The sequence below is a fragment of the Streptomyces sp. NPDC056987 genome (assembly GCF_042673865.1).
In the GTDB taxonomy this organism is placed as follows: domain Bacteria; phylum Actinomycetota; class Actinomycetes; order Streptomycetales; family Streptomycetaceae; genus Streptomyces.
The window spans coordinates 1-82707 of the sequence record NZ_JBHURV010000002.1 but is presented as its reverse complement, the minus strand read 5'-3'; the positions used below and the strand labels follow the sequence as shown (position 1 = coordinate 82707).

General features: G+C 71.5%; 79 protein-coding genes and 1 pseudogene. 47 read left to right on the top strand and 33 right to left on the bottom strand.

The features are described 5' to 3' along the window. The first annotated feature begins 197 nt into the window (after nt 1-197). Complete coding sequence (locus ACFTZC_RS02700) at nt 198-872, top strand: TetR/AcrR family transcriptional regulator (RefSeq protein WP_382886174.1); 675 nt, start codon at nt 198-200, stop codon at nt 870-872. Then, the gene (locus tag ACFTZC_RS02695) at nt 869-2005 is read left to right on the top strand and encodes a DUF3533 domain-containing protein (protein WP_382886172.1); all 1137 of its coding nucleotides are present in this window, start codon (nt 869-871) and stop codon (nt 2003-2005) included. Before ACFTZC_RS02700 ends, ACFTZC_RS02695 begins: the two co-directional genes overlap by 4 nt. On the opposite strand, the gene ACFTZC_RS02690 is transcribed toward ACFTZC_RS02695, so the two are convergent. The 4 genes from ACFTZC_RS02690 to ACFTZC_RS02675 form a co-directional block, all read right to left on the bottom strand. Further along, nucleotides 1987-3666, bottom strand: coding sequence for an alpha-L-fucosidase (locus ACFTZC_RS02690; RefSeq protein WP_382886171.1), 1680 nt, complete (start codon nt 3664-3666; stop codon nt 1987-1989). The two genes, ACFTZC_RS02695 and ACFTZC_RS02690, sit on opposite strands and share 19 nt — an antisense overlap. Next, nucleotides 3663-5630, bottom strand: a complete 1968-nt coding sequence (locus tag ACFTZC_RS02685; protein WP_382886169.1) for a family 20 glycosylhydrolase — start codon at nt 5628-5630, stop codon at nt 3663-3665. The genes ACFTZC_RS02690 and ACFTZC_RS02685 overlap by 4 nt, the downstream gene beginning before the upstream one ends. A 97-nt stretch (nt 5631-5727) precedes the next feature. Beyond that, nucleotides 5728-6771 (bottom strand): hypothetical protein, encoded by a 1044-nt coding sequence (locus ACFTZC_RS02680; protein WP_382886168.1) that lies wholly within the window; start codon nt 6769-6771, stop codon nt 5728-5730. Next, the gene (locus tag ACFTZC_RS02675; protein ID WP_382886166.1) at nt 6768-7169 is read right to left on the bottom strand and encodes a PadR family transcriptional regulator; all 402 of its coding nucleotides are present in this window, start codon (nt 7167-7169) and stop codon (nt 6768-6770) included. The genes ACFTZC_RS02680 and ACFTZC_RS02675 overlap by 4 nt, the downstream gene beginning before the upstream one ends. A gap of 134 nt (nt 7170-7303) precedes the next feature. On the opposite strand from ACFTZC_RS02675, the gene ACFTZC_RS02670 reads away from it, so the two are divergent. Further along, nucleotides 7304-8107 carry an exodeoxyribonuclease III gene (locus ACFTZC_RS02670; RefSeq protein WP_382886164.1) on the top strand — a complete coding sequence of 268 codons (804 nt, stop codon included), beginning with the start codon at nt 7304-7306 and terminating at the stop codon, nt 8105-8107. A gap of 37 nt (nt 8108-8144) precedes the next feature. Here the strand turns inward: ACFTZC_RS02670 and ACFTZC_RS02665 are convergent, their stop codons facing one another. Beyond that, entirely contained in the window at nt 8145-8777 is a 633-nt protein-coding gene (locus ACFTZC_RS02665) for a MerR family transcriptional regulator (RefSeq protein ID WP_382886707.1), read from the bottom strand. A gap of 106 nt (nt 8778-8883) precedes the next feature. Here ACFTZC_RS02665 and ACFTZC_RS02660 point away from each other — a divergent pair, with 106 nt between their 5' ends. The 4 genes from ACFTZC_RS02660 to ACFTZC_RS02645 all read left to right on the top strand — a co-directional run bounded on the left by ACFTZC_RS02660 (nt 8884) and on the right by ACFTZC_RS02645 (nt 12806). Then, nucleotides 8884-10491 (top strand): flavin-containing monooxygenase, encoded by a 1608-nt coding sequence (locus ACFTZC_RS02660; RefSeq protein ID WP_382886705.1) that lies wholly within the window; start codon nt 8884-8886, stop codon nt 10489-10491. Further along, nucleotides 10488-11519 carry an alpha/beta fold hydrolase gene (locus ACFTZC_RS02655; protein ID WP_382886162.1) on the top strand — a complete coding sequence of 344 codons (1032 nt, stop codon included), beginning with the start codon at nt 10488-10490 and terminating at the stop codon, nt 11517-11519. Before ACFTZC_RS02660 ends, ACFTZC_RS02655 begins: the two co-directional genes overlap by 4 nt. Beyond that, nucleotides 11516-12454: an SDR family oxidoreductase gene (locus ACFTZC_RS02650; RefSeq protein ID WP_382886160.1), complete on the top strand. Its 939-nt coding sequence runs from the start codon at nt 11516-11518 to the stop codon at nt 12452-12454. Before ACFTZC_RS02655 ends, ACFTZC_RS02650 begins: the two co-directional genes overlap by 4 nt. Before the next feature lie 142 nt (nt 12455-12596). Further along, on the top strand, nt 12597-12806 hold the full coding sequence (locus ACFTZC_RS02645) for a hypothetical protein (protein ID WP_382886158.1): 210 nt from the start codon (nt 12597-12599) through the stop codon (nt 12804-12806). Between the two features lie 94 nt (nt 12807-12900). On the opposite strand, the gene ACFTZC_RS02640 is transcribed toward ACFTZC_RS02645, so the two are convergent. Continuing rightward, the gene (locus ACFTZC_RS02640) at nt 12901-16518 is read right to left on the bottom strand and encodes a S41 family peptidase (protein WP_382886156.1); all 3618 of its coding nucleotides are present in this window, start codon (nt 16516-16518) and stop codon (nt 12901-12903) included. Between the two features lie 183 nt (nt 16519-16701). Between ACFTZC_RS02640 and ACFTZC_RS02635 the strand changes: the two genes are divergently transcribed. Both ACFTZC_RS02635 and ACFTZC_RS02630 read left to right on the top strand, forming a co-directional pair. Then, on the top strand, nt 16702-17274 hold the full coding sequence (locus tag ACFTZC_RS02635; RefSeq protein ID WP_382886154.1) for a TetR/AcrR family transcriptional regulator: 573 nt from the start codon (nt 16702-16704) through the stop codon (nt 17272-17274). Between the two features lie 148 nt (nt 17275-17422). Further along, a complete protein-coding gene (locus ACFTZC_RS02630) occupies nt 17423-19690 on the top strand; it encodes an MMPL family transporter (protein WP_382886152.1) in 2268 nt (755 codons plus the stop codon). 162 nt (nt 19691-19852) lie between these two features. Here ACFTZC_RS02630 and ACFTZC_RS02625 read toward each other — a convergent pair whose 3' ends face one another. Then, nucleotides 19853-20284, bottom strand: a complete 432-nt coding sequence (locus ACFTZC_RS02625) for an SsgA family sporulation/cell division regulator (RefSeq protein ID WP_382886150.1) — start codon at nt 20282-20284, stop codon at nt 19853-19855. Between the two features lie 137 nt (nt 20285-20421). Between ACFTZC_RS02625 and ACFTZC_RS02620 the strand changes: the two genes are divergently transcribed. The 5 genes from ACFTZC_RS02620 (at nt 20422) to ACFTZC_RS02600 (ending at nt 25357) form a co-directional block, all read left to right on the top strand. Next, a complete protein-coding gene (locus tag ACFTZC_RS02620) occupies nt 20422-21477 on the top strand; it encodes an energy-coupling factor ABC transporter permease (protein ID WP_382886148.1) in 1056 nt (351 codons plus the stop codon). A gap of 1 nt (nt 21478) precedes the next feature. Continuing rightward, nucleotides 21479-22240, top strand: coding sequence for a cobalt ECF transporter T component CbiQ (cbiQ, locus tag ACFTZC_RS02615; RefSeq protein ID WP_382886147.1), 762 nt, complete (start codon nt 21479-21481; stop codon nt 22238-22240). A 42-nt stretch (nt 22241-22282) separates the two neighbouring features. Further along, the gene (locus ACFTZC_RS02610) at nt 22283-23092 is read left to right on the top strand and encodes an energy-coupling factor ABC transporter ATP-binding protein (RefSeq protein ID WP_382886145.1); all 810 of its coding nucleotides are present in this window, start codon (nt 22283-22285) and stop codon (nt 23090-23092) included. 131 nt (nt 23093-23223) lie between these two features. Beyond that, on the top strand, nt 23224-24525 hold the full coding sequence (locus ACFTZC_RS02605) for a serine hydrolase domain-containing protein (RefSeq protein ID WP_382886143.1): 1302 nt from the start codon (nt 23224-23226) through the stop codon (nt 24523-24525). Continuing rightward, nucleotides 24422-25357 carry an SDR family NAD(P)-dependent oxidoreductase gene (locus tag ACFTZC_RS02600; protein WP_382886141.1) on the top strand — a complete coding sequence of 312 codons (936 nt, stop codon included), beginning with the start codon at nt 24422-24424 and terminating at the stop codon, nt 25355-25357. Before ACFTZC_RS02605 ends, ACFTZC_RS02600 begins: the two co-directional genes overlap by 104 nt. Before the next feature lie 38 nt (nt 25358-25395). Here the strand turns inward: ACFTZC_RS02600 and ACFTZC_RS02595 are convergent, their stop codons facing one another. Next, nucleotides 25396-26427: a DUF1259 domain-containing protein gene (locus ACFTZC_RS02595; protein WP_382886139.1), complete on the bottom strand. Its 1032-nt coding sequence runs from the start codon at nt 26425-26427 to the stop codon at nt 25396-25398. A gap of 153 nt (nt 26428-26580) precedes the next feature. Next, on the bottom strand, nt 26581-26928 hold the full coding sequence (locus tag ACFTZC_RS02590) for an antibiotic biosynthesis monooxygenase (RefSeq protein ID WP_382886137.1): 348 nt from the start codon (nt 26926-26928) through the stop codon (nt 26581-26583). Nucleotides 26929-27173: 245 nt separating this feature from the next. Here ACFTZC_RS02590 and ACFTZC_RS02585 point away from each other — a divergent pair, with 245 nt between their 5' ends. Continuing rightward, nucleotides 27174-27605 carry a hypothetical protein gene (locus ACFTZC_RS02585; protein ID WP_382886135.1) on the top strand — a complete coding sequence of 144 codons (432 nt, stop codon included), beginning with the start codon at nt 27174-27176 and terminating at the stop codon, nt 27603-27605. A gap of 39 nt (nt 27606-27644) precedes the next feature. Here the strand turns inward: ACFTZC_RS02585 and ACFTZC_RS02580 are convergent, their stop codons facing one another. Then, nucleotides 27645-28052: a Dabb family protein gene (locus ACFTZC_RS02580; RefSeq protein WP_382886133.1), complete on the bottom strand. Its 408-nt coding sequence runs from the start codon at nt 28050-28052 to the stop codon at nt 27645-27647. Nucleotides 28053-28207: 155 nt separating this feature from the next. Between ACFTZC_RS02580 and ACFTZC_RS02575 the strand changes: the two genes are divergently transcribed. Further along, a complete protein-coding gene (locus ACFTZC_RS02575) occupies nt 28208-28846 on the top strand; it encodes a TetR/AcrR family transcriptional regulator (RefSeq protein ID WP_382886131.1) in 639 nt (212 codons plus the stop codon). Nucleotides 28847-28850: 4 nt separating this feature from the next. Continuing rightward, nucleotides 28851-29720 carry a DUF4184 family protein gene (locus tag ACFTZC_RS02570; RefSeq protein WP_382886129.1) on the top strand — a complete coding sequence of 290 codons (870 nt, stop codon included), beginning with the start codon at nt 28851-28853 and terminating at the stop codon, nt 29718-29720. A 151-nt stretch (nt 29721-29871) separates the two neighbouring features. Here ACFTZC_RS02570 and ACFTZC_RS02565 read toward each other — a convergent pair whose 3' ends face one another. Then, on the bottom strand, nt 29872-31506 hold the full coding sequence (locus ACFTZC_RS02565; RefSeq protein ID WP_382886127.1) for a putative glycoside hydrolase: 1635 nt from the start codon (nt 31504-31506) through the stop codon (nt 29872-29874). A 223-nt stretch (nt 31507-31729) separates the two neighbouring features. Between ACFTZC_RS02565 and ACFTZC_RS02560 the strand changes: the two genes are divergently transcribed. Further along, a complete protein-coding gene (locus ACFTZC_RS02560) occupies nt 31730-32734 on the top strand; it encodes a polysaccharide deacetylase family protein (protein ID WP_382886125.1) in 1005 nt (334 codons plus the stop codon). On the opposite strand, the gene ACFTZC_RS02555 is transcribed toward ACFTZC_RS02560, so the two are convergent. After that, a complete protein-coding gene (locus ACFTZC_RS02555; protein WP_382886123.1) occupies nt 32731-33645 on the bottom strand; it encodes a helix-turn-helix transcriptional regulator in 915 nt (304 codons plus the stop codon). The two genes, ACFTZC_RS02560 and ACFTZC_RS02555, sit on opposite strands and share 4 nt — an antisense overlap. Nucleotides 33646-33759: 114 nt before the next feature. Here ACFTZC_RS02555 and ACFTZC_RS02550 point away from each other — a divergent pair, with 114 nt between their 5' ends. Further along, complete coding sequence (locus tag ACFTZC_RS02550; protein ID WP_382886120.1) at nt 33760-34452, top strand: SDR family NAD(P)-dependent oxidoreductase; 693 nt, start codon at nt 33760-33762, stop codon at nt 34450-34452. A gap of 102 nt (nt 34453-34554) precedes the next feature. On the opposite strand, the gene ACFTZC_RS02545 is transcribed toward ACFTZC_RS02550, so the two are convergent. Beyond that, nucleotides 34555-35127 (bottom strand): TetR/AcrR family transcriptional regulator, encoded by a 573-nt coding sequence (locus tag ACFTZC_RS02545; RefSeq protein WP_382886118.1) that lies wholly within the window; start codon nt 35125-35127, stop codon nt 34555-34557. Nucleotides 35128-35211: 84 nt separating this feature from the next. On the opposite strand from ACFTZC_RS02545, the gene ACFTZC_RS02540 reads away from it, so the two are divergent. Beyond that, on the top strand, nt 35212-36165 hold the full coding sequence (locus ACFTZC_RS02540) for an NADP-dependent oxidoreductase (protein WP_382886116.1): 954 nt from the start codon (nt 35212-35214) through the stop codon (nt 36163-36165). Nucleotides 36166-36169: 4 nt separating this feature from the next. Here ACFTZC_RS02540 and ACFTZC_RS02535 read toward each other — a convergent pair whose 3' ends face one another. Both ACFTZC_RS02535 and ACFTZC_RS02530 read right to left on the bottom strand, forming a co-directional pair. Continuing rightward, on the bottom strand, nt 36170-36583 hold the full coding sequence (locus ACFTZC_RS02535) for a GNAT family N-acetyltransferase (protein ID WP_382886114.1): 414 nt from the start codon (nt 36581-36583) through the stop codon (nt 36170-36172). A gap of 31 nt (nt 36584-36614) precedes the next feature. Then, complete coding sequence (locus ACFTZC_RS02530) at nt 36615-37061, bottom strand: ATP-binding protein (protein WP_382886112.1); 447 nt, start codon at nt 37059-37061, stop codon at nt 36615-36617. A 263-nt stretch (nt 37062-37324) separates the two neighbouring features. On the opposite strand from ACFTZC_RS02530, the gene ACFTZC_RS02525 reads away from it, so the two are divergent. The 3 genes and pseudogenes from ACFTZC_RS02525 to ACFTZC_RS02515 all read left to right on the top strand — a co-directional run. Then, a complete protein-coding gene (locus ACFTZC_RS02525) occupies nt 37325-38209 on the top strand; it encodes a helix-turn-helix domain-containing protein (RefSeq protein WP_382886110.1) in 885 nt (294 codons plus the stop codon). Next, nucleotides 38206-38397: a DUF397 domain-containing protein gene (locus ACFTZC_RS02520; RefSeq protein WP_382886108.1), complete on the top strand. Its 192-nt coding sequence runs from the start codon at nt 38206-38208 to the stop codon at nt 38395-38397. The genes ACFTZC_RS02525 and ACFTZC_RS02520 overlap by 4 nt, the downstream gene beginning before the upstream one ends. 5 nt (nt 38398-38402) lie before the next feature. Further along, nucleotides 38403-38552: pseudogene (locus ACFTZC_RS02515) on the top strand (DUF397 domain-containing protein); the annotation flags it as partial. Nucleotides 38553-38561: 9 nt separating this feature from the next. On the opposite strand, the gene ACFTZC_RS02510 reads toward ACFTZC_RS02515, so the two are convergent. From ACFTZC_RS02510 to ACFTZC_RS02495, 4 genes are all read right to left on the bottom strand, one after another. Further along, the gene (locus ACFTZC_RS02510) at nt 38562-39413 is read right to left on the bottom strand and encodes an EamA family transporter (protein WP_382886105.1); all 852 of its coding nucleotides are present in this window, start codon (nt 39411-39413) and stop codon (nt 38562-38564) included. A 49-nt stretch (nt 39414-39462) separates the two neighbouring features. Continuing rightward, nucleotides 39463-41124, bottom strand: a complete 1662-nt coding sequence (locus ACFTZC_RS02505) for a penicillin-binding transpeptidase domain-containing protein (protein ID WP_382886101.1) — start codon at nt 41122-41124, stop codon at nt 39463-39465. Nucleotides 41125-41297: 173 nt separating this feature from the next. Next, nucleotides 41298-44348, bottom strand: coding sequence for a SpoIIE family protein phosphatase (locus ACFTZC_RS02500; protein ID WP_382886099.1), 3051 nt, complete (start codon nt 44346-44348; stop codon nt 41298-41300). A 101-nt stretch (nt 44349-44449) separates the two neighbouring features. After that, nucleotides 44450-46174, bottom strand: coding sequence for a dolichyl-phosphate-mannose--protein mannosyltransferase (locus ACFTZC_RS02495; protein ID WP_382886097.1), 1725 nt, complete (start codon nt 46172-46174; stop codon nt 44450-44452). A gap of 188 nt (nt 46175-46362) precedes the next feature. Here ACFTZC_RS02495 and rsmI point away from each other — a divergent pair, with 188 nt between their 5' ends. From rsmI to ACFTZC_RS02465, 6 genes are all read left to right on the top strand, one after another. Further along, entirely contained in the window at nt 46363-47229 is an 867-nt protein-coding gene (gene rsmI / locus ACFTZC_RS02490) for a 16S rRNA (cytidine(1402)-2'-O)-methyltransferase (protein ID WP_382886703.1), read from the top strand. 128 nt (nt 47230-47357) lie between these two features. After that, the gene (locus ACFTZC_RS02485; RefSeq protein WP_382886095.1) at nt 47358-47870 is read left to right on the top strand and encodes a hypothetical protein; all 513 of its coding nucleotides are present in this window, start codon (nt 47358-47360) and stop codon (nt 47868-47870) included. Between the two features lie 60 nt (nt 47871-47930). After that, the gene (locus ACFTZC_RS02480; RefSeq protein ID WP_382886093.1) at nt 47931-48800 is read left to right on the top strand and encodes a TatD family hydrolase; all 870 of its coding nucleotides are present in this window, start codon (nt 47931-47933) and stop codon (nt 48798-48800) included. A 127-nt stretch (nt 48801-48927) separates the two neighbouring features. After that, the gene (locus ACFTZC_RS02475; protein ID WP_382886091.1) at nt 48928-50349 is read left to right on the top strand and encodes a ubiquitin-like domain-containing protein; all 1422 of its coding nucleotides are present in this window, start codon (nt 48928-48930) and stop codon (nt 50347-50349) included. A 134-nt stretch (nt 50350-50483) separates the two neighbouring features. Then, a complete protein-coding gene (rsmA, locus tag ACFTZC_RS02470; protein WP_382886701.1) occupies nt 50484-51329 on the top strand; it encodes a 16S rRNA (adenine(1518)-N(6)/adenine(1519)-N(6))-dimethyltransferase RsmA in 846 nt (281 codons plus the stop codon). Then, the gene (locus tag ACFTZC_RS02465) at nt 51326-52258 is read left to right on the top strand and encodes a 4-(cytidine 5'-diphospho)-2-C-methyl-D-erythritol kinase (RefSeq protein ID WP_382886089.1); all 933 of its coding nucleotides are present in this window, start codon (nt 51326-51328) and stop codon (nt 52256-52258) included. Before rsmA ends, ACFTZC_RS02465 begins: the two co-directional genes overlap by 4 nt. A 9-nt stretch (nt 52259-52267) precedes the next feature. Here ACFTZC_RS02465 and ACFTZC_RS02460 read toward each other — a convergent pair whose 3' ends face one another. From ACFTZC_RS02460 to ACFTZC_RS02450, 3 genes are all read right to left on the bottom strand, one after another. After that, entirely contained in the window at nt 52268-52819 is a 552-nt protein-coding gene (locus ACFTZC_RS02460; RefSeq protein ID WP_382886087.1) for a hypothetical protein, read from the bottom strand. Continuing rightward, nucleotides 52819-54294 carry an alpha/beta hydrolase gene (locus tag ACFTZC_RS02455; protein WP_382886085.1) on the bottom strand — a complete coding sequence of 492 codons (1476 nt, stop codon included), beginning with the start codon at nt 54292-54294 and terminating at the stop codon, nt 52819-52821. The genes ACFTZC_RS02460 and ACFTZC_RS02455 overlap by 1 nt, the downstream gene beginning before the upstream one ends. Before the next feature lie 130 nt (nt 54295-54424). Then, a complete protein-coding gene (locus tag ACFTZC_RS02450; RefSeq protein WP_382886083.1) occupies nt 54425-54724 on the bottom strand; it encodes a hypothetical protein in 300 nt (99 codons plus the stop codon). A 153-nt stretch (nt 54725-54877) separates the two neighbouring features. Here ACFTZC_RS02450 and ACFTZC_RS02445 point away from each other — a divergent pair, with 153 nt between their 5' ends. From ACFTZC_RS02445 to ACFTZC_RS02430, 4 genes are all read left to right on the top strand, one after another. After that, a complete protein-coding gene (locus tag ACFTZC_RS02445; protein WP_382886081.1) occupies nt 54878-56701 on the top strand; it encodes an ABC-F family ATP-binding cassette domain-containing protein in 1824 nt (607 codons plus the stop codon). Nucleotides 56702-56954: 253 nt separating this feature from the next. Beyond that, nucleotides 56955-58904, top strand: a complete 1950-nt coding sequence (locus ACFTZC_RS02440) for a PQQ-binding-like beta-propeller repeat protein (protein WP_382886079.1) — start codon at nt 56955-56957, stop codon at nt 58902-58904. A gap of 86 nt (nt 58905-58990) precedes the next feature. Further along, nucleotides 58991-60829, top strand: coding sequence for a PQQ-binding-like beta-propeller repeat protein (locus ACFTZC_RS02435; protein WP_382886077.1), 1839 nt, complete (start codon nt 58991-58993; stop codon nt 60827-60829). A gap of 307 nt (nt 60830-61136) precedes the next feature. Beyond that, the gene (locus tag ACFTZC_RS02430; RefSeq protein WP_382886075.1) at nt 61137-61853 is read left to right on the top strand and encodes a LuxR C-terminal-related transcriptional regulator; all 717 of its coding nucleotides are present in this window, start codon (nt 61137-61139) and stop codon (nt 61851-61853) included. A 29-nt stretch (nt 61854-61882) separates the two neighbouring features. Here the strand turns inward: ACFTZC_RS02430 and ACFTZC_RS02425 are convergent, their stop codons facing one another. Both ACFTZC_RS02425 and ACFTZC_RS02420 read right to left on the bottom strand, forming a co-directional pair. Then, nucleotides 61883-62272: a hypothetical protein gene (locus ACFTZC_RS02425; protein WP_382886073.1), complete on the bottom strand. Its 390-nt coding sequence runs from the start codon at nt 62270-62272 to the stop codon at nt 61883-61885. Then, nucleotides 62269-62679, bottom strand: coding sequence for a hypothetical protein (locus ACFTZC_RS02420; protein ID WP_382886072.1), 411 nt, complete (start codon nt 62677-62679; stop codon nt 62269-62271). Before ACFTZC_RS02420 ends, ACFTZC_RS02425 begins: the two co-directional genes overlap by 4 nt. A 162-nt stretch (nt 62680-62841) precedes the next feature. Between ACFTZC_RS02420 and galT the strand changes: the two genes are divergently transcribed. From galT to ACFTZC_RS02400, 4 genes are all read left to right on the top strand, one after another. After that, the gene (gene galT, locus ACFTZC_RS02415) at nt 62842-63885 is read left to right on the top strand and encodes a galactose-1-phosphate uridylyltransferase (protein WP_382886070.1); all 1044 of its coding nucleotides are present in this window, start codon (nt 62842-62844) and stop codon (nt 63883-63885) included. Continuing rightward, nucleotides 63882-64859 (top strand): UDP-glucose 4-epimerase GalE, encoded by a 978-nt coding sequence (galE, locus tag ACFTZC_RS02410; RefSeq protein ID WP_382886068.1) that lies wholly within the window; start codon nt 63882-63884, stop codon nt 64857-64859. Before galT ends, galE begins: the two co-directional genes overlap by 4 nt. Before the next feature lie 119 nt (nt 64860-64978). Beyond that, nucleotides 64979-66151 carry a galactokinase gene (galK, locus tag ACFTZC_RS02405; protein WP_382886699.1) on the top strand — a complete coding sequence of 391 codons (1173 nt, stop codon included), beginning with the start codon at nt 64979-64981 and terminating at the stop codon, nt 66149-66151. 341 nt (nt 66152-66492) lie between these two features. After that, a complete protein-coding gene (locus ACFTZC_RS02400) occupies nt 66493-67380 on the top strand; it encodes a LuxR C-terminal-related transcriptional regulator (protein ID WP_382886697.1) in 888 nt (295 codons plus the stop codon). 50 nt (nt 67381-67430) lie between these two features. Here ACFTZC_RS02400 and ACFTZC_RS02395 read toward each other — a convergent pair whose 3' ends face one another. Beyond that, nucleotides 67431-67928 carry a MarR family winged helix-turn-helix transcriptional regulator gene (locus ACFTZC_RS02395; RefSeq protein ID WP_382886066.1) on the bottom strand — a complete coding sequence of 166 codons (498 nt, stop codon included), beginning with the start codon at nt 67926-67928 and terminating at the stop codon, nt 67431-67433. A gap of 223 nt (nt 67929-68151) precedes the next feature. Here ACFTZC_RS02395 and ACFTZC_RS02390 point away from each other — a divergent pair, with 223 nt between their 5' ends. The 3 genes from ACFTZC_RS02390 to ACFTZC_RS02380 all read left to right on the top strand — a co-directional run bounded on the left by ACFTZC_RS02390 (nt 68152) and on the right by ACFTZC_RS02380 (nt 70167). Then, nucleotides 68152-69000 carry a trans-aconitate 2-methyltransferase gene (locus ACFTZC_RS02390; protein WP_382886065.1) on the top strand — a complete coding sequence of 283 codons (849 nt, stop codon included), beginning with the start codon at nt 68152-68154 and terminating at the stop codon, nt 68998-69000. A gap of 149 nt (nt 69001-69149) precedes the next feature. Next, on the top strand, nt 69150-69785 hold the full coding sequence (locus ACFTZC_RS02385) for a Uma2 family endonuclease (RefSeq protein ID WP_382886064.1): 636 nt from the start codon (nt 69150-69152) through the stop codon (nt 69783-69785). Nucleotides 69786-69915: 130 nt separating this feature from the next. Continuing rightward, entirely contained in the window at nt 69916-70167 is a 252-nt protein-coding gene (locus ACFTZC_RS02380; protein ID WP_382886062.1) for a hypothetical protein, read from the top strand. Here ACFTZC_RS02380 and ACFTZC_RS02375 read toward each other — a convergent pair whose 3' ends face one another. Then, nucleotides 70168-71007, bottom strand: a complete 840-nt coding sequence (locus ACFTZC_RS02375) for a hypothetical protein (protein WP_382886060.1) — start codon at nt 71005-71007, stop codon at nt 70168-70170. 93 nt (nt 71008-71100) lie between these two features. Beyond that, complete coding sequence (locus tag ACFTZC_RS02370) at nt 71101-71385, bottom strand: hypothetical protein (RefSeq protein WP_382886058.1); 285 nt, start codon at nt 71383-71385, stop codon at nt 71101-71103. 248 nt (nt 71386-71633) lie between these two features. Here ACFTZC_RS02370 and ACFTZC_RS02365 point away from each other — a divergent pair, with 248 nt between their 5' ends. Further along, the gene (locus tag ACFTZC_RS02365; protein WP_382886056.1) at nt 71634-72506 is read left to right on the top strand and encodes a helix-turn-helix domain-containing protein; all 873 of its coding nucleotides are present in this window, start codon (nt 71634-71636) and stop codon (nt 72504-72506) included. Beyond that, nucleotides 72503-72730, top strand: coding sequence for a DUF397 domain-containing protein (locus ACFTZC_RS02360; RefSeq protein ID WP_382886055.1), 228 nt, complete (start codon nt 72503-72505; stop codon nt 72728-72730). The genes ACFTZC_RS02365 and ACFTZC_RS02360 overlap by 4 nt, the downstream gene beginning before the upstream one ends. A gap of 48 nt (nt 72731-72778) precedes the next feature. Here ACFTZC_RS02360 and ACFTZC_RS02355 read toward each other — a convergent pair whose 3' ends face one another. Genes ACFTZC_RS02355 through ACFTZC_RS02345 form a run of 3 tightly spaced genes read right to left on the bottom strand, consistent with a single transcriptional unit; the run spans nt 72779 to nt 74968 of the window. Then, nucleotides 72779-73306, bottom strand: coding sequence for a DUF6879 family protein (locus ACFTZC_RS02355; protein ID WP_382886695.1), 528 nt, complete (start codon nt 73304-73306; stop codon nt 72779-72781). 59 nt (nt 73307-73365) lie between these two features. After that, entirely contained in the window at nt 73366-74205 is an 840-nt protein-coding gene (locus tag ACFTZC_RS02350) for a helix-turn-helix domain-containing protein (protein ID WP_382886054.1), read from the bottom strand. 13 nt (nt 74206-74218) lie between these two features. Beyond that, entirely contained in the window at nt 74219-74968 is a 750-nt protein-coding gene (locus ACFTZC_RS02345; protein WP_382886053.1) for a DUF6879 family protein, read from the bottom strand. A 174-nt stretch (nt 74969-75142) separates the two neighbouring features. Here ACFTZC_RS02345 and ACFTZC_RS02340 point away from each other — a divergent pair, with 174 nt between their 5' ends. From ACFTZC_RS02340 to ACFTZC_RS02325, 4 genes are all read left to right on the top strand, one after another. Beyond that, complete coding sequence (locus ACFTZC_RS02340; RefSeq protein ID WP_382886052.1) at nt 75143-75364, top strand: hypothetical protein; 222 nt, start codon at nt 75143-75145, stop codon at nt 75362-75364. Further along, the gene (locus ACFTZC_RS02335) at nt 75361-75579 is read left to right on the top strand and encodes a hypothetical protein (protein ID WP_382886050.1); all 219 of its coding nucleotides are present in this window, start codon (nt 75361-75363) and stop codon (nt 75577-75579) included. Before ACFTZC_RS02340 ends, ACFTZC_RS02335 begins: the two co-directional genes overlap by 4 nt. A gap of 74 nt (nt 75580-75653) precedes the next feature. After that, nucleotides 75654-76646 carry a radical SAM protein gene (locus ACFTZC_RS02330; protein WP_382886048.1) on the top strand — a complete coding sequence of 331 codons (993 nt, stop codon included), beginning with the start codon at nt 75654-75656 and terminating at the stop codon, nt 76644-76646. An 87-nt stretch (nt 76647-76733) separates the two neighbouring features. After that, nucleotides 76734-77087 carry a hypothetical protein gene (locus ACFTZC_RS02325; RefSeq protein ID WP_382886046.1) on the top strand — a complete coding sequence of 118 codons (354 nt, stop codon included), beginning with the start codon at nt 76734-76736 and terminating at the stop codon, nt 77085-77087. Between the two features lie 27 nt (nt 77088-77114). Here the strand turns inward: ACFTZC_RS02325 and ACFTZC_RS02320 are convergent, their stop codons facing one another. The 3 genes from ACFTZC_RS02320 to ACFTZC_RS02310 form a co-directional block, all read right to left on the bottom strand. Next, nucleotides 77115-77714 (bottom strand): Uma2 family endonuclease, encoded by a 600-nt coding sequence (locus ACFTZC_RS02320; protein ID WP_382886044.1) that lies wholly within the window; start codon nt 77712-77714, stop codon nt 77115-77117. A gap of 115 nt (nt 77715-77829) precedes the next feature. Further along, complete coding sequence (locus tag ACFTZC_RS02315; RefSeq protein WP_382886693.1) at nt 77830-78525, bottom strand: TetR/AcrR family transcriptional regulator; 696 nt, start codon at nt 78523-78525, stop codon at nt 77830-77832. Continuing rightward, nucleotides 78525-79514 (bottom strand): acyl-CoA desaturase, encoded by a 990-nt coding sequence (locus ACFTZC_RS02310; RefSeq protein ID WP_382886042.1) that lies wholly within the window; start codon nt 79512-79514, stop codon nt 78525-78527. The genes ACFTZC_RS02315 and ACFTZC_RS02310 overlap by 1 nt, the downstream gene beginning before the upstream one ends. 236 nt (nt 79515-79750) lie before the next feature. Between ACFTZC_RS02310 and ppc the strand changes: the two genes are divergently transcribed. Continuing rightward, complete coding sequence (gene ppc / locus ACFTZC_RS02305; RefSeq protein ID WP_382886040.1) at nt 79751-82480, top strand: phosphoenolpyruvate carboxylase; 2730 nt, start codon at nt 79751-79753, stop codon at nt 82478-82480. Nucleotides 82481-82707 lie beyond the last annotated feature (227 nt).

The following is an 82707-nucleotide window of genomic DNA, read 5'->3' as shown; positions in this document are numbered from 1 at the left end:
CGACGACATCCCGGTCCTGTCCGGGAACGGCGTCGCCAACCACTGACGTCACACCCGGAGGCCCGGCCCGGCGGTTCACACCGCGGGGCCGGGCCTCCGGCATGTGCGGGCGAGGCGTGTGCGGGCTCATTTTGCATACATGGCGTATCGGATACATGATGTATCCGTTGGCCGGAGCGCGAGAGAGGGTCCCTTCCATGCCGAAGTCACCGACCAAACGCCGCCCCGTGACGGTGGCCTCGCTGACCGACAGCGCGCTGGCCCTCTTCACGGAGCGCGGCTTCCACGCCACCTCCATCAGCGACATCGTCGAGCGCGCCGGTCTCACCCGGGGCGCCTTCTACTCCAACTACCGCGACAAGGAAGAGCTGTTCCTCGCGCTGTACGACGCGCAGGCCGACCGCCTGCTGATGGACCTGCGGGCCGAGGCCGCGCGGCTGGACCCGGGCGAGGACCTGGTCGACGGGCTGCTGGCCTACCTGGCGGACCGGGCCGACCGGCAGCGGCAGTGGTTCCTCGTCTCCATGGAGTTCACGCTGCACGCGGCCCGCACCCCTGCCGTGGCCGAGCTGCTCGCCCTCCACGAGGAACGCCTGGTCCAGGGCGTGGCCGGAATGATCACGGAGACCCTGGCCAGGACCGAGCTGCGCCCCACGATCGACGCCGCCGACGGGGCCCGGCTGCTCATCGCCCTGTTCAAGGGCATCAGCGCCCTCGGGTCGGCGGGGACCCCCGCGTCCGTCCCGGGGGCGCAGGGGCTCCGGCGGACCGAGGGGCTGTCGCGGCGGATCGCCCCGTACCTCGTCCGCGCCCTGACCACGGCGGCGGACACCCCCCACCCGAACGATTCCGAAGGAACCCCCGAGCGATGAGCACCAAGCAGGCCGAGCCGTCTGAGATGTCGGGTCCATCCATATCCGGCGCCGCGCCGTCCCGCGGGTTCGCCGGCGAGCTGCGGGACGCGCTCAGCGCGCGCGGTGTGCTGCTCGTCGTCGGGGGGCTGGTCCTCCAGCTCGCGTTCATCCTGTCGTACATCGGGGCCTTCCACGCGCCCTCCCCGCACCGGATCCCCCTCGCCGTCGTGGCGCCGGGCCAGGTCGCCGCGGGGACCGTCGACCGGCTGGGCGCCCTGGACGGCGAACCCCTCGCACCGCGCACCGCCGCGGACGAGGCCGCCGGGCGCGCGCTGATCCACGACCGCACCGTCGACGCCGTCCTCCTCGTGAACCCGCAGGGCACCGAGGACAGGCTGCTCGTGGCGTCCGCGGGCGGGCCCGCCGTCTCCACCGCGGTCACCCAGATCATCGAGCAGGCCGACGTGGCGCAGAACCGTACGGTCACGACCGAGGACATCCTGCCGCCCGCGGCGGGCGACGGGCGCGGTCTCTCCTCGTTCTACCTGGCCATCGGCTGGATCGTGGGCGGCTATCTCGCCGCGGCCATCCTCGGTGTCGCCTCCGGGGCCCGGCCGGCCAACCTCCACCGTACGGTCGTCAGGCTCGGCGTCCTGGCGGTGTACGCGGTGGTCTCCGGGCTGGGCGGCGCCCTGATCGCGGGGCCCGTGCTCGGGGCGCTGGACGGCCACTTCGTGCAGCTCTGGGCGATCGGCGCGCTGACCGTCTTCGCCGCGGCGGCGGCCACCGTCGCACTCCAGGTCCTGCTGGGCATCGTCGGGATCGGTGTGACGATCCTCGTCTTCGTCGTCCTGGGCAATCCCAGCGCGGGTGGCGCGTTCCCGAACTCGCTGCTGCCGCCGTTCTGGCGGGCCATCGGTGACTACATCCCCACCGGGGCGGGCACCACCGCCGTGCGCAACACCGTGTACTTCTCCGGCAACGCCCTCGCGGGACCGCTTTGGGTGCTGGCCGCCTACGCGGTGGCCGGGACCGCTGTCGCCGTGCTCGCCTCGGCCCGCCACCGGGGCGGGCAGGCCGTGGAGACCACGGAGCCTGCCGGGGTGGCGGACCGGGCGGACGCGGTGAGCGGTCAGAGCGTGGAGCGGTAGAGGCCGAACTCGGCGATGCGGGCCTGCTGCCGGGAGGCGAGGACGCGCAGCCGCCAGCGCCGGGCGGTGACCGGGGCGGGCAGCAGCAGGATACGGCTGGCGCCGATCGTGCCCGTACGGGTGACCTCCGTCCAGCCGTTGGACAACTCGGCCTCCACCACGGCCCGTTCGATCTGCTGGCCGTGGCGGATGTTCTCGGCCAGCCGGATCCGGTCGACGGCCGTCGGGCCGCCCAGGTCCAGGGTGAGCGTCCCGGTGGACGGTGCCGGGGCCGTCCAGGAGGTGTCCGGGTCGCCGTCGACGGCCCGGCCGGGGTCGGTGCCGTCGCCGCCGGCCCGGGCGCGCCGGGCCAGGTCCTCGGGGAGTTCGCGGCGTACGCGGTCGGCGAAGGCGCTGAGGGCCGCCACGTCCGCCGGGTCGAACTGGCCGCGCCGGTCGGGCGGAATGTTCAGCAGGAGGACCGCGTTGCGGCCGACCGACTGGAAGTAGAGGTCGGTGAGCTGCCGGGCCGTCTTGGGGCGTTCGTCCGCGTGGAAGAACCAGCCGGGGCGGATCGACACATCGCACTCGGCGGGCCACCACTGCAGGAAGTCGCTGTTCGGCCGGGCCCGGACCAGGGCGTCGCGGCTGCCCTGGTCGGGGGTGTCGTACGAGAGGGCGAAGTCCGTACGGCCGTTGGCCACCGCCTTGACGGGGACGGTGCTCCACTCGTTCTCGCGGGCCGAGCCGCCCTCGTTGCCGACCCAGCGGACATCGGGCCCGGAGACGGCGACGGCCGCCTGCGGGGCGAGGGCGCGGATCAGCTCGTACCAGCTGTCCCAGTCGTAGACCTCGACGTGCTCGGGCGGGATACGGCCCTGGGCGCCGTCGAACCAGACCTCGTCCACGGGACCGTACTCGGTGAGCACCTCGTAGAGGTGGTTGAGCATATGGGCGCCGTAGTCGGTGGCGGGGAGCCGGAAGACGGGGAGCCCCGGGGCCGGGGAGCCGTCCTGTCCGGCGCGGTCGTCGCCGTCCACCAGGGTGGGGATGGCGCGGGGGGTGCGGGCGCTGCCGTTGGCGTAGACGCCGTGCAGGTACTGGTTCTCGTCGGCGGGGGAGATGTACACGCCGACCTTGATGCCGTGGGCGCGCATCGAGTCCGCGAAGGAGCGCAGCACATCGCCGCGGCCCGCCTCCCAGGTGCTGGAGGCGACGCTGTGGCCGGTGTAGCGGGTGGGGTGGAGAACGAACCCGTCGTGGTGCTTGACGGTGAGGATGGCGAGCGAGAAGCCGCCGTCGCGCAGGGTGCGCGCCCACTGGTCGGTGTCCAGGCCGACGGGCTGGAAGACGTCGGGGTCCTCGTCGCCGGTGCCCCATTCGAGGCCGGTGAAGGTGTTCACGCCGAAGTGCAGGAACGCGGTCCGCTCCAGCCGCTGCCACGCTATCTGGCGCTCGGTGGGGCGCAGGCCGGCCGCCTTCGCCACGAGCTGGTCGGGGGTGTCGCCGGGGCCGACGGGGACGCGGGAGGCCGTCTCGTCGGCGAGGGTACGGCGGGGGGCCGCGGTCGCGTGCGTGGTCGCGTGTGCGGTCGCGTACGGGAGGAGGGTCTCCCCGGCGAGCGCGCCGGCCGCGCCGAGTGCGCCGAGGCCCGCGACGAACGGGCGTCTTCCGAGGGTCATGAGCGGTTTCCCTTCTGCTGCTGCGCCGTGGCGGCGGTGGCGGTCCAGACGGTGGGCGGGCGCTGGTCCGGCGGGTACTGGACCCACCTTCCGTCGGCGGTGAGGACGACGGACATCCGGGTGATCGCGTTGGTGAGGTGGAACCCGCCCGGCGCCGGGACCAGTTGCCAGCGCTGCAGGGTGTTGGCGGCGGAGCAGACCTCCTGGGTGACCTGACTGCCCGGCTCCAGCGGGGTGTTGAGGGTCAGCTTGCCGCTCCTGGTCTCCGCGCACCGGCCCGTGGCGGGGTCGGTGAGGGTGACGTAGCCGTCGGCCGTACGGGTGATCCGGCGGGCGGTGGCGGGCAGTTGCCCGGCCGCGTCGCGCAGCGCGTAGGTGCCGTCGGGCAGCGGCGGGCGGGTGAGGTCGGTGTGGCCCGGCGCGTACCCGAGGGCATTCGCGCGGGCGGTGAACTCGGCGTAACTCGGGTCGGGGCGCGGGACGCCCCAGGTGGTCTGGGCGATGTAGCGCAGCGGCAGGAACATCCCTGCGGCGACCTCGTTCTCGGTCTCGCCGCGACCGTTGTCGGGCCAGAGGCTGATCTTCGCGCCGGTGATCCCGGCGGTGGAGGCGACCTTCTCGCCCTCGAAGCTGCGCGGGTCCCAGCCCTGCTCGTACAGGGAGGCGGTGTTCATGTGGAAGCCGCCGCGGATGAGGTAGAGGGAGTACGAGGCGTTCATGAGCGGATAGCCCTGGGCGAGGAGTTCGCTGGGCTTGGTCCTGACGTTGAGCCAGTGCTCGACGGTGGTGCCCGCGGCGACGGGGACGGTGTGGTCGCCGGTCAGTCCGTCGTTCCAGATCCGCAGGCGTTTGCCGCGGTCGGCCGCGTAGTCCTGGACGCGGTTGACGAAGTCGATGAAGGCGTCCTGCGGGGTGGCGGTGGGGCCGTACTGGCGGCGCGCGTACTCCAGGATGTGCGGGTACTTCGCGAAGTCGGAGCCGAGCATGTACTCGTCCGCGCCCATGTGCCAGACGGGCGCGGTGAAGACCTCGGCGTACTCGTCCATGAGGCTGGTGTAGTAGGAGAAGGCGGCCGGGCTGGTGACGTCGAGGCGCGAGGGCTGGGCGGCGCCGTCGGAGTCGGTGAGCTGGAGATCGGGGCGGCGCTCGATCCACGGGTCCATGTGGCCGGGGGAGTTGATCTCCGGGACGATCGTGATGTGGTAGCGGTCGCCGAGCGCGACGAGCCGCCGTATCTCGTCCTTGGTGTAGTAGCCCCAGGTGTTGGCCTCCGGGTGGCTGTCGCTCTTCACCTTCAGCTCCAGCAGCAGCTGGTTGAGCTTCAGGTACGCCATGTCGCGGACCAGGTTCTCCAGCCAGTCCGGGGTGATGTGGATGTAGCAGGCGCAGACGCCCACGCCCCGCTCCTTGTACGCGGGTACGTCGACGGTGTGGCCCGCGGGGACGCGGTCGGCGGTGGCGAGGAGCTGGAGCACGGTGCGGGTGCCGTAGAAGGCGCCGGCGGCGGTGGCTCCGGTGATCCGGACCCGGTCGGTGACGCCGAGTTCGTATCCCTCGGCCCCCAGGGTGCCGCCCCGCCCGGGGTCGGTCGCGATCAGGATGTCCCCGGGGCGGCCGCTGCCCCGTACGGCGGCGACGGGGACGGTGCCCCGGCCCGCGGCGCCGAGGTCCTCGGCGAGGGTGTCGGCGGTGCGGCGGGCGGCGGCGTCGCCCGGGGGGACGACGAGCCGGGTGGCGCCGGTGAAGGTGAACTCACCGGACTGCGCGGTCCAGTTGGTGAGGGCGGGGACGGTACGGGGAGCGGTGGCCCTGGTGGCGGCTTCGGCCTCGGAGGCGGACGGCGCGGCGGGTGCGGCGGGCGCGATCCCCGTGACCAGCAGCAGTGCTGTCACGAGGACCCCGGTGAGCCGCGCTATCCCTCGGATCTTTGATGAGGCGGATGTTGCTCTGGCACGGTGGAGCATGGATACGGCACCTCCTGGGGAATCAGGTCATCCGATGTGTACCCCTCGGAGGTGGCTGATGCTCCGCTGCTCGCCCTCAAGTTGGCCGCTGGTCCGGCTACGTGCCTGACCTCTCGTTCTTACCTGACGGCTTGTTCGACGGCCGGTCCGTCAGCGCCGCCACGGCGCGGATCAGTCCGGCGGCGGCCAGCAGCGCGGTGACGACCCAGAACACCCAGCCGGTGTCACCCTGGTAGAGCCGGACCGCCCAGACGGTGAGGACGACCGCGGTGAGGGCCGACTCCACCCAGGCGGAGCGCGACCACCAGGCGCGGGGGCCCGCGTGCTCGGCCAGCCGGAGCGCGTACACCGCCACGGAACCGAACTCCTCCGCCGGTGAACTCCCGCTCACGGCAAGGTGGTCACGGGCCTCGGCGACCAGCTCGGCGGCCCGGCGGCGCGGCAGCTTGTGGCGCCCCCGCAGTAGCGCTTCGAGCCGGCGCAGCCACTGCTCGGGGTCGGTGGGGTCGGCGGGCTCGGGCGACGCGGAGGCGGACCCGTCGTCCTCGGGCCTGAGCCGTACGGTCAGGGCGTGCAGCGCCACGCAGACCGGGAGCAGCGCCAGGGTCGGGAAGCGGGTGAGCCGGTCGTCCGGCAGCGAGAGGAAGGCGAGCGCGGCCCCCACCACCAGCACGGCGGCGCCGCCACCGGCGACGGCGGCGCCCCGCAGCCGCCCGTCGGCGTGCCGCCCCAGGGTGAGCCAGCAGAGCTGCGAGGCGGCGACGATCAGCGCGATGCCGCTCAGCCCGGACACCGTCACGTCGAACCAGAGGCCCGTATCGACGAGGGTGAAGACGGCGAAGAGCGCCAGCATGCCGGTGACGGCGATCAGACCGGTGGACCAGTAGTACGAGGGCGACCGGAAGGCCCAGTCGCGCCGCGCCCGCTCCTCGACCGGCACCCGGTCGCGGGCCGCCTGGACGGCGAACTCGTCGGGCGGGCCGAACGCCTCCTCGGGGTGCAGGCCGGTCTCGGCGCAGTGCGCGGTGACCTCGTCGAGTATCTCGGTGATCGTGGCGCGGTTCATGCCGGGCCGACCCGCCAGCCGGTACTCCAGCCGGTCGGACCACTGCTCTGCCGTCGTGCTGTACGTCTCGGTCATCGTTCCTCCTGAAGCGATCGCTCCGGTGCCTGCGATGTGTGCCATGTGGGTGGTGCGTCCGGTGCCTGCGTCAGCAGTCCGTCCATGAGCACCGAGAACCGGGCCCACTCCGCCCGCTGCTCCCCGAGCCGCTTCCGGCCGGCGGGGGTGAGTGCGTACACCTTCCGGCCGGGACCGCCCTCCCCCGGCTCCCAGTTGGCGCTCACCACGCCGTCCCGCTCCATCCGGCCCAGCACCGGGTAGAGCGCGGCGCCCTTGACCTTGCCGAAGCCGTGTTCGTCCAGCCGCTGGGCCAGCGCGTAGCCGTGGCCGTCGCCCTCCGCGAGGACGGCGGCGAGGGCGAGTTCGAGCGCGCCGCGCAGCCAGCCTGCCTGCCAGTCCACCGGTTTCCCGGGCATGCGGCCTCCCGTCGTCCTTGTCCCGTTGTCGAGTAGACGCGTAAGTCGACTAGTTCGAATTCAGACTAGCAGAGGGGGTGTGGAGGGGGACGGGGTAGGCTGCCCGCCTGTTCTGTGCGACGGAAGATGATGTTTTGTACACCGTGACCAGCGTGAACGTGAACGGGCTCCGCGCCGCCGCGAAGAAGGGCTTCGTGGAATGGCTCGCGGCCACCTCCGCCGATGTGGTCTGCCTCCAGGAGGTACGGGCGGAGCCCCACCAGCTCCCCGACGACGTACGGGCGCCCGACGGCTGGCACGCGTTGCACGCGCCCGCCACCGCCAAGGGGCGCGCCGGGGTCTCGCTCTACTCGCGCCGGGAGCCGGACGCGACCCGGATCGGCTTCGGCAGTGCGGAGTTCGACGCGAGCGGGCGGTACGCGGAGATCGATCTGCCCGGGATCACGGTCGCGAGCCTCTACCTGCCGTCGGGTGAGGTCGGCACCGAGCGGCAGGACGAGAAGATCCGCTTCATGGACGCGTTCCTGCCGTACCTGGAGGGGCTGCGTGAGCGCGCGGCGGCCGACGGGCGCGAGGTGGTCGTCTGCGGCGACTGGAACATCGCCCACCGGGAGGCCGACCTCAAGAACTGGAAGGCCAACCGCAAGGCCTCCGGCTTCCTCCCCGAGGAGCGCGCCTGGCTGACCCAGGTCTTCGAGGAGCCGGGCGCGGGGTACGTCGACGTGGTGCGCGCGCTCCACCCGGACCAGGAGGGCCCGTACTCCTGGTGGTCCTACCGTGGCCGCGCCTTCGACAACGACTCGGGCTGGCGCATCGACTACCACGTCGCGACGCCGGGGCTGGCCGGCCGCGCGGTGAAGGCGTACGTGGAGCGGGCCGCGAGCCACGCGGAGCGGTGGAGCGACCATGCGCCGGTGACGGCGGTGTACGACCTGTAGCCGTACGTCGCTCCCCGTCCAGGCCGGGATCCGTGGCTCAGTCGGGCCGCGCCGGGCGCAGGCGGCGGTCCAGGGCCATCGACAGCTCCGCCTCCACCACGCTCCGCGCCAGCGGGCGCAGCTTCGCCGGGTCCGAGGCGGGGGCGTGGGTGCGGAGGACCGTCGCGAAGAGGTCGGCCATCGCGTCCGCGTGGGCACGGACCTCGCGGGCCGCCGCCAGGACCGCCGCGAGGGGGACTCCCTCGCGGACCAGGGCCGAGGAGGCGTCCAGCAGGCGGCGGCTGATGTGGACGATCTCGTCGCCGTCTATGGCCAGATAGCCGAGTTCCAGCGCCGTCGCCAGGTTCTCCGGGGTGACCCCGTCCCCGAAGTGGTCGGCCAGTTCCTCCGGGGAGAGCCGTACCGGGGTCTCCTCCGTCGGTTCGCCGGGGCCGAGGCCGAGGACCTCGCCGACGTCGCGTCCGCTCTCGAAGGTGGTGGCGAGGTCCGCGATCCCGGTCAGGGTGTGGCCGCGCTCCAGGAGCGCCGCGATGGTGCGGAGCCGGGCCAGGTGGTGGTCGTCGTACCAGGCGATCCGGCCCTCGCGCCGGGGTGCCGGGAGCAGGCCCCGCTCGCGGTAGAAGCGCACGGTGCGCACCGTGATGCCCGCGGCGCGGGCCAGCTCCTCCATGCGGTATTCCATGCCGGGCAGCTTAGGACGTACCGCCGGTAACTTGCTGTGGTCCGGCCCCTACCCATGAGTAGCCGACTGCTCTACCCTCACCATCGTGCCAGTGATCGCTGGCGCGGTGGCGTGGGATCGGAGGGTGGCCGTGGACGGGCACGACGAGCGCCGGCACGTACGGGTGGCCGTGATCGGATCCGGATTCGGCGGGCTCGGGGCCGCCGTCCGGCTGCGCCGGGAGGGGATCACCGACTTCGTCGTCCTGGAGCGCGCCGGCTCCGTCGGCGGGACCTGGCGGGACAACGAGTATCCGGGGTGCGCCTGCGACGTACCCTCGCACCTCTACTCGTTCTCCTTCGCGCCCAACCCCGACTGGCCGCGCACCTTCTCCGGGCAGCGCCACATCAGGGCGTACCTGGAGCATGTCGCGGACACCTTCGGGCTCCGGCCCCATCTGCGCCTGGGCCACGAGGTGCGGCTGATGCGCTGGGACGGCGACGCCCGGCACTGGGAGATCGAGACCTCCCGGGGGACCCTCACCGCGGATGTCGTCGTCTCCGCGACCGGGGCGCTCTCCGACCCGAAGGTCCCCGCGGTCCCCGGGCTCGACGGCTTCCCCGGGAAGGTCTTCCACTCGGCGCGCTGGGACCACGGCTACGACCTGCGCGGCAAGCGCGTCGCCGTGGTCGGCACCGGCGCCTCGGCGATCCAGATCGTGCCCGCCATCCAGCCCGACGTGGCGAGGCTGACGCTGTTCCAGCGGACGCCGGCCTGGGTGATGCCGCGCGCCGACCGCGCGATCACCGGCGCCGAGCGGGCCCTGCACCGGGGCCTGCCCTTCACCGGGACGGTGCGGCGCTCGGTCCTCCGGGGCATCAGGGAGCTTCAGGTGCAGGCCTTCACCAAGCACCCGAACCAACTCGGGCTCGTCGAGTCCCTCGCCCGGGCCAACATCGCCCGGGCGGTCAAGGACCCGGTGCTCCGGGCGAAGCTGACGCCCTCGTACCGCATCGGCTGCAAGCGCATCCTGCTCTCCAGCGCCTACTATCCGGCGCTCGCCCGCCCCAACGTGGATCTCGTCGCCTCCGGGCTGACCGAGGTGCGCGGCTCCACGCTGGTCGCGGCGGACGGTACGGAGGCGGCGGCCGACGCGATCGTCTTCGGGACCGGCTTCCACGTCACCGACCTGCCGGTCACCGAACGGGTGGTGGGCGCGGACGGCCGGACGCTGGCGGAGTGGTGGAAGGACGGCATGGCGTCGCTGCGCGGCGCGACCGCCGCCGGGTTCCCCAACTGGATGACGATCATCGGCCCCAACACCGGCCTCGGCAACTCCTCGATGATCCTGATGATCGAGGCCCAACTCGCCTACATGGCCGACTACCTGCGACAGCTCGACGCGCTGGGCGGGCGGGGAGCCGCGCTGACGCCGCGCCCGGCCGCCGTGACCGCCTGGAACCGGCGGGTGCAGGAGCGCCTGCGCCGCACGGTGTGGAGCACCGGCGGCTGTTCGAGCTGGTACCTGGACGCGGGCGGCCGCAACACCACCCTGTGGCCGGGCACCCCGGGCGAGTTCCGGCGCGCCACGCGGGAGGTCGATCTCGCCGAGTACGAGGTGATCCGACCCGGTCCGGGGCCGGGCGGGGTGGCTGATGCCGCCGGCCCCGGCGGGCGGGCCGTGACGACGCCGACCAGGCCGACCGAGGAGGCCACGCGATGAGCCGACCGCGCCGAATACGGGGGGCGTACGGGGAGCGGGAGCCGCGCCGAATACGGGAGGCGTACGGGGAGCCGGAACCGCGCCGAATACGGGAGGCGGACGGGGAGCGGGAGCCGCGCCGCGGGCCTGCGCCGCACCGGGAGCGCGAACGGTCCGCCGTCTCCGCCGACGGCACCCGTATCCACGTCGAGGTCCACGGCGAGGACGGCCGGCCGGCGGTCGTCCTCTGCCACGGCTGGACCTGCTCGGTCCGCTTCTGGGCCGCGCAACTCGCGGACCTGGCCGCCGACCACCGGGTGATCGTCTACGACCAGCGCGGCCACGGCCGTTCGGCGGTGCCCGCCCCCGCGCACCCCGCCGGCTACTCCACCGGCGCCCTCGCCGACGATCTGGAGGCCGTGCTCCGCCGCACCCTCGCACCGGGGGAGCGCGCCGTGCTCGCCGGGCACTCCATGGGCGGCATGACGCTGATGGCCGCCGCCCGCCGCCCCGCCTTCCGGGAGCACGCCGCCGCCGTCCTGCTCTGCGGTACGGGCAGTTCGCGGCTGGTCCCGGACGCCCGGGTGCTGCCGCTGCCCGCCGGCGCCCTGCGTACCCGGATCACCGGGGGCCTGCTCGGCTCCGCCCTCCCGCTGGGGCCCGTCACACCGCTCTCCAGGAAGCTGCTGCGGTACGGGACGATGGGGCCGGGCGCCGCGCCGGAACGCGTCGCGGAGTGCGCCCGCCTGGTGCACGCGTGCCCGCGCGCGGTCCGGGTCGCCTGGGCGCGGGTGCTCGGGGAGCTCGATCTCGACGCCGAGGCGCGGGAGTTGCGCGTGCCCGCCGCCGTCGTCGCGGGCGCCGACGACCGGCTCACCCCGCCCGTCCGCGCCCGCGCGCTCGCCGCTCTGCTGCCCGACTGCACCGGGCTCACCGTGCTCACCGGGGTCGGGCACATGACGCCCGTGGAGGCGCCGGAGGCCGTCACCGCCGCGATCCGCGCACTGGTCACCACGTACCTGGGTCCGGAGAAGGAGACCGTCACATGAGGGGTACGAGGGGTATGAAGGTCACGAAGGGCGGGTCCGCCGGCCGGCTCGACGGGCAGGTCGCCGTCGTCACCGGCGCGGCGCGCGGCGTCGGGGAACTCCTCGCCCGCAAGCTCTCCGCGCGCGGCGCCAAGGTGGCGCTCGTCGGCCTGGAGGCGGACGAGCTGAAGGCGGTCGCGGGCCGGCTGCACACCGAGTGCGCCCACTGGTACGCCGATGTCACCGACGACGCGGCGATGGCCCGGGTCGCCCGGGAGGCCGGTGAGCGCTTCGGGCGGGTGGACATCGTCGTCGCCAACGCGGGTGTGGCGGCCGGGGGCCCGGTCGACGGCTCCGACCCGGACGCGTGGCGGCGCGTGATCGAGGTGAATCTGATCGGCGGCGCGGTGACGGCGCGCGCCTTCCTGCCCGCGCTCCGGCGCAGCCACGGCTACTTCCTGCAGATCGCGTCGCTCGCCGCGATCGTCCCGGCGCCGATGATGAGCGCGTACTGCGCCTCCAAGTCCGGAGCCGAGGCGTTCGCGCACTGCCTGCGCGCCGAGGTCGCCCACCAGGGCGTCCGGGTCGGCGTCGGCTACCTGTCCTGGACCGACACCGACATGGTGCGCGGCGCGGACCGGGAGACCGTACTGCGCGAGCTGCGGCAGCGGCTGCCGTGGCCGGCGAACCGTACGTATCCGCCGGGCCCCGCCGTGGACCGGATCGTCGCCGGGATAGAGCGCCGCGCGCCGCATGTGTACGCGCAGTGGTGGCTGCGCGGGACACAGCCCGTACGGGGGTACCTGCCCGGAGTGATCGCGCGGGGCGCCGGGCGCGAACTGCGGCGCTTCGGGCCACGCCTGGCGGAGATGGGGCAGGGGCTGGTGGGCGCGGGAGGGGCGGCCGACGAGGCGGCACGGGGGCGCCGCGCCGCCGGGGGCGCGCACGGAGCGTAAGGAAATAGCGGACCAGCGGAATAGCGGAACAGCGGAATAGCGAAATACCGAAATGCGGCTAATGTCCGGGCGTGTCAGTCTGGTCGAGGCCCCACCTGGGCGCCTCCCCACCCAGATTCTTCCTTTTCAGGAGTGACATTCCATGGGCATTGCCGACCAGTTCAAGGACAAGGCGCAGCAACTCGCCGACCAGGCGAAGGAAGCGAAGGCGGCGGGCAACCGGGACGACGCCTCCGACCGTGCCTCCGACGCCGGGGACCGTGCGCGGGACGCGGGCGACCGGGCCCGGGACAAGGCGCAGGACAGGGCGCAGGACACGCGTGACGAGATGGACGACCCCTTCGACTCCTGAACCGGTGGGAGAGGAGGAGAGGCGCACCCGGCCCGCCGGGTGCGCCTCTTTCGCCGTTCGGCCCGTGCGGCTCAGCTCATTCGGTGCGTGCGGCTCAGCTGCGGGGCGGCAGCTTCGGACGGCGCAGGTCGGGGACCGCCCCGTACCCCGGCGGGGTCGAGGCGGGGTGTCCGGCCAGCAGGTCCAGCGCCATCCACACCGCGTCGTCGAGCTGCGCGTGCCGCCCCTCCGCCCAGTCGAGCGGGGTGCGCAGCGCCTCGACGTCCGGCTCCACGCCACGGTTCTCGACGGACCAGCCGTACGCGTCGAACCAGGCGGCGTTCATCGGCACCGTGATCACCGTCCCGTCGCAGAGCCGGTGCCGGCCCGTCATGCCGACCACCCCGCCCCAGGTGCGCTGGCCGACCACCGGACCCAGGTCGAGCAGCCGGAACGCCGCCGTGATCATGTCGCCGTCGGAGGCCGTCGCCTCGTCCGCGAGCGCCACGACCGGACCGCGCGGGGCGTTGGAGGCGTACGAGACGGGCTGCGCGTCGCGGGTCAGGTCCCAGCCGATGATGCGGCGGGTCAGCTTCTCCACGACGAGTTCGCTGATGTGGCCGCCCGCGTTGCCCCGTACGTCCACGATCAGCGCGGGGCGGGAGACCTCCAGGCGCAGGTCCCGGTTGAACTGGGCCCAGCCGGAGCCGCCCATGTCCGGGATGTGGAGGTAGCCGCACCGGCCGCCGCTGATCTCCCGTACGACCTCGCGGCGCTTGGCCACCCAGTCCTGGTAGCGCAGCGGCCGTTCGTCGATCAGCGGGACGACGGCGACCCGGCGGGGCCGGCTCTCGTGGACGGCGGGCGAGCCCTCGCGTTCGGCGGGCCGGAAGGTCAGCTCGACCGTGGTGCCCCCGGCGGCGGCGAGCAGCGGATAGGGGCCGGTCACCGGGTCGACGGGGCGGCCGTCGACATGGGTGAGGACGGCGCCCTCGCGGATCCCCGTACCGGCCAGCGGGGAACGGGCCTTGGAGTCCGAGGAGTCGCCGGGCAGGATGCGCTTGATCATCCAGTCCCCGTCCCTGCGGACGAGGTTGGCGCCGAGCAGGCCCATGGGGCGCTGGTAGTGCGCCGGGCCCTCGTCGCGGCGGGCGGGGGTGACGTACGCGTGCGAGGTGCCCAGTTCGCCGAGGACCTCGCGGAGCAGATCGGCGAACTCGTCGGGGGAGGCGACCCGTTCGACCAGCGGACGGTACTGGTCGAGGACCCCTTCCCAGTCGATGCCGCACATCCCCGGCTCCCAGAAGAACGCCCGGATGATGCGGCCCGCCTCGTCGTACGCCTGCCGCCACTCGGCCTCCGGGTCGACGTCGTGCAGGATCCGGCGCGGATCGAGGAAGACCGTCGAGTCGAGGTCGCCGAGCTCGGTCGCGGGTACGGCGCGCAGCTCGCCGTCGTCCACGACGACGAGGCGGGTGCCGTCACCGCTGGGCGCGAACCAGTCGAGGTGGGCGACGAGTTCGCTCTTGCGGGCCCGGACGATGTCGAAGTGTTCGAGGGTGGGGCGGCCCGACATGTCGGCGGGGTTGGCGAAGGTCTCGCCGAGCGCCCCGGAGATCGGCCAGCGCAGCCAGACGAGGCCGCCGCCGCTGACGGGGTGCAGGGCGGAGTACTTGGAGGCGGTGACGGGGAACGGCGTCACCCGGTCCGCGAGCCCCTCGACCTCCACGGTCACCGCGACCGCCCCGTCGCCCCCGCCGACCAGCTCCCCGCCGAGCGGATCGAGCCCGCCGGCGGCCGGCCGGCCGTCCGGGGAGAGCGCGAAGGGGGAGGGGGTGGCGGAGGAGAGGGGCACGAGATAGGGGCGGCAGCCGAGCGGGAAGGAGAGGTCGCCGGTGTGGACGTCGTACACCGGGTCGAAGCCGCGCCAGGAGAGGAAGGCGAGATAGCGGCCGTCGCTGGTGAAGACCGGATTCTCGTCCTCGAAGCGGCCGTTGGTGACGTCGACGACGGTACGGGCGAAGCTCCCGGCGATCTTGGCGAGCTTGATCTGGCGGAGCGAACGGCCGATCCCGGGGTGGGACCAGGTGAGCCAGCCGCCGTCGGGAGAGAAGGCGAGATCGGTGACGGGGCCGTTGATGGAGCGGATCAGCTCGGTGACGATGCCGGGGTCGGTGCCGTCGCCGGTGCTGTCACCGGTGCCGTCATCGCCGCTGCCGTCGTCGCTGTCGCCGGGCTCCGGGTCGGGGGCGCTGCTCTCGGAGCTGCTGTCGCTCTCGTCGTCGCTGCCGTGGTCGCCCGCCGGGCCGCCGTCCGTGTCCTCGGCACCCTCGGCGGCGGGATCCGTCACCCTCGTGGCACCCGCCGGCTCGGCGGCGCCCCCGGTCTCCGTACCGTCCGTACCCTCAGCGACCCCTGCGGCCTCCCCGGCCTCCGTGCCCTCCTCCTCGTCCGTCACATCGACCAGCAGCAGCCTGCCGTCGTGCGCGGCGACCGCGATGGTGGTGCCGTCCGGGTCGGCCACCATGTCCAGGACCCGGCCCAGCCGGCCGGAGGCGAGGCGGCGCGGGGGGCGGTCGCCGGTCGCGCGGGGGAGGTAGGCGATCTCGATCGCGTCCTCGCCGTCCGCGTCCGTGACGTACGCGACCTGGCCGCCGCTGCCGAGCATCACCGGGTTGCGTACCCGTACCCCCGGAGTGTCCGCGATCGTGCGGGCCGGGCCGTCGCGGTGGGTGAGCCAGTAGAGGCTGCCGCGTACGGAGACCGCGCTCGCCCGGCCCGTCAGGTCCACGGAGACGGCGTCGATGTGGCGGGAGGCGGGGACCTGGTAGCCGCGCCGTCCGGCGCGCGGCCCGCCGAGCCGTACGCGCAGCTTGCGCGGTACCGAGTCCGGGGTCAGCGCGTCGACCAGCCAGAGGTCGCCCGCGCACTGGTAGACCACCCGGCGCCCGTCCGACGACGCGTGGCGGGCGTAGAACGAGTCGTGGTCCGTGTGGCGGGCGAGGTCCGTGCCGTCGGGGAGGCAGGAGTAGAGATTGCCGACGCCCTCGTGGTCGGAGAGGAACGCGATGCGCCCGCCGACGAACATCGGGCATTCGAGATGGCCGCCGAGGTCCGCCAGCAGCCGTTTGCCGTGCAGCCAGAGCCGGCCCATGGCACCGCCCCGGTACCGCTTCCACGCGGCGGGTTCGTGCGGCGGCTTCCCCGTGAGCAGGAGCGTGCGGCGCTCGCCGCCGTCCGGCTCCGCACCCGGCGCGGCGTCGGTGACCGGCAGGTCCGTGATCGCGATGTCCGACACCGGGCCCCAGGGCAGCGCCCCGCCAGGGGAGCCGTCCGTGGGGAGGCTGTACGCCCAGGCGAAGTACGAGAACGGCTGGCCGTGCGAGGAGACGGCGAGGATCTGCGCCTCGCCGTTCTTGTCGGGGGGCGTCCAGCCGCAGACACGGGTGTCGGTCGCGCCCCAGTAGGTGAGCCGGCGCGCGGGCCCGCCCTCCACCGGGGCGAGATGGATCTCGGGGTCGAGGCTGCGCCAGTTCGTGTAGGCGATGTGCCGGCCGTCCGGCGAGAAGCGGGGATGGCCGATCCGGGTGCGGTCGACGGTCACCCGCCATGCGCGCTCGGGCTGTTGCCCGGGCGGCGCGAGGGGGGCGACCCAGAGGTCGTCCTCGGCCACGAAGCACAGCGAGTCGTCGTGAAGGTGCGGGAAGCGAAGGTACGCGGTCTCGTCACTCACCCCCCAATGCTGCCCTTTGGGTCCGCTCTTCGCCTCCGGGACGGCCTCTTTCGGAACTCCGTTCGGTTGTAGGGGTGGGGTGCGGGCGGCGTGGCTCAGGCCACAAAAGAAACTCTTCCGTTTCGCTGAGCCCCGGTCTATCTTCGTACTGTACGAAACCGTTTCGTTCGTTGGAGGTCGATCGTGGCACGCGGCAGGCTCACGCCCGAGCGAGAGTCCGAGCTGTACAACGCCGTGCTCGATCTTCTGCGCGAGGTCGGCTATGACGCCCTCACCATGGACGCCATCGCCACCCGCACCCGTTCCAGCAAAGCCACCCTCTACCGCCAGTGGGGGAGCAAGCCGGAACTGGTCGCCTCCGCCATGCGGTGCACGAAGCCGCATGACATCGGGCAGGTCAACACCGGTTCGCTGCGCGGGGACTTCCTCGCTCTCGCCGGTATGGCCGAAGAGCACAAGATGGCGGAGGACGCCGCGCTGATGCGGGGTCTGTTCCATGCCGTCCACACCAACCCGGACCTCCTCCAGGCGCTGAGGGAAGTCCTCATCGAGCCCGAGGTCGCGTCGTTCCACGACATGGTGCAGCGCGCCGTGGACCGTGGCGAGATCGCCGCCGACAACCCGGCGGTGAAGTACCTCATCCACATGCTGGTCGGCGCCTTCGTCACCCGGCAGATCGTCGAGGGCGCGCCGCCCGATCCGGCCTTCCTCCAGTCGTACCTGGACTCCGTGGTCTTCCCCGCCCTCGGTGTGTGAACCGCCTCACCCCTCCCCGTACCACCTGTAACACCTGTAACGCCCGCAGTACTCACAGCACCCGCAGCACCTGACGCGTATCCGCTCTTCGCCGTCGGGACGGCTCCCCATGCCCTCATTCCCTCCATAGACCCGGGAGTACGCCCTCGTGGCCACGTTCCTCTACAAGCTCGGACGGCTCGCCTTCCGGCGCCGCCGCTATGTCGCCCTGGTGTGGGTCGCGCTGCTGGCCGTCGCCGGAGTCGGCGCCGCCACCGCGTCCACCGCCACCTCCAGCTCCTTCTCCATACCGGGTACGGAGGCCCAGAAGGCCTTCGACCTGCTGGAACAGCGTTTCCCCGGAGCGAGCGCCGACGGCGCGACCGCCCGTGTCGTCTTCAAGGCCCCCGACGGCGAGAAGATGACCGACGCCGCCAACAAGGCCGATGTCCAGAAGATCACCGGTGAGCTGAAGAGCGGCTCCGACCAGGTCGCCTCGGTGACCGACCCGTACGCCACGCGGGCCGTCTCGCAGGACGGTACGACGGCCTACCTCTCGGTCTCGTACAAGGTCGACACGGCGAGGCTGACCGACGCGACCCGTGCCGCGCTCGAAGAGACCGGCGGCGACGCCCGGGACCGTGGAATGACGGTGGAGGTCGGCGGGGACGCCCTCCAGGCGGAGCCCGCGATCGGAGGGATCACCGAGGTCATCGGCGTGGCCCTCGCCGCCGTCGTGCTCCTCATCACCTTCGGTTCGCTGGTCGCGGCCGGACTGCCGCTGCTCACCGCGCTGGTCGGGGTCGGCGTCGCCATCAGTGCGATCACGGCGCTGGCCAACCCTCTCGACCTGGGCTCGAACTCCTCCGCGCTCGCGATGATGATCGGCCTCGCGGTCGGTATCGACTACGCGCTGTTCATCGTCTCCCGGTACCGCGCCGAGCTGGCCGAGGGCAGGGAGCGCGAGGAGGCGGCCGGACGGGCCGTCGGCACCGCCGGATCCGCGGTCGTCTTCGCCGGTCTCACGGTCGTGATCGCCCTCGCGGGCCTGGCCGTCGTCAACATCCCCGTGCTCACCAAGATGGGCTTCGCCGCCGCCGGCACGGTGGTCCTGGCCGTGCTCATCGCGCTCACCCTCGTCCCGGCGGCGCTCGGCTTCGCGGGCAAGCGGATCCACGGGCGCAAGGCCCGCGCGGCGATGGAGAGCCGGGCCGCGGACGCGGCGGCGGGGGAGCGGCCCGCCACGTCCGGGAAGCCCAACATGGGCACCCGCTGGGCGCGCTTCATCCTGCGCCGTCCGGTCGCCGTACTGGTCACCGCGGTCCTCGGCCTCGGAGTCCTCGCCCTTCCGGCCACCTCCCTGGAGCTGGGCCTGCCCGACGACGGCTCGCAGGCACCCAGCACCACCCAGCGCAAGGCGTACGACCTGCTCTCCGACGGGTTCGGCCCCGGTTTCAACGGGCCGCTGATCGTCCTGGTCGACGGCAAGGCCGAGAACAACGCCAAGGCGGCGGCCAACACGGTCACCGAGCAGGTGAAGCAGCTGCCCGGCGTCGCGGCCGTCACGCCCGCCACCCTCAACAAGGCCGGCGACACCGCGACCATCACGGTGATCCCCAAGGACCGTCCGTCCTCGTCCGGGACCGAGGAACTGGTCCACTCCATCCGGGACGCGGGCGGCACGATCAAGGCGGACGACGGGGCGGACGTCCTGGTCACCGGCGCCACCGCCATGAACGTGGACTTCGCGCAGAAGGTGAACGACGCGCTGATCCCGTATCTCGCGCTCGTCGTCGGCCTCGCGTTCCTGCTGCTGATGGTGGTCTTCCGGTCGGTCCTCGTGCCCCTCAAGGCAGCCCTCGGCTTCCTGCTCTCCGTCGTTGCCACGCTCGGCGCGGTCGTCGCGGTCTTCCAGTGGGGCTGGCTGGGCGGCCTGTTCGGGGTCGAGCAGACCGGCCCGGTGATGGCGCTGATGCCGATCCTCATGGTGGGTGTGGTCTTCGGCCTCGCGATGGACTACGAGGTCTTCCTCGTCACCCGCATGCGGGAGGCGTACGTCCACGGGGAGCGGCCCGGCGAGGCGATCGTCACCGGCTTCCGGCACAGCGCGCGGGTGGTCACGGCCGCCGCGGCGATCATGATCGCCGTCTTCGCGGGCTTCATCGGTGCCGGTGAGTCGATGATCAAGATGATCGGCTTCGCGCTCGCGTTCGCCGTTCTCGTCGACGCGTTCGTGGTCCGTATGGCCATCGTGCCGGCCGCGCTCGCGCTCCTGGGCACGAAGGCCTGGTGGCTGCCGCGCTGGCTGGACCGGGCGCTGCCCAACGTGGACGTCGAGGGCGAGGCGCTGAACAAGCACGGCGCGGACGCCCCGAACGGTTCCGGCGGCGGCCGGGACGGCGGCTCGGACCCGGATCGCGAGCTGGTGCGCGTCTGAGGCACCCCTCCAGCTCCGGGGCCGCCGATCGAGCGGTGAGGCGGCCCCGGACCGCGCCGGCGCCGTGGGGACGGGAGCCGGGGCAGGCGAGCGGCCCGGGCCCGTACCCCCTGGGAAGGGGACGTACGGACCGGGCCGCTCGCCGTATGCGCCTGTGCGTTCTCAGGTGGTGTGGTGCAGCGGTTTGGCCAGCTTGCTCAGTTCGCTCTCGGCCTCGATGTCGTGGCGCTCCTGCCCCGCCGGGACCATCGCGTACGAACGCTGCAGGAACCGGCGCAGCGTCGCGGAGTCGAACTGCACCACCGCCACCCCGTCCGGCGAGTGGAACTCCACCACGGTCTGGGCCCGGCCGCAGGGCCACACCTGGACGTCACCGTCACCGGACGGCAGCCGCAGGCCCGAGTCGAGGAGGTCGCGGGCGAAGGCCCAGACCACCTCGCCGCGCTCGCGGTCGGCGGAGACCTCGGGCGGGAACACGACACGCAGGGCGAGCGGATCAGCGCCGTCGTAGCGCAGGGTGACCGGGACGGTCCTGAGATGGGGGGAGTCCGTGACGATACGGGCCTTGGCCGGTTGCTCGACGACGGGAGACATCGACTCACACCTCCTTAATTATCGGACTTTTAACTCTTAATCGTACATATCGCCCCACGCAAGTGCTGGCACGGACGTAACTTGCAGTTCATCTGCTCTTGCAACTAGTTCGCAAGAAGCCGGTATCATCAGGCGCCATGCATGTCCCCGACGGATTCATCGACCTGCCCGTCTCCGCCGCCACCGGTGTCGTCGCCGCTGCCGCCGTCGCGGTCAGCCTGCGCGGCGCGCGCCGCGAACTGGACGAGCGCACCGCTCCGCTCGCCGGACTCGTCGCCGCCTTCGTCTTCGCCGTACAGATGCTGAACTTCCCGGTCGCCGCCGGGACCAGCGGCCATCTGCTGGGCGGGGCACTGGCCGCGATACTCGTCGGCCCGTACACCGGCGTCCTCTGCATCTCCGTCGTCCTGCTCATGCAGGGCATCCTCTTCGCCGACGGCGGGCTCACCGCGCTCGGCGTCAACATCACCGACATGGCCGTCGTGACGACCGTCGTCGCGTACGTCCTCTTCCGCGGCCTGGTCAGGATCCTGCCCCGTGGCCGCCGCTCCGTGACCGTGGCGTCCTTCGCCGCCGCGCTGGTCTCCGTACCGGCCGCGGCGCTCGCCTTCACCGCTCTCTACGCGATCGGCGGCACGTCGGACGTGCCGCTCGGCAAGACGCTCGCCGCGATGGTCGGCGTCCACCTCCTCATCGGGATCGGCGAGGCCGCGATCACCGCGTTCACCGTCGGCGCCGTCATCGCCGTACGCCCGGACCTGGTGTACGGGGCGCGCGGGCTGACCGCGCCGCTGAAGCTGCGGGTGGGCGGGGAACTGGTCGACGCCGCCCCCGCGTCCGCCCCCGCCACGCCGGGGCCGGCCCGGTCGGGCCGCCGGGTCTGGGCGGCCGGCCTGGTGACCGCCCTCGTCCTGGCCGGATTCGTCTCCTTCTACGCCTCCGCCGACCCCGACGGCCTGGAGAAGGTCGCCGCCGACCAGGGCATCGACCAGAAGACGGAGGAGCACCACACCGCGGACTCCCCGCTCGCCGACTACGGCGTCCAGGACATCTCCGACGCCCGGCTCTCCGGCGGCCTCGCCGGGGTGATCGGCGTGGGCGCCACGGTCGCCGTGGGCAGCGGCGTCTTCTGGGCGGTACGCCGCCGCCGTACCGCCGCGGCCGGGGCCTCCGTACCCCCGGAAACCGCCTGACATGGGCGCCGGCCACGCGCACCGGCTCTACCTGGGCGTCCACTCGCCGGTCCACGCGCTGCCCCCGCACTGCAAGCTGGCCGCCGTCTTCTGCTTCGTCCTCGTGGTGGTCTCCACCCCGCGCACCGCCGTCTGGGCGTTCGCGCTCCACGCGGCGCTGCTCGCGGGCGTCGCGGCGGTGGCCCGGGTCCCCGCGGCGACCCTGCTGCGGCGGATGCTGATCGAGGTCCCGTTCGTGGCCTTCGCCGTGCTGATGCCGTTCGTGGTGCCCGGCGAGCAGATCCGGGTGGCGGGCGTCCCGCTGAGCGTGCCCGGCCTCTGGGACGCCTGGAACGTCCTCGCGAAGGGCACGCTGGGCGTCGCCGCGTCCGTACTCCTCGCCTCCACGACCGAACTGCGCGCCCTGCTGCTCGGCCTCCAGCGGCTGCGGCTGCCGCCTCTGCTGGTGCAGATCGCGTCCTTCATGATCCGGTACGGCGATGTCATCACCGACGAGATGCGCCGGATGTCGGTCGCCCGGCGCTCGCGCGGCTTCGAGGCGCGCGGCGTACGGCAGTGGGGTGTGCTGGCCACGTCGGCGGGGGCGCTCTTCATCCGCGCGTACGAGCGCGGGGAGCGGGTGCACCTGGCGATGGTGAGCCGTGGGTACGCGGGCTCCATGCCGGTCATCGACGAGGTGACGGCGTCGCGGGCACAGTGGACGTACGCCGCCGCGCTCCCGGTGACGGCGCTGGTGGTCTGTCTGCTTGGCTGGACCCTGTGAGCAGCGAGGACCGTACGACATGACCAGCGAGGACCGTACGACATGAGCAGCGAAGACCGTACGACCGGACCCCGGGCGCAGGACACCCCGGAGACACCCCCTCCCTCCCTGGAGGTCGACGGCCTCGCCTACGCGTACCCCGACGGCCACCAGGCGCTCTTCGGCGTCGATCTGCGCGTGGCGCGTGGCGAGCGGGTGGCGCTGCTCGGCCCCAACGGCGCGGGCAAGACCACGCTCGTCCTGCATCTCAACGGCATCCTCACGGCGGGCGCGGGCACCGTCGCGGTGGCGGGGCTGCCCGTGGGGAAGCGGCACCTCGCCGAGATCCGGCGGCGGGTCGGCATCGTCTTCCAGGACCCGGACGACCAGCTCTTCATGCCGACCGTGCGGGAGGACGTGGCCTTCGGGCCGGCCGCCGCCGGGGTACGCGGTGCCGAGCTGGAGGCCAGGGTCGTGAGCGCGCTGAGCCGGGTCGGGATGGCGGCGTACGCGGACCGGCCGCCGCACCACCTCTCCTTCGGGCAGCGGCGGCGGGTCGCGGTGGCGACCGTCCTGGTGATGGAGCCGGAGATCCTGGTCCTGGACGAGCCCTCGTCGAACCTGGATCCGGCGTCGCGCCGTGAACTCGCCGATATCCTCCGCTCGTTGGACACCACCGTGCTGATGGTCACACACGATCTCCCGTACGCGTTCGAACTCTGCCCGCGCTCCGTGATCCTGAGCGACGGCGTCATCGTCGCGGACGGTCCGACGGGTGAACTCCTCGGTGACGAAGAGCTGATGGGAGCGCATCGGCTGGAGCTGCCGTTCGGCTTCGACCCCCGGACCGTACGGGCGCGCACCCCAGGTTAAGAGTCGGTTTCGCGGCGGGTTTCCGGCCCCGGGGCCGTTGTGCCGGATCGTGTCGCACCCCTGGCCCGTTGCACCATAGAGGGGGCCGTGCCGACGGGGCGCGGCGGGAGATCACGGGCAGGGGTACGGGCGTGGACGTCCAGGGCACGGTGGCGGCGGGCTTCGAGCCGGTCAGGGACGCTTTCGTACGGAACTTCGAACGGCTCGGTGAACGCGGGGCGGCGGTCGCCGTCTACCGGGACGGCCGGAAGGTCGTCGACCTGTGGGCCGGCACGCGCGACGCCGACCCCGGCGGGAACCACGAGGAGGGCGGCGCGCAGCCGGCGGCGCCGTGGGCGCTGGACACCGCGCAGGTCGTCCACTCCGCGACGAAGGGCATCGCCGCCGCCGTACCGCTCCTGCTCCACCAGCGCGGACAGATCGACCTGGACGCGCCGGTCGGCACGTACTGGCCGGAGTTCAAGGCCGCCGGCAAGGAGCGGGTCCTCGTACGGCACCTCCTCGCGCACCGCGCCGGACTGCCGGTGCTCGACCGCACGCTCACCCCGGCCGAGGCCCTCGACGGCGAGTCCGGACCGCGCGCGCTCGCCGCGCAGCGCCCCCTGTGGGAGCCGGGCACCGACCACGGCTACCACCCGCACACCTACAGCTGGCTCATCGGCGAGCTGGTCAAGCGGGTCACGGGGCGCGGCGTCGGCCGCTGGATCGCCGAGGAGATCGCCCGCCCGCTGGGCCTGGACTTCTGGATCGGCCTGCCCGAGGAGGAGGCCCACCGGGTCGGCAGAACCGGCCGGATCGAGGAGCCCTCGGCGGTCGGCGGGGCGCTGCGGCTGCGGCCCAAGAGGTCCGTGACGGAGGCGTACCAGAACCCGGAGTCGCTCACGCGCCGCGCCTTCGACGTCGTGGCGCCGCGCTTCGACGAGAACGACCCGGTGTACCGCGCCGCCGAACTCCCCGGCTCCGGCGGCATCTCGACCGCCCGCGCACTGGCCCGCTGCTACGCGGCGATGATCGGCCCGGTCGACGGCCACCGGCTGTTCGCCCCGGCGACGCTGACCCTGGCCCGTACCGAGGAATCGGCGGGCCCGGACCGCGTGCTGGTCGTCAACACCCGCTTCGGACTGGGCTTCATGCTGCACGGCCCGGCCGCGCCCCTGCTGGCCCCGGGCTCCTTCGGCCACCCGGGCAGTGGCGGTTCGCTGGGATTCGCGGACCCGGAGTCGGGGATCGCGTTCGGTTACGTCACCAACGGCCTGCGCAGAGGCGTGACGGCGGACGCCCGGCCCCAGGCACTGGTGCGGGCGGTACGGATGGCGACATCATCGCCGGATGGAGCAGCCGAGCAGTCAGGGACGGGGACAGCGGCAGGGGCAGGGACGAGGACCGGGGCAGGGGCAGGACCGGGGCCGGAAGCAGCCGGCCGGGCGAGCTGAGACGGCGGTACGGGGGAACCCGCCCGGGGAGCTGTCGCGGCCGGCCGCCGCGGCGCCGCCGCCCCGCCGCTTCGACGGTCACGGAGTCCTGATCACCGGAGCCGGCCGCGGCATCGGCGAGGCGACCGCGCGGCGCCTGGCCGAGGAGGGCGCGCGGGTCCTCGTCACGGACCTGGACGAGCGGCGCGCGGCGACGGCGGCCGGGACGATCCCGGGCGCGGTCGCGCTCGGCTGCGACGTCCGCGACCGCGCGTCGGTGGAGGCGGCGGTCGCGTACGCCGTCGACACCTTCGGCACGCTCGACGTCCTGGTCAACAACGCCTGCTCCTGCACCCCCGACGCCCCGCTCTTCGAGGACGAACCCGACGAGGTCTGGGCCCGTGACCTGGACACCACCCTGACCGGCGCGTTCCGCTGCGCCCGTGCCGCGCTGCCGCACCTGGTGGCGTCGGGGCGCGGCGCGATCGTCACCGTCGGCTCGGTCAACGGCGCCCAGGACTTCGGCAACCACGCGTACAGCGCGGCCAAGGCGGGCCTGGCGAGCCTGACCCGCACCCTGGCCGGTCACGCGTCACCGCGCGGGGTACGGGTCAACCTCGTGGAGCCGGGCACGGTCCGTACGGACGCCTGGGCGGACCGCGAGGCCGAACTGGCCCGGGCGGCGGCCCACTACCCGATGGGGCGGGTGGGCACCCCGCAGGACATCGCGGCGGCGGTGGCGTTCCTGGCGTCGTCGGACGCGGCGTGGATCACCGGGGTGACGCTGCCGGTGGACGGCGGGCTCCTGATGAGCAACGTGGGCCTGAGAAGGGCGTTCGGCACGACGGGGTGATCTCCAGGCAGGCCCACTGCCGCTCGCCGCGATGTGCGTCAGTCCTTGGACGGCTCCACGTTGGTGGCGTCCACGGCGAGGCGCAGTGTCCTGGCGAGTTCGACGCCGTCGCCTACGGACCAGAAGTGAGTGAAGAAGAGACGGGGTTCCTCCGACAGACCGTGGTTGTGGAGTTCGACGAGGCAAATTCCGCCGCCTCGCAGGATTTTGTGGACCGCCTGGACTTCTGAGGCGATCATGACGAAGTCGCCGTTGAGGGCGGCCTTTCCACCGCCCAAAGGCTGGAAGTTGAAGGCCGAGGTCGAACCCAGCCCCGGTGGGAGCACCATGTTGCGCTCGATGATCGTCTCGCGGCGGGCAAAGACGGACTTGTAGATCCCGCCGTCGTTGAGCCCCTTGGCGCCCAGCGCGGCGTCCATCGCCTCGACGTCCAGATCGAGGGGCGGCGGCTTCTCGACCGGAGTGGCGGGCGGGGTGGCGGTGGTGTCGAACGCGGCGCGGAAGCCGCGGGCCATGGCCGCCGGGTCGTGGCCGTGGGTGTGCACATGGGTCCACCAGACGTCGGGGTCATGCGCGAGCAGATGCTTGTGGATCGCGGTCTGGGCGATGCCGTGCTCGATCAGGACGTCGCTCGTCCGCTGCAACTCGTCCTCGGTGAGCGTCATGTCGCCCATGGCGATGGTGGAGCCGTCGGCGTAGCGGATGAAGCCGATGTGCGACGCGAGGGCGAGCCCCGGCGTCACGTCGATTCCCTGCGAGACCACGTGCAGGTCGTTGCGGGGGAAGCGGGTGCGGTACATGACCTTGTTCAGCAGATTGCCCGGTCGGCCCATCGCCTTTTCGACGGCCTTCCAGTCCTCCAGGGTGGTGGTCACCGGCCGTACCGGCTCGGCGGCGCCCCCGCCGGACCTGTACCGTCCGCTCACGTTTTCCCGGGCCCAGGCCAGGGCGGGGTCCGTACCCGCGACGGCCACCACAGGCGCGAATGCGGCGGCGGCCAGCAGCTGGCGCCGTGGCGGGTAGGAAATCCCGTCCTGCCTGTTCTCATCCTGATGGGATCTTCTGATCATCAGATTTACACCTCCGCGTCGGATCAGAACACGACGGGCAGCGCGGAATCGTGAACCGCCGGACAGTACGTCAGGCGTGTTGCGAAGGCCGAACCTGAATGGGGTACGGGGTGGCTGCGCGACGGCTACCCCTGATGTGCGCCGAGCGAACGGTTATCCGGAGACGGCCGCGATGGTGCGGTAAGGCGTACAGGCGGTGGCCTCGGGGCCCTGGAGCACGCCGGGGAGGGCCTGTATCTCACGGCCGAGCGCCGCCTGGTCCTCGTCGGTGGCGACGAACTCCCGGTAGCTCTTCTCGTCGGCCCAGTCGGCGACGAGGATCACCTGCCCGCCGTCGTCGCTGAGGTTGATGGCCGCGGAGAGGAATCCGGCACGGTGCCGTACCCAGCCCTCGGCCCCCTTCAGGAACAGGTCCGCCACGGTGCTCTGGGTTCCGGGGCCGTCGACCCGGGTGGTGATGACGGCGGTGAAGGTGTGCGCGGGCTTGAGCTGTTCGGACATCGTGCCTCCTGTGGTGCGGCTCAACTGACGTGCCGTGCACGGTGAAGTACGGATCCGGCCGGGGTACGGCTCAATCCCGGCACCGAAGGCGGCCGACGCCGGGGTGCGCGCCCGGTGCGTACCGCTCCCGTGGGCCGGAACTCCCCCGAAGGGGAAGGATGGCGCAATTCGCCATGGTCCCGACAACGTCTGCGCCGGAGACTGAATCGCCCACCATCCGCCCTTCCATCGCAGCGGGAGACAGTATGCGTACGCAGATCGCCGCAGGCCTCGGTGTCACGGTGCTGGCCGCCGGGATGCTTCTCGCCCCACCCGGAGCCGCCGCGCAGGGGGTCGTGCCGACGGCCGCGCCGGCAGCCGCGCCGACCAGTTCCTTCGACATCTCCGACGCGACCACCTACACGAGGGGCGTGCTCACCTGGAACGACCGGTCCGTCGGTGTGTCCGGGGAGCACTCTTCCTCAAGCGCGGACGATTGCCGGGCGACCTGGGTCTACACCTTCGACACCGCCAGAAACAGACTGGGCTCCCGAGGTATCGGCTTCGTGTGCGACCGTACCGCGCCCTACGATTTCACCGTCCCCGCCGACGCGGAGGGCGGAGCCGACATGGTCATGGTCTGCCTCGACGACCACGACCTCAACGATCTGAAGTGCGAAGCCTTCTCCAGGCCCTGATCCACCCCACCGGTGTCCCGCACCGGCCGTTGCGGAGCCTCAGCGGCCGGTCCGGAACGGCGTGTCGGGGATCGACTCCAAAAGCCGGCCCCACTCGGGCGACCGCGCCACCCGGGCGAGATGCAACTCCGTGATCCTCTCGGCCAGACCGGGGTCCAGGTCGTCCGACAGGCGGACCGGCGAGAGCCGTTCAAGGTGCGGGAAGATGCCGAGATCGCCTTCGATCAGCACCGGATCGTTCATGTACCGCTCCATCGCCGCCAGGTCCTCGATCCCCGCGCAGTACGTGTGCGTGTAGCCCTCGGCGGGATCGCCCAGATCCTGGCCGACGACGCCGAACGACGTCGATTCGAGGGTCGAGATGCGGCGCATGGTGGCCAGGACGGCGGCCTTGTCCTCGTCGGACGTGCCGTCCTTGAAGCTGAAACGGAGAATGTTGACGATCACGAGGCTGCTCCTCTCACTTGAACCAATTGGTTCAACTTGATGTCCAGGTCAGTAAAGCACGGTGCAGCCCATGTAAATGAACCAATGGGTTCAACGGATCGAGGGATCACGGCCCGGCCGAGGTGGCCCGTGGCGACCTGGGGTACCTTGCGGAGGTGACCGGAGTGGCAGCCTCGCGGGGGCGTATCGACAAGCGACAGGCCATCCTGGACGCCGCCTTCGCCGTCTTCGCGCGTCAGGGGTACGAGGGCGCGTGCGTGCAGCGCATCGCCACCGAGGCGGGCGTCGCGAAGCCGACGGTGTACAACCACCTGACGGACAAGGAGAACCTGTTCCGTCATACGGTGCTGGCGGCGGCCGACGCGGTGATGGCGGACAACCTGGCCGTCGTGGACCGGATGCGCGCCCCCGGCACCGATCTGCGCGCGGCGCTGGAGGACACGGCGTACCGCCTGCTCCAGGTCAGCGGCGGCGAACGCGCCCGCGCGCTGCGCCGGCTGACGTACGCCCAGGTCGCCGGGTTCCCGGACCTGACCGAGACCGTCCAGGACCGCACCGGCAGCCGCCTCACCGAAGCCCTGGCCGACCGCCTTGCCCGCCTCTCCCTCGCCGGGCGGCTGCGCCCCTGCGACCCGTCGGTGGCGGCGGAACAACTCCTCGCGCTGCTCACGGCGCCGATGGAGTCCCGTACGAAGCTGGGCACCCGCAAGGTTCCGGTGGCGGAGACACGGGCGGTGGCGAGGTCGGCGGTCGACACCTTCCTGAGGGCGTACGGCCCGGAGCCGGACGCCTAGCCCGATGCCGTTCACGCTCTCCCACCCCGCAGCTGTCCTGCCACTGCTGCGCCACCCGTTCTCCCCGGCCGCCCTGGTCTGCGGAGCCGTGGCCCCGGACGTGCCGTACTTCCTCGTCGCCGCGCGGATACCGGTGAGCGCCCAGTCCTGGTACGAGCCGTTCCTCAACGCCACCTCCTCGCACACGCTGTCCGGTGTCACCGTGGCGGTGCCGCTCGCTCTGGCCCTCCTGGCGCTGTACCGGCTGGTGCGTCCCCCGGCCGTGGCCCTGCTGCCCGCGCGGTTCTCGCCGGACGGTCCGGCCGACCGTGGCCGTCAGGGTTTCCGTCCGCGCCGGACGGGCTGGGTCCTGCTCTCCGCCCTGACCGGCGTCCTGACCCACCTCCTCTGGGACTCCTTCACCCACGCGGACGGTTACGCGGTCACCCAGCTGAGTGTCCTGCGGGCGCACCTCACGGAAGATCTCACCGTGGCGCGGGTGGTCCAGCACCTCAGCACGGCCGGGGGCCTGATCGCCGTCGCGGCGCACCTCTGGCGCCGCCCGCGCCAGCTGCGCCGGGCCCCGGCCCGGGACGCGCGCCGGACCGTCCTTCCGGCGACGGCCCGCCGGGGCATCAGGGCGGCGCCGGCCGTCGCCGCCCTCGTCGGCGCCGTGGCCAACACGCAGAGCCTGGAGGAGTACCGGGGCGGACCGGCCGCCGCCGACCGGATCCCCACGCGGCAGATGGTGGAGGCGGTTCTCTCCGACACGGTGACCGGCGCCGGCGCGGCGCTGGCCTGCGCGCTCGTCCTGTACGCCGCCGCCTGGTGGGCGTACCGGACGATCCGGCCCGCCGTGCCGTACGACGACGTACGCGTACACCAGAGCAGTTGACCTGCGCCGGACCTGCGCCGGACCTGCGCCGTACCGGTGCCCGGCCGGAACGGCCCCGGCGGTGGGGGCGAACCGGCGACCTGCCGTACGTTCGCTCCCACCGCCGGGAACCGCACCGTCTCGGAAAACCCCCTCTCGGAGCCGAGCCGCGTCAGTGTGCGGCGATCTGCTGGAGTGCCGCGCCCTGGTAGCGGGCACCGGCGTTCCAGAGGATGAAGGACTCCATCTTGTTGGCCGCCGCGGCCTTGATCTGTTCGGCCACCTGGGTCGGCCCGTACGTGCTGCCCATCGAGAAGTCCTGGAGCCACGGGACGATCTCGGTCTGGGTGCCCTTCGCCAGCCGGGCGAAGTCGGCGAGCGAGCGCTGCACGATCGCGTACGGAGCGGTGTCCGGGTTGGCGACGCCGTACTCACCGGGCCCCCAGTGGGACGGGTAGACCATGGGCGCGATGTAGTCGCTGACCTTGACCAGGGCCTTGATGTCCTGGGCGATCTCCAGCGGACGGGTGGCCGCTATGCCGAAGACCGAGACACCGAGGTACTTGTTGTGCGGGCGCAGCGCGGTCCGGGTGTCGGCGACGAACGAGGTGATGGACTGCTCGGGCGTGGCGGACCCGATGCCCGGGAACCGCATCCGCGACAGCGGGCCGTCGGGGCGGCGCACGTAGTCGTAGAGGATGTCGTCGAAGCCGAGCTGTGCCGCTTCGACGGCGAGGTCCCGGTTGTACTTGCGGACCGCGGGGTCGGCGAAGTTGGTGAAGGACAGGTTCCCGTAGTGGCCGCCGTTGTAGGCCTCTCCGGAGGGGGTCTGCACGACCTGGTTGCGCCGGCCGGCCTTCCAGGCCGCCGCGCCGAGCTTGGGGTCGCGGAAGGCGACGATGCGGCCGATGACCTGGGCGCCGGCGGCGTGGAGTTCGGCGATCGCCTTCCGGGCGTCGTAGTACCCCTTGGCGGCGCCGATCTCACGGGCCAGCGGCACCTGGGAGGCGTACCCGACCTCGCCGTCCTCGTCCTTGATGTCCAGTTCCACGGCGTTGAGCTTGCCGCTGCGGACCAGCGCGAGGATGTTGCTGTGCAGCGTCTTGTCGCCCCAGCCGATGGCGGTGATGTGCGCGGCGCGGATCATGGGGCGACGGCCCCGGGTGGAGACGGTCCTGGAGGTGGTGTTCCCGGCGCGGTCCACGGCGCTGATCGTCACGGAGGGCGTGCCCTTGGGCACCTTGATCTTGAAGGCGCCGGACTTGTCGACCGGAACCTCCTTGCCGTCGACGGTCACCTTGGCGTCGGTGGATGCCTTGCCGGTGACGGTCACGGGGGAGGCGGGGTTCTTGACCACGGGGTCGGTCACCTTCAGCGTGGGGGCCTTGGTGTCCACCGTGAAACCCACGACCTTCTGGTACGAGGCGAAGGGGAGACTGCTGTCACCCGCCACCACCAGGGTGTGCTTGCCCTCGCCCGGACGGGGGATACCCAGCTTCAGGCGGGCGCCCTCGGTCGTGACGGGAACCACCGTGCCGTCGAGGGTGACGCGCACCTTGTCCTTGCGGCCGGCCGCCTTGGCATTGAGGTACGCGCTGAGCTGCGCGGCCTTGCGTCCGTCGAGGAAGGCGCCGTCGGCGAGACCCTGCACGGCGGGTCCCGGCGTGAGGAAGGTCCAGGCACCGACGCCGGCTCCGGCCAGGGAGAGTGCCGCGGCCATCGCTATCAGGGCGCGCCGGCGGGCGGGACGGCGCGGCTGGTAGGAGGAGGTGGGGTTCGATATGAATCGCGTTTTCGTGACCATCATGCGCCCTTCGTGCTGTGGCCGGGCCGGCCGCCGTTGCGGCTGCGCTCGGTGGTGCCTCCATTGATTGCCGCCTGCGCGTCAGTACTCCTGTCTCGGGCCGGAATTCACACGATCGGCCGCGTTCGGCCCCGGCGTGGTGGCTGGGCCATCCAGGCGACGGTGCGATACGGGCGCTCCCACCGCCGGTAAGGATGGCGCGACACGTTCGCCTTGGAGGTCCCTCATGCGCCACCCGCTCGTCCCGCTCTGCGCCCTGGCGGGCGCCGCTCTGCTCGCCTCGGGGTGCTCCCCGGGGTCGTCACCGGCCACCGGAGGGCAGCAGGCGGCGGCCTCACCGGCGGCCCGCGTCGCCCTGAAAGACCCGGCGGAGGTCGGCGCCAACGAGCTCGGCCAGGTGCCGGTGCTGATGTACCACCAGCTCACCGAGAAGCCGGCCAGCGTCTACGACCGCACCCCGGCCGATTTCCGGGCCGAGCTGGAGCGCCTCGCCCGGGAGAAGTACGTTCCGGTCACCGCCCGGGACTTCCAGACGGGCCGTATCGACATCCCGGCCGGCGCGCACCCGGTGGTCCTCACGTTCGACGACTCGACCAACAGCCAGGTCCGCCTGGGCGCGGACGGCAATCCGGTGCCGGGCACGGCCGTCGCCATCCTGGCGGAGACGGCGAAGAAGTACCCGGGGTTCAAGCCGGTGGCGACCTTCTTCGTCAACGCGGACGCCTTCTCGGCCACCGGTCCCGCCAAGGCGCTGACCTGGCTGAAGAAGCACGGGCACGAGGTCGGCAACCACACCGACCGCCACCAGAACCTGCGCTCCCTGGACCAGGCGGGCGCCTCGAAGGCGATCGCCGCCGGACAGCAGGCGATCACGAAGGCCGCGCCCGGGTCCGGGGTCACCTCGCTCGCCCTCCCCTTCGGGGCCATGCCCCAGGACGCCGGGGTCGCCGCGCGGGGCACGGGCTACCGCTACGACGGGGTGTACCTCGTGGGGTCCAACCCCTCGGTCTCGCCGTTCGACAAGGCCTTCACCCCCGGCGCGATCCCGCGGATCCGCTCGTCGGGCCCCAAGGACCAGGACGCCGAGTTCGGTTCGTCACGCTGGCTGGACAAGCTCGCCGAGGCGAAGAACTGGTACGTCTCGGACGGCGACCCGAACACGGTCGCCTTCCCGCGCGCCGCGCAGGACCAGGTGGCCCCGGCCTTCGCGAAGCGGGCCAAGCCCTACTAGGCCCTGGCCGGCGGACCGGCCTCCCGGCGGCCTGTCGCATCGGTGTCCGGGTGCGGGGCGACCGGTGGGCCGGCGAGGGCGGTGAGCCGGAGCTTGGTCTCGTCCTCGCTGCCGGGCACGGCGGTCATGACGATGATCTTGAGTTCGGAGTCGCCGTCGGTCAGGAGGTCGCAGTCGACCGTGACCGGGCCCACCGACGGGTGGTGGATCGTCTTGTGGTCCTCGCGGTGGGAGGCCACCTCCCCGGTCGCCCACAGCGCGGCGAACTTCTCGCTGCCCGCGTTCAGTTCGCGGATCAGCACGGCCAGGCGGCGGTCCCGGGGGAAGCGGCCGGTGGCGCGGCGCAGGTCGGAGACGACCGCGACGTCGGTGGCGTCGCGGTTAGCCTCGGTCACGGGCCACCGCGCGAGGCGGGCGGGGCCGGCGTCCACCGGGAACCTGTCGCGGGCGAAGTTACGCAGCCGGGGCGGCGAGGCGGCGGGGTCGCCCAGCAGGGCGGCCCAGCCGCGGTTCCACCACACCAGCTGCCAGTCCGCCGCGAACACGGCGACCGCGACATCCCCGAGGCGGGCGAGCACGCGCTGCACGCCGGGCGGCAGATGGTCGGAGATCGTGCCGTCCACCGGCGGTACGAGCCGGGCCAGCCGGTACAGGTGGTCCCGCTCGGCGGTGGACAGCTGCAGGGCGCGCGCCAGGGACGCCGCCACCGACGCGGAGGGCGTCGTGGCCCGCCCCTGTTCGAGACGTACGACGTAGTCGACCGACACCCCGGCCAGATCGGCCAGCTCCTCGCGGCGCAGCCCGGCGGCCCGGCGCCCGCGGGCCACCGGCAGCCCGGCGGCCGACGGGGGCAGCCGCTCCCGCCATGTGCGGAGCATCGCGCCCAGTCCGGTTCCGGGTGTCGCCGACATGACCTCCATCCTTCCGCATCGCGCCGCGTGCGCGCGGGCGCGAGGGTGGTACCGGTCTTCCTACCGTCGAAGCGTCCCTGGTCCGCCTCCGCGGCCGGGTCCAGCATCGAACGCATGACCATCACCTTCATCACCGGAGCCAACAAGGGCCTCGGCCGCGAGACCGCCCGCCGCCTGATCGCGTGCGGCCACACCGTGATCCTGGGAGCGCGCGACCGCGAGCAGGGCGAGGAGGCCGCCGCCGCGCTCGGCGCGCGCCACGTGCCCATCGACGTGACCGACGGCGCGTCCGTGGCCGCCGCGGCGGCGAACGTCGCCGGACACGAGGGCCGGATCGACGTCCTGATCAACAACGCCGGTGTCCACGGCCCCGCCGGCGACCCCGGCGACCTCACCGCCGCCGACGCCCTCGCCGTCCTCGATGTCAACGTCATCGGCGTCGTCCGCACCACCACCGCGTTCCTGCCGCTGCTGCGCCGCTCGGACGACCCGGTGATCGTCAACGTCAGCAGCGGCATGGGCTCCCTCGCCCTGACCCATGCCCCCGGCCGGCCCGAGTCGCAGGTCGTCGCGCCGCTGTACACCTCCTCGAAGGCGGCGCTGACGATGCTGACCACGCAGTACGCCAAGGGCCTCAAGGACATCCGTGTCAACGCCGCCGACCCCGGCTACACGGCGACCGACCTCAACGGTCACAGCGGCCCCCAGACCGTCACCGAGGGCACGGACGCGATCGTCACCCTCGCCACGGAGGGGCCCGGCGCGGGAACCGGCCGCTTCGTCTCCCGCGACGGGGAGATCGCCTGATCCTGAGCCCATCACCCTCATGACCAGACGTCTCACCCGGGAACGAAGGGCCTGAACCACCGCTGCCCGCCATTTTGGGCGCTGCCCCTCTCTGCGGCAGGCTCAGCCGACCGTCGGGGCCGGCGGGGCGACCGCCTCACGCAGTTCGGCGGCGGTCTGGGCGACGAGCTCGGAGAGGGTCGCGTCCGGGTCGGCCAGCCAGCGGGACGTGGCGCGCCGGGAGACCGCTATCGCCACGTCGATGATGAAGCGTGCCTTGCCGGGCTCCACGCCGCGGCGCTCGAGCGCCTGTGTCAACGCGTCGGCGATGTCGGCCAGTTTGATCAGATCGCGCTCGGCCAGCGCCGGGCTGGCGGCGATCACCCTGACGCGGCGCAGCAGGAACTCGCGCGGGCGGAAGATCTCGTCGGCGGTCCCCAGCGCGGTCAGCAGCGCCTCGATCGGCGTGAGACCCGGGTCGGCCGCTTCGACCTGGGCGACGAGATGGGCCTGGAGTTCGTCGTCGGCGAAGAGGACTTCCCGTTTGTCGGGGAAATAGCGGTAGAAGGAGCGCTCGGTCAGGCCGGCGGTGCGTGCGATCTGTGCGACCGAGGTGCGCTCGAACCCCTGCGTCTCGAACAGCTCGAGCGCCGCGCGCTTGAGCCGGCCCTGTGCGTCTGACTCCCATCTCGGCATGCCCACCAGGATATGACAGCAGAGGCTGTCGTCGTGACGCTAAGATCGATGACAACAGATGCTGTCATCATGTAGGAGATCGTCATGAAGGCTCTTCAGTTCGACCGGTTCGGATCCCCGGACGTGATCGTGCTCCGCGAGGTCCCGAAGCCGGAGCCGGGACCCGGCCGGATCCGGATCGCCGTGCGGGCGTGCGGCCTGACGCCGGGCGACTGGGCGGTGGTCGACGGCCTGCTCGCCGACCAGTTGCCGCCACTGCCGCGCGGGCTCGGCGTCGAGGTCGCGGGCACCGTCGACGCGCTCGGTGAGGGTGTCATCGGCGTCGAAATCGGCGACCGGGTGTTCGGCCCGGCGGCCTTCGACGGCCCGACGGCCGGGGCCGCGGAGTATGCGCTGATGGCGGTCTGGGCGCACATTCCTGTGGGCGTCACCGCCGAGCGGGCCGCCGCGCTGCCGATGGCTGCCGAGACGGCATGGCACGCGCTCGACGACCTCGGCGTCCAGCCGGGTGAGCTGCTGCTCGTCCACGGCGCGGGCTCCACCGTGGGTGAGGCGGCGGTGCGCTTGGCGCTGCACCGGGGTGTCCGGGTGATCGCCACCGCCGGGCCGACGCGGGCCGCAGCCCTGGGAGAGATCGGCGCCCGGGTGACCGGCTACGGCGACGGCATGGCCGAACGCGTCGCCGCGCTGGCCGGAGGCCGCGTCGACCGCGCCCTGGACACGGCCCCCACCGGCGGCCGGATCGACCGCGCCCACCAGGCAAGCCCGGGCGGCGGCTCGCTGCCGTCCCTGATCGAGCTGACCGGGGACCCCGACCGCGTCCTCACCGTCTCGGACTTCGCCGCCGCAGCCGAGCTGGGCACCCGGATCACCCAGATCGAGATGCGCTACGACCGGATGAGCGAGTTCGCCCGGCTGGCCGACGAAGGCGTCCTCGTCGTACCGGTCGCCCGCAGCTACACGCTCGACCAGATCCAGGAGGCGGCCGAGCTCAGCCAGTCCCGTCGGCCCGGCGGCAAGCTCATGCTCGTCCTGTGATCGGTTACTGGCCGAACGTCCAGGTGAGCGCCACCTGCCCCGCCTCCGGGACGCCGTCGGCGTGTCGGTACGTCGCCAGCGCCGCCGGGTTGTCCTCGTCCGTGATGGTCCACAGGCCGTAGCAGCCCCGCTCCCGCGACAGATCCGCCAGCGCCGACACCAGCGCCCGGCCGACGCCCCGTCGGCGGAACGGCTCGTCCACGCCCAGCTCGTACAGGAACATCTCCGTCCCCTTGTCCGGATGGGTCATCTCGACACCGGTGACCATCCCCGCCGGTACGCCGTCCACGTAGGCGATCAGGAGGTGATGACGCTCGTCCGCCAGGAACCGTTCGGTCGCCTCCGGAACCGGAACGGTGTCGAAAAGATGCCCGGCGGCGTGGACCGCCTCGGCCTGAGCGATGCGACGGATCTCCATGCGGGGATCCTGCCCCACAGGACGTGGTCGTTCACCGCGTCCAGAGTTCGCACCACACGGTCTTCCCGACGGCGCGGGGCGCGACGCCCCAGCGGCCCGCGACCTGCTCCACGATGAGCAGCCCCCGCCCGAAGCACTCCTCGTCGGCGGCGACCCGCACCGCCGGCAGCCGCTCCCCGCGCGGATCGCTGACCTCGATACGGAGCACACGCGCGCCGAGGGCCAGCCGTACCCGGAACAACCGGTCGCGCAGGCACCCGTGCAGCAGGGCATTGGTACCGAGTTCGCTCACGAGCAGCGCCGCCGACCAGGACAGCTCGGGCCGCCCCCACTCGATGACCAGGCGGCCCGCACGGTGCCGGGCCAGGCTCACACTGCCGGCGACGGGGGCGTAGTCGAGCGAGTCCTCCTGAAGGACGTCCCCGAACTCCGGCCCGAACTCCGGCTCGGGAAGCGGTACTTCCTGGGCTGCGGTCATGAACGCGCACCTCCGTGTGCGGTCGGGATCTGCCCGTACGGGGTGCGCGTGGCGGTGGCGATGCCGCCGGCTCGTACCCGTTCCGGGGCAGGGCGCGGCGGTGCACTTCCACCAAGTGGCTCCGCAGTGCGAGCGGTTGTGTACTGAACGTAGCGGTCGGATCTGCGACCGGACAACTGCACGGGACGAATTCTCCCCAGAAGTGTGATTGCTGAGCGTCGCGTCGCTGTTGCAGACTGTCGTGACGCGAGGAGGGGTGTGTGATGGCGAATCGGCACGTGAAGGCGGGAAACCGGGTATCAACGGTCCTGGCGCGCCAGTTGGGCGGCCAGTTACTCGCCTTCAGGGAGGCCGTCGGCCTCAATCAGTCGGAGGCGGCCGAAGTGCTCAGCGCTCACACGGCCAAGGTCGCGAAGATGGAGCGGGGCTGGGTGCCCTTTCGGGATCCGGACATCATCGCGTTGTGCAAGCTGTACGGAGTCGAGGACAACGAGGTCATCGCCGGCCTGCTCGGGCTGGCCAAGCTCGATCGCGAGCGCCGCCGGACGAAGGGCTGGTGGGTCAGTTGTGCGGGCGGAAATCTTCGCGAGTACATCGCCATGGAGGACGCGGCGCTCCGCGTGCGCCTCTGGCAACTGTCCCTCATCCCCGGGTTGTTCCAGACTCCCGAGTACATCCGTGCCTCGGTGGTGGCCGGGATCTCGGTCGATGACATGGACCGCATCGAGGAAGTCGTCGATGTCCGGCGGAGACGTCAGGCGCGTCTGCATGGTGAACGTCCCCTTCACGTACACGCGGTGATCTGGGAAGCGGCGCTCCGCCAGCTCATGGGCGGGCCGCAGGTGATGGCACGCCAGCTCGCGCGCTTGTGTGAGCTGGCCGAACTGCCTCATGTCCGTATTCAAGTGCTGCCCTTCCGGACAGGTGGATACCCTGGCATGGGAGGGCCCTTCAACATGCTGTCCTTCGCGGAGGAAGGCGCGATGGACGTGGTGCACATGGACGGTCTCCACTCCACGGACTGGGTCGAAGGCGTGGAGGACAGTGCGGCATACGGGAACCTGTTCAGGCACCTCTGCGCGATCAGCCTGTCGCCCTACGACTCTGTGCGCCTCATCCAAGAAATCGGCAAGGGAATGAACGAGTGAGTGTGTCCGGCTTCAGGTTCACGAAGTCCAGTTACAGCAACCCGAGTGGCGAGTGTGTCGAGATAGCCCGGAACGTATCCGGCACTGTCGCCGTACGCGACTCCAAGCGCCGCACCGGACCGGTTCTCCGCATCACCTCGATGGCCTGGGATGCCTTCCAGGCAGACGTCGTCCGGGAGGAGCCGTAACGCCCGTGCAGCCCTTCGAGTTCGTCACGTCCAGCTACAGCAGCGGCGATGGCGAGTGCATAGAAGTCGCCCTCAACGTCCGGACCGTCGTCGCCGTCCGCGACTCCAAGGACCCCGCCGGCCCCGTACTCCACCTCACCCCCGCCACCTGGGCCGCGTTCGCGTCAGCCCGCGTGCAGCATCAGGCCGATGCCGGCCACCATCAGCGCCGCCGCCACGATCCTCGGCGCCCCGAAGCGTTCCTGGAAGAACACCGTTCCGATGACCGCGCCCACCAGGATCGAGGACTCCCGGAGCGCTGAGACCGGGCCCAGCGGGGCCCGGGTCTGGGCCCAGAGGACGAGGCCGTACGCGAGCATCGAGAGGGCCGCGCCGAGCAGGCCCAGGCGGGCGTGCGGGCGGAGTTGGGGGAGGAGGCGGCCCCGGCGGGTGTAGAGCGCGTAGGCCGGGATCAGGGGACCCTGGAGGAGCAGCAGCCAGGCGATGTAGCCGATCGGTGAGCCCGCGCCGCGTACGCCCACCCCGTCCACGACCGTGTACGCGGCGATCGACAGGCCCGTGGCCAGCGCGGCCAGCAGCGCCGGCCAGGGCCGGTGCGTACGCGCGCCCCGTATGCCCCACAGCGCGACCCCTGTCAGCCCCGCCGAGGCGACCGCGACGCCCGCCGTCTGCCACGCGTCCATCGTCTCGCCGACAAGGACGACGGCCGCGACCGTCACCGCCAGCGGGGCCGTGCCGCGCGCGATCGGGTACATCTGGCTGAAGTCGCCCAGCGTGAACGAGCGCATGAGCAGCACCATGTAGCCGACGTGGAGAAGCGCGGAGACGATCAGATACGGCCACGCCGCCGCGTCCGGCAGAGGGACGAAGCAGGCGAGGACCGCGCTGATGACCGCCGAGCCCCCGCAGATCAGGGTGAACGCGACGAGCTGGTCCCGGATCGTGTGCGCGATCGCGTTCCAGGTGGCGTGCGTCAGCGCGGCGACCAGGACCGCGGCCACGACGAGCGGGGTCATGTCCCCCGCTCGCGGGGCCCGGTCCGCTCGCCCGCACCGACCACGGTGTTCACCCCGCCGCCAGCACCGCCGCCACCACCGGGCCCGCCGCGTCGCCGCCGTGGCCGCCGGCCTCCACGACCGCCGCCGCGGCGAGGTCGTCGTGGTACCCGGTGAACCAGCTGTTCGACGTCTCCTGGCCGTCGACCTCCGCGGAGCCGGTCTTCGCGCCCTTGTCCCCGCCGAGCCCGGACATCGCCTTCGCGCCCGTACCGCTCGTCGCCGTCAGCCGCATCATGGAGCGCAACTGCTCGGCCACGCCGGACGGCAGCGAGCGCGCCGCCGTCGCGATCTCCCGGTCGTCCAGCGAGGGGGAGACGATGACCGGCTGCTTGAACGTGCCGTTCTTGGCGGTCGCGGTGATGGACGCCATGTTGAGCACGTTCATCTGCACCGTGCCCTGCCCGATGTACTGCGCCGCCGCCTCGGCGCCCGTCGACGTCGGGATGGAGCCGTCGAAGGACGCGACGCCGGTCTTCCAGTTGTCGAGGCCGATACCGAAGACCTCGCCCGCCTCCTTGGGCAGCGCGCCGTCGTCCTTCGTGTCGTCGATCAGCTTGATGAAGGCGGTGTTGCAGGAGCGGGCGAAGCTCTGCGAGAACGGCGCGCCGTCGATGGAGAAGTCGTCCAGGTTCTTGAAGACACGGCCCATGTACGTCGCGTTCTTCGGGCACTCGGCGACGCGGTCCGCGCCGATCAGGTCCTTCTCCAGCAGCATCGCCGCCGTCACGATCTTCATCGTGGAGCCGGGGGCCTGCTTGCCGAGCATCGCCGCGTTGAAGCCGTCCTTGCGGTTGTTGGCCACGGCCAGGATCTCGCCCGTGCTCGGCTTGACCGCCGCGACCGACGCCTCGCTGTACTTCTTCACCGAGCGCTCGGCCGCCTCCTGGACCTTCGCGTCCAGCGTCGTTTTCAGCGTGCCCTCCTTGCCCTCGGCGAGGGTCAGGAGCGTCTCGTCGGCGGTGGCGCCGGGGGCGGTGGCGCCGTCCGCCCCGGTGTCGCTCTTCAGGATCAGCTCGATGCCGGCCGAGCCGCCCGCCTCCTTGCCGTACCGCTCGCGGAGCTGGTCGAGGACGGACCCGAGCGACGGGTACTTCTCCTTCGTCAGCTCGACGCCGTTGCGGTCGACCGCCTTGATCGGCGGTACGGACGCCTCCGCCGTTTCGAGGCGGTTGCCCGCGGTCAGCTTCGGGTGGATCACCGACGGCGACCAGGAGACCAGCGGCCGGCCGGTCGACTTCCCGCGTACCACCGTCAGTTCGGACTCGTACGACCACGGCTTGCTCGCGTCGTCCAGCTCGACCGTCGCCTTGACGGTGAACGGAACCTTCGCGCCGACCGCCGGGCCCGGAGTGATCACCGCGTCGGTGACCCGGGCCTCGGTGCGGTACGCGCCGATGACGGGCGTCGCGGCGGTCGGGTCGTTGGTGAGCTGCGCGACGGCCGCCGCGTCGCCGCCCTCCGCCCACTTGGTCAGGAAGTCCTTGGACGCCTGGTCGATCTCGGCGGCGCTCAGCGGGCCGGTCTTGACCGTCGTGGACGCCGACTTGGTCGCCGCGTCCGTGCTCCCGCCGGTCATCCCGTTGTAGACGTTGTACGCGCCGTAACCCACTCCACCGGCGAACACGAGAAACACTCCGCCTATGACGGCGGTCTTCGCTCCACTGCGCATGAGTGGTGGTCACCCCTCCCCAGGTGCCCCCTTGAACATCTGAACATGTTCAACTCGCGTGTGAGCGTGTTCAAGGAAGTCATCGACTGGGAACTCTACGGGAGGGTTGAGTCACACGGGGCGAGCGTTACAGGACTGCGACAGAGGGCCGCCGTCGCTCTTCGCGACCGTGCTCAGCCGCCGCCGCGGGGCAGCGCCGTCTCCGTCCAGATGACCTTGCCGCCCGCCGTGTAGCGGGTCCCCCAGCGGTCGGCGAACTGGGCGACCAGGAAGAGCCCCCGCCCGCCCTCGTCGGTGGCCGCGGCGGTGCGCAGATGCGGGGAGGTGGAGCTGGTGTCGGAGACCTCGCAGATCAGCGTACGGTCCCGCAGCAGCCGGACCCCGATGGGCCCCGTGGCGTACCGGATCGCGTTGGTGATCAGCTCGCTCAGCACCAACTCGGTGGTGAACGCCGCCTCCTCCAGCCCCCATTCGGTGAGCCGGTGGCTGACCTCGGCGCGTACGCCGGCCACCGCGGCCGGGTCGGGCGGCACGCTCCACTCGGCGATCCGGTCCGCCTCGATCCGGCGGACACGGGCGACGAGTACGGCGATGTCGTCCCCCGGCCGGTCGGGGACCAGCGCGGCGAGCACCGACTCGCAGGTCGCCTCCGGGTCCGGTCCGGTCGTCCCGGCGAGCGTCGTACGCAGCCGCTCCAGACCTACGTCGATGTCCCACCTGCGGTCCTCGACCAGCCCGTCCGTGTACAGCACCAGCCGGCTGCCCTCCGGCAGCGTGAACTCCGTCGTCTCGTACGGCAGCCCGCCGAGCCCGAGCGGCAGCCCGGCCGGCAGCTCCAGGAACTCGGCGGTGCCGTCCGGGTGGACGAGGGCGGGCGGCGGGTGCCCGGCGCGGGCCACCGTGCAGCGCCCCGAGGCCGGGTCGTAGACCGCGTACACGCAGGTGGCCCCGGTGACCGGGGTTCTGCCCCCGGAGAGCTGGGCGGTGTCCTCGGCGCTCCGGGAGGAGTCGGAGAGATGGGGGGAGTCGGGGGAGCCCGGGGGCCGTGCGGCGTCCGGGGCACGGGAGGCGCCGGACGCCACCCGGGAGGAGTCGACGGGGCCGATCCCCGCGGTCTCGGTGGCCCCGTCGGCCTCGGCGGCCTCCGGGTCGTATCCGCCCTCCTCCTCGTCGATCCGGCTGACCAGCTCGTCCAGATGCCCGAGCAGTTCCTCGGGCGGCAGGTCGAGCGCCGAGAAGTTGGCGACCGCGGTCCGCAGCCGCCCCATCGTCGCGGCGGCGTGCAGCCCGTGCCCGACCACGTCGCCCACCACCAGCGCCACCCGCGCGCCCGGCAGGGTGAGGACGTCGAACCAGTCGCCGCCCACACCGGACTCGGCGGGCAGATAGCGGTAGGCGAGGTCGAGGGCGGTCTGGTCCGGGAGGCGGTTGGGCAGCAGGCTGTGCTGGAGCACCACCGCCATCGTGTGCTCGTGCGTGTAGCGGCGGGCGTTGTCGATGCACACGGCCGCGCGGGCGGCCAGCTCGCCGGCCAGGGAGAGGTCGTCCGGCTCGAAGGGCTCGGGGCGCTGCCCGCGCCAGAAGTTCACCATCCCCATGAGTACGCCCCTGGCCAGCAGCGGAACGGTGATGAAGGAGTGGAATCCGTACGCCAGCAGCAGCTCGCCGCGCTCCGGGTCGTGCAGGCTCCAGGTGTCCGAGGAGTGCAGGTCGGTGGTGAGCACCGGCTCCCCGCTGGCCAGGCTCTCGCTCTGCGGGGTGGACTCCATCAGGCTGAACTCCACGCCGACCCGGTAGAGCGGCGAGTCGTCCGCGACGCCGTGCAGGGCGATCCGGCGCAGCCCGTCCCCGTCGGCGGTCGCGGGGCCCGGCTCCTTGCCGCGCAGGACGGGTTCGGCGAGATCGACGGTGACGAAGTCGGCGAAGCGGGGGACGGCCACCCGGGCCAGCTCCTCGGCCGTCCGTGTGACGTCCAGGGTGGTGCCGATCTGCGTGCTCGCCTCGTAGAGCAGGGTGAGCCGGCCGCGGGCCGTCTCGGCGCGCCCGGAGAGCGCGCGCAGTTCGGTGGAGTCGCGCAGCGTGGTCACCCAGCCCGCGGGGCCGCCGGCCTGGTCGGTGGGGCGGCGGTTGACCACGAGCTGCCGGTCCCCGGTGGTCACCACCTCGTCGTCGGCTACCCGCTCGGAGGTGAGCAGCCGCGTCGCCTCCGGGGCGAGCCCCAGCTCCGTGACATGCCGGCCCTCGGGGAACCGCGGCAGGTCCAGCAGGAGGGCCGCCTCGTCGTTGGCGAGCAGCAGCCGGCCGTCGCCGCCGACGATCAGCACCCCCTCCCGTACGGCGTGCAGGACCGCGTCGTGGTGCTCGTACATCCGGGTCATCTCGGCCGGTCCGAGCCCGTGGGTCTGCCGCCGCAGCCGGCGGTTCATGAACACCGTCCCGGCGGTGGTCAGCAGCAGGCCGCCGGCGGCCGCGCCGAGGAGCACCGGGAGCTGTTCCTCCACCGCGGAGCTGACCTTGGCGACGGTGATCCCGGCGGAGACCAGGCCGACGACCTTCCCGCTGGGGGCGAAGACCGGTACCACCGCGTACACGGCGGGGCCCAGCGTGCCCGGGCTCTTCCCGGTGACGGTGTGGCCCTCCACCGCGGGTCGGTAGGTGCCGATGAAGTGCTGGCCGATCCGGGCGGGGTTGGGGTGGGTGTAGCGGATGCCCTGCTTGTTCAGGACCACGACGAAGTCGACGCCGGACAGCTTCCGCGCGGCCTCCGCGCGGGGCTGGAGGATCGCGGTCGGGTCGGGGGAGCGCAGCGCCGCCACGATCCCGGGGGAGTTCGCGAAGGTCTGCGCGACGGCGAGGGAACGATTCGTCGCCTCCTTCTCACTGTCCCGGTGGGCCTGGAGGACGACGGCGGTCGCGGCGGCGGCCACCAGCAGCAGCACGATCACGGCCTGGAAGACGAAGACCTGCCCCGCGACGCTGCTGTCACCGACCCGCGGCCAGGTGAGCCGCTGCCAGAAGGGGGTGCGAGGCCGGTATCGGGCCCGCCCCCGGGACTCCTTGCGCGTCCCGGACTCTGTACGCCCCCCGGACTCCGTGCCCGCCCCGGACTCCGTGCCTGCCCCGGACTCCGTGCCCGCCCCGGACTTCGCCCGTGCCCCGGACCCGGCCCGCCACCAGGACCGGGGGCCGGTTGAGGGCCGGGGCTCCCCTGGACGTCGGGCCATACCGACAGAATTGCACCAACTCCGGCGGGTGGCGACTGCTGTCCGCCCGCCCTGTGGACGGGCTCCGCACCCACGTCCGTTGCTCCGGTGCCGGCCCGCCGCTACACCCAGGTGTCCAGCCACATCCGGTTGCGCCACGACTCCAGCGGGATCGCCTCGCCCGTGTACAGCGGCCAGAAATAGATGAAGTTCCAGACGATCAGCAGGACCAGCACCCCCGCGCCGACCGCCCCTATCGTCCTGCGCCGTTCGTCCGAACCCTGCGGGCCCAGGATCGCCCCGATCATCATCGCCACGGCCAGACAGAGGTACGGGACGAAGACCACCGCGTAGAAGAGGAAGATCGTCCGCTCCTGGTAGAGGAACCAGGGGACCCACCCCGCCGCCACCGCGCAGGCGATCGCGCCCGCGCGCCAGTCACGGCGGAAGAACCAGCGCCACAGGACGTAGCAGAGCGCGAAGGCGCCCGCCCACCACAGCAGCGGCGTGCCGATCGCCAGGACCTCGCGGGCGCACTTCCCGGCCGTCGACGCGGGGCAGCCGTCCTGTCCGGGGGCCGGGTCCTCGTAGAAGTACGAGACCGGGCGGCCCAGGACGATCCAGCTCCAGGGGTTCGACTGGTAGGTGTGGCCGGACGTCAGGTTGACGTGGAACTGGTACACCTCGTACTCGTAGTGCCACAGGCTGCGCACCCAGTCGGGCAGCCACGTCCAGTTGCCGCCCTTGCCCGCGGTCGTGGCCCAGTTCCGGAAGTACCCCTTGTCGGTGACGATCCAGCCGGTCCACGAGGCGAGGTACGTGGCGAGCGCGACCGGCACCGTCGAGAAGAACGCGGGGACGATGTCCCGCCTCAGCACCGCCAGGTACGGCCGTACCGCGCCCGCCGTGCGCCGCGCGCTCACGTCCCACAGGACGGTCATGATCCCGAACGCGGTCAGGATGTAGAGCCCGTTCCACTTCGTCGCGAAGGCCAGGCCCAGCATCACTCCGGCCGCCAGCCGCCACGGCCGCCACCCCAGCCGCAGCCCCTCCGCGACCGAGGCGTCCGGGCGCAGCACGCCCTCCTCCTCGTCCACCGGGAGCGCCGCCGCCAGCCTGATTCTGGCCCGGTCGCGGTCGATCAGCAGACAGCCGAACGCGGCCAGCACGAAGAACATCAGCACGAGGTCGAGGAGGGCCGTGCGGCTCATCACGAAGTGCAGGCCGTCCACCGCGAGCAGCGCGCCCGCCAGGCACCCCAGGAAGGTGGAGCGGAAGAGCCGGCGGCCGATCCGGCAGAGCATCAGCACGGAGAGCGTGCCGAGCACCGCCACCATGAAGCGCCAGCCGAACGGGGTGAAGCCGAAGAAGTGCTCACCGAGGCCGATGACCCACTTGCCGACCGGTGGATGCACCACATAGCCGGGGTCGGTGGGCACCGGGACGGAGGACGGGTCCTTGAGGATCGACGTGTCGACGTCCTTGGGCCAGCTCCCCTCGTACCCCTGGTTGATCAGGGACCAGGCGTCCTTGGCGTAGTACGTCTCGTCGAATATCACCGCCTTGGGCCGGCCCAGGTTCCAGAACCGCAGCACCCCGGCGACCAGCGCGACCAGGGCCGGGCCGCCCCACCCGGACCAGCGGACCAGCCGCCCGGCCAGCGGGGCAGGGACCCCGAGCACGGCCCACAGCCGGTCCGAGGGCCGGGTGTACGGCGGCACCAGGCGCTCACGCAGGCCCGTCACCGGGCGCGGGGCATGGCCGAATCGGCGCAGCCGCTGAGGCCATGAGGGCTGCTTCTCGTCGGCGTCGGGCCCCTGGAGGGCTTCTGGCGCAGTACTGGTCACCGCGCCATCGTAGGGAACGCCGCTGTGCGAGGGGTGCCGCCCGCCCTGCGAGGATGGCGGATGTGACTGCAACGCCTGGAACAACCCCGTCGGCACACTCCTCCACCACCCCGTCGGCACCCGCGCCCGCACCCGATGCGACCCCCTCGGGGTCCCCTTCCGGGGCCTCCCCGGACGGCGCCGGGACGCTGGTCCTCGCGGGCACGCCCATCGGCGATGTCACGGACGCGCCGCCCCGGCTCGCCGCCGAACTGGAGTCCGTCGATGTGATCGCCGCGGAGGACACCCGGCGGCTGCGCCGGCTCACCCAGGCGCTGGGGGTGCACACCCGGGGGCGGGTCGTGTCGTACTTCGAGGGCAACGAGTCCGCGCGGACGCCCGAGCTGGTCGAGGCGCTGGCGGGCGGGGCGCGGGTGCTGCTGGTCACGGACGCGGGCATGCCGTCGGTCTCCGACCCCGGTTACCGGCTGGTGGCGGCGGCGGTCGAGCGCGGCATCCGGGTCACGGCGGTGCCGGGGCCCTCCGCGGTGCTGACCGCGCTGGCGCTCTCCGGGCTGCCCGTGGACCGCTTCTGCTTCGAGGGGTTCCTGCCGCGCAAGGCGGGCGAGCGGCTGAGCAGGCTGCGCGAGGTCGCCGGTGAGCGGCGCACGCTCGTCTACTTCGAGGCCCCGCACCGGCTGGACGACACGCTCGCCGCGATGGCCGAGGTCTTCGGCGCCGACCGCGGGGCCGCTGTCTGCCGCGAGCTGACCAAGACGTACGAGGAGGTCAGGCGCGGCCCGCTGGGCGAGCTGGCGGCGTGGGCGGCCGAGGGCGTACGGGGCGAGATCACCGTCGTCGTGGCGGGCGCCCCGGAGCCGGTGCCCGGCGATCTCGACCCGGCCGAGCTGGTGCGGCGGGTACGGGTGAGGGAGGAGGCGGGGGAGCGGCGCAAGGAGGCCATCGCCGCGGTCGCCGTCGAGGCGGGGCTGCCCAAGCGGGAGGTGTTCGATGCTGTCGTCGCGTCAAAAAACGCGGCGCGCACGGCCCCCGCGGAAGGTAAAGGACTATCGTGAAATGTAAAGCGCAGACCGCGTGCCGGGTCATTGGGACATGAGAAGGCCAAGACCCATCCAATAATCGACAGGCGCTGATGCGCTCCCGCCTTCGAAGGCGTCCACTGGGTCAGTGGAGAGGAGCTGGCATGAGTGAGATCACGGGCACGGCCGTAGCCCACGAGGCATATGCCTTTTGTTGCATGCGCTGTGGGCACGGCTGGGAGCAGGCTTATGACATAGAGCATCATGTCGACGGCTCGGGCCAGAATGTCGTCGTGTACAAGACGGAGGGGGTGCGGGTTCCCTCCCCGCTCTCCAGCCCGACCTGTCAGAACTGCGGCGGCCATGTCGTCCGCATCATGAGGTCCGGGCAGGTCTCGTCGGTCCGGGCGCTGATGACCGAGCAGCACCACCCGGCGAAGACGGCGAAGGCCCAGAAGGCGGACAAGGCGGCAAAGGCGGAGGAGGCCGCCAAGGCGGCCGAGGGCGCGGGGGGCGCGGGCATGTCAGGGCAGCCGCCGGAGGAGATATCCGCCGGACCGTCCGGGGGGACGCCGGAGCCGTCCACGGAAAAGCCTGCCGAAGAGCCCGCCGGGAGCCACCACCACTGGCATCTCTCCGACCTCCTGCACCCGTTCCAGCACCATCACCGCACGTGATCGCACGGGCCCGGTCCGCGGCGGATCCGCTTCCGGAGGGCTCCCCGTAGGATCGCGTCCATGAGTTCGAAGCAAGCTCCGCCGCCGCTGCCCGAGCCCCTCGGGGTGGCGGTCGCGGACGCGCACACCCACCTGGACATGCAGGAAGGCACCGTCGCGGAGGCCCTGGAGAAGGCCGCCTCGGTCGGGGTGACGACGGTGGTCCAGGTGGGGTGCGACGTCAAGGGATCGCGCTGGGCCGCCGAGACGGCCGCGGCGTACGACACCGTCCACGCGGCGGTCGCGCTCCACCCCAACGAGGCGCCGCGCATCGTGCACGGCGACCCGGACGGCTGGTCACGCCAGGGCGCCCGGGCCGGCGGCGGCGACGCGGCGCTGGACGAGGCGCTGGCCGAGATCGACGCGCTGGCCGCGCTGGAGCGGGTACGGGCCGTCGGCGAGACCGGGCTCGACCACTTCCGTACGGGCCCCGAGGGCCGGGCGGCGCAGGAACGCTCGTTCCGCGCGCACATCGAGATCGCCAAGCGCCACGGAAAGGCGCTCGTGATCCACGACCGCGAGGCGCACGCCGATGTGCTCCGAATCCTGGCCGAGGAAGGCGCTCCGGAGCGCACGATTTTCCATTGCTATTCCGGTGACGCGGAAATGGCGAAGATCTGTGCCGCTGCCGGTTATTACCTGTCTTTCGCTGGAAATGTCACCTTCAAAAACGCTCAATCGTTGCGTGACGCGCTCACCGTAGCGCCGCTCGACCTGGTGCTGGTCGAGACCGACGCCCCATTCCTCACTCCCGCGCCCTTTCGCGGGCGGCCGAATGCGCCGTATCTCATTCCCGTCACCCTGCGGGCCATGGCCGAGGTGCGGGGGATCGGCGAGGACGCGATGGCGGAGGCGATCGCGCGGAACACGGCCCGGGCGTTCGATTACTGAGCCTGCTGAGCCTGCGGAACCGCACCCCTGTGTGGGTGCGTACGGTGCGTAGCCGAGCCGCTTTGGAGAGTGACCGAAGCTCCGCTAGTGTCCGGGGGCATCCCGCACCGGATCCCCGTGGAGCGTCGTGAGCAGTGCACAGGGCAGTCACCGTGCGACACGCGGCGGGCGCCGCGGTTCCGACGCCGGTTCCGCAGCCGCTTCCGGATCGGCCTCCGTCGTCGCTTCCGGCGCCGGTTCAGGTGCCGCCTCCGGCACGGCTTCCGGCACCGTGACGCTGGAGGGCGCGCCGCCGTCCGCCGGGCGCGCGGAGGCGGCGGAGCCGACCGTTCCCCGCCAGCAGTCCGCGCCGGGGGCCGCACCGCCGTCCGGCCCCGTGCCCGCGCCCGGCCGCGCGCCGGCGCCCGCCCGGCGCGGTCAGTCCCGGCGCCGTAAGCCCCCGGCCGCCCCCGCCGCCCCGGAGAACCTGCGCCGGCTCGTCCCGCAGGCCCTCGTCGTTGCCTTCCTGGCGGGCGGCACCTCCGCCTTCCTCGTCCACGACAAGGCCGTACGGCTCAGCGTCGACGGCGAACCGCGCACCATGCACACCTTCGCCGGCGATGTCGGGGAACTGCTCGCGCACGAGGGCGTCGACATCGGCACGCACGACGTCGTCGCCCCCGCGCCCGGCGCCCTGCTCGCCAACGGCGACGAGGTCGTCGTCCGCCACGGCCGCCCCCTCCTGCTCACCCTCGACGGGCGGCGCCACCGCGTCTGGACCACGGCGCGCACGGTCGACGGCGCGCTGCGCCAGCTCGGGGTGCGGGCGGAGGGCGCGTACCTCTCCGTGTCGCGTTCCGCCGCCATCGCCCGGCACGGCCTGGCGCTGGACGTACGGACCGAGCGCGCCCTGACCTTCCTCGCCGACGGCCGCGAGCACCCGGTCCGTACGAACGCGGCGACCGTGGCCGAGGCGCTCGCCGAGGCCGGGATCGCGCTGCGCGGCCAGGACACCACCTCCGTACCGGGCGGCAGCTTCCCGCGCGACGGCCAGACGGTCACGGTCCTGCGCGTCACGGCGGGCGAGGAGACCCGCGAGGAGCCCGTCCCGTACGAGACCGTACGAACCGCCGATTCCACGCTGCCGCGCGGCACGGAGGTCGTTGACCAACTCGGGCACCAGGGCGCCCGCCGGATCACGTACGCCCTGCGCACCGTCAACGGCGTACGGCAGAAGCCGCGCCGGATCCGCACGGAGACGGTGCGCGCGCCGGTCACCCAGCGGGTCAGGGTCGGGACGAAGACGCTGCCGGACTCCGTGGCGGGCGCGGACGGGCTGAACTGGTCCGGGCTCGCCGCCTGCGAGTCGGGCGGCCGGCCGGACGCCGTCGACCCGTCGGGGAACTACGGGGGGCTCTACCAGTTCGACACCGGCACGTGGCAGGCCCTCGGCGGCAGCGGACGGCCCCAGGACGCCCCGGCCGCCGAGCAGACGTACCGCGCGAAGAAGCTGTACGTACAGCGGGGGGCGAGCCCGTGGCCGCACTGCGGCCGTAGGCTGACCGGGTGAGCACCACTGAGCCCGGCGTCCCCGACGCCTCCTCCGGCGTCCCTTCCGGCGGCCCCGGCGTCCCCTCCGACGCCCCGTCCGCCGCATCTGCCCCACCCGCCCCGTCGGCACCTTCGGCCACCGCGCCGGACGCCCTGCTGGGGCCCGCGGACATCCGTGAACTGGCGGCGGCGCTCGGCGTCCGCCCGACCAAGCAGCGCGGGCAGAACTTCGTCATCGACGCCAACACCGTCCGCCGGATCGTCCGCACCGCCGAGGTGCGCCCCGACGACGTCGTCGTGGAGATCGGCCCCGGGCTCGGCTCGCTGACGCTGGCGCTGCTGGAGGCGGCGGACCGGGTGACGGCGGTGGAGATCGACGACACCCTGGCGGCCGCCCTGCCCGCGACGATCGCCGCCCGGATGCCGGCCCGCGCCGAGCGGTTCGCGCTGGTCCACTCGGACGCGATGCTGGTACGGGAACTGCCGGGCCCGGCGCCGACCGCGCTGGTCGCGAACCTGCCGTACAACGTCGCCGTCCCCGTGCTGCTGCACATGCTGGAGCACTTCCCGACCATCGAGCGCACCCTGATCATGGTCCAGTCCGAGGTCGCCGACCGGCTGGCCGCGGCGCCGGGCAACAAGGTGTACGGGGTGCCGTCGGTCAAGGCCAACTGGTACGCGGACGTGAAGCGGGCGGGCGCCATCGGCCGCACCGTCTTCTGGCCCGCGCCCAACGTCGACTCCGGGCTGGTATCGCTGGTACGCCGGACGGAACCGGTGAAGACGACGGCGTCCAGGGCCGAGGTCTTCGCGGTCGTCGACGCGGCCTTCGCGCAGCGCCGCAAGACCCTGCGGGCGGCGCTCGCGGGCTGGGCGGGCTCGGCCCCGGCGGCGGAGGCGGCGCTGGTCGCGGCGGACGTCTCGCCGCAGGCGCGCGGCGAGTCGCTGACGGTGGAGGAGTTCGCGCGGATCGCGGAGTCGAAGGGGGCGGGCGCGTGACACCTTCCGATCGCATACGGGTACGGGTACGGGTCCCCGCCAAGGTCAACGTCCAGCTCGCCGTGGGCGCCGCGCGTCCCGACGGCTTCCACGACCTGGCGAACGTCTTCCTCGCCGTCGGCCTGTACGACGAGATCACGGTCACGCCCGCCGACACGCTCCGGATCACCTGTGAGGGCCCGGACGCCGGCCAGGTCCCCCTGGACGCGACGAACCTCGCGGCGCGCGCCGCGCTCGCGCTGGCGCAGCGCCATGGCATCGATCCGTCCGTCCACATCCACATCGCCAAGGACATCCCCGTCGCCGGCGGCATGGCGGGCGGCAGCGCGGACGGCGCGGGCGCCCTGCTGGCCTGCGACGCGCTCTGGTCGCTGAACTCCTCGCGGGACGAACTCCTCTCGATCTGCGCCGAGCTGGGCAGCGACGTACCGTTCAGCCTGATCGGCGGCGCGGCGCTCGGCACCGGGCGCGGGGAACAACTCACGCCCCTCGACGTCGGCGGCGTCTTCCACTGGGTGTTCGCGGTCGCGGACGGCGGGCTGTCCACGCCCACCGTCTTCCGTGAGTTCGACCGCCTCACCGCCGGTACCCCCGTACCGCCTCCGGCCGCGGACCCGGCGCTGCTCGACGCCCTCCGCACCGGCGACGCCGCCGCGCTGGCGGGCACCCTGGCCAACGACCTCCAGCCCGCCGCCCTCGCCCTGCGCCCCTCCCTGGCGGACACCCTGGCGGCGGGCACGACGGCCGGCGCGCTGGCCGCCCTGGTATCCGGCTCGGGCCCGACGACGGCCTTCCTCGCCAAGTCGCGCGAATCGGCCGCCGAGTTGGCCGAGGCACTACTGGCCTCGGGCACCTGCCGCACCACCCGGGTGGCGGCCTCTCCGGCGCGGGGCGCCACGGTGCTGGAGGGACTGCTCAACGGCTACTGAGCTGCGGTCTCAGAACTGCTGCTGCTCGGCGTGGGGCGGGAGGAGGCAGGGGGTGGTGACGATCAGGACGAGGAGTTCGTCGGTCACGTCGCCCGCCGAGACGAACTGGCGGTCCTTGGGATGCTTCGCATCCACCAGGTTCGCCGGGTCTTTGCTCGAGTCGGATCGGTAGCCCTGGATCTCGAAGCCCTTCTCCGTGAGGGTGTCTCTGATCGCGCGGATGGCCTCGGCGTGCTGCGCCTTGGGGAGTTTGGCGCGCACGCTGTAGTCGAGAGCGAATCGGCCGTCATCGGCGGACTCGTTGTTTTTTCCGACGCAATTGGTGAAGTTCGCTGCGGGAACATCGGGGTCGGTCTGAGGCTGGATCTCGGCCTGGGCGGTTCGTGCCATGGATTCGGTCCAGTGCCTCGCCCACTCTTCGGCCTTCTCCTTGCTCATCCGGGGCAGCGGGTTGTTGATTCCGTCGGCGGACATGCCGCAGCCTCCCAGCAGCAGAGCGAGAACCAGAGCGGTTGCGCTTCGATTCGGTACAGGTGAGAAGGTGAGCCGTTTCAGAGCCATCAGCCTTCTCCTTCATTCTTCGGGTCTTTGCCGGCGATAATGCGGCCCTGGTTGTTCAAACTCTGGCTGCCGTCATCCCAGTAACCGCTGTGTCCGCTGGTGTCCACGTGCATCCGCTGGGCACCGAACCCCGACTCTTTCGGATCTTCACCCAGGGTGAGGCCAGAGGTCCGGTTGGAAACGAAGTCGTCGGAGGCGGCAGCCACCCACAGGTGTTCCAGGTCGATGTGCAGTTGATCAGCGCGGTCGACCGTCAGGCCAGGGCTTCCCACGACCACCATGTTGTCTGTGTCCAGCCCCTGGCCTCCTGCGTCTGCGGCTCCGGCGGTGGTGGATCCGTAACTGTGGGCGAGGACAGTCAAGTGTGATCGTTCGCCTTCGTGGGCGGCGCGGAGGCCGTGCGTGAAGTTACGGAGGTCTTCGGCTCCGTCCAGCGCTCGACCGTCGGTGGTGACGCTGTTGTTGATTTCCGGGGCGTCGTAGCCCAGCCAAGCCACGGTGGAGATGTCCTTCGGTCCTCCGCCGCTCCAGCGTCCCGCCGCACTCTGCAACTTCTCGACCCGGTCGAGCTGTCCCCCGAAATTCTCCAACTGGGTATCCGTGCCCGGGACCTGGACCGCCGTGTGCCTGGCCGTGTCCGGGTTGCCGATCGCCACGATCGCGCGCCCGTCTCCCTCCGTGCTCAAGCCGAGCAGATACTGCTTTTTGTGGGCAGGGCCGGTGTCCGCCTTTTCCAGGCCGTCCTTGAGGGAACTCAAGGAGCGGAAATGGCTTCGCTCCTGATAGCCGAGGCTGCCCTCCCGCAGCGCGTAATCGTTCAGCTTCATGTCCAGCACCGTCCGGTTGGCCTGGTCCCGTGCAGTCGCCGGCAGGCCGTCCAGCGCGCCGAGCTGGTCCGGGAACGCGGCCAGGTGGAAGCGCTGATCGTCCTCGCCCAGGGCGGCCCACCACTCCGCCGCCTGCCTCGGGTCCTTGCCGTCCGGGATGTCCGTCCGGCTGATCCCGGCGAACTCGGCGACCCGTGCGGCGTCTTCCTGGGCGTTCGCGCCGCCGTAGCGCTTGTCCAGGTCGAACGGGTCGATCCGGTGGAGGAGTTCGGCCGCCCGGTGGCTGGCGGTTTCGGCGTCCGTCAGGGCCTGGTCGATGCGGGCGCGGAAGCCGCCGAGTCCGGCGTTGGCCTTCTGTTGGAGGGCCGCGTGGTCCGGGTCGTTGTGGTGCTCGGGGGCGAGGGGCTGTTTCGGTTCCACCCAGCCGTCGTCCCGGACCGTATGCCCCGCAGCCTCGGCGTCGGCCACCGCGGTGCGCAGGCTGTACTGGGCCGACGCCATCCTCGTCCCGAGGGTGTCCAGGAGCGTGGTGATCAGCTGGGCGTCGAGCTGCGCCGTGCCCAGTCTGCTCTCGGTGGCCTCCATCGCTCCGAAGCCGCACGTCGCGCCGAGGCCCGTCCAGTTCGCCTGGTGGAGCGGGCCGGTCACCCTCCTGCCGCTGTCCGTCCGGGTCCTGCCCAGCGCCTCGGCGAGCTTCCCCCAGGAGGAGACCGCCGCTTCCAGATCCGCGAAGTCCTGCGTGAACAGGCGTCTGAAGTGCTCCGGCATGACGGCCGCCTCACCAGCCCCTGAAGGAAGTGAGGACTTCCCGTTCCGTGATGTCGTGGCCGTTCGCCAGCAGCCGCAGTCCCCGCGCATGCTGGGTGAGGTCGTCGCGGAGCGCGCCGAGTGCGCTGCCCCAGCCCTCGCCGGTCTCCTCCAGCCGCGGGCCGGCGGTCCAGTCGCGTAAGGAAGTCGAGGCGGCGGCCAGGTCGTCCACCGCCCTCTTCAGGAGCGGCCGGAGATCCGTCGCCAGGGTGTCCGCCGCCCCGGCCGAAGCCCTCAACTCGCCCGCGGAAATATCGAGGTCGTGGGTCACGTGATCCTCACCCTCCGATGTCGCGCCATGACTCTGTGCTACGCGCGATCCTATGCGGGAGCCGTGAACCACCTCAGGCCGTGGTGTCCGTCGGGGCGACTACGCTGGTACGTCGATCGACCTTCGGTCGAGTTTCCCCGTACAGGAGCGTTGATGGCGGTCAATCTGGTCAATGTCGAGGCAGTCACCAAGGTGTACGGCACCCGTGCGCTGCTCGACGGTGTCTCCCTCGGCGTCTCCGAGGGGGACCGGATCGGTGTCGTCGGGCGGAACGGGGACGGCAAGACCACCCTCATCCGGATGCTCGCCAAGCTGGAGGAGACCGATACGGGGCGGGTCACCCACAGTGGTGGGCTGCGGCTCGGTGTGCTGACGCAGCACGACTCGCTCGACCCGGCCGCCACCGTCCGGCACGAGGTCATCGGTGATCTCGCCGACCACGAGTGGGCCGGGAACGCCAAGATCCGCGATGTGCTCACCGGGCTCTTCGGCGGGCTCGACCTGCCCGGGTTCCCGCAGGGGCTCGACACCGTCATCGCGCCGCTCTCCGGCGGTGAGCGGCGGCGGATCGCGCTCGCCAAGCTGCTGATCGGCGAGCCGGAGCTGATCATTCTCGACGAGCCGACCAACCACCTCGACGTCGAGGGCATCGCCTGGCTCGCCGAGCACCTGCGCGCCCGCCGCTCCGCGCTCGTCTGCGTCACGCACGACCGGTGGTTCCTCGACCAGGTCTGCACCCGGATGTGGGACGTCCAGCGCGGAGCCGTCCACGAGTACGAGGGCGGCTACTCCGACTACGTCTTCGCCCGCGCCGAGCGCGAGCGCATCGCGGCGACGGAGGAGGCCAAGCGGCAGAACCTGGTCCGCAAGGAGCTGGCCTGGCTGCGCCGCGGCGCCCCGGCCCGTACGTCGAAGCCGCGCTTCCGCGTCGAGGCGGCCAACGAGCTGATCGCCGACGTGCCGCCGCCGCGCGACACCTCCGAGCTGATGAAGTTCGCCAACGCCCGTCTCGGCAAGACCGTCTTCGACCTGGAGGACGTCACCGTCCAGGCCGGCCCCAAGGTCCTGCTCGCCCACCTCACCTGGCAGCTCGGCCCCGGCGACCGGATCGGCCTGGTCGGTGTCAACGGCGCGGGCAAGACCTCGCTGCTGCGCGCCCTCGCCGAGGCCGCGCGCAGCCAGGGCGACGTACAGCCCGCGGCCGGGAAGATCGTCGCCGGCCGGACGGTGAAGCTGGCGTACCTCTCGCAGGAGGTCACCGAGCTGAAGCCGACCCTGCGGGTGCTCGAAGCGGTCCAGCAGGTACGGGACCGGGTCGACCTCGGCAAGGGCCGGGAGATGACCGCGGGCCAGCTCTGCGAGCAGTTCGGCTTCACGAAGGAGAAGCAGTGGACGCCGGTCGGTGACCTCTCCGGCGGCGAGCGGCGCCGGCTCCAGCTGCTGCGGCTGCTGATGGACGAGCCGAACGTCCTCTTCCTCGACGAGCCCACCAACGACCTCGACATCGAGACGCTCAACCAGCTGGAGGACCTGCTCGACGGCTGGCCCGGCTCCATGGTCGTCATCTCCCACGACCGGTTCTTCATCGAGCGGACCACCGACAAGGTGATGGCGCTCCTCGGGGACCGCTCCCTGCGGATGCTGCCGCGCGGGATCGACGAGTACCTGGAGCGCCGCCGCAGGCTCGTCGAGTCCGCCGTCCCGGCGTCCGTGTCCGCGTCGACGTCCGCGGCTGCCGCGCCGACCGACGGCGGGCCGGTTTCGGCCAAGGACAACCGTGCCGCGAAGAAGGAGCTCCAGAAGATCGAGCGGCAGGTCGCCAAGATGGACGGCCAGGAGAAGACCCTCCACCAGCAGATCGCCGATAACGCCACAGATTTCGAGAAGGTGGCGAAACTGGACGCGCAGCTCCGTGAACTCAAGGCCGAGCGCGACGAGTTGGAAATGCGCTGGCTGGAGCTGGCGGAGGAGGCCTAGCAGGATGCGTAGAGACGGTGTGCAGAGCGCATAACGAGCGCGTCACGGGCCGGTCCTCCCTTGGGAACAGGGGCGGACCGGCCCGTCCCGTACGTCCGTCCGAGTGATAGAAAGAAGCCCCGCTCGACTGATGTGACGATGCGGAACCCATGCCCGAATCGCTCCATTCCGGCCGACCGTTCTGTCCGGCCACCGGGATCGCGGGGGAGTCCGACCGGGTCGTGATCCGCAGCAAAACAGGGGGAAAGCGCTGATGACCCAGCCACCCAGCCAGCAACCGCCGCAGGGGGGCTTCGGAGCTCCGCAGGATCCGCCGCAGGGGGCGCCTCAGGGTTCGCCGTACGGGGGAGCGCAGCCGCCGGCCCAGCCGCCGACGCCGCCCGCGCAGCCGCCGCAGATGCCGGCCCAGCCGCCGCAGATGCCGGCCCAGCCGCCGCAGGCGCCCGCGCAGCCGCCCCAGGCGCCGCCCGCGCCCGCCGCGCAGCCCGGATACGGATACCCGCAGACGCCGCCCGGCGGTCAGCCCGGATACGGCTACCCGCAGGCACCCGGCCAGGCGCCGGGACCGTACGGTCAGCAGCCGGGACCGTACAACCAGGCGCCGGGACCGTACCAGCAGCAGCCGGGTCCGTACGGTCAGCAGCCGGGCCCGTACAACCCTCAGCCCGGATACGGCTATCCCTCCCAGCCCGGTGCGCCCACCGCCCCCTACGGCGGCCACCCGGGCGGCCCCGGCGGCCCCGGCGGGAAGAACTTCCTTAAGGGGAAGCCCGGAGTCATCGTCGCGGCGGCCGTCGCCGGACTGCTGGTGGTCGGCGGCGGTACGTGGTTCGCCCTCAGCGGTGACGACGGCGGCCAGGGGAAGAACCCGGTCGCGAACAAGAGCGAGGGCGCGAAGCCCGACGACTCCTCCGGCTCGGGCTCCGACGGCGACGTCGACACGGGCGACGGCAGCGGCAGCGGCCGGGAGGCGGACGACGACCTCAACGCCGGGCGCAAGGACGGCGAGTCCAAGATCGCCTGGCTCCAGACCAACGACGTGGACCTGCCGCGCAACGGCTCCGACGTGTACGGCCCGTGGCTCGTCGGCGACACCGTCGTCAAGGCCATGTACAAGTCGGTCGTCGGCTACTCCGCGAGCGACGGCAAGAAGAAGTGGACGATCCCGACCAGCGCCCCCGTGTGCGCCGCGCCCCACTCGGCGACGGACGACGGCAAGATCGTCATCGCCTTCGAGGACTCCAACACCGAGAAGTCGAAGTGCACACAGCTCCAGATGATCGACCTCACCACCGGCAAGGCCGGCTGGAAGAAGACGGTCGCCCAGCACGGGACCTGGGACTTCGTCAGTGAACTGACGCTGGCCATCAGCGGGGACACCGTCGCCGTAGGCCGCTCCAGCAACTCCGACGGCTACCGCGTCAGCGACGGCAAGGAGCTCTTCGGCAAGCAGGACGGCGACTGCCAGCCCGAGTCGTTCGCCGGCGGCGCCAAGCTGATCGCCGGCATGGACTGCGGCCTGGAGGACAAGCGGGTCTCGGAGCTGGACCCGGCCACCGGCAAGGCCAAGTGGTCGTACCGGCTCACGAAGGGCTGGGACCTCCAGAAGGTCTACTCCCTCGACCCGCTCGTCATCTCGGTGGAGAACAGCGACGAGAAGACCTGGAGCATCCTCGGGCTCACCGCGAACGGCACCCTGCGCTCGCAGCTCGACGGCGGCAAGGACAAGTTCCAGCCGAACTGCGGTGGCAGCTTCATCGTCTTCGGCCAGAACCTGGAGGGCTGCGTCGGGGTCGCCGCGGACGCGAGCAGCTTCTACATCGCGACCGCGCCCGACTCGGGCTCCAGCTCGCGTACCAACGAGGTCATCGCCTTCAACCTGGACACCGGGAAGCCCAAGTGGCGCTCCAAGGCGCCCGAGGGCCGGACGATGACGCCGCTGCGCATGGAGGGCGGCAAGGTCCTCCTCTACATGGACGCCTCGTACGACACGGGCGGCGCGGTCGCGACGATCGAGCCGACCGGCGGCGACCCGAAGACGATCCAGCAGCACCCGGCCTCGACGTCCCAGATCGAGAGCTCCTTCTACTCGGCGAAGTACCTCTATGCGGACGGCCGGTTCTATCTGACCAGCGGCCGCGTCAGCGCGAGCAACGACGAAGAGGAACTGCAGACGAAGACGATGATGGCCTTCGGCGACTGACGTCACGCGTCGCGTCCCCGCTCCGTCTTCCTCTTCTCTTCTCCTCACTTCCTCTCCCTTCCGACTTTTCCGAGGTACGTACGCTCATGACGCAGCCACCGCCGCCGCCCAACCAGCCACCCAGCCAGCCGCCGACGCCGCCGGGCCAGCCGCCGCAGGGCGGATTCGGCGCCCCGCAGGAACCGCCCGCGGGCGGGTTCGGGGCCCCGCAGGACCCGCCGCCCGGTGGTTTCGGAGCGCCGACGCCGCCGCCACAGGACCCGGCGTACGGGTATCCGCAGACGCCGCCCCAGACGCCCCCGCCCCCGCCCCCGCAGGGGTACGGCTACCCGGGGCAGCCGCAAGGCCCGTACGCCCAGCAGGCTCCGTACGGGCAGCAAGCCCCCTACGCCCAGCAGGGTCCGTACGGGCAGCAAGGTCCGTACGGGGCCCCCGGCATGCCCGGTGGGCCGGGCGGCCCCGCCGCGCCCGGGGGCGGCAGGAAGCCGAACCGGCAGCTGCAGATCATCGTCGCCGCGGCCGTCGCCGTCGTGCTGATCATCGGCGGCGGCATCTGGTTCGCGTCCTCCGGCGGTGAGTCCGACAACGACGCCAAGGGCGGCTCGTCCGGCTCCACCGAGGGCGGCACCGGGGGCGGCAAGGGTGTCGAGGGCGGCGGCTCGGAGAAGGCGTCGTCCAACACCAAGTCCACGGTCGGCTACCAGATCCCGCTGCCCAAGGTCACCGACATCACCGATGTCACCGGCTCCTGGCTCACCGACACCGCCTATGTGAAGACGGGCCTCAACCAGATCGTCGGGTACGACCGCGACAAGGGCACCCAGCTCTGGACGATCCCGCTGGCCGGCCAGGTATGCGCGGCGACCAAGCACGTCACGGACGAGAAGCTGACCGCGATCGCGTTCGAGCCCGCCAAGCGCACCAGCAGCAAGGACTACCAGCAGTGCACCGAGGTCGGCGTGATCGACCTGGCGGCCGGCAAGCTGGTCTGGAGCAAGTCTGTCCAGGGGTCCAACTCCGGTGACGATAAGGTGCGTTTCAGCGAGATCACCCTCAGCGGAGACACGGTCGCGGCGGGCGGCACGGACGGTGGCGCGGCGTTCGCCGTCGCCGACGGCAAGGTCCGCTGGAAGCCCGAGGTGAGCGCCGAGGGCTGCTACGACATGGGGTACGGCGGCGGCGAGGGGCTGGTCGCGGCCCGCAAGTGCGGTTCGTACGACGACCCGCAGGTCTCGATCCAGAACGTGAACCCGCTCACGGGCGCCGTGATCTCGACGTTCAAGATGCCCGCCGGCGTCAGTTACGCGGGCATCATCTCCACCAAGCCGCTCGTCGTCGCGGCCGACGTCGGTGACACCGCGACCGGCGGCAGCAGCATCTCGGACTTCTTCTCGATCGACGAGAAGACCGGCAAGCTGCGCGCCAAGTTCCCCGCGGGGAACATGGCGGCGGAGTGCGGCGCCACCGAGGTCGAGAAGTGCCAGCACCTCGCGGTCGGCAACGACCGGCTCTACCTGCCGACCGAGGAGCACGACGCGCCCGGCGAGGACTACGGCGACACGAACGAGATCATCTCGTACGACCTCGCCACCGGGAAGACCACGTCGGACCGGGCCGACGCGGGCGGCACGTACACGATCTCCCCGCTGCGCATGGACGGCAACAACATCATCGCCTACAAGCGGCCCCCGTACGACAAGGGCGGCGAGATCGTCTCCATCGACGGCGGCAGCTTCAAGCAGACGGTGCTGATGCAGAACCCGTCCGACGAGTCGGTCCGTGACGCGGAGACCGGCTTCAGCGAGGACTACTCGGAGGTCCTCTACGGCGACGGCCGGCTGTTCATCTCGGACGTCATGCTGAGCGAGCCGTCGACCGCGAGCAGCCGCAAGGAATACCTCGCGGTGATGTTCTCGGTGCATTGACGGGTGCACTGACGGGTGCCCTGACCGGGCGCTGACGGGATGCGCCGATCGGGCGTTCACGGCCCGCGTCGTACGACATGATGAGCGGCCCCGCCGGATGACGGCGGGGCCGCTCACGCATGATCGGAGAGTGATCCTTTCGCGTCCCCGGAACGGCCGAATGTGCGGTCAACTTGCCCTGAACGGGACGAATTTCGCTGATCCGGGGGGCTTCTGACCGGTAAGGGGCGCGCGATGTCGAACAAGCGTGTAGCTTGCCGGGTCAGAGGCCGGGGGGCCAGGGACCAGCGGGGATGGGGGTTGCTCGATGGGCGTGCGGCTCATGGTGGTCGACGATCACAGATTGCTTGCCGAGGCGCTCGCCTCCGCACTGAAGCTGCGCGGGCACCGGGTGCTCGCGGCGGCGGCGCCGACCGCGGGCGTGGCGGAGCTGGTGGTGAGCAGGGCGCCGGAAGTGTGCCTGATGGGTACGGCGGCACCGGCGGAGCCGGGCGCGTTCGACCCGATCGTACGGATCAAGCGGGAGCGCCCGCAGGTGGCGGTCGTGGTGCTGGGCCCGGTGCCCAGCCCGCGCGGCATCGCGGCGGCGTTCGCGGCCGGCGCGTCCGGCTACGTACGGCACGACGAGCGCATCGAGGGCGTCGAGCGGGCCATGGTCAAGGCACGGGCGGGGGAGGCGGCGGTCGCGCCGCAGCTCCTCCAGGGCGCGTTCACGGAACTGCTCAACCCGGCGGCCCAGCCGGACGACGAGGGCCAGCGGCTGCTGCGGATGCTCACCCCGCGCGAGATCGAGGTCCTCGTCCGGGTCGCGGAGGGCGAGGACACCCGGCTGATCGCGGCGGGCATGGGCATAGCGCCGAGCACGGCCAGGACCCATGTGCAGCGCGTCCTGATGAAACTGGGCGTCGGCTCCCGCCTGGAGGCCGCGGCGCTGGCGGCCCGCACGGGCCTCCTGGACCGCGCCGCCGTACTGACGACACGCCCCCGGACCCCGACGGACCCGGAACCGGGCCGGACCGGGTGAGGGCCGGGCCCGGAAGTTTGCCCGGCGGGCTACTTGTTGAGGTCCAGGACGGTGACGCGCAGGCCCTCGTAGTTCTCGGGGGCGACTGTGGCGACGATCGCGCCGGCCGGGCGGTCGGCTGTCGGCGTGGCCGTGACCGCGGCGTGCGCGATGCCGATCGGCACGCCCGTCCGGGCCAGTTCGGCGACCTGGAGACTTCCGGGGAAGTCCAGGTCGACGGTGTGTAACGCGTCCAGAGAGCCGGCGTGGACCCCGACCCCCTCCCGTTTGCGATCGGCTTCGAGGAGGCAGAGCGTGGGGACGAGGAGGCGTACATCGGGGTTGCGGTAACCGCGCATGACGAGGGTCGAGGCGGGCCTGTTCCCACCGCCCAGGGCCAGCAGGGTCGGATCGTCGAGGATGAGGTGCTGAAGGCTCACGCGGCGTCCTGGATCTCGTTCGTTCCGGCGGTCCCGGCCGCGCCGTCGGTGCTGGCTGCTCCGTTGGCTCCGGCTGCTCCGTTGGTCCCTGCCCCGCCGTTGGCCCCGGCCGCTCCGGCGGGCTCGGTGGCCTCCGCCGTTCCGCCGGCGTACGCGCGGTGGAAGGCCGCGTCGATCTTCCGCTGCATCGCGGTCTCGTCGGCGTCGCCGACCAGCACTCCGAAGTGTTCGGAGAGGTACTGCCGCGCCTCCGCGGCCCTCTCCTCCCGTTCCTCGGGCGTCAGAGTGGACTCCGCGAACTCCTGGAGCAGGGCCCTGATGGAGAGGGAGCGGGACTCCGCCAGTACGGCGAGGCGGTCGCGGACGGTGTCGGGGACACGGATCATCACGTCTTTTGCGTCTTTCACGCGACCAGGATACGTCGCGTATACGCCCCGTAACGTTCCTTCTTCGCTTCCGATCCGAACTCTTCCCTCTCGATCTCAAAGCCCTTCCCTCTTGACCTCGACTGTCGATTTGTGATTTATTGTGTTCGCTTTTGTTTGATTGGAGCGCGAGGGAGTCCCGTAGTGAAGAAGACGTCGACCCGACTCGCCGACGGGCGCGAGATCGTCTATTACGACTCCCGGGACGACGCCGTCCGCGACGCCCCCGACCGCCGTCCGCTCGGCCCCGTCGCCACCACCTCCGAGATACGCCACGACCCCCTCCTCGGCGACTCCGTCGCCATCGCCTCGCACCGGCAGGGCCGTACGTACCACCCGCCCGCCGACGAGTGCCCCCTCTGCCCGTCCCGGGACGGCCGGCTCAGCGAGATCCCCGAGCCGGAGTACGACGTCGCCGTCTTCGAGAACCGCTTCCCGTCCCTCGCCGGGGACTCCGGGCGGTGCGAGGTCGTCTGCTTCACCTCCGACCACGACGCGTCCTTCGCCGACCTCAGCGACGAACAGGCCGCCCTCGTCCTGGAGGCCTGGACCGACCGCACCGCCGAGCTGGCCGAACTCCCGCAGGTCGAGCAGGTCTTCGCGTTCGAGAACCGCGGCGCCGAGATCGGGGTGACGCTCGCCCATCCGCACGGGCAGATCTACGCGTACCCCTTCGTCACCCCGCGCTCCGCGCTGATGCTCCGCTCCGTGGCCGCGCACCGCGAGGCGACGGGCCGCAACCTCTTCGACGACCTCGTGGCGAAGGAGGTCGCGGACGGGGCCAGGATCGTGCTCGACGGCGAACACTGGGTCGCGTTCGTGCCGTACGCCGCGCACTGGCCGTACGAGATCCACCTCCACCCCAAGCGGCGCGTCCCCGACCTGCGGGGGCTCGACGACGCGGCGCGCACAGAATTCCCACAGATCTATCTGGAACTCTTGAGGCGCTTCGACCGGATCTTCGGCGAAGGTGAACCGCCCACGCCGTACATCGCCGCCTGGCACCAGGCCCCCTTCCGGGCCGCCGGACGGGACGACTTCGCGCTTCACCTTGAGCTTTTCACCATCCGCCGCACTTCCGGCAAGCTGAAATTCCTCGCGGGTTCCGAATCCGGCATGAGTGTGTTCATCAACGATGTGCCGCCGGAGGCCGCGGCCGAGCGACTGCGAGAGGTAGCAAGCGAGTGAGCGCGAAGAAGTACCTGGTCACGGGCGGTGCGGGATATGTCGGCAGCGTGGTCGCCGCACATCTGCTGGAGGCGGGGCACGCGGTGACCGTGCTCGACGACCTCTCCACCGGCTTCCGCGCCGGGGTCCCGGAGGGCGCCGAGTTCATCGAGGGCCGCATCCAGGACGCTGCCCGGTGGCTCGACTCCTCGTACGACGCCGTGCTCCACTTCGCCGCGTCCTCGCAGGTCGGCGAGTCCGTCGCCAAGCCCGAGAAGTACTGGGAGAACAACGTCGGCGGCTCCATGGCGCTGCTCTCCGCCATGCGCTCCGCCGGCGTGCGCAAGCTGGTCTTCTCCTCCACCGCCGCGACCTACGGCGAGCCCGTCTCCACGCCCATCACGGAGACCGACCCGACCGCCCCCACCAGCCCGTACGGCGCCACGAAGCTCGCCGTCGACCACATGATCGGCGCCGAGTGCACCGCGCACGGCCTCGCGGCGGTCTCCCTGCGCTACTTCAACGTCGCCGGCGCGTACGCCGCGCGCTCCGGCGTGACGGCGGGCGAGCGCCACGACCCCGAGTCGCACCTCATCCCGCTCGTCCTCCAGGTCGCCCTCGGCACCCGCCCGTCGATCTCCGTCTACGGCGACGACTACCCGACGCCGGACGGCACCTGCGTACGCGACTACATTCACGTCGCGGACCTCGCCGAGGCCCACCTGCGCGCGCTCGACGCCGCCACCGGTGGCGAGCACCTGATCTGCAACCTCGGCAACGGCAACGGCTTCTCGGTCCGCGAGGTCATCGAGACCGTACGCAAGGTCACCGGCCACCCGATCCCCGAGGTCATGGCCGCGCGCCGGGACGGCGACCCGGCCGTCCTCGTCGCCTCCGCCGAGACCGCGCACCGCCGCCTGGGCTGGGCCCCGAGCCGCGCCGACCTGGCGGGCATCGTCGCGGACGCGTGGGCGTTCGCGCGCCCCGAGCACTGACGAGCACCAGGGCTTCCACGAGCCCGCACGAGCGAAGGAGAACCAGGGTGAGCGAGAGCGGCACCAACGTCGGCGGAGCGGCCGAGGCCACGGACGCGACCACGGACACGGACGCGACCATGAGTACGGACGAGGCCGGCGCGAGGGTGGCCGAGCAGTTCCGGCAGCTCTACGGCGCCGCCCCCGACGGCGTCTGGGCCGCCCCGGGACGGGTCAACCTGATCGGCGAGCACACGGACTACAACGACGGCTTCGTCATGCCGCTGGCCCTGCCGCACCGGGCCGTCGCCGCCGTGTCCCGCCGGACCGACCACGTCCTGCGCGTGCACTCCGCCGACATCCCCGGCGGCATCGTCCAGCTCGACGCCGCCGCTCTCGTCCCGCTCTCCGACACCGGCTGGGCCGCCTACCCCGCGGGCGTCGTCTGGGCGCTCCGCGAGGCGGGCCACCCCGTCGCCGGCGCCGACATCCACCTCGCCTCGACCGTCCCGACCGGCGCCGGGCTCTCCTCCTCCGCCGCGCTGGAGGTCGTCACCGCGCTCGCCCTGAACGACCTGTACGAACTGGGCCTGACCGCGACCGAACTGGCCGTCCTCGCACAGCGCGCCGAGAACGACTTCGTCGGCGTGCCGTGCGGCGTCATGGACCAGATGGCCTCGGCCTGCTGCGCCGAGGGGCACGCCCTCCACCTGGACACCCGTGACCTGACCCAGCGCCAGGTGCCGTTCGACCTCGCCGCGAAGGGGCTGCGGCTGCTCGTCGTGGACACCCGGGTCCAGCACGAACTGGGCGACGGCGCGTACGCCGAGCGGCGCGCCGGGTGCGAGGCGGGCGCGCGGGCGCTCGGGGTGCCCGCGCTGCGGGACATCGCGTACGCGGAACTGCCCGCCGCCCTCGACCGGTTGGCGGCGCTGGGCGAGAGCGGGACCGTACGCGCGTACACCCGCCATGTCGTGACCGAGAACCACCGGGTCGAGCGGGTCATCGCCCTGCTCGACGCGGGCGACGTCCGCGCGGTGGGCCCGGTGCTCACCGAGGGGCACGCCTCGCTCCGCGACGACCTGCGGGTCTCCTGCGTGGAGCTGGACCTGGTGGTCAGCTCGGCGACGGCGGCCGGCGCGCTCGGCGCCCGGATGACGGGCGGCGGCTTCGGCGGCTCGGCGATCGTCCTGGTCGAGGAGGACGCGGCCGACGCGGTGGCGAAGTCGGTCACCGAGGCGTTCGCGGCGGCGGGGTACGCGGCGCCGCGCGTCTTCCCGGCGATCCCGTCGCGCGGCGCGCACCGCGGGTGACCCGGCTGGAACGGCCGCTCGGTCACCCGCCGCGCGATCGATCGTCCACCGAACAACAGGCGTCGATATTTGTCGACTTCTGACTCGATACGAAACTTCAGTCTCACCGTAAACAACGAGGCCGACGAGTTCTGTGAAATTCCTTCCCCTCCTGGCCGACGCCCGTACGCTGATGCACATAGCGCCGGTGGGGGCCGGTGCTGATCAGGGGTGGAGACAAGCGGGTACGACGCCCGGGGTGGGGTATCAGTCAACACGTGGCGGCGGCCGCGTCATTGACGCATCCTCGTACGCCGGGCGCCGTGCCCGCACCGTCCGCTCCCCACCTTGAGGGGGTGTCCATGGTACGTATCCGGGTTCTGGTGGTGGACGACCACCGCATTTTCGCGGAGTCGCTGGCAGCCGCGCTCGCGGCCGAGCCGGATGTCGACGTCGCGGCGGCAGGCAGCGGTCCGGCGGCGATGCGCTGTCTCGACCGCGCGGCGGCGGAGGGGCGCACATTCGACGTGATGCTGGTCGACGCCGATCTCGGCGCCGCGACGGGCGGGATCGTCCCGGCCGGAGGTGGCGCGCGGGCCGGCGGCCTCGCGAACGGCGCGGCGGGCGGCCACCTGAACGGTCACGGGCCCGGCGGGCCCGTCCAGTTGCCTGCGGCGACCGCTCTGCCCGCCCTGCCGGCGCCGGTCGCGCGCGCCGTACCGGACCACGGGGAGAGCGCGCCCGTCGACGGCATCTCCCTGGTCGCCGGGGTCCGTTCGGGCCAGCCGTCCGTCCGTACGGTCGTACTCGCCGAGAAGGACGACCCGCGCCGCGCCGCACTGGCGCTCCAGGCGGGTGCCTCCGGCTGGGTCGCGAAGGACTGCTCGCTGCAGCGCCTGCTCACGGTCGTCCGGGGGGTCCTGCGTGACGAGACGCATCTGCCGCCCGCGCTGCTCACGGGCGTCCTGCGGGAGCTGACGGCCGCGCGCAAGCACCGTACGGAGAGCGAGCGCCTGGTCGAGTCGCTGACCCCGCGCGAACGCGAGGTGCTGCGCTGCATGGTCGCGGGCCTGGGGCGCAAGGCCGTCGCGGAGCGCCTCTTCCTCTCCCCGCACACGGTACGTACGCACATGCAGAACGTGCTGGGGAAGCTGGGCGTGCACTCCACCCTGGCGGCGGTGGCGCTGGCCCGCAGGGCGGGGGTCGGCCCGGTCGACCTGGTGCCGCGCCAGATCACCTCGGCGGGCTGACGAGACGGATCGGCGCGCGTACCCCCTTACCGGAGGCGCGTACTCCCCGGCTAGCCGGGGACGTTGTCGAACGGGGCGGTCAACTGGCGGAGCAGCCGCGCCAGTTCGCCCCGTTGCGCGCCGGACAGCTCGGCGAGGATCGCGCGCTCCTGGGCGAGCAGCCCGGCGAGCGCCTGATCCGCGCGGTCCCGCCCCTCGGCGGTGAGCCGGACCAGCACCCCGCGCCGGTCGCTGGGGTCGGGCAACCGCTCGACCAGGCCCTTCTTCGTCAGCCGGTCGATCCGGTTGGTCATGGTGCCCGAGGTGACCAGCGTCTGGGTCAGCAGCTGACCGGGGGAGAGCTGGTACGGGTCGCCGGCGCGGCGCAGCGAGGTCAGCACGTCGAACTCCCACGGCTCCAGGCCGTGCTCGGAGAACGCGATCCGGCGCGCGCGGTCCAGATGCCGGGCCAGCCTGCTCACGCGGCTGAGCACCTCCAGCGGCTCCACGTCGAGGTCGGGGCGCTCTCGGCGCCATGCCGCCACCAATCGGTCGACCTCATCCTCCATGCCGATCAGTGTAGAGGGTCCCTCGACATGAAGTCTCTTGACGTCAAGAGATCTGAGGGTGCAGGCTGGAAAAGACCCACAGGGCCCCGGCGCCCACAACCCCACAGTGTCCGAAGCACCCACACTCCGAAGCACCCACGGCGCCTGAAGCACCCACGGCGTCCGAAACGCCCGCAGGTCCTGTCCGCCGCCGCCCGCTCCGCACCAGCGAGGGAACACCGCCATGCCGTCGCCGTCCTCATCTCCCGCGTACCCCGTGCCTCCCGCCCCGGCCTGGGACCCGGCCCAGTACCTCAGGCACGCGGGCCACCGCACCCGTCCCTTCCTGGATCTGCTGGCCCGCGTCCCCGACCTACCCGGCGGTCCCGGCGGCGTCCCCCGGATCGCCGACCTCGGCTGCGGCGCGGGCAACGTCACCGCGCTCCTCGCCGACCGCTGGCCCACGGCCCGCATCACCGGTTACGACAACTCGCCCGCGATGCTGGCCCGCGCGACCGAGGAGTACGCGGGCCCCACCCCCGGCGGCGGCACCCTGGACTTCCGGCCCGGCGACGCGGCGCACTGGACGCCCGGCGAACCGTACGGCCTGATCGTCTCCAACGCCGCCCTCCAGTGGGTCCCGAACCACCCCGACTCCTTCGCGCCCTGGATCGACTCGCTCGCCCCCGGCGGCACCTTCGCCTTCCAGGTCCCCGGCAACTTCACGGCCCCCAGCCACACCCTCCTCGCCGACCTGCGCGCCACCCCCCGCTGGCGGGACCTTCCGGACCTTTCCGCTCCCGGTGTCCGCACCCCCGAGGAGTACCTCACCCGTCTCATGGACCTCGGCTGCGAGACGGACGTCTGGGAGACGACCTACCTCCAGCTCCTCCCCGGCGAGGACCCGGTCCTCGACTGGGTCAAGGGCACCACCCTGCGCCCGGTCCTCACCGCACTCGACGACGACCCGGCGGCGACCGAGGAGTTCACCACGGCCTACCGGGACCTCCTCCGTACCGCCTACCCCCGGGGCCCCCACGGCACGGTCTTCCCCTTCCGCCGCATCTTCGCGGTCGCCCGCAAGGCGGCGTGAACGGGATGCTGACACCACCCTCCTGACGTCACCCTTTCCGGTGATCGACACGGCTTCCGGTGCGGTGGGAAGGCCGGGGCTCGTAGCGTCCGGGTGTCGCTTGTGCCGTGGTGGTGCCTGCGCCCACACTTAGGAGGAGGTGCTTCACGATGACCGCTCTCGCGTACGAGGTGATTCCGGTGACGGACGACACGCAGACTTCGGTGCCGGTCTCCGACCTGGACGAGTTCCTGTGGCAGACGTGGAAGGCCATGGAACTCCCCGAGGGCTACCGCGCCGAGATCATCGAGGGGTCCATCGAAGTGTCGCCGACCGGTCGCCGCCGTCATGGCGTGCTCATCAACCGCCTCCGCCAGGCGCTGGAGTTTCATCTGAAGGGCAGCGACTTCGCTCCCTATCAGGACATCAACGTGTTGCACCGTCGGAAGGTCTGGATTCCGGACCTCGTCGTCGGCCCGCTCGACCTGGACGAGATCCCCGATGAGGAAGATCTCGGCGTGGATGCCGCAGGGGTCGCCCTGGTGGTCGAGGTCGTCTCCCCAGGGCACCAGAACACCGCCCGCGACCGGGACCGCAAGCGCCGCGAGTACGCCCGCGCGGGCATCCCGCTCTACGTGCTCATCGACGACCACGACGGCGACGGAACGGTGGTCGTCCTGACGGCCCCCAACCCCGGGAAGGCCACCTACGCCGACGAGCACCGCGTCCCCTACGGCACGGACGCGGTCATTCCGGACGGCCCCGCCAAGGGCTTCGCCATCGGCGAGGAGATCACCCGGGCGTAACGGCCCGAGGGCCCGCCCCGAGAGCACGGGGCAGCCCGAAAACGCGTGGCACACAAGAACGAGCGCCCCATAAGTTGGGCGCTCGTGACTGCCGACCCGGAACGTTCGCCCCACAGCTCTGGTACAGGCGGTGGCGGTCACGCTGGCGATCGCCGGGACACTTCCCGCGACGCCCGCGTACACCGCCGCGTCGGCCATGGTCCTCGCGGCCGTCGGCATGGGCGTGTACGCTCCCAGCCTCACCGTACTGTCCCTCACCCACAGCCCACCCGGCCGACAGGGCCATGCCAGTAGCGCGATGCAGACCGGCGCCGCCTTCGGACTCCTGCTCGCGCCGTGCGCCCTGGCCGTCCCGCTCGCCGCCCGTACCGCTCCGAGATGACTACGAGCGCGGCCCTGCGTCCAGGAAGCGCCGGAGGGAGCCCGCCATAGCGGTGACGAAGGCGTTGCGGACCCGGTCGTCGACGAGGTCGAGGGAGAGGTACGGGTTCAGGTCCTCCAGCTCGACCAGGAGAAGACGGTCGTCCGGGGTGCGGCAGGCGTCCACCCGCTGGATGCCGTGGTCGAGTGTGTTCCAGTCGATGAAGCTCCGGGCGAAGACCAGATCGGCCTCCGTGGGGGCGTAGGGCTCAAGGAGCCAGCGCCGCTCGGGGTCGGGGGCGTGCAGCGCGTACTGGAAGGCGTCGTCGATGTAGTAGAAGGAGACCTCGTACCGGAAGTCGACGCGCGGCTGGACCAGAATGTCGCCGTAGGCGAGACCGTCGAGTTCGTCCCGGGACACGAAACGGAGCCCGATGGAGTCGGCCCCGGCCTTCGGCTTGACCGCGTACTGCTCGGCGGTGGGCAGCAGGCCCAGGTCGTCGGCCCGGTCGACGGTGGGGATGACCGGGTGACCGGCCGCGCTCAGGTCCAGCAGATACTGCTTGCCCGCCATGTCGGCCCGGCCGTCCAGCGGGTTGTAGACCCGGGCGCCCTGTGCCACGGCCCGTGCCCGGAAGGCGTCGTACGCGCCGCGGTAGTTCAGCACCGGCCCGGTGTTGCGGACGACCGCCGCGTCGAAGCGGTCCAGCAGAGACGCCGCGTCCAGCGGATGGCACACGGCGATGTCGAAGTCCGCGCGAAGCCGCGAGGCCAGGAAGACATCCTCATCGCCGTAGCGGGGCCGCCCCGCGGCCCGGTAGCCGAGATCGGTCACGTAGAGAAGGCTGGGGCGGGCGGACACGTGCCTCTCCTCTGTCGGCGAGCGCCCATCCTGTCAGATGAGAGGACGGAACGGACCTGGTGTCCCGACCGTTCGGCCCGGCCCGGCCTCATCTCAATCCTCCGGCCCGTACCCCGACAGCCCGAGCCGGACGCCCCCGCTCTCGGCGATGAGCAACACCTCGCGCAGCGAGTCGGTCAGCTCGACCGCCAGTTCGTCGGGCTCTGTGGCGGCCGTGTCCTCCCACCCGGGCTTCGCGAGTACGTCCAGCGCGTGCGCGTGCAGCGCGTGGGCCGCGCCGAGTCGGGCCGCCTCGATCCGGTCGGCCAACCGGGATACGCGGCCGGTGCCGTCGGAGGCGAGGTAGCAGGGCCGGCCCTCGTCATCGGTCCAGGGCAACAGGCGTAGGGGGCGTCCGGCGTGCTTCATCGCGGCGCCTCCGGGACGCGGACGTGACGGGACATGTCCTCAACTCCCTCTCTGGGCGAACCAAGTTGATGGGAAGCATGTCATTGAAGTTCAATGAATGGACTACATTGGCTGTGGATTCACTCATGCGAGTGGCCACTCGAATTTGTCGAACGGTGTCACCTGACGCCCCTCTACTCTCCAGGCGTTGAGCACCACGACTCCGAGAGGTGGCAAGAATGACCGCGACCCTGACCGGCCCGGCAGGCCGCATGCAGATCGCACGAGGGCTGATCGCGCTGCGAGAGCGCTGCGGTCTGACACAGGCGCATGTCGCGGAGCGGGCCGGCGTGAGCAAAGCAACGGTCAGCAGGTACGAGACCTGGCAGGACCGTGCGCGTATCCGATGGGCCACCGTCCGCGCCATCGCGGACGCCTGCGACGCCACCTCCGCCGAGCGGGACGCGCTGATACTGCTCGCGAAGTCCCAGGCCGACGGCTGGTGGGTCGGCAACAGGGCTGTGCCGGAATGGATGGATCCGCTGGTCTCGTTCGAGCAGGAGGCGCAGTACGAGTACGTGTACGCAAGTACCGTGATTCCCGGGCTGTTGCAGACTAGGGAGTACGCCCTGGCCGTTCACCAGGCACGCGAAGTCCGCAGTTCGAACGCGGAGATCGACCGTATGGTGGATGCGCGGATGCGGCGGCAGGGTGTTCTCGATCAGGCGACCCCACTTCATCTGTGGGCCGTACTGGACGAGTCCGTGCTACGCCGGACCGTCGGCGACGCCGCGGTGATGGCACGTCAACTGGAGCATCTTCAGGAAGCGGCCAAGAAACCCACGGTGGACATCCAGATTTTGCCGTTCAGCGCGGGCGCGCACGCGGCCGGGGCGGGCAACTTCCTCATCCTGGGCCGTGAGGACGAACGGAACCCGCTCAACTCGATGGCCGTGGTCTACATCGAGTTGCGTCGGCGCGGTCTGTATCTCGATGACGCCGAGGATGTCGGTGCCTACAAGTTGACGTTCGACTACCTTCGTTCTCAGGCGGCCGACGCGTCCACGTCGCAGAGGCTGCTCGCCGGAGCGAGACAGGAGCTGTCCTCATGAGCGACCGTGTGATTCCCGTTGGTGGACCGAGCGAGACGCTGTGGTTCAAAAGCAGCTACAGCGGCGGCGAAGGAAACGAATGCGTAGAGGTGGCCGACCTCCGTCCAACGGTCGCGATACGGGACTCGAAGCTCGCGCATGGCCCCGTACTGGCCGTCCCTGCGACCGCGTTCACCGCGTTCCTCGGCGGCCTGCGGGGCGGCGCCCCGGACCGCACCCGCTGACCCTTTTTCCCTGCGGGGACAGGGCCGTGCGGCTCGCGAGGTGCCCCGCTATCGGTGCGTGCCCAGCAGCGCCGCGAAGTCGTCGTAGGCGATGGCGTGGTGCACCGCGACGTCCCGCATCTGAACGCGGCGCAGGACCTCCACCGGGTCCGTGATGGTCTCGACGCCGAGGAGGATGTCGGCCTCGTCGAAGCGGAGCAGGGCCACCATGCGTGAGTCGAAGATCCAGAAGTCCTCGGCGGGCAGCCGCAGCCGTTCGGCGTCGGCCCGCCACAGATTACGCATGTCCTCGCCGGTGGCCGCGTTGCGGCGTGCGTTGTCGAGCAGGTAGAGCTGTCCGGTCGTCGGCGGGGCATCCACAATACGGACGCGGCCGACGCGCTTGCCCCGCGACGTCTGGTGACGCATGTTCGTGCACCACGCACTGTCGAGGTCCCATTGAACGGTGCCTGTCTCGATGAACTCGCGGTAGGTCTCGTCGTCGCGATCGGAGGCGTAGCCGCATCGGGTTTCGAGCCGCCACGCGGAGTGCTCGAACGTCTTGAAGAGGGCAACGAACTCGTCCGGGCTGATCATCGTGGACACGTGGCCGATCTCCTTCTCTACGGCAAGGGCGAGCGAGGGCGTGACGCGCGCTATCGCGCATCGAGCGCCCGGGACGCTCGCGTGATGATGCGATGCGCGTCGCCGCCGTACACCGCGGACTCGCTCAGCGCGTCCCACACCTTGAGGTACGTGGCGACGCCGGCACTGTCGTCCACCCACAGTTCCGCGTGCCAGTCCTCCGTGATCACCAACCGGTCATCGAAGATCCAGAAGCCGTTCGCGGGCGGGATCCTGAGCGCGGCTTTGAAGGGGACAATCCCCAACTCCACCGTGTCCATCCCGATCACTCCAGTCAGCCTGTCGAGCTGAGCCGCGAGTACGGAAGGCGGGCAGAGGCGGGCGTGCAGTACCGCTTCCCACATGATGACGCGGTACGTGTTCCCCGTCTCGTAGAGACCGGCCTGCCGTTTCATACGGGCCCGGACCGCGGCTTCCGTATCGCGCGGGGACTGGTGCAGGTCCGCGTAGCGGCTGAAGATGTGCCGGGCGTAGTCGGCGGTCTGGAGGGAACCCACGATCATCGCCGCCTCCCAAGCGCGGAAGGTCCGGGTCCGGTCGAACTCGGCGTTGATGTTCTCCTGGACGGACTGGTGGCCATGGGCGAGCTGCCGTCGCCACGAACGGACGTGGGACTCGAGACCCGCCAGACGGGCGGTCAGCTCCTCGGCCACATGAGGGTGGTCCGTCGCCGCCGCCCACTGTCGCAACTCCTCCGCTGTCGCGGTCTGCTTGCCGTTCTCCAGTTTGCTGACCTTGGACTGCGTCCAGCCGAGCAGCCGGGCGAGTTGTGCCCCGGTGAGTGACTTCGCCATGCGCAGCTCACGGAGCCTCATACCGAGGGCCACACGTGCTTGCTGGTAGTCGCTCACCGGTTCACGGTACCTACTCCGGCGCCGGGTTGTCCCTCCCGGCTTCCTGGTAGGGAACGGCGTAATGCCAAGCGGCGTCGCGCGCCTTGGCGTACCGGTTGACCGCGGCTGGTTCCGTGATCAGCTCGACATCTACCAGGTTGTCGTCACTGTCGAAGTTGAGCAGAGCGACCAGCCGGGAGTCGAAGATCCAGAAGTCCTCTTCGGGGAGGCGCAGCCCGTCGGCCTCGCCGCGCGTCAGCGTGTGGATGACCTCGCCCACCGCGCTGTTCCGGCGGGCGTTGTCCAGGAGGTACAACTGCCCCGTGGTCGGCGGGGCGTCCAAGATCCGTACCCGTTCGAACCGCTTACCGAGGGCGACTTGCTCTCGCCGCTCGGCGCACCATTCCGCGTCGACGCCCTCCCACAGCACCGGTTCGTCCCGGGTGAACTGCGCGTAGGTCTCCGTGAGTTCGTCCGATGCGTACCGGCGGCGTGTCTCCAGTCGCCATGCCGTGTGTTTGAAGGCTGTGAAGAGCCGGGCGAATTCGGCAAGGCCGATGACGTGCGGTACGCGGTCCTTTGGGCCGAAGTCCACAAGGATCTCGCGCGGTACAACGACTGCTGTCTCCCCCGGAGACAGGTGCTGGAGTTGGGTGAGGTCCTCGGGGTCGGTCAGCGGCCGGCCATGCACGATGGCCTCTCCCGTATCGAGGTCCTCATGGACGGCGGGACATCCGTTGACCCCGGATCCCGTTCCGTTGAAGCGCAGACGTCGCGCCATGATCCGTGTCCTCTCGCGTGCGGACTGTGATCAACCAGCATGACGGGGTCCGTACGTCCCCACCAGAGAATCCAGTCCCCGGTGTGAGAATGACAGCGAATAACCTCGCCAAGCGTGTGAATATTCGAGAATAAGTCGTGAGGTTACCGACGCGGCGTCCCTAATGTCTCGTCCATGGCTACGACGCGTAAGCCCCCGATCGGGGCCACCACCGCGGCGCTCGAACGACTCGGCACCGCCCTCACCGCCGCGGGGATCGTCTTGCCCTCCCTGGGCATCGACCACAGTTCGCCCCACCTGGCACTCATCGAACTCGGCCGCGTGCGCGCCGACGTGGCCGACCGGCTCGCGGAGGCGATCAGCCGGGGCCTGGCCGGGGGGAGCGGGGAGGCGTGACTGACCTGCCACCGCCCGGTATCGGGACCTGGGTGGTGGACACCCGGTGGGACCGGCTCGGACTGGTGATGGGGCAGGTGGGGCCCTGCGTACAGCTCAGGCCCCCGCAGGGCGGGCGCGAGTGGGACGCCGACCCCGCCCATGTCCGGCCGGCCACCCGCGCCGAGGAATTACGGGCCCGAGTGTCCGAGCGTAACCACAGGACCCGTCTGTGAAGGGAGCGCGCCGGGCGGGCGTCGCCGTCGAACGACCGGGACTCACCGAACCAGAGACGAATCGAGCCAGCCGCATGCCCCTGTTACGTCCGACCTTCGCATGGCTGGAGATCACAGGCCTCTGCAACGAGAAGTGCCGTCACTGCTACGCCGGCTCGTCCCCGCAGGGCGATCACGGCACCATGACCGACGACGACTGGCGCCGCGTCATCCGTGAACTGAAGGGCCTGGGCGTCAGGAACGTACAGTTCATCGGGGGAGAGCCCACCCTGCACCCGGCACTGCCCGGACTGATCCGGTACGCGCTGGCCAACGGCATGCTCATCGAAGTGTTCTCCAACCTGACGCACCTCACGGAGGCCGTCTGGAACGCCCTTCGACTCCCTGGGGTCCGGCTGGCGTTCAGCTACTACAGCGACGACCCCGCCGACCACGATGACGTGACCATGGCGCGCGGCTCCCACGCCAGAACCCGCGCCAACGTGGTGAAGGCCAGAAAACTCGGTATCCCACTGCGCGGCAGCGTCATCGGCGTACTCGAAGGCCAACGGGGCGAACAGGCGCGCGGAGATCTTCTGCGGCTGGGGATCCGGGATGTGCGCCAGGACCGCATCCGCCCCTTCGGCCGGGGCGCCGACGGCAAGGATCCCCGCATGGACAAGCTGTGTGGGCGGTGCGGCAGGGGCAAATTCGCGATCGGTCCGGACGGTGAGGTCTGGCCGTGCGTCTTTGCCCGGTGGATGGCTCTGGGCAACGTACATGAGCAGAGCCTCGAAGAGATCTACGCGGGCGTTCCCATGCGCGCGGCCCGTGCGGAACTTCAGGCCCTGTTCCCGGGCGCCGGTGTTTCGATGGCTCCTACGTGCCTGCCGGACTGCACCCCGTCGTTCGAGTCGTGCAGCCCACAGACGGCATGCGCTCCCGACGCGGCCTGCGGACCCACGAACAGTGACGGCGGGGACAGCGGAGGCGGGGAGCAGGCATGGACGAAACCCCGTGAAGCCATCGGCGCGCCGGAGCGTTCCGTTCGCTACTACAACCCTGGAGTCTCCGATACCGACTGCTGAACCGGGAACTTCTTCCCTTTTGGGCTGATCACGAGCCGTCGCCGGTAGCGTGGTCGGTCCGGTCCGGATCGCGAGCACGGAGTTCCCATGATGAGCGATGTCCTCTATCTGGCGCGCCGTGACGCCTACGCCGCGTTCCTCACCGCGGCGGACGCCGAATCCCACGTCGCCTGGCACCGCGCCGAGGGGCGATACGCCGATGACGCGGAGGCCGTCGCCGCGGTGGACCTCGCGTACGCGGCCACACGCGCCGCCTTCAACCTCATCGACGTGGAAGGGGTCGGCCCGGTCAAGGAGGCGCGGGCCGTGCTGGCGCGCCTGGCGGTGCTGAGCAGCGACGGAAACCCGAACCCGGAGTGGAAGGACTTCAAGGCGGCACGCGAGTCGTTCGTCCAGGCGGCGTCCGCGTATCTGCGGGGCGGGCAGCGGGGACGCGGCTGAGGCGTTCCGGCCCCTGGGAGCCCGCGCTCAGCGGGGGCCCAATGCCTCCATCGTGATGTCGATGTCGACGGTGAACGGGACGCCGGTCTTGAGGCGGTCGTGATGGATCCCCGTCAGCGCGTACGCTTTTGTCACCGGGTCCAGCTCGTAGACCCGTACGAGCGGGTGCTCGTCCGCGCCGGTCTTCTCCACCAACCAGAAATGGGGAATACCGGCCGCCGCGTACTTCCGCGGCTTGGCATCGCGATCACGGGCCTCGGAGTCCGGAGAGACGACTTCAATGGCCAGGAGGACATCTGTTACCTGGTAGCTGGTCTGGTCCCAGCCGGTGACGGCCTCGGCGCGGACGACGGACAAATCGGGTTCGGGCCCGTTGCGGCGATCGATGATCACGGTCATTTCTCGTTCGACCACGACGTCCGGTGGCGCGATTGCGCGAAGACTCATCAGCAGCAGTTCGATCATTCGAGCGTGGAAACGACGCTGCGGACTCACGAAGACAAGGCTCCCGTCGATCAACTCGGTGTGAGGCGGGAGTCCCGGCAGGGTGAACAGATCGTCCACGGTGTAGCCGTCCTGAGGGGGCACAGGCCACTGGTGTGCGGCCTTGACTGGCTCGGCGGTCATGATTCCTCCCATGGACGGAATAATGGTCCTGCTTTTCCACCGTAGCGGCGCAGTCGGATTGATGTCATCACAATGAGTGACTGCTCCTGTGAAGCTGACACCAAGGGCCCTCCGATCAGATCTTTCGCCTGCCTATCAGCTTCGGCTTCGGCTCCAGGTTCTCCAGGCCGTGCCACGCCAGGTTCACCAGGTGCGCCGCCACCTCCGACTTCTTCGGGCGGCGCGCGTCCACCCACCACTGGCCCGTCAGGGCCACCATGCCGACCAGGGCCTGCGCGTACAGCGGGGCCAGCTTCGGGTCGAAGTGGCGGTTCTTGAACTCCGTGCCGAGGATGTCCTCGACCTGCGTGGCGATGTCGCTGATCAGCGACGCGAACGTGCCCGTCGACTGGGCGACCGGCGAGTCGCGGACCAGGATGCGGAAGCCGTCCGTGTACGTCTCGATGTAGTCGAGCAGTGCGAACGCCGCCTGCTCCAGCAGCTCCCGCGGATGGCCGGCGGTCAGGGCGCTCGTGACCATGTCCAGGAGCTGGCGCATCTCGCGGTCCACGACCACCGCGTACAGGCCTTCCTTGCCGCCGAAGTGCTCGTAGACGACGGGCTTGGAGACCCCGGCCTTCGCCGCGATCTCCTCCACCGACGTCGCCTCGAAGCCCTTCTCCGCGAAGACCGTCCGGCCGATGTCGAGAAGCTGCTCACGCCGTTCCGCGCCGGTCATCCGGACCCGGCGGGTCCGCCGGCCCGTCGCGGGACGGGACTTCTCCGTGCTGGACTGCTTGCTCGTACCGCCGTCGATCGCCACGGTGCCCATCATGCCTTGGCGGGTGCGCTCTTGCGGCGGGAGTCCAGACGCGAGGCGCTCGGCCAGCGGGCGTCGCTCGCCCAGCCCAGCACCTCGAACCAGCGGATCAGCCGCGCGCTCGAATCGAGCTGCCCCCGCTCCACGCCGTGCCGGGCGCTCGTCGGGTCCGCGTGGTGCAGGTTGTGCCACGACTCACCGCAGGACAGCACCGCCAGCCACCACACGTTGCCCGAACGGTCCCGCGACTTGAAAGGCCGCTTGCCGACCGCGTGGCAGATCGAGTTGATCGACCACGTGACGTGGTGCAGCAGCGCCACCCGCACCAGCGACCCCCAGAAGAACGCCGTGAACGCGCCCCACCAGGACATCGTCACCAGACCGCCCACAAGCGGCGGCACCAGCAGCGAGACAGCCGTCCACAGCGCGAACTGACGCGACACCGCCCGGATCACCGGATCCTTGATCAGATCGGGTGCGTACTTCTGCTGCGACGTCTGCTCCTCGTCGAACAGCCAGCCGATGTGCGCCCACCACAGCCCCTTCAGCAGCGCGGGCAGCGTCTCGCCGAACCGCCACGGCGAGTGCGGGTCGCCCTCCGCGTCGGAGAACTTGTGATGCTTACGGTGGTCCGCCACCCAGCGGACCAGCGGCCCCTCCACGGCCAGCGACCCCGCCACCGCGAGCACGATCCGCAGCGGGCGCTTCGCCTTGAACGCGCCGTGGGTGAAGTAGCGGTGGTAGCCGATCGTCACCCCATGGCAGCCGATGTAGTACATCGCCACCATCAGGCCCAGATCCAGCCAGCTCACACCACCCCACGACCAGGCCAGCGGCACCGCCGCCAGCAGGGCCAGGAACGGCACCACGATGAAGAGCAGCAGCGCGAACTGCTCAAGAGAGCCCTTGCTCTCCCCGCCGATCGTGGCGGAAGGTAGTGGAGTGGATCCGGAGGGTGACGGCTGAGGGGAATCGTTCATCACGTCGGGAGGCGTGGACATGGGGATCCCTGGGGTGAGGTGGGGAGGCGGGGGGAGGTGGGGGGGAATCGGACAGAAGGTCGGATACAGGTGCGTAACCTACGGCAACGTAAGTATGGCAGTGCCGAACCACGAGGCAAGAGGGCTGTGGATAACGTCAGGCGAAGGCCACCTATCCTTGGACCGTCGGACAGCGCGGTCCGCAAAGTCTCCAGAACCCCTCCAGACGTGCTCAAACACTGCAAGGAGCCGCACCTGTGAGCAGTGCCGACCAGACCCCAACCGCCAGCGCGGAGCTCCGCTCAGACATCCGCCGTCTTGGTGACCTCCTGGGCGAGACCCTCGTACGGCAGGAAGGCCCGGAGCTCCTTGAGCTCGTCGAACGGGTCCGCGCCCTCACGCGCGAGAACGGTGAAGCCGCCGCCGAGCTTCTCGGGGACACCGATCTGGAAACCGCGGGCAAGCTGGTCCGCGCCTTCTCCACCTACTTCCATCTCGCCAACGTCACCGAGCAGGTCCACCGCGGCCGCGAGCTGCGCGAGCGCCGCGCCGCCGAGGGCGGCCTCCTCTCCCGCACCGCCGACCGGCTCAAGGACGCCGACCCCGACCACCTCCGCGAGACCGTCAAGAACCTCAACGTACGGCCCGTCTTCACCGCGCACCCCACCGAAGCCGCCCGCCGCTCCGTACTCAACAAGCTCCGCCGCATCGCCGAGCTCCTCGACGCCCCCGCGCTCGCCTCCGACCGGCGCCGCCACGACCTGCGGCTCGCCGAGTCCATCGACCTGATCTGGCAGACCGACGAGCTGCGCGTCGTACGGCCCGAACCCGCCGACGAAGCCCGCAACGCCATTTACTACCTGGACGAACTGCACGTCGGCGCCGTCGGCGACGTACTCGAAGACCTCGTCGCCGAACTCGAACGCGTCGGCGTCGAGCTGCCCCCCGGCACCCGCCCCCTCACCTTCGGCACCTGGATCGGCGGCGACCGCGACGGCAACCCCAACGTCACCCCCGAGGTCACCCGCGAAGTCCTGATCCTCCAGCACGAGCACGGCATCACCGACGCCCTCGAACTCGTCGACCAGCTCCGCGGCCAGCTCTCCAACTCCATCCGCTACACCGGCGCCACCGACGAGCTCCTCGACTCCCTCCAGAACGACCTCGTCCGGCTCCCCGAGATCAGCCCCCGCTACAAGCGCCTCAACGCCGAAGAGCCCTACCGCCTCAAGGCCACCTGCATCCGGCAGAAGCTCGTCAACACCCGCGAGCGCCTCGCCAGGAACATCCCCCACGAGAACGGCCGCGACTACCTCGGCACCGCCGAACTCCTCGACGACCTCACCCTCATCCAGACCTCCCTGCGCGAACACCGCGGCGGCCTCTTCGCCGACGGCCGCATGGACCGCACCATCCGCACCCTCGCCGCCTTCGGCCTCCAGCTCGCCACCATGGACGTACGGGAACACGCCGACGCCCACCACCACGCGCTCGGCCAGCTCTTCGACCGCCTCGGCGAGGAATCCTGGCGGTACGTCGACATGCCGCGCGAATACCGGCAGAAGCTCCTCGCCAAGGAACTCCGCTCCCGCCGCCCCCTCGCCCCCACCCCGGCCCCGCTCGACGCCGCCGGCGAGAAGACCCTCGGCGTCTTCCACACCGTCCGCCAGGCCTTCGAACGCTTCGGGCCCGAAGTCATCGAGTCCTACATCATCTCCATGTGCCAGGGAGCCGACGACGTCTTCGCCGCCGCCGTCCTCGCCCGTGAGGCCGGACTCCTCGACCTCCACGGCGGCTGGGCCAAGATCGGCATCGTGCCGCTCCTCGAAACCACCGACGAGCTGCGCGCCGCCGACATCATCCTCGACGAGATGCTCGCCGACCCCTCCTACCGGCGCCTCGTCTCTCTGCGCGGCGACGTCCAGGAGGTCATGCTCGGCTACTCCGACTCCTCCAAGTTCGGCGGCATCACCACCTCACAGTGGGAGATCCACCGCGCCCAGCGCCGCCTCCGCGACGTCGCCCACCGGCACGGCGTACGGCTGCGCCTCTTCCACGGCCGCGGCGGCACCGTCGGCCGCGGCGGCGGCCCCTCCCACGACGCGATCCTCGCCCAGCCCTGGGGCACCCTCGAAGGCGAGATCAAGGTCACCGAACAGGGCGAGGTCATCTCCGACAAGTACCTCATCCCCTCCCTCGCCAGGGAGAACCTGGAACTGACCGTCGCCGCCACCCTCCAGGCGTCCGCCCTGCACACCGCGCCCCGCCAGTCCGACGAAGCCCTGGCCCGCTGGGACTCCGCCATGGACATCGTCTCGGACGCCGCGCACGGCGCGTACCGCACCCTCGTCGAGGACCCCGACCTCCCCGCGTACTTCTTCGCCTCCACCCCCGTCGACCAGCTCGCCGACCTCCACCTCGGCTCCCGCCCCTCCCGGCGGCCCGACTCCGGCGCCGGCCTCGACGGCCTGCGCGCCATCCCGTGGGTCTTCGGCTGGACCCAGTCACGGCAGATCGTGCCCGGCTGGTTCGGCGTCGGCTCCGGCCTCAAGGCGCTGCGCGCGGCCGGCCCCGACACCGTCCTCGACGAGATGCACGAACACTGGCACTTCTTCCGGAACTTCCTCTCGAACGTCGAGATGACGCTCGCCAAGACCGACCTCCGGATCGCCCGCCACTACGTCGACACCCTCGTCCCCGACCACCTCAAGCACGTCTACGAGGCGATCGAGGCCGAACACGCCCTCACCGTCCAGGAAGTCCTCCGTATCACCGGCGGCGAGAAGCTCCTCGACTCCAACCCGGTGCTCCAGCAGACGTTCGCCATCCGCGACGCCTACCTCGACCCGATCTCCTACCTCCAGGTCTCGCTGCTGGCCCGCCAGCGCGCCGCCGCCGAGCAGGGCGCGCCGCCGGACCCGCTGCTGGGCCGGGCCCTGCTGCTCACGGTCAACGGGGTCGCGGCGGGACTCCGCAACACCGGCTGACACAGCCGTACGTACGGCTGACATACGGCTGGCGTAGGGCTGACGTAGGACTGCCCCTGTACCGGATCCCCGGGATCCGGTACAGGGGCAGTCCCGTAGGGCCTGGAGCCGGGGCGCCCGACGCGGACCGCGCCCCCGCACCACACCCCCCCCAGCACGTCGCCCCCACCAGCACACCCCCCCCCCCCCCCCCGCCCCCCCCCCGACGCCGCCCGCGCCCCCCGCCC

Coding starts and splice junctions, on each gene's coding strand:
- ACFTZC_RS02700 (WP_382886174.1), top strand. CDS start 198: ATGCCGAAGTCACCGACCAAACGCCGCCCCGTGACGGTGGCCTCGCTG.
- ACFTZC_RS02695 (WP_382886172.1), top strand. CDS start 869: ATGAGCACCAAGCAGGCCGAGCCGTCTGAGATGTCGGGTCCATCCATA.
- ACFTZC_RS02690 (WP_382886171.1), bottom strand. CDS start 3,666: ATGACCCTCGGAAGACGCCCGTTCGTCGCGGGCCTCGGCGCACTCGGC.
- ACFTZC_RS02685 (WP_382886169.1), bottom strand. CDS start 5,630: ATGCTCCACCGTGCCAGAGCAACATCCGCCTCATCAAAGATCCGAGGG.
- ACFTZC_RS02680 (WP_382886168.1), bottom strand. CDS start 6,771: ATGACCGAGACGTACAGCACGACGGCAGAGCAGTGGTCCGACCGGCTG.
- ACFTZC_RS02675 (WP_382886166.1), bottom strand. CDS start 7,169: ATGCCCGGGAAACCGGTGGACTGGCAGGCAGGCTGGCTGCGCGGCGCG.
- ACFTZC_RS02665 (WP_382886707.1), bottom strand. CDS start 8,777: ATGGAGGAGCTGGCCCGCGCCGCGGGCATCACGGTGCGCACCGTGCGC.
- ACFTZC_RS02655 (WP_382886162.1), top strand. CDS start 10,488: ATGAGCCGACCGCGCCGAATACGGGGGGCGTACGGGGAGCGGGAGCCG.
- ACFTZC_RS02650 (WP_382886160.1), top strand. CDS start 11,516: ATGAGGGGTACGAGGGGTATGAAGGTCACGAAGGGCGGGTCCGCCGGC.
- ACFTZC_RS02645 (WP_382886158.1), top strand. CDS start 12,597: ATGGGCATTGCCGACCAGTTCAAGGACAAGGCGCAGCAACTCGCCGAC.
- ACFTZC_RS02625 (WP_382886150.1), bottom strand. CDS start 20,284: ATGTCTCCCGTCGTCGAGCAACCGGCCAAGGCCCGTATCGTCACGGAC.
- ACFTZC_RS02620 (WP_382886148.1), top strand. CDS start 20,422: ATGCATGTCCCCGACGGATTCATCGACCTGCCCGTCTCCGCCGCCACC.
- cbiQ (WP_382886147.1), top strand. CDS start 21,479: ATGGGCGCCGGCCACGCGCACCGGCTCTACCTGGGCGTCCACTCGCCG.
- ACFTZC_RS02610 (WP_382886145.1), top strand. CDS start 22,283: ATGAGCAGCGAAGACCGTACGACCGGACCCCGGGCGCAGGACACCCCG.
- ACFTZC_RS02600 (WP_382886141.1), top strand. CDS start 24,422: ATGGAGCAGCCGAGCAGTCAGGGACGGGGACAGCGGCAGGGGCAGGGA.
- ACFTZC_RS02595 (WP_382886139.1), bottom strand. CDS start 26,427: ATGATCAGAAGATCCCATCAGGATGAGAACAGGCAGGACGGGATTTCC.
- ACFTZC_RS02590 (WP_382886137.1), bottom strand. CDS start 26,928: ATGTCCGAACAGCTCAAGCCCGCGCACACCTTCACCGCCGTCATCACC.
- ACFTZC_RS02585 (WP_382886135.1), top strand. CDS start 27,174: ATGCGTACGCAGATCGCCGCAGGCCTCGGTGTCACGGTGCTGGCCGCC.
- ACFTZC_RS02570 (WP_382886129.1), top strand. CDS start 28,851: ATGCCGTTCACGCTCTCCCACCCCGCAGCTGTCCTGCCACTGCTGCGC.
- ACFTZC_RS02565 (WP_382886127.1), bottom strand. CDS start 31,506: ATGATGGTCACGAAAACGCGATTCATATCGAACCCCACCTCCTCCTAC.
- ACFTZC_RS02560 (WP_382886125.1), top strand. CDS start 31,730: ATGCGCCACCCGCTCGTCCCGCTCTGCGCCCTGGCGGGCGCCGCTCTG.
- ACFTZC_RS02555 (WP_382886123.1), bottom strand. CDS start 33,645: ATGTCGGCGACACCCGGAACCGGACTGGGCGCGATGCTCCGCACATGG.
- ACFTZC_RS02550 (WP_382886120.1), top strand. CDS start 33,760: ATGACCATCACCTTCATCACCGGAGCCAACAAGGGCCTCGGCCGCGAG.
- ACFTZC_RS02545 (WP_382886118.1), bottom strand. CDS start 35,127: ATGCCGAGATGGGAGTCAGACGCACAGGGCCGGCTCAAGCGCGCGGCG.
- ACFTZC_RS02540 (WP_382886116.1), top strand. CDS start 35,212: ATGAAGGCTCTTCAGTTCGACCGGTTCGGATCCCCGGACGTGATCGTG.
- ACFTZC_RS02535 (WP_382886114.1), bottom strand. CDS start 36,583: ATGGAGATCCGTCGCATCGCTCAGGCCGAGGCGGTCCACGCCGCCGGG.
- ACFTZC_RS02530 (WP_382886112.1), bottom strand. CDS start 37,061: ATGACCGCAGCCCAGGAAGTACCGCTTCCCGAGCCGGAGTTCGGGCCG.
- ACFTZC_RS02525 (WP_382886110.1), top strand. CDS start 37,325: ATGGCGAATCGGCACGTGAAGGCGGGAAACCGGGTATCAACGGTCCTG.
- ACFTZC_RS02510 (WP_382886105.1), bottom strand. CDS start 39,413: ATGACCCCGCTCGTCGTGGCCGCGGTCCTGGTCGCCGCGCTGACGCAC.
- ACFTZC_RS02505 (WP_382886101.1), bottom strand. CDS start 41,124: ATGCGCAGTGGAGCGAAGACCGCCGTCATAGGCGGAGTGTTTCTCGTG.
- ACFTZC_RS02500 (WP_382886099.1), bottom strand. CDS start 44,348: ATGGCCCGACGTCCAGGGGAGCCCCGGCCCTCAACCGGCCCCCGGTCC.
- ACFTZC_RS02485 (WP_382886095.1), top strand. CDS start 47,358: ATGAGTGAGATCACGGGCACGGCCGTAGCCCACGAGGCATATGCCTTT.
- ACFTZC_RS02480 (WP_382886093.1), top strand. CDS start 47,931: ATGAGTTCGAAGCAAGCTCCGCCGCCGCTGCCCGAGCCCCTCGGGGTG.
- ACFTZC_RS02460 (WP_382886087.1), bottom strand. CDS start 52,819: ATGGCTCTGAAACGGCTCACCTTCTCACCTGTACCGAATCGAAGCGCA.
- ACFTZC_RS02445 (WP_382886081.1), top strand. CDS start 54,878: ATGGCGGTCAATCTGGTCAATGTCGAGGCAGTCACCAAGGTGTACGGC.
- ACFTZC_RS02440 (WP_382886079.1), top strand. CDS start 56,955: ATGACCCAGCCACCCAGCCAGCAACCGCCGCAGGGGGGCTTCGGAGCT.
- ACFTZC_RS02435 (WP_382886077.1), top strand. CDS start 58,991: ATGACGCAGCCACCGCCGCCGCCCAACCAGCCACCCAGCCAGCCGCCG.
- ACFTZC_RS02430 (WP_382886075.1), top strand. CDS start 61,137: ATGGGCGTGCGGCTCATGGTGGTCGACGATCACAGATTGCTTGCCGAG.
- galK (WP_382886699.1), top strand. CDS start 64,979: ATGAGTACGGACGAGGCCGGCGCGAGGGTGGCCGAGCAGTTCCGGCAG.
- ACFTZC_RS02400 (WP_382886697.1), top strand. CDS start 66,493: ATGGTACGTATCCGGGTTCTGGTGGTGGACGACCACCGCATTTTCGCG.
- ACFTZC_RS02395 (WP_382886066.1), bottom strand. CDS start 67,928: ATGGAGGATGAGGTCGACCGATTGGTGGCGGCATGGCGCCGAGAGCGC.
- ACFTZC_RS02390 (WP_382886065.1), top strand. CDS start 68,152: ATGCCGTCGCCGTCCTCATCTCCCGCGTACCCCGTGCCTCCCGCCCCG.
- ACFTZC_RS02385 (WP_382886064.1), top strand. CDS start 69,150: ATGACCGCTCTCGCGTACGAGGTGATTCCGGTGACGGACGACACGCAG.
- ACFTZC_RS02365 (WP_382886056.1), top strand. CDS start 71,634: ATGACCGCGACCCTGACCGGCCCGGCAGGCCGCATGCAGATCGCACGA.
- ACFTZC_RS02360 (WP_382886055.1), top strand. CDS start 72,503: ATGAGCGACCGTGTGATTCCCGTTGGTGGACCGAGCGAGACGCTGTGG.
- ACFTZC_RS02355 (WP_382886695.1), bottom strand. CDS start 73,306: ATGATCAGCCCGGACGAGTTCGTTGCCCTCTTCAAGACGTTCGAGCAC.
- ACFTZC_RS02345 (WP_382886053.1), bottom strand. CDS start 74,968: ATGGCGCGACGTCTGCGCTTCAACGGAACGGGATCCGGGGTCAACGGA.
- ACFTZC_RS02340 (WP_382886052.1), top strand. CDS start 75,143: ATGGCTACGACGCGTAAGCCCCCGATCGGGGCCACCACCGCGGCGCTC.
- ACFTZC_RS02330 (WP_382886048.1), top strand. CDS start 75,654: ATGCCCCTGTTACGTCCGACCTTCGCATGGCTGGAGATCACAGGCCTC.
- ACFTZC_RS02325 (WP_382886046.1), top strand. CDS start 76,734: ATGATGAGCGATGTCCTCTATCTGGCGCGCCGTGACGCCTACGCCGCG.
- ACFTZC_RS02320 (WP_382886044.1), bottom strand. CDS start 77,714: ATGACCGCCGAGCCAGTCAAGGCCGCACACCAGTGGCCTGTGCCCCCT.
- ACFTZC_RS02315 (WP_382886693.1), bottom strand. CDS start 78,525: ATGGGCACCGTGGCGATCGACGGCGGTACGAGCAAGCAGTCCAGCACG.
- ACFTZC_RS02310 (WP_382886042.1), bottom strand. CDS start 79,514: ATGTCCACGCCTCCCGACGTGATGAACGATTCCCCTCAGCCGTCACCC.